Consider the following 109,474-nt stretch of genomic DNA (forward strand, 5'->3'; position numbering starts at 1 on the left):
CGCTTCACCACCTCACCCACGCCTCACACCCTACCAACCGTCCATGTAAGACGATCACTGAGGGGAGGGGCGGCGTTTCCTCCCGGCCGTAAACGACCGGGTTTCCACGCCCCAATACCGATGATATGCACGGGGCCCATTCGCGATCGCACGATCGCGGTCGGCCCTGGTCGGCTTTCACTGCATATCGGCGCTTCGCCACATAGGACGCGGATCCGACCTGGCGCACGTACGCACGCCGCGTCGAGGCGACAACCAGGGTGACGGCGTTGGGGACTGTCTTCGGCAAGACCGCGCGTTCGAGTGCCGCCGCTCCGTCCGTCACACTCGGTAACACCCGGTCGGCCGCAGACGAGGACACCGGCGCCGTCGTGCTGCGATGCCGAGGACGTCGGTCCATTACGGGGCGGGCTGACCGGCATGGCTACCATCCCCTTGTGATCGAGGACTTGATCAGGAGGACGGCCGCCGAAGAGGACGATGCGATCGAGGAGTTGTGCGCGATCGCGGACACCGATCCGCGGCGGTTGACTCCGCACCACGGCCTCCTGCTGGATCTCGACGTGTTGTGGCCGGGGAAGTTGTACCGGGCGGCAGGTGCCGACGTGGTCCGCCGGGTCATCGACCAGATCGACGGTGGGCGGACGCCGGACCGGCTCAACCACCTGCTCCTTGTCCTGGCACACAGTGCTCACCCGCTCGCCGAGAGCGCCATGCGTCGCTGGTCGACCCAGCCGCCGCCCGGCGTGGACAAGCTGCACGTCGGCCCGCTGCGCTACGCGCAGGAGGGCGGTTGGGTGGTCGGCCCGGACGGCAACCGACGTGACCTGTGCGGTGAGACCGCGTACCGGTGGGTCATGCGTGAGACATCGCGACGCGTAGAGCGTTCCCACTGTCCGTGGTGCGCATCGCCGCTCTGGACTGCCGCGGACCTCGACACCGCAGACCCCGCCACCGGTGCCGCCATGGCCCACACGGGCTGGTCCGGCCGGTTGGTGATCGAGACCTGCCACTTCTGCGCCTGCTATACGACGCTGTACAGCCGGGTCACACCTGCCGGTGCCGCTGCCTGGTGGGCCGGTAACACCCGCCCCAGCTACCTACCGGATGCGGCCGAACCGGAGGACCCGCCGGCGCTGCTGCCGGTCCCAGGACCGGCTCTGCCCAGCCCCTACCAGGCCAGCGCCTGGAATCGGGGAGGCTCGACCCTGGGCGGCAGGCCCGACTGGATCCAGGACGCCGAGCACGCCGACTGCCCCGGCTGCGGACAACCGATGGACTACGTGGGCTTGATCGGCGGCGCAGACTTGGACGAGTTCGGCGAGGGTGCCTACTACCTGCACCTGCACCAGCCGTGCGGGTTCGCCGCAGTGAACTACCAGCAGAGCTGACCGCCGCAACGGCTGTCGCCGGAAGCTGCCGGGTACCACGCCGCAAGTTGCAGCATTGCCACCGAACCATGGCGGCTCTGCTTCATCAGGCATGAAGACGAGTTCGTCCGAGTTCCTCGTCGGACAAACACGGTTTTCGGCAACGGCCGGGCGCTGCGGCACCTGGGACATCACGCTCCGTTCGGCTCGGGCGGCATGAGCGAGCACCCGATCAAGAGGTCTCGCCGCCAGTGGGGCCGGCGGCGGTCCTGGCGAGGCGGCGGGCGAGGTGGCCGAAGGCGTCGACAAGCTCGGCGGGGCCGACAACCTCGATCTCGGTGCCGAACCGGGCGATGGCGGTGGCGATGCCGATGCGCCGCAAGCCGGTCACGGACCGCCGGTGCTCACGACAAGGCCCAGATCGGCGGTGATTACGGAGCAGGCATGACTGACTTCGGACGACCAACAAGACTCCTCGATGACCACCTCAACTGTCATCCCCGTCCTGCTACCCCTAGCCCGGGGCGTGCTACACCAACCGCATCAAGCCGGGCATCGGGCGACTTGCCGGGGCCCTGAGTAGACGGCCCGAACGGTCGGCAAGGTGACGGTGGGGAACGCACGAATCTGCCGCGAGGTGCCCGCAGCCAGGCGGCGAGAGGATCAGTTGGCCGGCGGGGGCCCGCCCCACCACCCGAGGCGGACAGTCGCTCGCCCCACAGCGAGGATCCACAACGGTGCATCCCGGTGAACGCTGGGGATACCGCACCAGTGAGGCTCCGCCTCGGAGCGCCGAGTAGGTCAGTTGAGCTGCACAAACAGACGTCTGGTACCAAGCGGTCGATCATGGGCGCAGCCAGAGTGCCGGCTCGCGTGTGAAGCGGCCGGTGGCAGTGTCGCGCAGGAGCGCGATGCCGTCGACAGTCACCGGTTCGTCGGACTCGCCGCCCTCGCCGCCCTCGCCCTTCATTTCATCCGGAGCGCTGCCGTGGAGCGCAGTGGTCGAATCATGCGCGTCGCCGTTCGTTTGGTTCAGGGGCGCGGGGGCGGGCCGCAGCAGGTGGCGAGTGGGGAATCCGCGAAGTTCGTTCTGGTGTACGGCGCAGCTCACCTCGATGGTGTCGCCAGCGGTGAGTCGGAGTAGTCGGCTGGCACGTGGACCCAGCACCACCGGCTCGACGGTGGCACCGTCCTTGCCCGTTATGGTCACCCGTCCGCTGGCGAGCGGCTCGACCCGCACCCCCTCGGCCTGGAGCCACTCGGCAAAAGCCAGTACGCAGTAGCGCTCGAGCGCCTGGTCGGTCGGCTCGCCGTTCGGATGCAGATCGCCCGGCTGCACTACGACCTGGGTCCATACCCGCGGAGGCGCCTCCGGCGGCGCGGTACCTTTGCCGGCCGCCGCTGCTTCCGAGCGGACCAGCAGCCGTTCGACGTTTTCCGCCGTGCAGTACGCCGAGAGTTCCAACCCATTCAGAAGATCGAGAAGTCGCCGAGCGTACTGAGCGGGGGCGGCTTTTCCGGCGGATTCGGCGGCGTCCTGGGTCTCGCTGATCTGGCGCTTCTGCCATGTGTGCAGGTGCCCGTCGAACTCCAATGCCTGGTCGCGCTGAAAGCCGAGCCACTGCATCGCCCGTACGAACTCGCTGTCCGGCACGAGGCTCTTCGGGCGGTTCTGTCGGCCCACCTTCTCGATGAACGAGTCCGGCCACGGGATGCAGAACCGGTAGAGGCAGATGAGCCGGGGCAGCACGTACTCATGTAGTTGGCGGGGACGCTCGGTGAGTAACAGGCCGTGGATTCCCCAGTGCTCGATTCGCCGGGCCAGTGCCTTTATGTCGGAACGGACCCGGTCCTGCCGCCGCACCTTCATCGGAGCCGCCCGATCCCACAGGTCGGCGAAGCGCCCGGCCAGGGCGTTGTCGAGCTCGGCCCAGCGCTGCCGGTTCTTCGGGGCGTCCTCGGGTTTGGCTGGCTGGCGCCGCACGCTGCCGAGGAAATCCTCGAGACTGTCGGTCGAGGCGTCCCTCAGGAAGTGCCACACCCCGTGGCCGTCGCGCATGACAAGCCGGCGGCGTGACCCGTCATAGAGTTGGCGAAACTGTCGAGAGCTCAGCCGACCCGAGGACCTGAACCTGACCCAGACGTACAGCGCTACGCCTAGGACGGCGAATCCGCAGGCAAGGCTGAATAGGGCTGCCTCGTTGGCGTGCCGGGCCAGCAGCCCCAGTGCCTGGTCATGCAGCCAGCGCAGCCAGTTGGCATCCGCCGGCGCGCTGGGGGTCGGCGTGGCGCCCTGCGGGGTTTTCATGTCCGTCGTGGCGTCCAGTACCGTCACCAGGCTGACCAGTCCCACCGCGAGGCTGATCACCACGCCGCCTTTCTGGATCACGTCCGCCTCGCGGACTCGCCGCTCGTCGAAGGCGGAGGTGATCGCGGCCACGAGGTCGTCGTACCGAGACTTGACCCAGGAGGATTGCTCGACGATTTCCGCGCCGTGCTGGCGTACCCGGGCGAACAGTCCGGTCTCGGTGATCGCTCCGCGCAGTCCGCGCACACTCCGCCCGTGCAACTCGGTGAGTTTCGCGTCGAAGTCGTCCTGCAACCGCTCGGCCGCCGCGTCGATGTCGGCACTGGAGGCCCGCGTCAGTGCGCGCAGATGGCCGAGGTCGGCTACGCCTTGGAGCAGGATCTGGTGCAGCAATTGCACCGCGCGGTGTGCTTCGTTGAGTGTTCGGCCGCGCCGCATCGGCAGGTGGGTCGAGAGCGCGTCCCACAGAAACGCGCCGCGTTCAGCCATCGCGGTGTAGACCTGAAGATGGTTTTTCCAGATTTCCAGGTCGCGCCCCACCGTGTACAGCTCGCTGCCGCTTTTTGCCTCGAGTTCACTGAGGGCGATGACGATCCCCGCCGCGTTCTCCTCCTGACGTCGGATGGCGGCCGCCTGCCGGTCCGAGTCCCGCTGGCCTTCGGCGTCACGGGCCGGGTAGCCGTTGCGGGACGGCAGGATCAGGTAGTGCGGAGTGTAGGTCTCGTCCTCCCGCCGGAACCGGCGCAGCACCATGAAGTCGCCGTTGATCACGGCGCGGCTCACCACGGAGTCCCGAGCGGTGCCCGTCAGAAGCAGCTCGCGCGCGAGCCGATCACCGACCCGGTCACTCTGCTCCAGATAGCGGTAGGCGTCGCTGCGCAGAGACGCCGGGACGGCCACCCAGAATGTCGGTAAGTCGTACTGCCAATCGAAGATCCGGAACTGGACCGGCAGGAGTTGCGCGGCGAGCAGCCGCTGCAGGCTCTCGCCGACCCGCAGCAGATAGCCGCGGTAGGCGGGTAGCTGCTCGGCGGGGATCTGCACGTCCTGCGCGGCGTTCACCGCCAGCAGCTCCTCAGGGGCGTGCCGACGGCTACGGGGCAGCGACGTCCATACCGAGATGCTGGCTCGGCACAGCGGCCGCTCGACAAGGTAGGAAAAGGAGATGTCGACGACCGCATACAGGGGTCGGTCCGGGTCCGCCGGATCGCGCAGCGACTGCAGCCGTCGCGGCTCCAGAAATACTTGATGCCGCAGCTCGGCTAGCTGGTCACGGGCCGTTCGGTTTTTGTCCAATGCGGCCAGACACCCCTGCCGCACCTCGTCTACCAGCTCGGTCATCAGTGACCGGCCCGCTTCACTGTCGGCACGTTGGTAGTCGACGGCATCGTCTCCATCGTGGACCCGTCCCAACCAGGCCGCGCCGTCCGGCACCCCGTCCGTGCGGAGGAGGGCGTCGAGTAGGCGACGGTGCGCGGCGAAGTCCACGCCGCCTGGTTCGGTGGTGAGACTGTCCGGGGAGCAGTTGGGGTCCCGCCGCAGCAGCTCCACTTCTGGGATGCGCCAGGCCGAGGTACGAACCATGATCAGACGGTTGAGCGCACCGTGTCGCTCGCGGCCCGTCCGCGGCTCCGAGCGTTCCTGCCGTCGCGAGCCGCCGTCCCCACCCCCAGAGGCCTCCACCGTCACGGGCGCGTCCGCTGGTGTGACCGCTGGTGCCGGCTCAGGTGCCGGCCGTGGCGACGGGACTTCGCCCAGCACCACCGAATCAGTGGGGACAGCTTGGGCCGGCTCGACGATCTCTCCATGCTGGTAAGGCTTTCCCACATTACCCTCCGGCATCGTCACCTACCCCCACGGTAAGCGGCTCCATCGACACCGGACGAGATCCGCTCGGACGATTGCTGGGGGACCGTCCGGCGGCGTGCGCACGACCTTCTCGCGAACGGCTGGGCAAATTCGTCGGACCGAGGTCCAACCGGGCTGGCACCCTCATCTGCCACAGCGCGAAGCTGAGGCGTACCTGTCGGTGGTGGACCTGATCCGCGACGCCGAGGACGTGGCACGCTCACCTACGACATCGGTGCCGGCCTCGCCGCCCAGTCGGTGCGGTACGCACCGGCCAGGGCGGGTACCGGCAGCGCGACGTCGAGGAGGGCAATCGCAGCGGGAATCTGGCGGCGTCGGCGGCGAGCAGGGTGCGGCGGCGGGGGAGTTTGTCGGCGTACTCACCAATGGGAATGGCGAAAATGAGGAAGGGGAGCGTCTGCGCGGCTTTGATCACACCCAGCTCGCCGGGCGAGGCGTGTAGCACGGAACACGCCAGGATCGGCACCGCCACCACCGAGTGCGCTGCCCGGCGCGCTGAGCGTGTCCCCGGTCCAGAACGGCGCGAAGCGGCGATGTCCCCAGACCCCGTCCGCACCCGCCATGCCAAACAGAACCGGTGGCGTCCCGCCACCCGCAAAATCCGGCGACATCGACGGCCATCCCCGCCAGGATGGCCGGTATGGAAGCGGTTGAGGTCGTCGTCGCCCACAGCCAGCGTGCGACGCTGCGCGTCGGCGACGTGTTCCTGAAGGTCGACGGCGACCCGGCGCACGCCGACGTCGAGGTGCGGGCGATGGCCATGGCGCCGATTCCGACCCCGGCGATCCTCTGGCGCGAGCCGCCGGTGCTCGCGATCGCCGCCGTGCCCGGCAGGGCGCTCGGCCTCCTCGGCGAACCGTCGGCCGCGTCGGCGGCGGCATGGGCTGCGGCGGGTGCCGCCATACGGAGGCTGCACGATGCGCCGTTGCCGCCGTGGCCGGGGCCCAGGCTCGACGACGTGGCGGCGGAGCTCGACAGCGAGTGCGCGTGGCTGCTCGCCAACGCCGGTCTGCCCGCCGAGGTGATCCGGCGCAACCGCGAGATCGCCGAGGCCGCGCTCCGGCCGTGGAAACCGGTGTTCATCCACGGCGACCTGCAGATCACCCACGTGTTCGTCGACGGCGACGAGGTCACCGGCGTCATCGACTGGTCCGAGGCCGCCCCCGGCGACGCCATGTTCGACCTGGCCACCCTGACGCTCGGGCACGAGGAACGCTTGGAGGACCTGCTTGCTGGCTACGGTGACGGCGCGGACCGGGACGTGATCCGCGCCTGGTGGTCACTGCGCAGTCTGGTGGCGTCGCGCTGGCTGATCGAGCACGGCTTCGATCCGGACGCGCCGGGGTGCGAATTCGACGTGCTCAGATCCCGGATGCAGGAACCCTAGGGTCTGTATCAAGCTGAGCCACGCCGCAGCGGCCTCAGCTTTGATACCGACCCTAGCCGGGTAGGCGTGCAAGCGACGCGACTGCAATGACCGTGTTTCTCGATGCTCTGGTCGCACACGACGAGGCCGCCCGCGTCGGGTTGTCGGCAAACTTGGCCTGTGGCCCCGGTTTTCCGCCAACCTGACACGGGTGTCGAGAGTGGGGTGAGCTGTGAGTCGTGTATCCGGTGCGGCGGTCCGGACAGCCGGTGTCCGGATCGCGGCAGTCGTCTTCGCGCTGACGTGGCTGGTCTTTCCCGGGTTCGGCCTGCCCGACCTGGTGGTGACGTGGGACCCGGCCTGGGCGGTGGCGCTGGAGGCCGGCTGGGGACTGCTGTTCACCGTGTTCGTCGCGGCGGCCTTCGTCCGGATCGCCGCGCGGCCTCGGCGGTCAGCACCCGCCGTGGTGCAGTTGCTGTGCGTCGCGGCGGCCCTCGCGGTCTCCGCCGCCGCCTCCCTTGAATGGGCCTTGGTGCTCGTTGCCGTGGCCGTGGCCGGGGAGGCGCTCGTCGTGGCGTTCGCGCCCGGGCGGGAGTCGCTCACGACGGGCGGTGTCCGGGTGGACCGGCCGCTGGTGGCCCTGGCCGGGCTCGCCGCGCTGCCCTGGCTGGCGTACGCCCACAGGATGTACGCGGCGAACCGGGCGGGGCTGCCCGAAGACGTCACTATCGGGATCGACCACTACGCCGTGCAGGGCGCGGTGGGCCTCGTCCTCGTGGTGCTGAGCGGGACGGCGGCGTGCTGGGTGCGGGGCCGGCGGTTCGTCGGGGCCGGGGTCGGGCTTGTGGCCGCGTATCTCGGTCTCGTCTGCCTCGTCTGGCCCGGCACGCCCGGCGGGTTCGGGCCGGTCTGGTCGGCGCTGAGCATGGCCTGGGGCATCGCCTTCGGCACACTCGCCGCCGTCCGCAGCGCGGGTCCTGGCACGACCCGAGGCGCCGGCCGGGAGGGTTTCCGCGGTTGTCGGCCCAGTTTGGGCAGGTCGGAGTCGGCGCAGCGGGCGTAGGAGCGGTGCAGCAGCCGGTGGACGTGTTCGCGGTCGGGCTGGGTGCGGGCGGTGGCGGGCAGGTCGAGAAGGTCCTCTTCGCGTTCCAGGCAGTCAGGATCGGGGCGCCGATGGCCGTGGGGCAGGGCGTCGAGGGTGTCGACCAGGCGGTCGACGTGCTTGCCGTGCGGGCGGCGGAGCGGGTGCGGCCGGCGTCGGCGACCGCCGCCCCGGCCGCCTCACGCAACCGCGTGGTGAGCCGGGAACGGGCGGGTACCTGGGCGACCTGCTCGGTGAACGACGTGCGTGGGCGAGCGGCCGTCGGGCAGTACCAGCGGCGTTTCCGCCAACGCAGCCGTACCGGCCGGCCACCCACCGGCAGATCCCGCGGCCGGGTCGTGGCCCACTGCTTCACCCGAGCCGCCCGCTGCCCACACCCCGGGCAGCATCGTGCCTGCTCATCGCCGGTCGACAGGTCCACCACCGGGACGCCCTCGGCGTCCAGCTCGACCCGCTCCACCACCAGGCCGTCCAGGCCCAACAGCCGGGTCGTATCGTTGACCATGCTCGTCCCCATGGCTCAGATCGGGGCAGGTCAGGGCTTCACCACTTCACATGGAGTTTGCCCTGGTCGTTGACCACTTCGACCTCCGCGTCCGCCACGTGGTTGCCCACCATGCATGTGCAGGTGAACCTGGTTCCCGCCTTGACCACCACGGAACCAGGGCACGACAGCACCTTTACCGGCTCATCCCGAATGCCCTGGATGTTGGTGGCCACTGCCTGCTGCACCGCCGCCTGGTCCAGCACCCGCTCTGGTCTGATGGTGACGACCTCGTCGGCGCTCAGCACCTTGACCGTCACCACCACCGCACAGGCGGCGACCACAACCGAGGAGATCGCCACCACGGCACGTGCCAGGTTCCCTTGATCAGCCACGCGAACAGATCTATCCAGACGGACAGAGGTTGACAAGGTTCCTTGGTCAGCGGCCCTCACCCCCGAGGAACAGGACGCGCCGGCGCCATCTCCAGTGATCACATAGGTGAGGTACAACGAGAACAGCCACCTCGGGCCGACATCCATGACGCGCCGCACGGCGCCGGGGCAGCCATTTGTCGGCGTACGACTTTGGGTGCCCAGGTAGGTACGGCTGAACGCGTACCTATCTGAGCATCCGAACTCGTACGCCAACGCCATTCCTGGTGGCTGCTGGGCAACCGCCGCCGCTGCTACGCCCGCTGCGCCGCCTCCGACCTGGCCGAACTCCACCGGCTCGCCACTACGATCGAAACCTGGTGGCCACAGATCCACGCATTCCTGCATACCGGCATCACCAACGCCGGCTCAGAAGGCACCAACCGCGTCATCAAGTTAGGGCCGTGCGTTCTCGGCGATTCCGAGGATGCGGAGCACCGTGTCGGCGTGTCTGCGAGCCTGGGCGCGGGTGGGCGGTGGGGTCAGCCCGAGCAGGCGACGGCGGTGGTGCTCGCCGAGCAGTAGGCCGAAGATCGCTTCTGCCTGCTCTTCTGGTGAGCTGTCCGGTGGTCGGGGAACGTCGGCGACGCGGGTGGCGAGGAGTTGGATGTAGCCGCGGGGTCCGCTGGTGTAGAAGCGTTCGGCCAAGTCGGGAAACTGAACGGCCTCCGCGATCATCAAGCGGTGTAGTCCGATCGCCTCATCGGAGTGCAGGGTGAAGACGAGCCGTGCGCCGAGCTCTGCGAGCGACTCGTCCCGGCCGGTGAGATCGGTGAGGGCGGCAGTGCGGAAGCGCTCGATGGCTGCGGTGAACACTTCCGCCTTGTCGCCGAAGTAGGTGTAGATCGTTCTCTTGGTCACGCGGGCGGACGCCGCTAGCTCATCGATCGAGGCCTGGCCGTAGCCCTTGGACACGAACAAGGTGACCGCGGCGTCGAGTATCTGGTCGCGGCGTCGTTCGCGCTCCTGGGCGGTGGGGCGGCCGCGTTTGCGTGGTGTCGTCTCACCTTGTGCCATGTTGCGTCCCTCACTCGTGTGGTCGCGGTGGGCGACCGTGGCCTCCACCCACCCTATAATGACACGTGATCGTTTCATTCTGTCCGTGGGGCCTCTTCCCCCCGGCGGTCACCTCGGCTTCAGAAGAGCCCCAAGCGAGGAGATGCCACATGCCCACCCGGAAGTCCGCCTCACCCAAGCAGCAGAGGCGGTCGCGTCCGACGCGGGAGGGTTCGTTTCCCGCCGTTGAACGGTTGCAGGAGTTCTATCGACAGATGGTGCTCATCCGCCGTTTCGAGGAGCGCGCCGCGCGGTCGTACACGCAAGCCGAGATCGGCGGATACTGCCACCTCAACCTCGGTGAAGAGGCGACGGTCGTCGGTCTGATGTCGGCGCTCGAGCCGACGGACTACCTGTTCACGAACTATCGCGAGCACGGCTACGCGCTCGCTCGCGGTATCGCACCGGGACGGGTGATGGCGGAGCTGTACGGTCGCAGCGGCGGCGTCTCGAAGGGGTGGGGCGGGTCGATGCACCTGTTCGACGCGCAGGCGCGCCTGCTCGGCGGTTACGGCATCGTCGGCGGCCAGATCCCCCTCGCCACGGGCGCGGCTCTCGCGATCGACTACCGCGGCGGGGCGGACGCGGTGGTCTGCCTCATGGGAGACGGGACCACCAACATCGGCGCCTTCCACGAGTCCCTCAACATCGCCGCCCTCTGGGGCCTGCCGATCGTGTACGTCGTCGTCAACAACGGGCTCGGCATGGGCACCACGGTGGAGAAGGCTTCGGGCGAGCCCGAGCTGTACAAGAGAGCCACGTCCTACCGGATGGCCTCCGCCCGTGTCGACGGCACGGACCCTCTCACCGTGCGCGAGGCCATGCTCACGGCGTTGACCAGCGCCCGGGAGGGCAAACCGTTCCTGCTCGAAACGATGAGCCCGCGCCTGAAGGGTCACTCGGTGGTCGACCCGGCGAAGTACCGCACCAAGGAGGAAGCGGAGGCGCTGCAGGCAGCCGACCCGGTCGCCGCGTTCGCTGTCCGCCTGCACGAGCAGGGTCTGCTCGATGACGAGGCGATCGCGACGATCGACGAGGAGGCGATGCGCACCGTCGTCGAAGCCGTGACATTCGCGGAGCAAAGCCCGCACCCCTCGGTCGACACCCTCTTCGACTACACCTACGCCACACCGGTACCGAACGACTCCCGCCGGCTGCCAGGTGAACCGCTCTTCGAACCGGCGCCCTTGCCCCAGATCGGAGCACCCGCATGAGCATCATGACCTACCGCCAGGCCGTGCACGACACTCTCCGCGACGAGATGCGCCGCGACGAGAACGTGCTGCTGATCGGCGAGGAGATCGGCGTGTTTGAGGGCTCCTACAAGATCACGGCAGGGATGCTCGCCGAGTTCGGCGAGAAGCGCGTGCGCGACACCCCGATCGCCGAGGAAGGGTTCACCGGCGCAGCGATCGGCGCCGCCATGCTCGGCCTGCGCCCCGTCGTGGAGATCATGACGATCAACTTCTCCCTGCTCGCCCTCGACCAGATCGTCAACCACGCCGCGAAGATCTACGGCATGTTCGGCGGCCAGGCCCGCGTGCCGCTCGTGATCCGCACCCCCGGCGGCGGCGGGCAGCAGCTCGGCGCGACCCACTCCCAGAACATCGAGCTGTACTACGCGTTCGTGCCCGGCATGAAAGTCGTCGCCCCCTCCACCCCCGCCGACGCGAAGGCACTGCTCCTGGCCGCGATCCGCGACGACGACCCGGTCCTGTTCCTGGAGAACCTCGCCCTGTACAACACCAAAGGCGACGTACCCGACGACGACACCCCCGCCGAGATCGGCCGCGCCGCCGTCACCCGCCCCGGCTCTGACATCACGGTCGTCGCCTATTCACGCATGGCCGCCGTCGCCCTGGAAGTCGCCGAGAAGCTCGCCGAAACCGACGGGATCGACGTCGAGGTGGTCGACCTGCGCAGCCTCCGCCCGCTCGACCGCGACACCGTGATCGCCTCGGTACGCAAGACCCACTGCGCCGTCGTCCTCGAAGACGACTGGCTCACCTACGGCATCGGCGCCGAGATCGCCGCCACCATCTCCGACGGCGCCTTCGACTGGCTCGACGCCCCTGTGCGCCGCGTCGCCATGGCCGAAGTGCCCCTGCCCTACTCCAAGCCGCTCGAAACCGCGGCCCTGCCCTCCGCGGACGACGTCACCACCGCCATCCGCCAGACCCTCGTCGCCGTGGCACGACGCGCCGAGTAAGGAGCCGTTCCGTGATCGACATCCTCATGCCCCGCCTCTCCGACACCATGGAAGAAGGCGCCATCGCCACCTGGCACAAGAAGCCGGGCGAGAAGGTCGAGGTCGGCGACATCCTCGTCGAGATCGAGACCGACAAAGCCATCATGGAGTACGAGGCATACGAGGCGGGCACCCTGCACGACATCCTCGTCCCCGCAGGAGAACGCGCCGCCATCGGCACCGTGATCGGTCGCCTCGACGACGGCCTCGGGCACCCGTCGAGCCCACCGGAAGAACCCGCCACCGAGACCACACCGGCACCCACCGCACCACCGAACCTGCCGGCCGACACAACCCGTCAGCCCGCAGCACCAGGGGCGCAGGCGCTCCCACCGCAGTCCGAGACGCAGCCACGCGTTCCCCACAAACGGCTGTTCGCGACCCCGCTCGTGCGCCGACTCGCGCGTGAGAATGCGATAGACCTCGATGAGATCACCGGATCCGGACCCGGCGGGCGGATCGTCCGCGCTGACATCCAGGAAGCCCTCACCGCACGAGAACAACGCCCCGCCGACTCACCACAAGCGACAGCAGCAGAACCCGCAGAACCCGGCGACAGCAGACACAGCACGGCGATCCCCTTCGACTCCACACGACAGGTCATCAGCCGACGGCTGACCGAAAGCAGCAACTCCGCACCACACTTCTACGTCACCGCCGTCGCAGACGTCGAAGAACTCCTCCAACTACGGGCCACCATCAACAGCCACCTCGACGACCTCGGACGCGGCACAGTCAGCGTCAACGACCTCATCGTCCGTGCCGGCGCCCTCGCACTGAGGCAACACCCCGGACTCAACGCCTCATACTCACCCGAAGGCCGCGGCCAGACCCTGATCCACGAACGCGTCAACATCGGCATCGCCGTCTCGTCACCGACAGGACTCGTCGTACCGGTGATCCACGACGCCGACCAGAAGACTCTCTCCCAGATCGCCGCCGACTCACAACGACTCTCCCACGCCGCGCGAGACCGCAAGCTCACCGGGCCGGACATGGCACACGGCACCTTCACCATCAGCAACCTCGGCATGTACGGAGTCGAGCAATTCACCGCGATCATCAACCCACCCGAAGGAGCCATCCTCGCCGTCGGCGCCGCCCTCCCCGAACCCGTCGCGGCAGGCGACACCGTAGCCATCCACCGACGCATCCGATACACACTCTCCGCCGACCACCGAATCATCGACGGCGCCCTCGCCGCCCAATTCCTCACCACCCTCACCAACCTGCTCGAACGACCTATGGCCCTGCTCGCCTGAACCCGCACCAGAGCCCCCCTGCCCGGCCACCAAGCGGCCATGTCTCCGCCGAGGCCGGGCAGGGACACCAGAGGCAACAGTGGCCTCTTCGAGAGTGCGAGATACGTGCGGCCGGCCGGCCGGGGCCGAGCCGGAGAAGTCAGCCCAGCGTGGCCGCCTTGCGCAGCAGCACCGAGCGTTCGCGCTGGTTGGCGCACAGCCGGGCCGCCAGCTCCAGCTCGGCGCGCGCTTCCCATCGCCGACCGAGCCGGGCCAGCAGCTCACCGCGCACGGTCGGAACCAGATGCGAACCGGGGAGCCGGTCCGAGGCGATCAGCTCGTCCACGATGGCCAGGGCTTGCGCCGGGCCCGAGGCCATGGCAACGGCGACGGCCCGGTTGAGCTCGACCACCGGCGAGGGCGCGACCCGGCCGAGTGCCTCGTAGAGCACGACGATCCGGTCCCAGTCGGTTGCCTCGACCGAGGGCGCCGACGCGTGGGTGGCGGCGATCGCGGCCTGCAGGCCGTAGGGGCCGAGGCCGCGAGCCGAAGCCCTGGCCAGCGCGGCCAGCCCACGGCGGATCGCCGAGACGTCCCACCGCCGCCGGTCCTGGTCCTCGAGCAGGATCGGCGAGCCGTCCAGGCCCGCCCGGGCCGGGAAACGCGCGGCCGTCAGCTCGCACAACGCGAGCAGACCGTGCACCTCCGGCTCCGTCGGTTGCAGCGCGGCCAGCGTGCGGGCCAGCCGGATCGCCTCGTACGCGACGTCGGGGCGCAGCAGCCGGTCGCCCGACGTGGCCGTCGACCCCTCGGTGAAGATCACGTAGATGACGGTGAGCACACCGCCCAGCCGCTCCCGGCGCTCGTCGGCCGGCGGCAGTTCGAACGGCACCCCGGCCGCCGCGATCGTCTTCTTGCCCCGGGTGATCCGGGCCTGCACGGTCGGCACGGATACGAGGAACGCACGGGCGATCTCCTCGCTGGACAAGCCGCCGACCACGCGCAGTGTCAGCGCCACCCGGGCCTCGGGGGAGAGCACCGGGTGGCAGCTGATGAACATCAACGCAAGCACGTCGTCATCGATCCTGTCGGGATCGATTTCCTCGTCAACCGACGAATTGACCGCCAAGTCAGCCGCCAGCAGGGCGTATCGGTCCTGCAGGGCGGCCCGGCGGCGGATGGCGTCGATCGCCCGCCGCCGGGCCGTGGCCATCAGCCAGCCGGCCGGATTCGCCGGAGAGGCGAGCGGCCACGACACCAACGCCTCGGCCACCGCCTCCTGGGCCGCGTCCTCAGCCAGCCCGAAATCGCCGGTGAACCGGGTCAGCGCGGCGACGATCCGCGCCGACTCGATCCGCCAGACGGCCTCGACATCGGCCGTACCCATCAGATCTGGCCGTTGCTCTCGCGCCCGGCCCCGTCCTTGATGATCACTCGCGGACCTGCGGGACCTCGTCGCTCCCGGGCACCCGCCGGATCTCGATCTTGGACCCGTGGGCCGCCGGGACCCGCTTGGCCCACTCGACCGCCTCCTGTTTCGAGGCGACGTCGAGCAGGAAGAAGCCCCCGAACAGTTCCTTGGTCTCGCCGTACGGCCCGTCCGTGACCACCGGGACCTCGCCGCTGAAGTCCACCACGACGCCCTGGCCCGGATCGTCCAGCCCTTCCGCCGCGAGGAGAACGCCGGCCTTGATCATCTCCTCGATGAACTGGCGGGTCGTGGCCATCATCTCGTCGATGTTGCTCATCATGGCCGCGTTCGACTCGTCGGTGCCCCGCATGATCAGCAGGTACTTCGGCATCGCGTTCTCCTCGTCCGGCGGGGCCGCCTCTCGGCCCTCGCACCCTAACGTCGAACGAGTGGCCCGCGGATCGACACGGCCCCGGAGAAATCTCTCGCCGCGACGCAGCCGACCCCGCCGACCTCGCCGATCCCCGGTTTCGCCCGTCAGAGCGGTCCCTCAGCGATGGCTGATGCGGACGCTTTGTTGATCAGACTGATCGTCGCATCTTTGCAAGGCGGCGACGCTCAGGCGATCGGGGCGTGGTCGACGCCCAGCTCGCCGAGCCCACCCTCGGTATTCGGCGCCAGGACAAAATGGGTGGCCTTGCCAGCCTGTCCCGCCCTACCTTGTAACTGGATCTTCTTCTCCGATCCACTCACGAGAGGACTTCACCCCGCGTGACGCCGCCTGCTCTTTAGACCCGACACCTTCCCCGTGCATCGGTCGCCGACGTTGCCGTCGGTTCTTTTCCCATGCCTACCGTCAGGTCTTCAGAGAGATCATGTCTACGCGTCCTCACCTCATGCTGTCCTGGGCCCCTCGGCCCACACGCCTTCCCCTGCTCGCGTTCCGCTGCGTCCACCGCCATTCCGGCCTCGCCGCCACCGGCGACAGGAATCTCCGCGTCAATGCCAACGGCAAGCTCCTCGACATCTGGCGCCCGGTCGCCTGCGTTTACTGCGACCGCACCAGCAAGATCACCGTTCACGATCGCGTCCCGGTCAGGTACCTGGATCCGATCCTTCTGGAGGGCTACTCCGGCAACTCCTCCACCCTCATCGCCCGCGTCCTTCCCGACCCGCTGACCGCCCGGCGCAACCGATTCGCCCTGGACTCATGCTGGGAACTGCTCGCCCCGTCCCCTCCCGAAAGCCCCTGGCCCCTCCAGGTTTCGGTCATCTTCGACGACCCCGTGCCCCTTCGCCCCGAACGGCTCATCGCCGAAGCGGCTGGGCATCAGCCGCGGGGAGATCGCTCCCTGCGTCAAGATCGGCATTCCGCTGAACCGCAGGACCCACAGCGACTTCTCGTACGTCCTGCAATGAGCCGCCGCCGTGGGCCTGAGCTGGGGCGAGAGGGAAGGTGGCCTTGCCCCGGACTACATCACGCGGCCGTCCGCGCGCGGGCGCTCATGACCGGGCCCGAACGAAGATCAGGGCCGGCCCGATACCGGCGACGAAGGTGAACACCCCGACTCCATCGTCGAGACCCTGACGGGGTCGGGCCACGTAACGGCCACGCTGCTGGCCGGCGCGGGCATCGGCCTCCTGGCCGCCACGGCCCGCGGCCGGTCCAGCGTCCACCCAGCCCCCGTAGCGTGAAAGACGACCAAGCCGCGAACCCGGAGGGTGCCCGCTCCTACAAGACACGAGCCGGCAGCACATACCAGAATGCCCGCCCAGCCGCCGAGCCGCCGATGGGCGGTTCGGCGGGTCCGGCACAACCGACAGAAGGACCAGCACCGACTCATCCCTACGTCGCCTCCGCACTCCGGCGCAGTCGCCTGGTGCGCCGGGTAGCCGCGATCCGAGCGTTACGGATCGTGATCGCTTGCGTCCGGAGGAACGTCTGGACATGCCGAATTGAGTGCGGTCAGTGTGTTTGGGTCTCCCAGATCGGCTGCTGGGGCTCGTCGTTGTGCACGATGATGTTGGCGTGATGGGTCGGGCGGACCGTGGCGAAGTAGAGCTGTTGGGAGGGGATGTAACGCTCGCGCCAGCGTCGTTCGACTTCGGCCCGAGATGACACCGGGCGTTCTCGGATCACGGCACGATCCACGGTCTTTTCGAGCGCGGTCGAGACGAAGATGCGCAGGTCCCACCGGTCAATCAGTTCCGGGCGCATGAGGAAGACGCCGTCGAAGACCAGCACGGCGTCGGCGGGGGCAGTCGTGAACGGCGGGGACAGCGCGGTATCCGCTGTGCGGTCGTAGACCGCGGGTTGGAAGCGTCGATCTCCGCCCGGGCCGAGCGGATCGAGCAGAACCCGGTTCAGGGCGTCGTAGTCGTGGGTGTCGAGGTAGCAGCCTTCGGCCGAGTACTCGCCGCGCGGATAGCGCTGTGCCCGGGGGAAGAGGAAATCATCGATTGTCGCGCGGATGACGTCGCGGCCCTGTGTTCGTAAGACGACGGCCAGCTCGTCGGCGAGGGTGGTTTTGCCTGCGGCGGGCGGTCCGTCGATGGCAACTCGCGTCGGGTGGGTGACTGTGACGGACCCGACTGCCTCAGCCAGGCGGCCGAGCATCTCGTCGCGGGTTCCTTGGTCCATGTCCTGCCCCGTCCTACCCGCTCGGGCCGACACCCGCGGGAAACCCGATGACCGTTTCCTGGACCCGCGTTCCTTCTGGAAGTTTGCGCCGAACCGCGCTCAGTTGATCCTCAGCCATGACCGAACAATTGTCAGCCGTCTCGCGTCGACCGGCATACGCGGATCAAAGGGCAGCAGGACGCGGCCCGGACGACATCCTCATCTGGCCGCTGAGCGTGCGCGGATCTGCCCATGACAGCGCGTCCGGGCGTTGCGCTGGCAGATGGCCGCTCAGCGCCGCTTGTAGACCAGGCGAACCTTGCCGTCCTGAACCGCGTAGTCCGTGAGCCTCAGTTCGAGTGTCGGACGTTCACCGGGGAAGAGCTGCCGTCCGCTGCCCAGCAAGACCGGAACGATCCCGACGGTCAGCATGTCGACTGCGTCGGCTGCAAGGAATGACTCAACCAACAACCCGCCTCCGAAGAGGAAGCAGTGATGTCCCTGGTCTCGCGCTGCCCTGACCACCTCCACCACTCCATTACCAACGAAGTCGACTCCCTCCTCCTTCTTCTCGAGAACCGATCGCGTCGAGGTCGCAACGATGACCTTCTTGCCGAGAGCCACGTAATCCTGGTGCTGTCCCTGGTCATAGCAGCGGCGACCCATTACGACGATGTCGACACCGTCAAGGAACTCATCAAACGGCAGTTGATGGTCGGTATCGAGCGTTGGGCTCGCCACCGGAACTATCCAGTCGTAGCCGCCCTGGTCATCGGCGATGTAGCCGTCAAGACTCATGGCCAACCGTAAGCTGATTTGCCCCGATGATGCGCTCATGCCCGCGAGTGTAGTGACGAGCAGCGATGGACCTCCGGACCGCTCGGCGATGCGACTGTCCGTGCTTCGTCGCGACGAGGCAGCCGGCCAAGCTCAGGCAGAGAACGAACCAATGCCGCCAAGTCGTCATGCACGAGGGGAAGGCCGCCCAGCTCGCTGATCTCGACCCATGCGATGTCGTCATGCTCGTCAGGTGCACGGTTGGTGGGAGAGCCAACCCAGTCTCCAATTTGCCAGACGCCCACGTGAAGAGCGTCCTCACCACTGCCGGCATGCAAGACGCCCAACCGTGAAGCGGACTCCGCCACAATGCGAACACCGAGCTCCTCGTGCATCTCACGCGCGAGGGCTTGTAGTTCCGACTCACCCGCTTCGACATGCCCCCCGGGCAGATCCCAGAGATCTGGGTATGCCCGGCGGGTCGGGCTGCGGTGCACTAGCAGGACCGCGCCGTTGTCAACGAGTGCGCCTGTGACGACGACATGCATGGCGGGATTAGAGCACAGGGATAGGACAAGCTCGCTCCAGCCAAAGAGGACCGCAGACGTCCGGATCTGGCCGCCGACCGGGCGTCACGCAGCGTGGCGGTGACGGTGGCTGCTCGCCGTGCGGAACTGCCGATGAGCGGATGCCGTGTCCGCGCCTGAGGGGGTGATGGGCACCCGATGCCTTGGGGCGTAGCAGCCAGTAGCGGGAACCCCGGCATCTCGCTCTTACGGAGGTGGAATGTGTGGTCGCGCTAAACAGCAATCACAAAGATCTGACGGGATGACCAGCAAGTTCAGTGACGGCTCCGTCCTGTCAGCGCGGCATGGTTGGATGCAGACCGGCGATCAGGAGTGAGAATCATGACATGCGTGACCCCACCGCGTCCGTTGGATGTGGTCTCGTTGTTTCCGGGGCTGGCAGAGATGGCCAGGACTGCCACCCGCCTTCATCCCCGCCCGGGAAACCCGACCGTGCATGACAGCTCGGTGGGCGGGCCTTTGCTGTGGCCGGTAGGCGAGGCCTGGCCGACATGCGTCGACGAGCACGAGCCGTGCGAGTTGACGACGCTGGAGGATGTCCGCACGCGTCGAGGCATCCTCGCCGCGGCGTGGCAACGGCCCAGGCCGCCCGGAACGAATCTGCTCACTCCCGATGAGAAGGCGGTCGTAGACCGCATAGATGCCGGTTACGACTCGGCGCTGCTGCCGAGGGAGCCGCTGCCGCTCATCCCGCTGGCGCAGCTCTACGCCCGGGACGTCCCTGATCTGCCCTGTCCCGATGGCGCAGACATGCTTCAGGTGCTGTGGTGCCCGTTCGACGAAATCATGGATGCGCGGTCGGCGGTACACCTACGGTGGCGGCAGTCCACAAGCGTGGAAAACCTGCTGAAGCACCCGCCCGAGCCGGCCTTCATCGGCCAGGACTATTACGTGCCGGAACCTTGCGTTCTGTATCCAGAGCAGGTCATCGAGTATCCGGCTTATCACGAGCTGGATGACGAACTGGCGGAACGCATCATTTCCCGAGATAGGGAACTCCTCCAGTCACCGGACGAGAAGCAACCGGGTTACAGGAGTGATCTGTCCATCGCTCCCGGCTGGAAGGTCGGTGGCTGGTCCGCCTTCTTTACCTTTCGGAGCCCTGCGGGCCCTGATGAGCGCCGGTGCTGCGGCGCTCCGCTGGAACCCCTACTCACCATCCCCAGCGACGAATGGGACGGCGACAGCCGCAGCTGGCGTCCCATCACTGACGAGGACGAGTTGGTCGACCACACCCCGACCCAGGTGGAAATCGGTCGTGGCTACACACTCCAGGTCTACCGGTGCACCGCCTCGCAGGAGCACCCACCGGTCACCATCATGCAGTAACTGAGGATGCACGCCGCGAGTCGGGCGGGTCCGACGGCACGACCGGACCTGCCGATGAGCGGATGCTGTGACGTCATCGTTCCAATGCGGCGGTCAATGCCTCGGGCTGGCTGAGGGCCACCAGATGGCCGCCGGGCAGGGTCTTGGGCGTGACGCCAAGGCGATGCTGGGCTGTCCGGATCTGGAACTCAACCGGGAACAGTCGGTCCTCGCGGCTGCTTAGGACCTCGGTTGGTACGTCCGGCCACACGTCCAGCGGCCAGGGCTGCGCGAACGGCGTTCCTGACTGCGGTGGCTCACCGGCCATGGCCTCCTTGGTGATGTCCTCTGGTACGTCGTGGAAGAAGTACACCAGCGGATCGAAGGACCCGTCCGGGGAACGGCCCTCGCGCAGGTCGCACTCACGGCGGGCCTGGTCCTGGCCGGTGTTGGTCCACCAATCCTGGCCGGTCTCACCGGGCGCCGGGATCATCGCGTTGACCAGGACCAGGCGTGAGACCGGCAGCCGACTACAGACCAGCGGCGCGGTCAGGCCGCCCATCGACTGGGCCACTACCACCAGGTCTTTCCGTTGACCTGCCGCGTTAACCACCGTATCTGCGTACTCCTGCAGTCCCGCGCTGTCGTCTCCGGCTGGCAGGTCGACGGCGATCGCTTCGTGACCCCGCTGACGCAGTCCGGGGACCACGCGGTGCCAGTACCAGGCGGCGCCGCCGGCGCCAGGGATCAGAATGAATGTCGCCACGGTGCGAATCTAGCACCGCGCAGTGTGATAGCGATACGCTGAGCGAGTGGCGCGAGCATATGACGATCCCTGCGGTCTGGCCCGTGCGCTCAACCTGGTCGGCGACCGGTGGGCGTTGTTGGTCGTCCGCGAGTTGCTGCTCGGGCCAAAGCGCTTCACCGACTTGCGGCGCGGCCTGCCCGGCGTTAGCCAGAGCATGCTCACCTCCCGACTTGTCGAGCTAGAGGAGGCGCAGGTGATACGCCGGCGGCGTCTCGGCCCGCCGACGAGCGCTTGGGCCTACCAGCTGACCGAATGGGGACGGGAACTCGAGCCCGCTCTGCTGCAGCTGGCCAGGTGGGGCAGTCGGAGCCCGCTGGCTTCGTCAGCAGAGCTGAGCGTTGACGCGCTGGCCCTCGCGATGAAGACCACCTTCGACCCGACCGCGGCGCGCGACTTTAGCGTGCGATGTCAGCTCCGTCTCGACGGCGACATCCTGCTCGTCACCGTCGACAACGGACGGCTCGACGTGGCGCGCGCTGACGGTGCCGATCCCGACCTGGTGATCGAAACCAGCGTCACCGCGTTCCGCTCGCTCACCTTCGGCGCCGCGCCACTGCATGCCGCCGACGTCACCATCCGAGGTGACGGCGAAGTCGCCGCCCGCCTGCTTCGGCTGTTCAAACGCCCGGCGCCGTTCGCCGGATCTGACGGCTGACGAGCTCCAGCACACACGCTCATGCCGCGCTCCGAGCGTCACGTAACGTGAGCGTGGACGGCACGCCGGCAGGCGCCCGGAACTGCCAATGAGCGCGTGCCTGATCTTCAGCCGGTGGCCTTGCCCTGGTGCTGGCGGCGCTCGGCAAGTTGCTTCAGGTTCAGCAACTGCCGTCGAGCCATCGCCAGGTCACCGACGGACAGCCCAAGGGCAGCCCAGCGGGTCGTCTGCATGACGACCTTGAGCAGCAAGCGTGTCGTGTTCTGCTCCTCGGGCACAAGGACGTAGGACATGAAGGCACCCATGATGGTGCCCGTCAGCTGTTTGCCGGGGTCGACCGAGACGATCCTGCCGCATTTCCGTCCGCCAGCAGTGGTGAATGCTTCTCCGACTCGAGGCTCGGGTAGGCCCACCAGCTGTCGAGGTGAGCGGTGGCCGAGGTTGTCAATCCAGTCATAGGAGTACGGCGCAATCCTCACTTGGGCAACCCACGGCCACACCGCTGCGGCGGGCGCCTCAACCCGCACCCCCCGCCACGCCTGTAGCACGGGTGAGGAGACGAAGTCGTCGCACGGATAGGAGCGCAATATCTCACTGTTAGTCACGCCCCACCGGTCGCCGATCATGCACCCATCTTCCACCATGTCGGCGCCCCGACGTCCGGAGCCGGGATCCGCGCGGCACGCACGGTGACGGCGACGCTTGCTGCTCGCCGTCCAGAACAGCGATTAGCGTGCGTTTTGAGGCGCCATGCAGTCAGGTGTGTCGTGTCAGCGTGGCATGGCGGGGGCCAGCGCGTCGGCAAGTTCCCGCAGGCGGACTGGGTCGCCCAGTGCGCCGATTCCGCCGGGGCCCACCGAGATATCCCGTGGGTCCAGCGTGGCAGGTGTGTGCAGGGAAGGCACAGCGTGGCCAGCACGGTCGACGAGAACGAGCGCGGTGGCGAGGAAGCCCTCCAGCAGAGACCTCAGAATCGCGTGGCTGGAGGACAGGTGTTGCTCGACCAGGGCGTCAACGAAGCCGACAAAGACGTCTAGATCAACTTCGTAGTCGTCGGCGTCCATCGCACCGATTCCGGTTGGCGTGGCCGCCAGCGGGGCGACTGCCTCACTGGTGCGGACGAAGAGCTCCGCCACGCGGTTGGACGGGTTCCACAGGACCAGGTCGTCCACCTGGAAGTACTGACTCACCGAAGCATGATCACTGACCGGTGCCAGTCAGCCAAGACCGCGTCCGCGACTCTCATGCCGCCGGCCGCGCCGTTGGCGTCGCCCTGCCGTGCGGACAGGCGGATATCCGTAAGGCGTCTGGCACCATGGTCCCGTGCAGCGAGATCCGCCTGGGCCATCGACCTCGGTGCTGGCGGGGGCCGACGTGGTGCTCGTAGGGCTGTTCTCCGCGAAGGATAAGGAGTTCGGCGCGAAGCTCGATCTGCTGGCGGCTTCGGTGAAGGCACATGGCGGGCGGGTAGTGAGCCGGCACGTCCAGCGGCGGGGTGTCTCGCACGGCGGTGCGGCCAAGATGAGCGCACCGTTCTCTCGACGGACGCTGATCAGTCCCGGCAAAGCGCGTGAAATCGCGCAAGCGTGCCGGGCCGCGGAGGTCGGGGTTGCGGTCTTCGCCAACCCGCTGACGAAACACCAACGAGCTGTCCTCGGCGACATGTTCGGGTGCCTCGTGATCAGCGGCGAGGACCTTGTTGCCCCCGGCCGATGAGCGTCCGGACATGCCGCGGAGGTGGCGCGCCAGGCTTGGAGTCACCGTCACGTGGAGCTGTTCCTATGCCCGGGTCGGCTGGGAGGTAGGTCCCGGTTTCTGCATGCCGGATGATCGTGGCGTGGAGTACCTTGATCTGTCGCCGTACGACTACCTCGGCTTTCCGCTGCCGACGCGGGCCGTCGGGGTGGCTGGGGCGCCGTTACGGGGTGCAGGGCGCCGACATGGCGCCGATGACCGGTGCCGAGATGGAGCGGCTCGAGGGAAAGTTCACTCCGGCTGCCTCGCTGGTCAATGGCACCTCCGCATGCAGGCCATGCGTGGTGGAGGTCCGAGGCAACCTCAGCTCGCTTTTGGACGGCTACCAGTAGCGCTGTGACAGCAACGGTGCTGGACGTCCACAGACCGGCGAGGACAGCGGCAGGCGTAGAACCAGGGATCCGAGTCGGATGCGGACGGCCCTGGACGGAATCGCCGAGGCTGGGGATCAGATGGCCGTACGAACATGGCGACGGTCATCGCGGGCAGACGGGTGGTCGCTGCTCACGTCGAGTGCGACGCGTGACCGCGCGCAACGTCGTGATCTTCGGAACCTCAGCTCAAGGCCATGGCATGGGTGTTGGCATACTTCACGCCGTATCGCGCCTGATCAAGGCCGGCGTCGGTCGCTGAGCCGTGTCGCCCCCGGCTGGCGATCAGGGCGGGACAGGGGGCCGGCACCGCGCTGTGCCGGCCTCCGAACGTCAGTTCTGCGGATTGCCGGGGGGAGCGGTGTTCCATTCCGGGTTGCCGAGCGATTCGACCAGTTGGCGGACCTTCACCGCGTCCCCGGGGGCGGCCGCCAGGCTCAGCATCAACAGCAGCCGGGCCTTCTGCGGCAGCAGGTCGTCGCCGTCGAAGATCGGGGCGGTGCTGCTGCCGCCACTGATCGAGCCGGAGCCGACCCGGCTGGTGCTGACGAAGAAGACGCCCTTGGCGATCGCCCCGGACCGGGCGGCGGACTGGGCAGAGGAGATGCCACCGGCTCCCGTACCCGCGGTCACGATGCCCTTGACCCCTGCGTCGGCGAACGCGGTGATCGCCTCACCGCCGGCCTGCTGGTAGTTGTAGACCACCTCGACCCGGGGCAGCGACTCCACCTTGACGTCGCTCAGCCTGAAAGGGGTCAGCCAGCGGTTCTTCTGATCGCAGTCGGCGACCCGGGACGGCGCCCGGCCGACCTTGATCTCCGAGCCGTCGATCCAGCCGAGTACGCCCAGCTCACGGGTCTGGAAGGTGTCCATCCGGGTGGTGTTGGACTTGGTCACGTCCCGCGCCGTGTGGAACTCGTCGTTGAGCATCAGCACGGTGCCGTAGCAGTACGTGGACTGGCTGGCGGCCAGGACGATCGAGTTGTAGAGGTTCGCGGGGCCGTCCGCGCCGATCACCTGCGGCCCGTCAACCGTGCCGGCCGCCCACGGGCGCATCGCCCCCGTCATCACCACCGGCTTACGGCTCTGCACGGTCAGGTCCAGCCAGTACGCGAACTCCTCCATGGTGTCCGTCCCGCTGGTGACCACCACCGCGTCTGAGGTTTGCAGCGCCTGCTCCACGGCGAGGGTGAGGGCGTGGAACTCGGCGATGGTGTAGCCGCCGGAACCCTTGTTGCCGAACTGCACGGTGGACACCTCGGCGACCTCGCCGATCTCGGGTTGGAGTTGGGCGACCATCCGGTCGATCGGAATCTGGCCGGCTCGGTAGTTGGTGAAGCTGCTCCGGGAGGTGGCGACGCCAGCGATCGTGCCGCCGGTGCCGATCACGGTCACCTTGGGCTTCTTCGTCTTGGCCTGGGCGACCGCTGTCTGGTAAGCGACGCTCTGGATTTCTGTGGCGGCGATGACACCGCCGGTGGCGGCGCCGGACGGCGGGCCGCCCGGCTCGTCGACGCCGGTCGATGTGATCGCGAGTACGGCCGCTGCCGCCAGCGCGGCGGTGACGACCGGGGCGGTCAGGGTGGCAATCCGTCGGGCTGGCAGAAGCCGGCGTTGGTCGAGGGACAAGGCAACCTCCGTAAAGGTCGGGGGCGGGGGGAAGTGCCTCGGATCTTGCGGGCCGCTGCTTTCGTCGGCGTTACACCGGCATTTCTCGATACTGTCGGACGCAGTGGTGAATGCCACTCTGAACTGCGTACGCGGCGTCGGAGATTGGCCCGAGTCGCCAAGAATTCGGACAGCAGTGACATTCGGCGGCGAGGGGGCCGTGTCCGCCGGGACGCGACCCCCTCGGCGTCCGGAGCCTAGGTTCGACCCCACGGCTAGCCGCGGAGCGCTCCCGGCAGTGCCGCCGCGTCCACTGTGGTGGACGGGCCGTGGTAGATCGCGTTGAACAGCAGCTTGCTCGGGTCACGAGACCACGTACGGAACGTCGGCTCGCTACCGAACGTCACGATCAGACCCTCGCCCACCTGGTGCTTGACGATGCTGGCCTTGCCGTTGAGGTGCTCCCCGCCGATGAGCCAGCCGCTCTGCAACTGCTCACCGGACTTGGGGAACGAGGAGACCACCTCGCCGCCGGTGACGTTGTACGCCTGATCGCCCTCGCCGAACCACACCGGCGTGTCCGGGCGCATACCCCAGGCCACCGGGTCTGAGGTGTCGAACCGCTGGCTGAGGATGCTGCCGGGCGAGAAGAACTGGGTAGCGGTCCCGGTTCAGGCCCGAGACGATGTCAGTCCGGCTGATCCCCGCCGGCAGCACGATCGTGGCGAACTTCGCGTTGAGGTCGCTGGCGAAGTCGGCGGCGACGCGCCATCGTTCGGCGTTGTGGTCGGCTGTAGCAAGCTGCAGAAGACCCAACCGGAGCTGCCGGAACAGCTGTCCGGGCAGCGGGTAACGGTGTTCGTCGGGGTCGGCCGCTGAACAGGGCCGACCCCGACGGGCTGCTCAGCGGATGACGTCGTAGACCAGCTTCTGGATTCCGTTGGCGTATGACTCGCTCTCGATGAGCTTGAGGTTCTGCTTGTCCTTGTCGGTGTCGCTGAACAGCCGCTTGCCCGCGCCGAGCAGGACTGGGAAGACCAGCAGGTGGTAGCGGTCGATCAGGCGGGCATCGGCCAGGTTGCGGTTCAGGGTGGCGCTGCCGTGGATGATGATCGGTCCGCCCTCGGTCTTCTTGAGTGCGGCGACGTCGTCCAGTGATCGGAGGATGTTGGTCGCACCCCAGTTGGACACCAGGTCCTTCTCCTGCAGCGTGGTCGACACGACGTACTTCGGCATCGCGTTGTAGCCGGGGAACTCCGCGGTCATGTCCGGCCACACCGGGGAGAACGACTGGTAGCTGACCCGGCCCAGCAGCATGGCAGTGGCCTCGTCCTGCTCACGGCCCTTAATCTCGTATGCGGCCTCGTCGAACTCGATGTCTTTGAAGGTCCAGCCCGAGTTGCGGTAGCCCGGTTCTCCGCCGGGCGCCTCGATGACGCCGTCGAGCGAGACGAACGCGGTGGCGATCAGGGTGCGCATTGGTAGCTCCTTGGTTGGTCTGAGATGCATTGTTCGCTACGGGCCCGGCGCTGTCCCATCGCTGCCGCTCCCGGCCTGTCCGGTCAGCCCCGGTCACGCCCTTAACGATTCGCGAACCGGCCATGCCGACCAAGCCATGATCGGACTATGACCGTTGACCCGGATTCAACGATGGAGCGGCGGATGCTGGAGCGACACGAACACGGTCACCGATCCGGCGTCGACCTCGACGGCGGGTGGCTTCCTCGGGGCCGGTGGCGAGGCCGGCAGCAGTCCTGTCGGTAGGCGCAGCGGCAGGGCCCCGCTGGGAGCCGGTCCCGTCCTGCGCTGCTTAGAGGAAGCGGTCGGCAGGGAAGGCGTCGTCCCTGCCCTGGTGGGACCGGTCGTAGTTGTATGCGGCGACGAACACGTCCACCGCGGCCTGGGCCTGGTCGACGCTGTCGAAGATCCGCCCGTCCAGGCATTCACCTTGCAAGCTCTGGCGGAACCGTTCCACCTTGCCGGTGGTGGTCGGGGTGCGGGGTTTGGTGTTGCGGGCCACGATGCCCTTCTCCCGGCAGATCCGCTCGAACAACACCTCACCTGGGCGCGGCTTGGTGAACCGGCCGGTGAACTGCTTGCCGTTGAGTTCCTAAGCGATGTCAGTCCCGTTAGGCGGCTGCGGGTGGGTTTGTCGTAGCGTGGACGCTGCCGCTCTGCGGACGGTCACGCCGGATGCCCGGCGGCTGGCGCGGAACAGCGGGGAGCCCGGGGCCGCCGCAGATGGGATAGCGGGGAGAGTGGTGGAGGTTCCTCGCCGGCACCAGGCCGCGCCGCGCCTGAGCAGCGCGGCGCAGGGAAGGGCACGCCGGGTCCGCGCGGCAAGCCCCAAGCATGGGGGCGGTGGCCGCGCGACGGCATGCTGGTCGTCCAGGAGCCGGCTCCACAGCCGCTTAGGGTCAGGTCAACCGCTCACCTGGGAGGGGAGGGGTGGCCGCCGGTGGCCAGCTCCGACTCCGGGAGCCGGATCCGTGCCGGGCGAGGTTGGGTCAACTGCACCACGGTGGCGGTGTCCGCCGGGGGCGCGGTCCGTGACACGAGAGCCGACTCAGTCTGTTCCGGCAGCGTCCGTACGTGCGCCAAGGCCGTCTTGACGTGGCGGACCGGGCGGCCCGCTCCCCAGGAGGGCGGGTCGGCCGGCATACGGGGTGGCGCAGATGTTGACTCAGGGTGCGATTGTGTGGCGAGCGCCGGAGGTCGGAGTGGAGAGCCAGTTGGATGGTCCCGATATGTCCATGATCGTGGAGTCCTACAGATATCGACTGTGCGTCAGGGGGATGCGGCTTGCTTTGCTCTTCCCTGTGACGGCCTTGTTGATGCTGCTGGTCCGCCTCGGAGTCGCAGAGAGCGTTCTTGTGCCGCTCGTGATGCTGCTCGTTGTCGCCATGGCGCTGGGGATCCTGGTGGGCTGGATTGGTGCGGTTCTCCTGCTGCGGGATACCTCTCGCTATTCCAGCGCAGCGGGAGGCAACGTCGACACCCGGAAGGTCGGAGCTCTCGTTCGGCAGGCAGCTCGGGATATCTGCAATCTCCGCAGGTGGTGACGAGTCCTCGCCCGGGGTGACCAGATGAGTGACGACGGGCGCGGACTGTGGCGGACGAGAGGGGACGTACCTGCACTGTTCCCGCAGGCCGTGCTTGCTGTCAGGGCAGGCCAGTGAGCCGTGCTGGTTCTTTCCCACCGAACGAGTCGCGAGCCCTCAGTCAAGGCCAACTCGCTCGACCACAACGCCCATCTCGCGGCGGTCAGGTCAAGCTCATGGATCGACCTGGGTCAGCTACCAGCAGGGGTCGGGCGGGGCGTAGCCGGCAGGCGAGGCCGGGCGCGGCAGTCCTTGGCAGCTATCCGGGGATGGGGACAGGCCGTCCAGGAACGGACCGGCCAGCGGCTACCCAGCACGACGATCCGATCTTGTCCCAAGCTGACCGTCGACCTAGCGGCGATGACCGTTCCCAGGGCCGTCGCTGGGCCGGCCAGGTTGGCGGGTTGTGATGCTGACGTTCGGCGAGGTCGGCCACGGACATCTTCTGCTTGGCGAGCATGACGTCGATGTCGACGGTGATCGGCATCAGATCACCTCGTTCAGCTTGGCCCTGCATCTGCGCCGTCTCGGCGTCGCGAGCATCGTTGAGCGGCGTTCCTTCCGCTCTGTGACCCGTGCCACATGCCCTTCCTGTCAGCAATCGGGGCGCCGTTCCGCTCAACTCACCGAGAGCAAGCGAACAGACAGGAGCAACACATGAAGCACCGCATCGTCGTCCTCGGCGCCGGCTATGCCGGGGCCCACGTTGCCGGGAACCTGGCCCGCCGGCTGTCCCCGGCGGACACCGAGATCACCGTGGTCAACGCCGAGCCGGACTTCGTCCAGCGGCTGCGGCTGCACGAGCTTGCGGCCGGCCACGAGATCAAGGCTCCGAAACTCGCCGACGTGTTTGCGGGCACGGGGATACGGCTGCGCCTGGCCCGTGTCACCGCCGTCGACCCCGAGCGCCAGGTCGTCGCTGTGGCCGACGCCGACGGCGGCGGCGAGCTCGGCTACGACACGCTTCTCTACGCGCTCGGCAGCCACGGCGACGACCGCGGCGTTCCCGGCGTGGCCGAGCACGCCTTCGACATCGCCGCCCGGCCCTCGGCGCTGCGCCTGCGCGAGCGCCTTGACGGCCTGGGAAGGCGGGGCGAAGGCGGGAGGGTGCTGGTCGTCGGCGACGGGTTGACCGGCATCGAGACCGCCACCGAGATCGCCGAAGCCCGGCCCGGCCTGTCGGTGGCGCTGGTCGCCTGCGGCGAGTTGGGCGCCCGGCTCTCCGCCGGAGCCCGCAGCCACCTGCGCCAGGCCTGCGCCCGGCTGGGCATCACCGTCCTAGAGCACACGAAGGTCGAAGCCGTCGAAGCGACACGGGTGCTGTGCGCCGACGGCACCGCCCTGGCGTCCGACGCCACCGTGTGGACGGCCGGGTTCGCGGTCAACCCCATCGCCGCCGTCAGCGGGCTGGAGGTCACCGAGAACGGGCGGATCGTCGTCGATCGCACCATGCGGTCGGTCTCGCACCCGAACGTCTACGCCGCCGGCGACAGCGCCTACGCCATCGGTGACAACGGCCGGCCGTTGCCGATGTCCTGCGCTTCGGCCGGCTTCACCGGCCAGCAGGCCATCGAGGCGATCGTGGGACGCCTGACCGGACGCAAGATCGCGAACACCAAGCTGGTCTACCCGGGCAACCACATCAGTCTCGGCCGGCGGGACGGGATCCTGCAGCTGGTCGACGACGAAGCGCAAGCAAAGCCGAGGTACGTGGGCGGCCGGAAGGCCGCGCGGATCAAGTCGGGCATCCTCAAGATCTCGCTGTGGGCCACCTCGCACCCGACCTTCGGCCTGCCCAAGCGCAAGCACCGCCTGGCCGCCGCGCCGAATGCGTCCGCCACGAAGGCGGTCGGCGTAGCCGCCTAGGGTGACCCGCGTGGACAGCACCGCCACTGATCGCTTCGACACCAGTCGGTTCGAGGCCAGCCGGAACCGGCTGGCCTCGCTGGCGTACCGGCTGCTGGGCTCCGCCGCCGACGCCGAAGACGCCGTGCAGGATGCGTTCCTGCACTGGCAGGCCGTCGACCGGCAGCGGATCAAGGTGCCGGAAGCTTGGCTGACGAAGGTCGTCACCAACCTGTGCCTCGACCGGCTCCGCTCGGCACAAGCCCGCCGCGAACGTACCGTCGGCGCCTGGCTGCCCGAACCGCTCCTCGACGGCGACCCGATGCTCGGCCCGGCCGACACTTTCGAGCAGCGCGAATCGGTCTCCCTGGCGGTGCTGACTCTCATGGAGCGCCTGTCACCTCTCGAGCGGGCCGTCTACGTCCTGCGCGAAGCGTTCACCTACAGCCACGCCGAGATCGCCGAGATCCTCGACATCACCGAGTCCGCAAGCCAGCAGCACCTCCACCGGGCCCGGCACCGCACCGCCGCCGCCCGCCGCCGCGGCGGCGGCGAAGTCGACCCGGCATCCGCCCGCAGGATCGTCGAGGAATTCCTCGCCGCTGCCTCCTCGGGCCGCACCGAACGCCTGGTCGCGCTGCTCACCGACGACGCGACCGCGATCACCGACGGCGCCGGCCTGGCGAAAACGCTGCTGCAGTACCACACTCCCCAGCGCATCGCCGCCATCGCACGGGCCGGCTTCAAACCCACACCCGCGAAACGGCGACTCGTCGGCGGCACACCCGCCATCCACTACGCACTCGTCAACGGCGCCCCCGCCATCCTCTTCACGCTCGGCGACCAGGTCATCGGCGCCGTAACGTTCGACATCACAGGCGGCAAGATCGCAACCGTACGCGGCATCGCCGCACCCACCCGCCTCACCCGCCTCACCAAAGCCTGGCGGCAGCACGAACCGGACACGCCCCTCATCCCCGAGTGGTGACCCGACGCCGACCGCGGCCAGGCGCAGCACCCGCCCTGCGATGAACCGCTCCCGGGCTTCGGACGCCACCAGCCGCATGCGGACAGCGTTGCGCTGAGCGCACGAGGTACATCGCGCCCACCATGCAATCTGGCGGGCGCGCCCGGCGTGGCTTCGAACGGGTCCGCTACTCGCATGTGCGTGACCAGCAGCAGCCTTGCCATCAGCTCAGAGTGGGTCAGGGAATGAACCGCACCTCGGGGAAGGCCGGGTTCGGGCCTTCGAGCAGGCGCTGCCGCTGGTGGCGCAGGTGCAGGTCGAAGAACGCGAGCGGGTACGCCTGCTGGATCCGCACCGCCCGGGCCGGGTCGAGGGCGCCGACCCAACTGGCGAGGTCCTCGTCGCTCATCCCGATGATCGTTGCCAGTTGCGGGATCAGCCACTGGTGGTCGCAGTACGCCGCGTGGAGCGCGCCGTCGGCGTGCACGTTGAGCCGCCATCCGCGCAGGTGTGACCAGAACTGGGCGACGCTCGGCTCGGCGGCCCGGGTGAACTCCGCGGTCATCAGCATGAACGGCCGGTCGAGGTCCGTGATCGGTGGCACCGATTGCATGGGGCCGTCGAAGCCGAGCCCGGCCCGCACCCGCCGGTCCTCGTTCATGACGAGGGCGGTCGCGGTCGCGCCCTTCGACCAGCCGAACATGCCGATGCGACGCAGGTCGAGCGCGGCGCCCAGGTCGGCCGGCAGCGGACGGTGCTCGACGTCGGGGTTGCGGCCGGCGGCGAGGTCCTCGATGCGGTCGAGGACGAACCGGATGTCGTGGGCGTGGTCCCATGGCGTGAACGACAGGCCGTCGACGGGGACGGTGAGCCGGCCGTCGGCGAATTCGCTGAACGCGTCGTACGTGTGGTCCACGGTGACCACGACGTAGCCGTGGCTGGCGAGTTCCTGGACCACGATGGTGGCCTCGGAACGGTGACCGTCGTTGCCGTGGGAGAACACGATTACGGGCAGCCGGCCGGGTATCCGGAGTGCCGGAGCTCCCTCGTGGCCGGCCGTGAGGGGCGCCGCCGCGGCATCGGCGTCGAACCCGGCGGACACGAGCAGCGCGCGCATCGTCGCGGCGGGCATCCATGGGGCCACCGGATGACGCCGAACGTCGCGGGTGGCGGGGTACCAGACGTTGGCCATCAGTTCGCGGTGGTGCCCTGGGCCGGCGACGGGATCCGGTCGGGATGTGTCGACGAGGTGCAGCGACACGGTGCCGACACGGTGCGGCCCCGTGGGTGGGGGCAGGGTAAGCCGTGCCGGGCCAGGCGCGGCCTGCGCCGGGGCCGTCCACCCGCGGCCGGTGCCGAGCGGCACGGCGACCCCGGTGGCGAGCGCGGTGGTGAGCAGGTGTCGACGGGTCAGTGCGGTGGTCATCGGTCCTCCGGGGTGTCGGTGGTCTCGAGCCGCGTGATGAGCAGTTTCAGTCGTTCGATCTCCTCGGCGAGCGCGGTGCTGCCGGCGGCGGTGAGCGTGATCCAGGTGCGGCCGCGCCGGCCGGCGTAGCCCTTCTCGATTTCGACGAGGCCGGCCGTCTCCAGCACGCTCAGATGCTTGGAGAGGTTCCCGGCGGTCAGGTCCAGCTGGGTGCGTAGGTAGCCGAACTCGACCCGGCGCGCCTCGTGCGCGATGGCGAGGATCCCCAGCCGGACCCGCTGGTGCACCACCTCGTCCAGCCCGGCGACCGGGTGGCCGGGCGGCTCGTGCGGGTCCGGGGTCCCGTTCTCGGCGGTCACCGGCGCCACCGGCGGGCCACCGCGAAGCCGACTGCGCCCAGCAGCAGCACGGTGCCGTTGATGATCTGCTGAGGCAGGAACCCCCCTAGGATCCCCCGGTATCCCCAGGAGGGATGCCAGCCGAAGTTGATCGGCACCAGGACCACCGCCAGGTATCCGACGGTGAACAGGAGCAGCGCGACGTTGCGCTCCAGCCGGGCCAGCACCAGCAGCGCGACCCCCATTGCGCCCCATGGTGCGACCACACGGTCCAGCAGCATCACCCAGTACGGGAACGGGTGCGTCGGCACCGGATGGCTGGCGAAGTACATGCGCACCAGTAGCCACGCGCCGATGAACAGGACGACGGTCAGGGCGGCGCCGGTGATCGCGTACGGCAGCACCCGGACGCCTACCCCCCTCGCCCGGGCGACCCGCACGGCGTACACGGCGATCGCCGTGTACGCCAGCAGCAGCGCCAGCGGCCAGTAGAACATCGCGCCCCGACCCGTGATGTGACACATGGAGCCGCCGTTCGCGTCCTCGATCCACGCGCTCGCGGACGCGCAGTCGACGTTGAGGGAGTACCAGTCGAACGGGATCGCCGCGAACGTCACCACGGCCAGCACCAGCAGCGCGACCCAGGTCACCCGCTGGTCAAGACGCACCCGGCGGGCGAGGGCGCGCATGTCGGACAGCAGCCGGCGGGGATCGCCGGCGGGCGGTACCGCATCAGTGGTCATGCCAATTAGGTTGGCACAGGAAACCTATTGGTGCTAGTGCCAACTGGGAAGCGAGGGAGCCTCGTAGGCCCTGTTTCATCGGATTTGCGGCGTGGAAACCCGGCCGTTTACGGCCGGGAGGAAACGTCGCCCCTCCCTTGCGATGAGTGTCTTACATGGACGGTAAAATGTGAGGCGTGGGTGAGGTGGTGAAGCGGGCGTACAAGTACCGCTTCTACCCGTCTCCTGAACAGGCTGGGCAGTTGAACCGCACCTTCGGGTGCGTGCGTGTGGTGTACAACCGGGCGTTGGAAGCACGCACTCGGGCGTGGGCGGTCGACCGCCAGCGCACCACCTATGTGCAGTCGTCGGGGTGGCTGACCGAGTGGAAACGCACGCAGGAGTTGGCGTTCCTGAACGAGGTGTCGTCGGTGCCGTTGCAGCAGACGCTGCGGCACTTGCAGGCCGGGTTTATGGCGTTCTGGGACAAGCGGGCCCGGTACCCGCGGTTCAAGTCCAAGCGCAAGTCCCGGGCGTCGGCCGAATACACCCGCTCCGCGTTCCGCTGGCGTGACGGTCAGCTCACCCTGGCCAAGATGAACACCCCGCTGCACATCGTGTGGTCGCGGCCCCTGCCCGAAGGGGCGCAGCCGTCGACCGTCACGGTGTCCCGCGACGCCGCCGGCCGCTGGTTCGTATCCATCCTGATCGAGGACCCGACCGTGAAGACGCTGCCGCCGGTCGCGGCCGTGGTCGGTGTGGACGCGGGCATCACCAGTCTGCTCACCCTGTCCCACCCGATCCCCGGAATCAGCGACGAGCAGGGCAAGGTGGCCAACCCGCGGTACGGGCAGACCGACCGGCGCAAGCTGGCCAAGGCGCAGCGGAACCTGGCCCGCAAACAGAAGGGCTCCAACAACCGGGCCAAAGCCCGGCTCGCGGTGGCCCGGATCCATGCCCGTATCGCCGACCGGCGTCGGGACCACCTGCACAAGCTGACCACTCGACTCGTCCGTGAGACTCAAACGGTCGCGATCGAAGACCTCAGCGTGCGCAACATGCTCCGCAACCGCCGTCTTGCCCGTGTCATCTCCGACGCAGGCTGGGGCCAGTTCCGCAGCATGCTGGAGTACAAAGCCCAGTGGTACGGGCGCCAGGTGATCCCCGTCGACCGGTGGCTGCCCACGTCCAAAACCTGCTCCGGGTGCGGGCGGATCAACACCACCCTCGCCCTCAACGACCGCTCCTGGACGTGCCCCGGCTGCAAGGCCGAGCACGACCGGGACATCAACGCTGCCAAGAACATCCTCGCCGCCGGGCTGGCGGAGAGGTAAAACGCCTGCGGAGCTGACAGAAGACCTCAAGGGAAAATCCTCCCGGACAGGCAGTCGGCAATGAAACAGGAAACCTCACGGGCAACCGTGGGAATCCCGGCCCCTTCAGGGCCGGGAGGATGTCAAGCAGTCGAGACGAGCCGAGGTCCAGGCGTCGGCTGGCAAGCCAGACGAGCGCCCCCGCACAGAGCACGCGCGCCAGCTTCTCGCCGCACCGTCACGCTGCCTGCAGCGGATTCCGCCTGTTCGACGCATGCCCATGCCGACGAGCGGGTGTTCTGCTGCCGGCAGATCAGCCTGGTGGCGATCGACCAGTGCCGTGAAACTCGCAGCATGGGATCCCCAGAGCCAGCGGATCAACAGGAGCAGCTCTGGTCGCTCTACGCGGCTTTCAACCGACGGGACGTTGCTGCGGTGCTGGCAGCGCTCGCGCCTGACGTGTCGTGGCCGACCGGATGGGAGGGTGGCAGCGTACGAGGCCACGATCAGGTCCGCGCCTATTGGCGGCGCCAGTGGGCAGCGATCGACCCCGTCGTGGTGCCCACGGCATTCCATACCGAGGACGACGGTCGGGTCACCGTCACCGCGCATCAGGTGGTGCGTACCCGGCAAGGCGCTGTGATCGCCGATCAAGTGGTGACGCACGTCTACCGCTTCGCTGGCGGCCTCATCGTGGACATGGCGATCCAGGACTGACGGCCACACGATGACGAGCTGATCTGCCGCGTAGTGGGCGGCGCTGGGGGAGATAGCGCCAGCAGACCGGGAGGTGGTGCTCCTGATCGCCTGGGCGGACCTGACCCTGCGAGGAGGTCGCCCGTGCGCTGGAGATTCCCGCTGGCACCGTCCGGTCTCGGCTCCATCGGGCGCGCAAGAGGTTACGGGCGGCGTTGGGCGGCGCCGATCCCACGGCAACCGGAGAGGATTTCCAGTGAGTGTGCGGGCGGTAGGCGTAGGCGGCCGATCCGGATCGCGCTCCAGCATGAGCACCGGGGCGCGTCGCCATTCTCAATCCTGATTCTTCTCCAGCGACTCCGCTCTTTCCTTCAACGCTGCGGCGATTTCATTCCAGTCGGGACCGAAATTTCGCAGATCCGTCGCCGCTTCTCTCAGCAGAGCCACGTCGTCCGGCCTCTGTAGACAGGCCATCCGGTACGCGAGATTGCGCGCCCACACCGGTAGGCCTATCCAATTCTCGTCGATCACGGTATGGAGCACGGCGACGATTTCATCCGCCGGTGCGAATGTGACCACCTCGACGAACTCCTGCTCGATGTTTCTGACCTCGGCCAGGCCCTGCTCGCCGAACTGATCCGATGCCAGCGTCCGGGCCAGGTCAAGCAATGTTCCCATTTGGCCTCCACATCCCAGTCAGTTGAGCCAGTACGTGCTGACACAGGGGGCCATCCGCAAGAGTTCGGCGGATGGCGGGGGAGTGGTGTGAGATGGCGGGAGTTGTTTCCGCTGCTAGCGACCCATGCGACCAGGTCGGCGGGTTAGGCATTTTGATCTCGTAATCCCACGGTCGCCGTGCCCGTTGCGTGCCCGTTGGGATGGGCTACGACGGTCAACGGCGGTCAGCTCCTGGACGTGACAGCCAGCGTGGCGACGCAGGTCGAGCCAGGTCACTGCCGAGCAACTTGCGTCTGTGTCCACACTACCTAAGCCGCCCGCGCCCACATCGGCGCTTGACAACCCCATTGAGACTCGTCTGCTAGGGCGCTCCACCTTGTCCCCTTCCTGGGCGGCTGGACGGTCTACGACTGCCCGACGAGGAGATCCGCCGCACTCGCCCCTAGCAGTAGCAGTACCGCCAAGTCACCAGTCCCGGCACGAAAAGTGCGTCGACCGGTCGCAGTCCCAGTCCAGGAACAGCACCACACGGAAGCGTCCGCTGTCTGCCAGCCTCTGGAACAACCTCCTGCCGACCTCGTACTCGGCGCCCTTCTCTGTCGCCACGTCTACCCAAATGGGGTGACTGAGGTGCGGCTCCTCGTCTTCGGGGTGGAAGCTGAGCCAAACCTTGAAATCCTCCCCGTCGCCAATGACATACCGATGGTCGCCGGTTCTCAAGTCTTTGAGGTCGAGCACCCGTGCGGCCTCTGGCGCGATCCGCTCCAGTGAGGGTGAACCGTCCGACTCGGCGGTACCAAGAAGCAAAACCACGTCTCCGCTCACGGCCAGCGACTGTACAGCCATCCATACAGCCAAGACGTTCCGCAGGCACCGACGCTGCCCGACAACCACGGACGGGCTGACCAGGGGAGCCGCTGCCCGACCGGCCATCCGCGATCTTCTTCTAATCCCCAGGCCGGTCAGGTCACCTGACGCACGCGGTGGACGCAAGCCCTGACGCTCAAGGCTTGGGCGCTACCTGGATGATGCTGGCCCCGCTCACTGTGTTGCCGCCGTCGGCCACGGAGGTGACCAGGTTGTAGTAGCCCGGCTTGGCGTCGGGACCGATCACGATGGTGCTGACGGGTCGTTCGTCGGGCATACCGGATGGTCGGACCGGTGCGGCCGCGAAGGTGACTAGCCCCGGAACGGTTGGGGTGCTGGTGCCTTCTGTCGCGGCTTTGAGGTCACCTACGGTGGCGAACGGACCCGTCAGGAGTGCGGCCAACTCGACCTGCGGTGGGGTTCCGCCCGGTTCCTCCGGGGACTCGACAGTCCAATCCACGGTCAAGGTCTGGCCAGGCTGGTACGGCTTGTCGACGTCCAGGGCCTCACAGCAGGTGTAAGTCATCGGCATGGCCTCGGAGGGCTCGGGGCCGCAGGCCGTCAGGAGCGGGATGACCATGCAGGTAAGCAGGCGGACTCGCGACGCGTTCATGCGCAGGATCGTAGGCCCAGGTCGCCTGTCCCGTAGCCGCGCAATCGGCCACAGACGTTCAGGAGGGGCGGTCCGCATCCAGTCCGCAAGAGGATGGCGAAAGGGCAGGGGAGCGGTGTGAGATGTCGAGAACGTGCCGAACTCCCAGCGGAGCACCTTGCCTGTCTCGGAGTCGCCTGACCTGGCGACGACATGCCACCAGACCTCGCGGGCGAGCCATACGTCGCGCCGGGTCAGCCGGCCCAGCTTTTTGTTCCACCAGCGCGCGCCACATGGTGGATCTTGTTGGAGAGACCCAATTCGGCCGCGGGCCGGCCCGGTGGATCACGTCTGCAGCGTGGTGCGGGAGGTGACATTCGTCAGTAACCAGGGTGATCAGCGCGCGCTGTACACGGAAAGCGCGTGATCGGCAGGGCAGCCGGTGGGGCACTGGGCGGTAGTCCCGGTGACGGTCGCCGTGCTGCCCGGGCGGAGGGTTTCGGCCCGCCTCCCGAGCAGCGCCCAGGTGGCGTTGTCGGTGCGGAGCAGAATCCACTCGCCCGTGCGTCCGACAGTGCCGGTGATGGTCCGGCGCCCGGGGAAGAGATCGCCGGTCCGGTCATCGACAGGCGGGTTCGTCGGCTCGGCCTTCCTCGTGCTGTCTGATCGGGGCGCCTCGCTGAAGCCGGGAGTCGATGGCCGGCTCGCCTGCTGAGTCGGTGCGCCCGCGGGCGTCGCGGCGGGTGACGCGGTGGCGGTGCTCGAGGTTGCGACCGCAGTCGAGGCAGACCCGCTGCTCGGGGCGCGGCCGTCGGCGCAGCCGGCGACCGTGAGCGTGGTGGTCACGACGGCCGCGGTGAGCAGGGTCCGCGCGCGGGTCATAGTGTTCTGACGGTACGCCCGCAGGAGCGGTTCCGGGCGGCGACAGGCCCGCCCGACCGGGTCGGGCGGGCCTGTCCGATGCCGTCGTTACAGCGACTTCAGCGGCGTCTTCCAGATGCCGCGCCCGTGGGTGGCGGCGTAGAGGTTGCCGTCGCCGCTGACGTGCAGGTCGAACACGGCGGTCAGCGGCAGGGCGTACTTGGAGGCGCCGGAGTTCGCGCCGACGCGCCGCCAGGTGATGCGATCGGGGGTGGCGCGTCGGTCGGCGACGAGGACGCCGAGGTCGGTGCCGACGACGAGCTTGTCGCCGACCACGACCACGTCCGTGGCGGGCACGTCCGGGAACCCGACGGACAGGTCCGTCCAGGCGACCGAGACGCCGGTGGCGGTCTTGGTGAGCTGGCCCCGGTAGACGTGCTTGACGCCGGCGCCCGGTCCCTCGATGAAGCGCCGGTTGAAGCCGTTGAACACGAGGTAGATGGTGGAGTTGGTGGGGTCGTTCGGGTCGAAGGTCACCGCGTTGGGGTAGCGGTTGGGCAGGCCGGTCATGTCGAGCTCGGTCCAGCTGCCGCCCCAGTTGGTGGCCACGCCCCGGGTGAAGCCGGCGCTGTTGCAGTTGGCCTGGCCACACCAGGCCGCCAGGTAGGTGTCCTTGGCGGGGTCCGCCGGTGCGGCCGGGTCGGCGACGGCGTCCATGCCGACGATGAGCCGGGCGCCGGTGCTGTCCAGCGTGTAGAGCGGCTGCCAGCCGTTGGCGTCGTCGGCGGCGGCCTCCGCCGGGGTGTAGGCGAACGCCAGGTCGTGCCGCCAGAAGGAGTTGCCGCCGGCCACCCACCGCTCGCTCGCCCCGTCGCGGACGTTCTTCGAGCCGCGGATCGCGCGGAACGGCGCGGTGAAGCGGGCGTTGATGTCCGGCACGGTGACGTCGAAGATCGCCCTGGTGGAGCCGTCGCTCTGCCCGCAGTTGGTGGTCAGCCACAACGCCAGGAAGACGTACTCGTCGAGGATCTGGCAGCCGTTGCGCGGGTTGACGATGATGTCGCCCCCGTCGCCGCCGAACGGGCTGACCATCTTCCGCGCCCCGCCGCGCAGCAGCGACCCGCCGTTGTCCTGCAGGCCGCCCGCCACGGCCCAGCCGCGACCGTTCGGGTCACGCCCGGTGCCGACCGAGTAGTACTGCAGCGTGCGCAGGGTGGCGTTGTGGTTGGTCCAGTCGGTGGCGTGCCCGGCCGAGTCCTCCTTGCTGGCCGCCGGGGCGAGCGGCCGGGAGTAGACACCGCCGTCGTTACCGACCAGGACGGTGCCGCCGGAGATGGCGATGGAGTGCTGGTCGGCGTGCGTGGTGGACGGGCAGCCGCCCGACGGGATCGACGGGTCGTAGCAGGGGAACCCGAAGTTCCAGTACGGGCCGATCGTCTTCCACGTCGCGCCGGCGTCTTCGGTCTCGTAGACCTCCTCGAGCCCGACGTAGACGTGCCGGGGGTTGGTCGGGTCGACCTCGACGAAGTTGTTGTACCAGGCCTGCACACCCGGCGGGTAATCCATGAAGGCGCCGATCGCCGATCCGGAGTTCTCCAACTTGACGGAGTCCGCGATGCGGGTCCACGGGCCGAGCACGCCGTTGGTGGAGTGGTAGACACCGGCCAGGGCGCTCGCGCCGGCGGCGAGCCCGGCCGGGCTCGACTGCACCAGGTAGAGGTGTTCGCCGTCGGCCGAGGTGGCGAACTCGGCGTTGCCGACGTCGGCGTTGTTGATGTCGCCGGTCAGGGTGACCCGGGTGAAGCTGCCCGGCTGGCCGCCACTGGTGGACAGGTAGTAGCCGTTGTAGGCCGCGCCCGAACGCCACGCGGCGTTGATCAGCACGGTCTTGCCGTGCGTGCCGGGCTGGATGAGCACGTCGTTGATGATGTTGTCGTACGGCCTGGTGATGTCCGTGTCGGAGGCGGGGTTGGGCAGGAACAGCAGCTGCCACCGTTCATTGTGCCGCGTCGGGTCGGTCGAGTGCCGCCACAGGCCACGGCTGGTCGCCGCGTACACCCACCCGGCGCCGTCGAACTTCAGCTGGTTGATGCTGCGCGACTCCAGCTCATCCCCGCCGACCCGGTCCGCCTGGGAAAAGCCGCGCGCGGTGCTGGCCTTCCGCAGCCGGTACACCCCGGCACCGGCGTAGCTGGTGGCGCCGGTGTTCGCCTCACCCGTCGCGTACCAGAGCGTGTCGGCCTTGGCGTCGTAGACGAGGTCACCGGTAGACAGGGCGAGGATGCCGTCGGAGATCGGCTGCCACGTCCCGCCGTTGCCGAGCTTCTTGCGGAACACGCCCCCGTTCGCGCCACCGGCGAACGTCCAGCCGTTCCCGGCCGCCAGGCCGGTGACCCGGCCCGCCACCACCCCGGCGCCGCCGCCGGAGTTGGAGAACTCCGGGTCGCGGTAGTTCGGGTCGTCGGCGTCGTACGCCTTGTCGGTCACCTCGTACCAGCGCGAGTCCGTGCCGCGTAGACCCTTCAGGTCGGCCAGGGCGTCGCTGTACTCGCCCGCCGCCACCGCCCCGTACGGCGCCATCCGCGCCGCCGCCTCCTGAGAGGCGAATGTCTTGATCCCCGCCTGCCCGGCGTGCACCCCGGCCACCGGCTTCGGGCGCTTGACCGGCCGATCGTCCGCGTATGCCGGAACACCCGCCGCCACCGTGACCAGCGCCGCGAACCCGGCGACCGCGGCACGCCTCACACCACCCCGCCGACGTTGCCCAACGACCATGTCTGATCCTTTCCGGATGGGTCCACCGGCGCCGTCATTAGCGCCAGTCCATGTCGGACGCTAGTCATCGAATTGGATCGAGAGAAGCCCGCTGATGGCATGCCTTCGCCGGGGTCCGGCTGCGAACCGGACCCGAACGGTCACCCGAAGGGTCCGTTCGGCTCGCATCCTTGGTCGTATTGCTGATTGGCTCGGCAGGAGTTACCGATCTCCGCGTCATCAGCCCACCTCTGCCGGGGCTGGCCACGCGCGTCGCGGTCCTGGCCCGTAGGGCGGCCGTCCCGATCCTCACCGCCGTCCCCGCGCATCGGTACGACCGTGCATGGTCGGCGCGCTCCTATGGAGCTCCTTCAGTCAGCCGAATTGCGGCGGCGGGAGCCGATCCACTCCTACATGTGCATCGATAGATCAACCGGACATTCCGTCACTTGATCAATGTGGTCGATGTCTTGCCCGGCCTAGCCTTTTTGCTGGGCTTACTAGGCACGCGGAAAGGAAGTGGTCATGACCGAATCCGCAGATCAGAGAGCAGGAAGTCCACCCGAACCATTACGCGCCCGTGGGGGACTGCGGCCCCGGCGAGCCATCGCGGCGTTCCTCGCACTGTTGCTGGGTGTCACGGGGCTCGGAGCCACCGCGGCCGGCCCGGCTGCCGCGTCGGGTAAGAAGCTCGTCGACCCTGCCCTCTATGAGTCGCTGCAGTGGCGCAACATCGGTCCGACAACGGGTGGCCGATCGATCGCCGTGGCGGGCAGCACCGCCCGTCCGAACGAGTACTACTTCGGCGCCACGGGTGGCGGTTTGTGGAAAGCCACCGACGGCGGCACGAACTGGTCCCCGGTCACTGACGGCCAGATCACGAGTTCCTCGGTCGGTGCGATCGAGGTCTGCCCGACCAATCCCGACATCGTCTACATCGGCATGGGCGAGGTCGAGTTCCGGGGCAACGTCCTGCCTGGTGACGGTGTCTACAAGAGCACCGACGCAGGCGCCACGTGGAAGCACATGGGCCTCTCCGACGCCCACATGATCGGCCGCGTCCGGGTGGATCCGGACAACTGTGACCGGGTCTTCGTCGCCGCGCTCGGCCACGGGTTCGGCCCCAACACCGAGCGCGGCGTTTTCCGCTCCACCGATGGTGGCGCAACCTGGCAGCGGACCCTCTACCGCGACGACCTCACCGGCGCGGTGGACCTGTCGATCGACCTGTCAAACCCGCAGGTGATGTACGCCGCACTGTGGCACGCCTACCGCAAGCCGTGGCTGCTCAACAGCGGCGGGGACTCGAGTGGCCTGTTCAAGTCCACCGACGGCGGAAGCACCTGGACCGAGCTGACCAACAAACCGGGCCTGCCGGACGGTCCGCTGGGCAAGATCGGCGTGACCGTCTCCGGTGCCGACGCCAACCGGGTCTACGCCATCATCGAGGCCGCCAATGGCGGCGTGTACCGGTCCGACGACGCCGGCGCCACCTGGCAACTTGTCGACGACAACGCGAACCGACGCCAGCGGGCGTTCTACTACAACCGCATCTACGCCGACCCCGTGAACCGCGACCGGGTCTACGCCCTCAACACCTCCCTCTACCGCTCCGACGACGCCGGCGCCACCTGGCAGACGATCTCCACGCCGCACGGCGACAACCACGACCTGTGGATCGACCCGAACAACAACCGCAGGATGATCGAGGCCAACGATGGCGGCGCGAACGTCTCCACCAACGGCGGAGCCAACTGGACCGATCAGGACTACCAGACGGCCCAGATGTACCACGTCACCACCACGAACAACGACCCCTACCTCGTGTGCGGCGCCCAGCAGGACCGGTCCACCGTCTGCGTGTCCAGCACCGGAGGCACCGGCAACTTCACCGTCGGCGGCGGCGAGAGCAGCTACGTCGCCGTGGACCCCCGGGACTCCAACATCTTCTACGCCGGCAACTACGGCGGAAACCTCACCCGACTCGACCGCAGCGGCCTCAGCGGGATCGGCTCGCGCCGCATCGACGTCTGGCCGGACAACCCCATGGGCTCTCCAGCCAAGGACATCAAGGAGCGGTTCCAATGGACGTACCCGATCATGACGAACCCCGCGGAGCCGGACGCGGTGTTCGTGGGTTCCCAGTACGTCTACAAGAGCGCCAACGGCGGGCAGAACTGGCAGCGGATCAGCCCGGACCTCACCTACGCCGACCCGGAAACCCTCGGTGACTCCGGCGGCCCGATCACCAAGGACCAGACCAGCGTCGAGTACTACGCCACGGTCTTCTCCATCGCGCCGTCCACGCGTGACCCCAACGTCATCTGGGCCGGCTCCGACGACGGCCTGGTCCACGTCACCCGACAGGGCGGTGGCCCCAAGCCGCGGCCGGAGGCGTGGCGCAACGTCACGCCACGAGGGCTCGAGAAGTACAGCACCGTCAGCATGATCGACGCCGGGCACCACAACACCGACACGGCGTACGTGTCCGCCCACCGCTACCGGCTCGACGACTTCCGACCGTACATCTACCGCACGCATTCCTATGGAGCCACCTGGGAAAAGATCACGAACGGCATCGCCGACAACGACTGGATCTACGCCGTGCGGGAGGACCCCGAGCGCAAGGGACTGCTGTACGCCGCGGCCGAGCACGGCGTGTACGTGTCGTTCAACGACGGGGACAACTGGCAACCCTTGTCGCTCAACCTGCCGGACGTCCCGGTGACCGACCTCACGGTGAAGGACGGCGACCTGGTGATCGCCACCCACGGCCGCAGCTTCTGGGTGCTCGACGACGGCGCCACGCTGCTGCGCCGGCTGACCACGAAGACGACGCCGGGCGACATCGCCGACTTCGCGCAGACGGTGCCGCCGGTGACGCCGCTGCCGTCGGTGAGCCCGCCCCCCGCGGTGATCCCGCCGACGAACACCGCGCCGGACCGGGAGAACGACCTGGCGATCCTCAAGGACCCGAACAACCCGGTCCGCGGGGTGAGCAGCAACGCCACGGTCAGCTACACGATCAAACAACCCGTCGAGTCGGCCACGATGTCGTTCCTCGACGCCCAGGGAGCAGTGATCCAGACCGTCAACCTGCCGACCACCGGGGGCACCCGGACCCAGAACTGGAACCTGCGGTATCCGGGTTCGACGAGCTTCCCCGGTCTCATCTACTGGTCGGCGAACTCGACCGGTGCGCTCGCGCCAGTCGGGACGCACGGTGTCCGGCTCACCGTGAACGGGCAGTCGCTGGACCAGAGCTTCGAGATCCTGCGGGACTCGCGGCTCACCCAGGTCAGCGACGCCGATCTGGTCGCACAGTTCAAACTGGCGAAGGAAGCCGTCGATCGCACCAGCGACGCGAACAACGGCGTCATCGCGATTCGTGACTGCTCCGGACAGATCGCCGACCGGATCCAGCGAGCGGGCGACGACGCCGTCACGGCGGCCGGGCGCCGGCTCCAGGACGCCCTGTCCGCTGTGGAGAACGAGCTGTACCAGACCCGCCTGCGCAGCGGACAGGACCCGCTCAACTTCCCGATCAAGCTGAACAACAAGCTCGCAGCGCTGCGCGGCGTCATCGAAAGCACCCAGAGCCCGCCGACGGACCAGAGCCACGAGGTCCTGGCGGAGCTGTCCGGCCAACTTCAGAAGCAACTCGACCGGCTCGACGAGATCGTCGCGGCCGACGTGCCCACCTTCAACCAGATGCTCCAGTCGAAGGGCCTCCCGCCGATCACCTGCGCGGCCTGAAACCGCTGTCGATGAGATGTCAGAGGAGCCTCGGCGCAGCCGAGGCTCCTCTGACACTTACGGCGACCGTTCCTAGTTCGCCTGGCGTGGTAACAAGGGAGCCGCCGGCCTGGCTGCGGCGGCACCGTTCTCCCACGGTCACCACTCGGTGCGTGGCAATGGACGCAGACGCTGAGGGCGAGTGGTCCGGCGTGACCTCCCAGAGAAGACCGAAATGGTCAGGTTTCGTTGCTCCCCGCCCGGATGGTGTCGGCTGTCGTCCTGGGGCCCGCTGGCACCATTCACGAGGACCATGCTGCATCGACGTACGGGCGTACCTTCGCCGGCGGTCACACCGTCCATGCCCGGCACCCACACGGGCATGAGGCGCAAAGCTTAGCCTCGATTTATCGAACTGCGAAATGTCACACGAAAACTATAGACGTTCGCTGATTTAGGCTGACCAATTTGATTAAGAATCCTCATTGGTCATAGGATGATCGTGTGGAACTTCTTCGGCTTGCGAAGGCCGCGAAGCGTCTTGGTGTTCACCCGGTGACGCTTCGTCTGTGGGCTGATTCGGGGAAGATTCCGGTGACGTGGGTGGGCCGTGAGCGTCGGTTTTCCTCGATCGATGTCGAGGCGCGAGGAGACCGGCGAGGTCCTGCCCCAGGGGGTGCTTGTGCAACGGGTCGGCTGGTGTGCCGACCTGGTGGCGGGCATGGTGGGTGCGCTGATCAGCGGGCACTGGAACACCGCGGATGTGGAGGTGCTCGCCTGCGGCGTGGACGCTGGTGGCCGGAAGCTTCCATCGAACGCGTGGATGGCGCTGCGGCGCCTGGGCTGGACCGCCTCCACGCCTGCGGGCGTGAAGGTCAATGACCGGATCGCGCGGATGGCGCAGGAACAGGCGGGGCGTGCTCTTCGCTCGGTGATATGGCGGGCCGACGTGACCGCCGGTGTCCTGGCGACCTGGCCGGCCGAACCACGTCATCGCACCCACGCCGAGTGGGAACACGTTCGGGCGTCGATCCCTGGCGGCGGGCATCTGCCATCCAGCCTCATCAAAGGCCGAACCCGACAGGTCGTCAGGTTCCGTGCCGCGCATGGGCGGCTGCCGGTGGACGTGTTCGAGCTCGAAAGGGTTCCGAAGGTTCCGCGGATGCTGCTGCTGGCCGCGTGTGACAAGCAGCAGGCAACCATCGAACGCAGCGAGACCAACCCGGGCAGGGTTTTGCTCCGCTTGCAGTTGCCCACCCGCCCAGATCCCCGAGCGTATCGAGACTGGACGTGGGTCGAGTGCCCGATCATCCTGCCGCCCACGGTTCCCCCGGGCGCGGCGTTGCACTTGCCGACCCTGCGTGTCGCAGGCGACACGGTGTACGCCGATTTGGCATACAGCCACCCAGTGCCGGAGGCCCGCCGCGCCGGTCACACGGTGGCGCTCGGTGTGGACTGGGGTGTGAACACAACCGGCGCGGCTGCCGCAAACGCATCGCAACCGGTCATCGCCATCGACGATGACGAGTACGACATCCCAGCCTGCGACGCCGACGATCCCGATTTCGACCACAACTGCGACGATGAGGACGAGGAAGAGGACGAGTCCGAGCTTCGCGACACCTACCTGGACGCGCGCCAGGTTCCCGGAGACGTAATCACCAGCGGGGACCTGGAGTTGGCCGCCCAACAGGCGGCAGCCATTCCCAGCGAACTGCACGGCCTGGTCGACCCCGACTGGGCGTTCGTCGGCCCGTCCAACGTAGGCGGCCGGGTGACCGACATCGCCCCGGACAAGACGACTCCCGGCACCGTGTACGTCGCGGTCGCGACGGCCGGCCTGTGGAAGAGCGTTGACGGTGGCGCGTCGATGATCAAGACGTGGCCGGACGACTATCCGCAGGCCATCGGGGCGGTGACGGTCGCGCCCAACGGAGACATCTGGGTCGGCACGGGTGAGGTCAACCCCGGCGGCGGCAGCCTCAGCTACGGCGGCGACGGCCTCTACCGGTCGACCGACCACGGCGCGACCTGGAAGCGGGTTGGGCTGGCCGGTTCCAGCACCATCGGCGCCATTCGGTTCAACCCGCAAGACCCGAACGTCGTCTACGTGGCCGCCGGCGGTTCGCTGTTCGCGTCCGGAGGGATCCGCGGCCTCTACAAGTCGACCGACTACGGCGCGACCTGGACCCGGGTGCTCGCTGGCGTGAACGACTACACCGGCGCCACCGACATCGCCATGGACCCCAGCAACCCGGACAAGCTGTTCGTGCCGATGTGGGACCACCACCGTGAGTCGCTGTGCCGCTGCTACGCCGGGCCGGGCACCGGCCTGTACCTCACCACCGATGGCGGGTCGAACTGGACGCGGCTGGAGAACAACCGGATCACCGCGTTCACGCCGGGTGACAGCGTCGGCTTCGCCTCGAGCACCAGCACGACGACCACCGCCCAGGCCAGGATGGCGGTCGCTATCGCGCCGAACAACCCCAACCGGGTGTACGTCACGACCGGAAACTGGTCGCAAGCCGCGTCGGGCGGCGGCCAGACTCAGCGCGGATTCCGCGGCTTTTACCGCTCGAACGACGGCGGGGCGACGTTCCAGACCATGAGCAACGCCAACGCCGGCGGCGACACCGTCTGGACGTCGAAGATCTGGGTCGATCCGGGAAACGCCGACCGGTTGTTCATCGCCGGTGTCGATCTGCGGGTGTCCGCCAACGCCGGCTCGACCTGGTCCAACGTCACCAGCCTGCACGCCGACCACGCCATGGCCTGGGACCCGAACACCGCCAACCTGGCGTACCAGGGTAACGACGGCGGGTTCTACCGGTCGGCCAGCAACGGCGCAAACGGCACCTGGACCAAGGCCCAGAATCAACCGTGGACTCAGTTCTACTCGGTTGACGTCAGCGAACAGTCGATCGACCGCATTGTCGGCGGAGCTCAGGATAATGGCTGCCTGCGATCGTGGAACTCATCCGGCGTGGTGACCGGCGCGTGGGGATCGTACGGCGGTTGCGGTGACGGCCTGTACACCGTCATCGACCCGAGCAACCACAACTTCGTCTACGCCTGCTCGCAGTTCGGCGTCTGCTCTCGCTCGGTGAACGGCGGCAACAACAGCAGCAGCTTCACGAACGCCACCACCGCCAACCGCCGCAACTGGCAGACTCCGGTGGTGCTCGACTCGAGCACGCCATCCACCGTCTACTACGGCGGCAACATCCTGAACCGGTCACTCAACCGCGCGGTGAACTTCACCGCGATCAGCCCAAGCCTGAGCAACCCAGCTCCGGCACCGACCCGGCGTACCCGTACGGCGCACTCACCACGGTGGCAACCGCCAAGACCGACCCGAATGTCATCTACGCCGGGACTGACGACGGCTGGCTGTGGGGAACCAAGGACGGCGGCGCGACCTGGACCCGGTTCACCGACCCGGCACTGCCGAACCGATGGGTCACCCGCGTGGCCGTCGACCCGAAGAATGCCGCCGTCGCCTACGTGACGTACTCCGGCCTGCGTAACGCGGACAACACCGCACAGGTGCTGCGCACGATCGACGGCGGCGCTCACTGGACGGACATCAGCGGCAACCTGCCGATGGCACCGGCTCAGGATGTGGTCGTCGACCCGCTCAACCCCAACCGCATCATCGTCGCCATTGACCTCGGCGTATACACCGCGAACGTGGCCAAGGCCAAGAGCAAGAACCCCGACATCAAGTGGTACCGCGTCGGACGTGGCCTGCCACGCGCTGCCGTCAACGCCATCCACCTGCACCAAAGCACCAACACCCTCTTCGCGGCCACCTACGGCCGCGGCATATACAAGATCAAGCTCGACCGCGACGACCAGTAAATAACCTGCCTAGTACCGGCCGGGGCTCAGCATCGCTTGGCCCCGGCCGGCACTCAGGCCACAGGGCACCGTGCAACCATGACAGCCTTGAGGGCATCGCCCAGCGCCTCACGACGGGGCGGGCCTGCCGGGCCCGGCATCGACGACAACGCCCAACGCGACTCCGTCACGTACGCCGTGATCGACTCGATGCTGCGCAACAACGTCCTTCCGTCCAAGGTGAAGGCGGCGCTGTTTCGGGTACTGGCCCTGATCCCGGGTGTCACCCAGTCCACCGAGCCGGTCGACTTCGACGGACGCCCGGCGATCGCCGTCGGCATGCAAGACGGCTGGCAGCACCTGGACATCCTACTCGACCCGGCCACCCACGAGTTCCTCGGAAGTCGGATCGTCGTGGTCAAGGACCACACGATGCCCGAGGGGGTCAAGCTGAAGGGGATGGCCAAGTGGGCGTGTGGGGCGAGGCGCCGTTGGGGCTCGACGCAGCCGGCGTACTGGACGCACCAGCCGACGCGCCGCCGTAGGTTCTGCCAGAACCGATCGAGCAGCCGAGCCGTCACCGGTCGCGGCCGGAGCGTTTCTGAGGTACTGGTAGCCGGGCCCCGTGCTCTCACCCCGCACGGCCCCGAGGTTACCTCTCATGCCGTGATCCGCTCGGCTTGCAGCCCAGTCAACGTTGGTTGGGTTCATGGCTCGGCGGCGGTGGGGTGGCCGGATCGTGCAGGGTCTGCTTGGCCCGTTCGGCGGTCTGCCGGGTGTCGTCGTCGAAGAGGACCAGACGCACGAGCTCAATGGCCTGCGGCGACGCCTGCAGCGCGGTCAACGCCTGGATGACGGCGTCCTGCTTCGGCCAGCGGTACACGCCGGATGAGATCAGCGGGAATGCGACCGACTTCGCGCCGAGTTCGGCCGCAACAATGAGCGAGTTGTGATAGCAGCGGCGCAACGATGGCGAGCGGTCTTCGGTGGCGCTCCACACCGGCCCTACGGTGTGGATGACCCAGCGAGCCGGGAGGCGGCCGGCGGTTGTCGCCACGGCCTGCCCGACCGGCAGGCCTCGGCCGTATCGGCTGGCCCGCAAGGCACGGCATTCGTCCAGAATCGCGGAGCCGCCCTTGCGGTGGATCGCGCCGTCTACCCCTCCACCCCCCAGCAGCGAGGAGTTCGCCGCATTGACGATCGCATCCACCCGCTCGGCGGTGATATCACCCGTGACAAGCTCGATCTGCACGATCGACATCATGACCCACGTCCGCACAGTTCTTGGCGGTCCCACGCGTGCCGGTTGATCACCCTGAAGATGCGGGTGCGCATGGGACTACGACTGGGTGACGTCGAGGCAGGCCTGCACGTCGCGCATCTTCTTTCCGAGGTTGACAAGGCTGCGGGCAGCGGCCTTGAGGTCCTTGGAGGCGGCGTGCATCGCGGCCAGGTTCGCGGCGTCGGTGTCCGCGTTCGCCTTGACCCAGCGGTCGATGGTGCGGGCGATGTGTTCGGCGAGTTCGGCTTCTTTGGTGACGATGCTGCGGAAGTGGCCGGCGGACTCGGTCCAGTTCCACGGGTGGGGTTCGTGACCGATCCCGGCGGTGTCGAGCTGGTAGTTGGTGTACTTCAGCGAGGTGCTGATGCCGTCGAGCATGTCCCGGACCGTCACGACCCGGCCGCTGGTGTCCCTGGCTATCCCCATCGCCACTCCTCGGATGTTTCCCCCGGGGTGGCCGCGCGGCGCGGGGGAGGCTGCGCGCGGCCACCGGTTCTGTCAGGTCAGCGGGGGACAAGGTCCGCTCGATCCAGGGCGTGCGCATGCCGGCCAGCTCGCGGCGCATCGTTTCTACCTCGGTGCCGAAGGACACGACGCAGCTGCCAGACATGTTGGGAGCGCCCTGGCAGGCGTGGACCAGCCTGCCGCCGAGAGCCGCGCGCACGAGGATGCTCTCGCGCCGACGCGACTCGTTGAACCAGGTGCCGTGATACAGCTCGTCGAGCACTTCAGCGGTCGCCTTGTCCAGATCATAGACCCCGCCGGTCTCCGAGAAAGCCGCGCAATTGGAAGCGGACCAGCCTGCACCCTCACCGTCTCCGGCGGTGCCCGCCGCACGGGTGGCGAGGAGTGCGAGGGCTGCGTGCGGGGACCGCCGGATCGGCGGGGGTCAGCCAGCCTGTCGTACGCGGTAGGCGAGGTGGGTGACGCCGTTGCCCTCGATGACACTCGTGGGCCCGTCCAGTTGGACGGGGGTGATCTTCAGGCCGGCGAAGAAGGGGATGCCGTCGCCGAGCAGGACCGGGACGAGGTCGACATGGACCTCGTCGAGCAGGCCGGCCTCGAGGACCTGCGCGGCGATGGTGCCGCCGTTCACGCCGACCTCCTTGTCGCCGGCGATGGCCTTGGCGGTGTCGATCGCGTGCTCGATGCCGTCGGTGACGAACACGAACGAGTCGCTCTCGCGCTCCCAGCCGTCGGGGACGGTGTGCGTGACGACGACCACGGGTACGTCCATCGGGTGCCGGCCGCCCCAGCCGTGGGTCATGTCGAACAGCCGTCGGCCGACCACCAGCGCCCCGGTCCGTTCGGTCAGGTCGCGCAGGTGTTTCGCGCTCGCCGCCGAGGTGCGCAGCGTCATACCGGGTGTGGCCGTCGACGTCTCGACGTCGCCGTTGTTGTACCACTGGAAGAGGTACTCGAACCCACCGTGCGACGCGTCGGCGATGTAGCCGTCCAACGACATGGTCGCCCCGGTCGTAACCTTCGTCATCGATCCACTCCCTGGTCTCCGTCGGCCCGCCGATGACCCGGCCGGCGCGTCTCTGCCCAGGGGTCGAACCTGGCGGCGCCCCGTTCGACATCGGGCCGCGGGATTTTTCGGCAGACCTTCTCCAGCGGCACGGCCGGGCTCCTGGGCTGAGGGCAGGCGCACAACGATCCCGGGCGACGACAGCCCGTGCAGAAAGGGGCGGCACCCTGCCTGATCCGCGAGTGCCGCCCCTGGCCTGCGCCCAGCCTCAGCGGAGGGAGAGACGCAAGACGATGAGACTAACGACCGTTTGGAGGTCTGGTAGTTCCCGCGAGGAGAATTCCAGCGATTCGACTCGCTGCAAACCGACGATCGGCGAGCTGGCCGCGCTCATCGCGGCCCTCGCTACGGCCGCCACCGCGATCACCGGGCTGATCAGCTCGTGCGGTAGCTAGCCCCAGCACATGGCCAGCCGCCCGCCAAGAGCCAAACGGCGGGCGACCGGCCACGGCGAGACAACGTACGAGGAGGGCCGACTCGGATGCTCGTAGCCAGGTAGTGTGCGGCCGCTTGCCGGAAGCCGAGGACCTGGAGGAGCGACGTGGGCGCGAAGACAGCCCTGCTGGCATCCGCCGATAGAGATATCCGCCCCGCGTTGCGTGGCACCACCCGAGCACAGCGAGCCGAGACCGAGATGCTGGTGCGCCGGCTCCACCCGGGCTACGACGTCGAGCCCGCCGCGACGGCACACTGTTCGAGGACATCTATCCGCCAGATGACCTCACGTACGCCACGAAGCTGGCCGAGGCCGAGCTGTACTGCGACCGGCGGCTCGTCCTTGACCGCCCGTCTGAGCTACCGGAACACCTGCGTCAAGCGGGAGCGGGCAGGCGGATCATCATGCACGGGATGCACTCGGTCGTGGACTGGCTCGGTTTCGCGGTCTGGGAAGACGGCGAGCTGATCAGATCGCTGAGCCTGTCGCCCGACGGCGGCATCCAGGAGAACATCGGCGAGCCGTACGACTTCGAGCTGCCCTACCTCTTGCCGAACCGGTCGGTGAACTGCTTGCCGTTATCGGTCAGGACTTCCTCGGGCACCCCGAACCGTTGCAGGGCGGCGGCGAAGGCCAGGCAGACGGCTCGGCCGGTGGCCCGCCTGACGACCTGGGCGATGACACAGAACCGAGGATGATCGTCCACCCCGGTGACGACCTTGGCCTCGGTGCCGTCGGCGAGCATGATCCCGCCGACGATGTCCATCTGCCACAACTCCATCGGCCGAGCCCGCGCGCCTGGCTGTGCGCGAAGTTGTCCACCTGCTGTAGCTTCCCGCCATGAGGTGGGCTCGTCGGATTGCGCTGGCCGAGATCGTCTGGTGCGCGGGCCTGCTGGCAGCATCGGCGCTGCTGGGAGGAATCCCGCTGCCCACACCCATCGTGATGTCGGCATTCCTGCTGGCGCTGCCGGTCCTTGGCGTCCCAGTCATCGCAGCCGAACGTCTACAGATCAGGGAGACCGGCAGGGTTTCAGCGGGCGGCTACTGGTTGTGGCGTCTGTTGCGCGAAACGATGTCAGGCCGGTTGCTCATCGCGAGCTGGCTGCTGTTCGTCGGCTTCTGGGTGGTCGGAGCTCTCTCCATGGGCAGCCCGAGTGTGCAGGAGTGGGGTGCCGGAACGTACGCCGCGCAAATCCATGGTCAGTGGACGGTCATCAGTAAGGCCCAATACCTGCCCTTGAAGGCGCAGGGGCAGCGAGTCATTCTTTCGGTACCGGGGGGCTTATGCGTGGCCGCTGCCGTCCTCTCCACCGCCCTGCTTCGCCGGGAGGAGCGGCGCGAGGCGGTGCGTCCGAAATCGTAGGCCCGCCGGGAGCAGGCGTTCTAAGCATCCCGGCCGGCGGGCCGTTCGCGGACGAATGCACCCGTCGCGGCGCCCTCCGCCTCGCACGGCGAGTGCGGTCGGGTATGAAGGCGCGATGAGCGATATGGACCAGGTCGTTGGCGCGCTGTTGTCAGCTATCGCAGCCCTCGAGGCCTTCCTCGAGCTTGACTCGCAGGCGTACATGGCTACCAACGCGCTGGAAGAGATCGCCTACCGGCTCAGCGAGATGAGCGACGAGGAGCGGCGCAACTTCGGCGCAGCCATTTCGCGCATCGCGGCCGCATATGACCTGGAGGAGCCGGGCACCGGCGAGTGGGTTCGCAATGTGCCACGGAACCTGGGCCTGGCGTAGCCGCCGTCGTGCCGAGTTGCGGGCGGCGTGTCATGGAATAACCGTGGGTCGGTCCAGCTGATCGAGCCGACCGGTTTCCAGGTGGGCGATGTCGCCATCGGAGTCGAGTGCGGCGTCGAGCAGCTGCGCGAGCGAGGTGCCATACACCGGGACGTCGGCGGGCTCGTCGACCAGGCGGAAGCGGCCGTCGAACTCGTCGGACCGTGCGGCCGCCACCTCCTCGACGCGGCAGAGGACCCAGAGGGTCGACTGCGTTTCGTTGTCGAGGGCCGCGCAGACGCTCCGGCCATCGGCAAGGTCAATGATCGTCAAGAGCGACCGGTCCTCGTAGCCTCGATAAACGCGGCGGTGCTCGGCCACCGGCAGCAGCCGCCACGTGTGGAACAGCGTCGCGGAGCCGATGCGCCGGTAGAGCGCCACGACCTCGGCGGGCGCGTCGAATATGAACGTGGGCTGCGGCGGCGTGGTCTCGTGGTCGCGGACGATTCGGTCGATCACGTCGTCGATCTCCACCGCCGCCGGCGCGAGGTACCAGCCGGCCACCGGCCGCAGTCCGCCGTCGTCGTCCGGCGCGACGCCGACCAAGCCGGCGTGCAGGGCCACCGCCCGGTTGTCGCCCACCACCAGATCGTTGACGTTGACGGTCACCCGCGACAACGTCGCGGGCACCTGATCGGTGCGGATGCCGACACCCCGGTAGAAGCCGCGGCCGTCAACGGCCGCGTCGCGCGGCTCGTCGATGGGCAACTCCAGCAGCGGATTCGGCTGGTCCACCACCCCCTCACCACGAAGGTACGGGTACAGGCGCGCGGCCCAGCCGGTGACCACCTCACCGCCGTACGCGTCGACGGGGTTGTAGATCCGCCGCCAGAACGCCACGTCCACCTCGCCGGACGCTGCTCGGACGAACTGGTCGGCGATCGGTGCGAGCGACCGGCACCACGTCTCCAGCCCGAACCCGGCGATCACGTCCACCCGGGCGCGGATCTTCTGCCAGTCCTCCACAGTGCCGGTCAACGTGATCGACGGGATGCCGCACACGCACACCAGCCACAGCGAGAAGTACGGCGAGTAGGCGTCGAGCAAGACAACTCGTCCCGCGAGCCGGTCAACCTCCGTGCTGGTGGAGAAGTCACACTCGAACACGTCAGCGTCGCTGATCTCGGCGGCCAGCAGCTTGTGGAATGACTCCACCACGTCCTGCCAGGAAGCCGCGTCCTGCGGCATCGACCCGTCGACGGTCACGGTGAGCCGCTTGCGGCCGGCGTGGCCCACCAAACGGGGGCGCAGCTGCTCGGCGTGCAGCCGGATGTGCTGGGCGACACCCTGCGCGATGGTCAACCACACCGCGTCGGGGGACAACACCAACGGGCGGTGGTCGGCGAACGCCCGCCCGACAGCGTCGAGCAGCGGATGCACCCCATCTGGCACGAGCACCGGCAACGCCGGATCACCGCCGAACACCAGCGCGTCCCCGAACAGTTCGCCCAGCGGCCGGGTAGGCAGGCCCTCGGCTGCGGGGGCCACCTCGTCGACCCGGAAGGTCACCATGGCGCGACTCTAACGCCTGCTCGCCCGCGCGCGATCCCGCGACGAAGTACCCATCTGCCCCTGTCGTCGCGTTGGTCGTGCCCGGCGTAGTGGGTTGCCGTACCCGATGGGCATGTATCGGCCGAGGGCGTGCGTCTGCTTGTTTGGGGTGAGGCCGGCTGCTACACGAGACGTGGCTTGATATCGATCAACTCACGGACCTGGGCGGCGAGGTGCGTGTCCTGGACTCCGTCCAGGTGCCACTGGGCTGCGCTGACCAGATTCTTCGCCTGCCGAGAGTGGCGCATCTGCGTGCGGTCAAGTCCGCCCAGGTCTCGCCGGTCGGCGAGCGTCGCCACCTCGTGCAGCCCGACTGGGATCGCGTCCAGGCAGGCCCGGACGATGTCGTCAGCCGACGGCAGCGCCGCCAGCTCGACCCCCGAGCGGCGCAGGTCCGCCGCGAAGTACGCCAGCTTCTCAGCGCTGTCGGCTTCGTTGAACACGGCCCGGGCTTGTCCCTGCCGTAGCAGCCAGAGCTTCAACTCCGCCCAGTCCGTCCGCCGGCCCGACAGGTCCCGCAGCTGCTGGTCGATGACCAGCAGCAGGTACAGCCACCAGTTGGCTCGCTCGCGCGGCGCCGGCTGGCGGCGGTCCAGCCACTGCCGGCGCAGATGCTCATCGAGTTGGAGTAGGTGGGCCAGCCCGTCCTTGACGGCCTGGCGTTGTCCGCCGAGCCTCCTGGCAGCCACCCGCTCGGGCGGATGGGGCGCGCTGATCGACCAGACGTCACCGGCATCGAACAGCCCCAGGTACCCGGTGATGGCCACGAGGAGGGATATCCGCGACTCGGCAAGCCAGTACCGCCGGTAGTCCGCATCGGCCTGGTCAGTGATTTCCCGCAGGTGGTAGCCAAGGCGGTCCAACTCGGCGGTCAACCGCATGAACGGCAGCTGCCGGCCGAACGGTCCGTACCGATCCACGAACGCCTCGATGACGGTGATACTTGCCAGGCGATGCGCCTGCACGATGAAGCCGGTCGCCTGCCAGGAGTCGGATCCGGGGTGCCGCGCCCAGGAGAACTCCACCAAGCCGTAGTCACGGCGCATCACGGCGCGGCCCCGGTCCTCCGCGAAGTCCCCACCCAGCGTGCGGGCTACCTCGCCTGGTGAGTCCGTCAGACCCACGCCCAGCACTGCACCGCTGACCACAACGTCGACGAAGAAGTCAAGATCGGCCATCCGGCAAGCGTTGCGAAGTACCGGGTGCAGCGCAATCCGCAGCGGATGTCATCCGGCATGCGCAGACCCTACTCGCACGTCTCGCGGACACCCGATTACCCGAGGTCGAGTGCGACGGATCTGCTGCCGACCCGTGCGTGCAGTCCGCCGAGCGGGCCGGCTTCATGGGCGGTTCTGGGGCGCCCCGTGGACGTCGAGTGCGGGCGCCGTCGCGGTCCGGCTCGGTCGCGCGAAGCGGCTGCCCGCCCTGCTGCGGGCCGGCGGTTGCGTGTCGCCGCGGCACGCATCCTGTCGGACTGCCTGCCTAGAGTCAGCCGCATGTACTTCGTGTGCCGCTGGCGGGAGGAATCGCCGTTCAGCAAGCGGGTGGTCACCCTGCCTGACGCGACTGTGCTCGACTGGTTCCGCCGCGGCTGGGAGCACGACGACCCGGACGCATGGATTGACAGCGAGTTGGGCGGCAACGTCTATGGCTTGGAGTCGATCTTCGAGGAGGTCAGGAAGCGGAACCTGCCGCGGCCGGAGTCCGTTGACGAACTGCGCGCGCTGCTGAACGAGTACCTGTGGGTGGAGGGTGACGACGAGGGCACCTTCATCCGGCTCGGCGAGCACGCCCTGAGAGTGCGTACCGATGACGACGAGGTGGACCTGGCCTACTACTTCATCGACCATGAGGCCGCCGCCGCGTCGCCCGACCGGCTTGCGTTCCTGCTGCACGACACCTGGCCCCTGCCCGCCAATACGACGGCCGCGCCAGGCGCGGTCTTCAGCCATGGCGTACCGGTCCGTACCGTCCGGCTGGCCCCGCCCGAGCCGGAGTCCGTCTTCTCCGTCCGCCTCTGCTGGGCATCGCCCGATACCCATCGGAACCTGGACCTGCTCGGCGCCACACTCTTTCCCGGCCTGACCCTGCCGGACCTCGCCGCCCACCTGAGCAGCGTTGATGACCCCGGCGTCCACCGCTGGCCGCACGACGCACGGCTGCTGCGGGCCCTCGTCGCCCCCGGGGAGAACGACGTCGGACCGGCGCTCGAGCGCTACGCCCGGCTGCCCGGATACGCCCCATCGCCCGTCAGCCTCGACCGAGTGCCCGCGCACGACGCAGCCCACCGGGAAATGCTGGAACTGCTGCTCGCGGAGCGACCCACCGAGTCGCTGATCCGGCTCGACCCCCACATCGCGCAGGTCGCCCGGTACATCGACGGTTTCTTCGGGTTTGACCAGTGGTTCCTCTTCGACACCCAGTGGGCGGCGGCCCACCCGGACCTGGCCCGCTCGCTGCTGCGCTACGCCGCTCACTGGGACCCATACGAGACATAGATCGAATTGGCGACAGACGCTGGTGTGCACCGGGTCGGCCGCCCGGCCTGGTCGGACAGCTCCGGCGAGGACTTCCCGTCGATCCCGTGGGTCACGAGTCCGATGACGACGTCCGTAGGATCTGGGGGCGGACGATGTGCATGGCGCAGATCATCGACCTCCGGCATCCGGTCGCCTGACCGGCCTTGCAGCCACCAGCCCTCGCCCTACGTCCGGTCCTCACGGCCGACACAGGCCGGCCCGGATACGAACGAGCAGGTTGCAGCATGAGCACGAGTGGCGGCCGGCCGCGGTGGCCCGCCGACATGTTGAACGCCCTGCGCCTTGGCCGGCGCCTGGTGACCGAGGTACCCGCCACCGGACCGGGCCGGCGAGCGTTCGTCGACATCCGACCCGTCACGACCGCAGCCGACGCCGATGCGAGGCGGCAAGGCTGGATCCGATCCGAACCTGACCGCATCTTCAAACTAGAGCACTGGGACTACGACGCCGAACAGATTTCCGGCTTCGACCACGACATCGGCGCGACCCTCGTAAAGGCCACCACCGTCACCGGCGAGGCCCAACTCGCCGCGGCCCTCGAAGCATGGAACCTGCGGCCCGAGCAGTTCCTCCACCCCTGGCAGACCGACGATCCGAAGTAGCAGCCAATCTCACTGCGGGAAACGCCGCGCGCCACAGGCTCGACGATTCCTCCACCAGCCCGTGGCACCATCACAGCCCTCGACAGACCCGCAGACGCTCGCGACCTGCGCACCGGGCCGTGATGGCCGCCTCGCCTGGGACAGACGCCGAGAGAGCCGGTGGTGGCTTGCTGAGAGAATCGGGGGATGCCGGATGAGCGTCTCTGATCAGCTTAGCGATCCTGAGTCGGATGGGGTTTCCGGGATCGTTTCCCACCGTGGTGGAGATGCATGGACGTGGAGATGGAATCCTGCGCCCAGTGCGGCTCCGCGTGGCCGGTGGCCGGCGGTGGTGGGTGTGCTGATCGTGTTCACGCCCTGGTGTCGGTGGGCTGCGCGGGGCAGCCTCGGCCGGTCCGTTGGTGCGTGTCCCTCCGGACGCTTGCCCGCCTGACCGTGGGGCCGGGTGGGGGAGGGTGCCCTGCGTCGCTTGGGCGCGGGGCGTGGTGGCTTGTGTCGGGTAGGGCCGGCCTTCGACCGATCCCTCCGACTGGTCTTGGAGGTGCTTGGGGTGACGACGGCTGCGGCTTCGAGGGTGTCAACGACCGTGCGGATCACCATCTGCCCGCTGGTCTTGTCGATGACGGTCTTGCCCTGATGGGTGAGGCCGCGGGCGGCGATGCGCCGCCAGGCGCCGTGGTCGCGGTCGCCCTGCCAACGGCAGGACTGGTTGGGGCAGATGGCCCATTTCCATCCCGGTGTGGTGGGCCGGTCGGGGGCTTTACGGTGCCGTAGCGGGGTCAAACATTGCGGGCAGTGCTTGGACGTGTTGCGGGCGGGGACGGTGACCACGGCGATCCCGTGCTCGGCGGCGAGGTGCCGCATCCGGTCGCTGATCTTTCCGCGGACCTGCTGGGACAGGCGCGTGTTCAGGCTGTGCCCCATGCCCCGCGCTTCCATCGACCGCAGGTCTTCCAGATAGATGACGGAAGCCGCAGCGGCGATCGCCTGGTCGACCGTCCAGCGGGCGGCAGCCCACGCGAGCGCATCGTTCAAGTTTTGGCGGCGGTCGGAGACGTGGCGGATCTCGCCGGCCAGCACCTCGTGTTTCGCCCTCAGCTGCTCGTCGGGGCGGCCGCCGAGCAGCCGCTGGTAGTGGTCGGCCTTCGCGTGCAGCCGCTCGCTGTGGCGGCGCAGGCGGTGCTGCTTGGCCAGGACCCCGGCGGCGCGGAACTGTCCACCCGCCCCCAACGCCGTGATCCGCCCGTCCGCCTGTAGTCGCAGGGCTCCGGCGCTGAGGAGGGTGTTGAGGCCCCAGTCCACACCGACCGCCACCGAGTGGCCGGTGGCCCGGGCTTTCGGCACGGCGTGCGTGTATGCCATGTCGGCGCGGACTGTGCCGTCGGTGAGGCGGAGGGTGGGCAGGTGCAGCACCGCCGAGGCGGGAACCGTAGGCGGCAACGTGATCCGGCACTCGACCCACGTCCAGTCCCGATACCCTCGCGGATCCGGGCGAGTGGGCAGTTGCAGCCGCAGCAGCGCCCTGCCCGGGTCGGTGTCGCAGCGCTCGATCGTGGCCTGCTGCCGATCACACGCGGCCAACAGCAACATCCGCCCGACTCTCGGGACGCCTTCGAGTTCGAACACGTCCACCGGCAGCCGGCCGTTGGCCTTGACGAACGCGGCAATCTGGCGGGTGCGGCCCTTGATGATATTGGATGGCAGATGCTGCCCGCCGGGGATCGAGGCCCGCACCTGATCCCACTCCGCAGGGGTGCGCTTGCGCGGATCGACCGGCCACGCCGCCAGGACCCCGCCGGTCACCTCGGCACGCCACTTCACCGACCGCAGCGCACGCCCCGCCTGCTCCTGCGCCATCCGCACGACCCGATCATTGACCCTTACACCCCGAGGCGCGGTCACCGCCCAGCCCAGGCGCCGCAGCGCCATCCACGCGTTCGACGGCAACCGCCGCCCACCCGCATCCACCCCGGCCGCCAACACCTGCACATCCACGCTGTTCCAATGCGCGCCGACCAGCGCGGCCACCATGCCCGCCACCAGATCGGCACACCAACCGACCCGCTGCGCCAGCACCGCCTGAGACAGGACCTCGCCGGTCTCCTCGTCCACACCGGTGCGCAGCAAGGCGCGGGCGCACGCGGTCCGGGCGGCCTCACCCTCGGCCAGCCGCAGCTTCCCGCTCACCGACTCAACGCCTCAACACCGATCCACAAAAACCGGCCCTACCGCCGACCCACACCACCGGAACCCTCCCCGAGCCCACCCAAACGTGCACGGGGTGAACACCGACACGCTTCCCGGCCTTGGGAAAGCCGAAAACGTTCCACAAGGCCAATCTATGATCACTGATCATCGATAATCAAATCGGTGAGCCTCTGTCACCGTGGCCACGGTTCACTGTTGCATACCTGTCAGGCGGTGATCTACCGCCTGATTTGGCTCGACGGTTTCCGCAGCTCATAGTCCCCAGCGCCGGCATCACAGGGATCGCCGCCGAAGACAAGCTCCTTCTCGTGACAGCAGTCGATGGAACCGAGCTGGTCCAGCTCGGCCACCACGTCTACGGCCCGGTGTGCCTCGATCCGTCGAACGGCCAGGTGGTCGACCTGGTTACCAACCGAGGTGAAGTCGTCCGTGGCCCGCTTCTGGTCAACTCCAGCCTCGACCAGTTCATCCAGACCACGAGAGCCGCAACCGAGCTGTTCCCGTACCACGATGCCGACCCGGATGCGGATACCGAGGCTGCCGCCGACGCTCTCCGCGCCCAGCTCGAACCGATCGACCCTGCAGCGTGGCAGGTTGACGGCTACTGGGACGCGTTCTACTGGGACGTCGCCATAGGCGATTACTCACCGGATCAGTTCGAGCCGCCACCCCCACCGCTGTGACCGTGCCACCAACACACCCGACGTCCGCCGGAGGCGTCCGAGAAGGGGGCCGGGGCGAGCGACTCGGCAGCGAGGCGGAGGACTGTCCGTAGGCTTCCGCCCGTCCCCAGAGCCGGCCTGGCACGATGTCGAGCCGAGCTGCGTCCAGTGGTGAGTTGGCGGCGGCCAGTGCGCCAGTGGCCAGCGCGATGAGGGGGAGTGCGACCAGGATGGAGCTGACCCACACGCCCGGCACGAAGCAGATCGCGGCGGCGGTGTAGCCGAACGCGGGGACCAGGATCCGGATGCTGGTGTGGCCCCGGGCGAGGGCGCGGTCGGTGAGCCGTCCGGCGAGGACCATGCCCACCAGGGCCGCTACGCCGATGATCGGCACCAGACCGCCGAGTCGTCCATACGGTATATATGCTTGTTGACCGAGACCTGCCCCTCCAACTCATGCCATCCCACCCATTCGCCGGGTGACGCTGGCCAGATCGGAGCGACATGGGCTGCTCACACGCTCAGGACTGCCCCCTCTTCCCGCTGCTCAACGCGAGCTTGAGCGCCTGGCGTAACAACTACTGCGACAGTGCGGAGGGTTGGCTGATATGTGCTCGGTACCAGCTGTACAGGAGAGGCCAGCTCGTGCCGATCACGCTCCTGCCGAATGGAGTCGACGCGTTCAACCGCCGGCGGCCCGTACCTGCGGCAGTACCCAGGTCCACTCAACCGGTGAACGCACGCCGCCCGTGGACGTCAGCAACATCGCGGGAGGTATCGGATGTATTACCGGCTGTGGAAAGCGCAGGTGCTACGGCGCCGACTCCACCGGTAAACCACTCGGATCGGTCAGGCGCGCGAGACAAGGTCAGCGATGCGTGGGTGCTTGCCGTCGCCGATGATGCGAAAAGGTGCGGTGGTGAACGGCTGCACGTGTGGGTGACGAGCCAGGAGAAGCCGTGGGCTGCTCCTTTTCCCATCCCGCAGCCAGGGCAGCCTTCTCACGCCGACGGACCGGTGGTGGTCGCCGTCGCCTGGTTCGAGCCAGCCAGCGCCGCGTGGACGGAAACCCTCACTGGCTCGCGGTGCGAAGCGCACGTGGAGGCGGCGATCCTGTTGGGCCTGTCGCGCTGGACATCGGCGACACATCCGGCGAAGGAGACCACCTGGGGTGTGGGTCTGCACGCTACGGGTCTCGCGTTGCATGACTCGACCGGTCACGTATTCGCCTACGGCGGCGGCGAGATACCGTCCACTTGGACGACCGCCGCGAGGGCGCTGGGCGCCGTCGCCGCCGTCTACGGAGTTGGTCCCTTGCAGCAGGCAGGGCACCCCGAGCCGCTTCCGGCTCAACGGCTCACCGATGCGCGACGCGACGGAACCGTCGTCGCCGCATGGGTGCCACTGCTCGAGTGACAGCCCGTGGCCGCCCCCTTTGCCCGGCCCGGGTGCCGCAACTCGCGCTCGCCGTCCAACGAGCTGGTCGATGACGGAGGCGAGCATGCCGTGGCACAGCATCTGCTCCCGGTACTGCTCCGGGGGTACCTCCTGCGAAGCGCAGCGGTCGCCCGATCGCCTCGGCGATGATCTACACGCGCTCGATCTGGGTCAGCGACTGCGGCCCGGTGAGCACGGGGCCTCCCCGGCGCGCCGTTCGAGCAGGGCGCGGACGGCGACCGCGGCGATGTCGCGCGGATCGACCGGCGCCATCGCGGCGTTCCCATACATCCCGCGGGCGACTGCGCCGTTGCCGGTCTGCGGTGCCCAGGCCAGGTCGTTGGTCATGAGCGCGCCGGGCGCACGAAGGCCCACGGCAGCCCGGAGTCTAGGACCGCCTGTTCGAGATGTTGGTGCTGTTCGCCGATGAAATCCGGGGGTCTCGGACAGGACGCTCGCCGACGACAACAGCACGACATGCCGTAGGCCGGCCTGCCGGGCCGCGTCGAGGAACCCGTCGATGCCCGCGAAGGCCGGGGACATCAGGAACGCCCGCTCGACACCGGACAGCGCCGTCGGCAGAGATTCCGGCCGGGCCAGGTCGCCTTGCACAGACTCGACGCTGTCGAGGAAGGAGCGGTCGCCGGGTTCGCGACTCAGGACGCGGTACTTTCTCGTCGACGTCGAGCAGTTCACGGACGACGTTGGCGCCGACGTTTCGGGTGCCGCCGGTAACCAGGATCATGATGAGAGTTCTCCCGTTTCCGGCTCAGGGCTCAAGGTCGACGACTCCGTTGCCGCTCTGGATGTCCAGCGGCACGGAGACGTGGTCGTGGGTGATGAGCCAGGCGCCGTCGGTCTTCCGGAAGCCGTAGGTAACCCGGACCCACATGCCGTTCGTCGCCGTCCCGTTCTTCAACGTGCCGCTGAGGCGGGCGAAGGCGTATCCGAGCGCGAGGTCGTCGCCGAGCACGAGGCTCAGGTCGCGGACTTCGTACGTCGCGCGCTCGAAGACCAAGAACACGTGCGCCCAGTTCTTGAGCTTCGCCTCGATCCCCAGGTGCTGGAGCGGCGGCTCGATGTCGTAGGACACGACGTCCGCGGCGTAGACCTGTTCCAGGCTCTCGAGATCCTTAGCGCCGATCGCTTCGGCGATGGCATTGATCTGGCGGCGGATCGCATCTTCTTCGTGGTTTCCCATGTCGTCGACACTATGACTTCTGGGCTATTCCGTCTAAGATCAATATTGCTATGACGTTATGCCGGGGGAGGCATGATGGAGCTGAACTCGCTCCGGCAGTTCCTGGTGGTGGCGCGGCTGGAGCACCTGAGCCGGGCAGCCGACGAGCTGCGCGTGGCCCAGCCGTCGCTGAGCCGCACCATCGCCCGTTTGGAGAGCGAACTGGGGATGCCGCTGTTCGACCGGAGCGGACGGCTCCGGCTGAATGCCACCGGCAAGCTCTTCCGCGATCACGTCGAACGCGCCCTGGGCGAGCTCGATGCCGGACGACGTGCAGTCTCCGAAGCCACCAGTGAAGGCTTGGGTATCGTGCGACTGGCGTCGGAGACCTTCCTCACCCTAACCGGGCCGCTGGCAGCGTTCAAGCGCGCGCATCCCGCCGTCGAGATCGAACTCCACTGGTCGTCGTCGGAGGACATGGGCCGCCACCTGCGCGCCCAGGACGTCGATCTGTGCATCGCCTCGCAGTCGATCCATGCCGAGGGACTGGAGTCGACGCACCTTTTCGACGAAGCGGTGTCGGTGGTCGTACCGCTCGACCACCCGCTGGCGGACCGCACGACGGTGACCGTCGACGAACTCGCCGACCAGCCCTTCATCACCGCCCGCAAGGGACATTGGCTACGCCGGCTCCTCGACCGCCTCTTCGCCACCCACGGCCTCACCCCGAAGATCGTCTGCGAAAGCGACGAGCACAGCGCCATCGCCAGCCTGATCAGCGCCGGACTCGGCATCGGCCTGGTCCCCGCCTTCGCCCGCCGCACCGCCCCGCACGCCCCGCATGCCCCGGTCGCCTGGATCACCGTCGACAGCGCCGACTGCCGACGCACGGTCACCCTCTACTGGGGCACCGACAGCCACCTGTCAGCCGCCGCCCGCTTGATGCGCACCACGATCACCCGCTGGGACTGGACGACCGGCGCGCCGCAAGGCGAACGACCCTTTCACGTGCCGGCGTGACGAACAGCCCCTACAAGGCCTTTCCGTAGGGGCTGTTTCTTGCTCTCAGAAACCGATGGCCTCGCGGATCAGCAGGACGCTGCCGCGCCCGGGTTCGGTTTCGGCGTTGAGGATGAGCACGCGGTTGAGGGAGCTGGACTTCCCGTAGGCATTCAAGGCGCGCTCGTTCTCCAGCGGGAGGCAGTGCTCCTCGACGCGGCGCAGTGCGGCGGGCAGGTCGGGCACGATCTTCTGCGCCCCGACGACCCAAATCGCGCGGGCGGCGGCGCCGGCGTAGCCGGGCAGCTGGCTTCCGCTGGCGGAGCCGGCCACCAGGGAGCCGGTCTCGGTGACCGCGGTGACGCTGCCCACGATGAAGTCGGGGACCGACAGCGCCCGCCAGATCTCATTCCTCTGGGTGGCCCGATCCATGCGCACCCCCCGTGACTTGACCGAGTCGTCCTGGCCGGCCGATCCGCGCAATCGCACCCCCGCCGAGTGGGAGTTCCGTGATTGCCAGCGCTGGCACACCCGGTACCGAGGACATGCCCCGTAGCACCGCTTCGGCCGTTCTTCTTGCCTCCTGCTCCGTGATCACCCGCACATCATGCCCTTCCACGCCGGCGTTGGGCTTAGAAGAAGATCAGGGGTGGCTGGTCAGGTGTCTGCGTGCCTGGTCAGCCCGTCCGTCGTTGTCGGCCAGAGTCGGCCTCAGCGGGACGACTTGGCTGTACGGATGGCTGTACCGTCGCTGCGTCGAGCGCGATGAGTTGATCTCTCTGCTTGCCGGCGAGAGCCCAGTCAACAAGGCGTGTCGTGAGGCCCTTGAGCGGGGAGCGTCCTTCCGCATCTGGGACGACGTCGACGTATTGGTCCCCGCCAACAACCTTGCATCCACGTACCAGGCGCGGGAGGCGATTACCTCGGATCGAGGCATCCCGACGCTCGGGTTCGCGGCGGCTGTCGAGACGCTCCATGCGCTCGGTGAACAGCCCGTGCGACTTGGCGGGGTGACGCAGCTCGACCCTTCCTACTATTTCCAGCTCTTCCTGACAGCCGACGCGGCGTCAGTCCTCGCGTGCATCGGTGCGGATCAGAAACATCAAGAGCAGGTTTAGTCTTCGTGACCGGCAGCGGGGCGCCGGTGTCCTGCACGGCCGTTCGATGACCACCTCCATCGACCGTCGGTATTGGACGTTCCAGCGCCCCGTGGTCTATACGAAAGTTGCCGCAGACAGGACGCCCCGGCGCCTCGATGAGAGGATACGGTCGTGAAATCGGCCTTGCGGGAAATCCAGTCGATGCTGGACTCGGCCTTCCGTACCTTCGATGCTTGGCGCGACCGCGCTGAGGTCCAGCTCGACGCCGCGGCCGACGAGTCACTGCGTACCTGGTTGCGCCTGTTCGCCTTGGTGTTGGTGGCCACCGTCGGCGTCGTCGCGTTGCTGCGGCTGGTGCTGACGGCGGCGGTCGGCGGCGGCCCGGTGGCGCGCTGGGTCGCGGCATCCGTCGCGGCGCTGCTGGCATCGGTACTGCTGATAGTCGTCGTCCGTAACGTCATCATCTCGCTGGTCGAGCCGGCTCATCGGCGCTCGTTGCTGCTGGCGTTCCTCACCGCCGCGGCGGCCGTCATGGTGAGCGTCGAGGCGTTTGCCGCCATCACGGCAGCGATGGCCGGCGGGGATGCGGACCTGTGGGCCATCGAGCGGCTGTACATGTGGCACCTCGTCGATTCCGTTCCGCTGCTTGACATTGCGGGCCGGCTGGAGTGGACCGAGCCACCCGTACTCCCAGGCATCGACGGGCGGCTGCTCATCCTCGGCTTCAAGCTGGTCGTGATTCCGCCCTTGGTGCGCGTCGCGGTCGCTGTGTACGCGCTCGTCGAAAGCCGAAGCAACGAACGGCGGTATTCGGCCGCGGTGGCGAGCAAGATCGGTGGCCGCCGCATCTTCCGCTTCGTCGAGATCCCGGTCTGGCTGCTTCTGCTGGCTACGGGCGCGGGCACAGTGTGGAGCGTGATAGAGCCGGGAGCGGATGTGGCGATGCCGTGGTTCTCGTGGACCAGCCTCACGCTCGTCGGGACCGTTATTGCCATGATGGTCGCTGCCGCCTTTGGCATCTGGGCCTTTCAGCGGGTCCGCGCACTGCCGGCGGTACTCACGCTAGCGGCGGCCGTCGCCCTGGTGTGGTTCGACAGCCCAGTGCTTCCCGGGATCGGCGGGCGGGGACCGTGGAGCAGGATCGGCATCACGCTGCTCGTGTGGCTCGTGGTGACGGTGCTGTTGCTGGTGTTCCTTTGGGACGAGGAGGAGCTGCCGAACGACTTGGTGGCCGTGGCGTTCCTGCTCGGGTTCGTAGGAAGCGATGCACCGGCCACGCGATGGCTCACCGAACACGTGACGTGGACGCCTTGGGATTTCCCCGTCGGTCGGGCGATCATCACCGCGTGCTGGGGATTGTCTGCGACCTTTTTTCTTTATCTGATGTGGAGGGTACTGCGGCGCCCCGCGGTTTTGGGCACCAGCGACTGGGCGTCACCATCGAGCGGGCTGCGGGAGGACCTACGCGGCTATGCGCTGATCGGTGTGCACATCGTCATCGCTGCGGCGGCGGTGCTGACCCTGCTGCGTGCCGTTGGCGCCGTTGATGTCCGGGCCGGCGCGACCGATGCCGGCTGGACGAGCGCGTCCGAGTCGCTCGCCGCGGTCACCTGGCACTTGGTCGGCTCGTTTCCCGGTCCCAACATCCCGCAGATCCTGGACTGGCAACTGGCGACCGACTTCGGCGGGCCGTGGGCGGGGCTCGTCATCGTCATCGCGCTGACATCCATCATCGTCTTTGTGGCCTTCCCAATGATCCGTACCATCGTGCTGTGGGCGCGGCTGACCGCGACCCGTCCGAGCACCGCCCAGCCACTGGTCGAGGTACCAGCGGCGATCCTTGGCAACCTCCGGGCGGTCCTGGCCTTCCTGGAGGCGTGGGAAAGGGACCGGGACGGGATGCCCGGCCCGTCGCACCTGCTCCTTTTCAGATGGTCCCCGCCGCCAGCCATCCCCGGCCAGAGGAGGCCGACCGAGGGTGTGCACGACGCGGAGCGCCGACTGGTTGCGTCCGAACTAGACCGTCCTCGGCTGCTGGACCTCCTCGGCGAGCGGTCACCCATCTACATCGCCGCCGACCACGCCATCCTCCGCACCGCGGACGCCTACCGGGCGGCGCTGCACACTCGGACCACCACGGGGCAAGCCCGTGAAGCCGTCGACGAGTTCGCCAGCCTGGTAGAGCGCTGGCAAGAAACCTTCAAGGCGTGACACCCGCGCCTGCCCCCCAAAAATACGGGCAGTGGACGTTGATCTCGACGGCGTCCAGGTGGAGGATGCCGCCGAGGCGTTGACGTCTTCGTATGTTGAGGCGGGCCAGCTTGTCCGAATCGGCGCTGAGACACCTGCCACGACCAAATCCATGCAGGCCAACCCACCACACTCACGGCATAGATCACCGGAGAGCCGGATGTGGGGAAACTCGCACGTCCGGTTCGGCGGGAGGCCGCGCGGAGAAGGACCCCCACGGGCACCTCGCCGCGCGGCCCACCCAACCCAGACGGCGAAGGCCATGCCGGCCTGGACCACTGTCAGTTCCGTGGCTGGACCGGCTGGCACGGTTCGTCGCCCTCGCGATGCTCCGACGGCTACGAGCTGGCCAGGGCGGCCACGGGCCGCCCTGACCGGCGATTCCATCACCGTATGGGTGAACACGGCCATCGGTAACCGGTCGAGTCAGCCAGGTGGGCAGCGCGACCAGCACTCTTCGCAGCCGTGCGGAGGGCGACTGGATCAGCTGATCGGTGAGCGGCGCCACACGCCGCAACCGGTTCGTCCTCGCCGGCGCCGTCGTTGTCCTGCTCGTTGCCGGATTGGCGACAGGCGTCGGAACGGTCAGCGGTCAGACGACCGACAGCCGTCTGACGTACACAGCCACATCTGCCTGATCGCCGAGAAGGCCGCCAGGGCTGACGCGACACGGTCGCGGTACTTCGGCGCCGACGAGGAGAACCAGCGACGTGTTCGTCCAAAAGGCGAAACAGGACCAGGTGGTCGAGCGTCTGCTCGCCGGCACACCCAACGGCGTGGACGCGCCGTCGCAGCAGACCCGCGATCTCGTGCGCGGGTTCGCCGCTGGCGAGCGTCGGCCTTCAGCCGTCTTCCTCCATGCAGCGAGAATACTGTATCGTTCGATACAGAAATGTCGAGCGAGCGAGAGAGGAGGGTCAGGTGACGCATCTGGCCGGCAAGATCGCCTTGGTGACGGGAGGAAGCCGGGGCATCGGAGCAGCGATCGCCGCCCGCTTGGCGCAGGACGGAGCCGACGTGGCGCTGACCTACCTGAGCGCCGGAGAGAAGGCCAAAGCCGTCGTCGCCGCGATCGAGGAGGACGGCCGCAGGGCACTCGCCGTCCAAGCCGACAGTGGAGACGGCGCGGCGGTCGTGGCGGCGGTCGAGCGCGTGGTCGCCGAGTTCGGCCGGCTCGACATCCTGGTCAACAACGCCGGCGTCTTCCCGTATGCGTCGATCGAGGAAGTGTCGACCGAGGAGGTCGACCGGACCCTGGCGGTGCACGTGCGCGGTGTCTACCTGGCCACCCAGGCGGCGGTGCGGCATATGGGCGACGGCGGCCGGGTCATCAGCATCGGGAGCTGCTTCGCCGAGCGTGCCCCGTACGCCGGGGTCAGTCTGTACGCCATGAGCAAGAGTGCGCTGATCGGCATGACCCGGGGCCTGGCTCGCGACCTCGGCCCGCGCGGCATCACCGTCAACGTGGTGCACCCGGGCTCGACCGACACGGACATGAACCCGGCCAGCGGCGAGGGTGCCGACCACGAACGCAGCTTCATCGCGCTGGGGCACTACGCCGAGCCTGCGGACGTCGCGGCCACGGTAAGCCACCTCGCCGGCCCGGGCGGCCGGTACATCACGGGCACCTCGATCGCCGTAGACGGCGGATTTGCCGCCTGAGTCCATCGTTCACGACCGCCAACCACAGCTGCCGACCCGGCACCAGTGGTTGGCGGCCGCCCACTCCGAAGGGAACACCCGTGGCCTGGATCATTCTCATCGCCGCCGGCCTGCTCGAGGTGGTGTGGGCGACCGCGCTCAAACACACCGAGGGATTCACCCGCTTCTGGCCTTCGGCACTGGCCGTCTCCACCGCCGCGCTGAGCTTCGTACTGCTGTCATGGGCCATGAAGAACCTGCCCATCGGGACCGCGTACGCGGTGTGGGTGGGCATCGGTGCCGTCGGCGTAGCCGTCGCCGGAATCGTCGCCCTGGGCGAAAGCGCCTCACCGCAGCGGTTCGCTTTCCTCGCCCTGATCCTCCTCGGGATCATCGGCCTCAAGGCCGTGGAGGGCTGAACCGTTCAGCGGGACCCCGAACCCGACTGCCTGCCGGGCCTCGATTGGCAAAGTCCTCTGCCGCGGCCGGGCAAGACCGACCCGCGCTTCGCCGGATCGGGCAATCCTGCCAGAGTGAAGCAATTACCCGGGTTCACCGGCGCATGGTCAAGCGGTTCAGAGCCAGGAAAGGAGCGCAGACAGTGGGCACGCGAGGACGGCCACGTGCTTTCGACCGGACCGTTGCTCTGGACCGGGCCATGCAGGTTTTCTGGGAACGCGGCTACGAAGGTACCTCCCTCACGGACCTGACCACGGCCATGGGCATCGCGTCGCCCAGTCTCTACGCCGCATTCGGAAACAAGGAGGCGCTGTTCCGGGAGGCGGTCGCCCACTACAACGCCACCCACGGCGCCGTGCCGCAACGCACGCTCGAGCAGGCACCGACCGCCCGGGCGGCAATCGAAGCGCTGCTCCAGCACAACGCGTACGCCTACGTGGAGCCCGGGCATCCGACCGGCTGCCTCGTCCTGTTGACGGCGACGACCGGGGCGGTGGAGAACGACCACATCCGGCAGTTCATGGCCGCATGCCGGACGGAGGACCTGGCTATCCTGCAGCGGCGCATCGAGCGCGGCGTGGCCGAGGGCGACGTGCCGCCCGACACGGATTCCGCCGCCCTGGCCCGTTTCATCACGGCGGTGCTCCAGGGCATGTCCGCACAGGCCCGCGACGGGGCCGACCAGACCACGCTGAGCGACGTCGTCGCATACGCGATGGCCGCGTGGGACGCCGTGACAGGTAGGCCGATCGGCGCCGCCAACGGTTGAGCTACGCCGGCAACACGCTGCGTGTCTTCGGCGACGCCAGGTGCCGCGGCGGTGGGGAATGCGTTCGTGTCCACCCTGATCTCGGCGATGATCTCCTGGGCGGAGCGGACGCCGATACCGGTTATCTCGTCCAGCTTCTCCACGGCCGGGGCGAAAGGGGCGATCATCTGCGCGATCCGGCGTCCAGGTCGGCGACGTCGGCGGCGAGCGTGTCGATGCGGCGTAACATGATCGCGCAGACGAAGGCGTGGTGGTCGTCGAAGTGGCCGGCCAACGCCTAGTGGCCGCCCGATGCGAAAGTATCTTTTTACATCAACGATCCCGGTCCCGGTCCGGATCGGCCGCTCTGCGGCCAGGTCACGGACGCTACCCGCCCGTACCTCCCGCGGCGCTGCCGGCTGTCGGGGTGGTACTGCGGTACTACGCCGGAACCGGGAGATCATTCCGTGGTACCGCCGCCGGAGGGCCTTCGGTCTCTAGCGTCCTTGACGGGACGCCGGAAACGCGGCGGGGTCGAGGCGAGGGATGGTCGATGATCGAGGCACGGCAGCTGACGAAGCGGTACGGCGAGAAGACGGCGGTCGACCGCCTCGACTTCGAGGTGAAGCCCGGCATGGTGACCGGGTTCCTCGGGCCGAACGGTGCGGGGAAGTCCACCACCATGCGCTTGATCATCGGGCTGGACGCTCCGACCAGCGGGTCGGTGACCGTCAACGGCCGGCGGTACGCGCGCCATACGGCGCCGCTGCAGGAGGTCGGAGCGCTGCTGGAGGCGCGGTCGATCCACCCGGGCCGCACCGCGTTCGACCACCTGATGGTCCTCTCCCACACGCACGGTATCCCGCGGCGGCGGGTCGACGAGATGATCGAGCTGACCGGGTTGCAGTCCGTGGCGCGCAAGCGTGCCGGGTCGTTTTCGCTGGGCATGGGGCAGCGGCTCGGCATCGCCGCCGCGCTGCTCGGCGACCCGGCCACGGTGATGCTCGACGAGCCTGTCAACGGCCTCGACCCCGAGGGCGTGCTGTGGATACGCAACCTGCTCGCCGGGCTCGCCGCCGAGGGCCGCACGGTGTTCGTGTCGTCGCATCTGATGGCCGAGGTGGCGCTCGTCGCCGAGCACCTCATCGTCGTCGGGCGCGGGCGGCTGCTCGCCGACACCACCGTGCAGGACCTGGTGCGCCAGGCCGGAGGCGACACCGTCACCGTGGCCACCGCGGACCCGGCCCGACTGCGGGCCGCACTGGCCGGCCCGGGCGTCGAGATCATCGGGCGGGCCGGCTCCGAGCAGCTGCAGGTGAGCGGCCTGCCGGCACGGCAGATCGGGCTCGTGGCCGCCGAGCACGGCATCGCCCTGTTCGAGCTCACCCCGAAGCACGTATCGCTGGAGGAGGCGTTCATGGATCTGACGAGGGACGCCGTGGAGTACCACGGCACCGTGACCAGCGGGGTGGCGGCATGAGCACTGTTACGGAAGTTCGCACCGCGGGAGCCGGCGCCGGGCCGGTGTCGCGGCCCACGTACAAGGTTACTGGGCGGCGGGTGCTCCGCTCGGAGTGGGCGAAGCTGTGGACGCTGCGCTCCACCTGGATCACGCTCGCCCTCGGGCTGGCCGGCCTGCTGGTGTTCGGCAGCATCGCGGCAGTGCGGTACAAGTCGCTGGCCACCTCTGGCGGCACCCGGGCGGGCTCGGGGGAGTTCGTCAACGCGAGCGCGGTGACCCTGACGCTGTTCGGCGTACGGTTCGGTCAGCTGGCGCTCGGCGTGCTCGGCGTGCTGTTCGCCGCGGGCGAGTACTCCACGGGCATGATCCGCTCGACGCTGGCCGCGGTGCCACGCCGGCTGCCGGTGCTGTGGTCCAAGGCCGCCGTGTACGGCGTGGTCGCCTTCGTCGTGGGCGTCGCCGGCGCGTTCGGCGGGTTCCTGATCGTCAACGCCGTCGTGAACGGCACCCCGGCCCACATGTCTCTGTCGGGCAGCGGCGTCGCCCGGTCGCTGCTCGGCGCCGGCCTCTATCTGAGCCTGGTCGGGGTGATCGGGACCGCGCTCGGGATGCTGATGCGCTCGGTGCCCGGGGCCATCTCGGTGCTCGTCGCCACGCTGCTGCTGGTGCCCGGGCTGCTGTCGCTGCTGCCGACCTCCTGGCAGGACAACATCGGGCCGTACCTGCCGAGCAACGCCGGCGAGGCGCTGTACGCGCTGCACCACGCGCCGGGCACGCTGTCCGCGGGGACCGGTGCGCTGGTCCTGCTGGGCTGGACCGTCCTGGCGCTGGCCGGCGGCGCCTACCGCCTGGTACGCAAGGACGCATGACCATCGCAGGGGTTGGTGACGATGAGCCCTGAAGACACCGACCATCTCGCCGCCCATCCGCTGGTCGACCGGCTCGCCGGCCTCGGCCAGCGGCTGCGGCGGCTCGACGCCCGGTGGCCATGGCTGTTCGACGCGTCGGTGGTCGCCGTGGTACTGCTGGTGTTCTGCGTTCCCGACCTCGTCCACACCGACGAGCGGCGGGAGCTGCGGGTCCTGCTGAACCATCCGCCCCTGGGCGTCATGGTCGCCCTGCAGCTCGGCCTCGTCCTGCCGCTGTTCTGGCGCCGCCGGGCACCAACCGCCGCGTTCTACGCCATCGCCGCGGTGTTCGTCCTGCAATGGTCCTTCGGCGTGCTGCTCCGCGCCGACGTCGCGCTGCTCATCGCCATCTATAGCCTCGTGCTGCGGGTCCATCCGGCCCGGCTGCTCTGGGCTGGGCTGACCGTCGCCGCGGCGATGGCCCTGGTCGCGTGGCGGGCCTCCGCCGTCGTGACGCCGTGGGACGCGCTGTTCTTCCTCTACAGCGCCGCTACCGCGGCCGCCGCCCTGGGCTTCGCCATCCGCATCCGTCGGGCACAGCTGGCCGCGCTGCGCGACCGGGCGCAGCGCCTGGAGATCGAGCGCGACCAGCGCAGCCGGCTTGCCGCGGCCACCGAACGCACCCGGGTGGCCCGGGAGATGCACGACATCATCGGCCACAGCCTGTCGGTGGTCATCTCACTGGCCGACGGCGGCGCATACGCGGTCGGCGGCAACCCGCAACGCGGCCGCGAGGCGCTCGAACTCATCGGCGACACCAGCCGGCAGGCCCTCGCCGAACTGCGCCGGGTGCTCGGGGTCCTGCGCGACGAGACCGAGGCCGCCGAACTCCACCCGCAGCCCGGCGTCGCCGAGATCAACTCCCTCTGCGAGCGCATCCGGATGGCCGGACCAGACGTCGTCTACCGCACCGCCGGCAACGTCGACGCCCTCGACCCCGGGGTACAGCTCACCGCGTACCGCATCGCGCAGGAGGCGCTCACCAACGCGCTGCGGTACGCGGGGCCGCACACCGCCCTCGACGTCGGCCTCACCGCCACCGACGGGCGGCTGCAGATCACGGTGCACGACACCGGCCCCCAGCCGCCCAACCGCCCGCCACCGCCGCCCGCGAAACCCGGGCACGGACTCGCCGGCATGCGCGAGCGAGCCGCCCTGTACGCCGGAACCGTCGCCGCCGGCCCGCGCCCCGGCGGAGGCTGGACGGTGCGGGCGATCCTCGACCTGACCCCGCCCGCCACACTCGAAGGCCGGACATGATCACCGTGCTCATCGTCGATGACCACCCCCTGCAACGGCTGGGTTTCCGCATGCTGCTGGAGAACAACGAGGAAACGGACGTCGTCGGAGAAGCCGGCAACGGCACCGAGGCGGTGCGCCGCGCCGAGCAGCTGCACCCCGACGTGATTCTCATGGACGTACGCATGCCCGGCATGGACGGCATCGAGGCCACCCGACGCATCGTCGCAGCCGGCGACCGGTCCCGGGTGCTCGTGCTGACCACGTTCGACCTGGACGAGTACGCGCACGCCGCCCTGCGCGCCGGGGCCAGCGGCTTCCTCCTCAAGGACGCGCGCCCCGAGGAGCTGCTGGCTGGCATCCGGGCGGTCGCGGAAGGCGACGCCGTCATCGCGCCCGCGCTGACCCGCCGACTGCTGGACCGCTTCGCCGGCCAGCTCGCCGCCAGCTCCTCGCCGTCGGGCCGCACCGACCCGCGGCTGGCCAGCCTCACCGACCGGGAACACGAGATCCTGGTGGCGATCGGCAGCGGCTGGACCAACCGGGAAATTGCCGAGCGGCTCGTGCTGTCGGAGTCCACCGTGAAGACCCACGTCGGCAAGGTCCTCGCCAAGATAGGTGCCCGCGACCGCGTACAGGCCGTCATATTCGCCTACGACCAGGGACTCACCCGACCGAACACCGGCGGATGACAGTCCATGCGATCCGGCGACCGATCGGGCATGCACACCGCACGGCAGGCGTAGTCGGGCAGGCCGGACGCGGGTGGGTCGCGCGCCAAGCGACGAGATCCGCCTCGTGGTTGGGGCCGGCCCGACATTGTGCGAATTGTGCGTTGAGGTCGACGACCGTAGCACTGGGAGTGCACGTGGGCGCGTCGCCGGCCGGCAGGGTTCAGCCGCATCGGTACGTGTCGGCTTGGCGTGGCTGATCCTTCTCCGGCCGGCTGGCCGCGTGCCGGTTGACCTTGGCTGTTCGCCGAGCTGTAACCCCCGTCGACGCACCTCGTCGTGTGCTCCCAGTTCGGCTCCGGCAGCGCCTCGACGTCGTACCGCCGCTGGACTGCCTCACGCTCGCTGTCTCCGCCCGTGAGGTAGTGGTCGGGTACGGCGCCGCGGCCCTGCTCCAACGGTTCGTGCTGGCGCGCGAGGTGCACGGCCTCTCCGCCGTCGACCGCCACGAGAAAGCAGCACGGCCTCCCCGGCGGTGATGACGTTCGGTCCGTGCAGGCCGTCAGGCATGCCAGCAGTACCGGACAGCCGGTTCGCCGGCCCGAAACCCAAGCCATCCGATGAATCGCATTGGCCGCCGCTGGTCGGATGCCTGGCGGTCGGTGGCTGCCTGAAGTCGGAGGCGGCCCTGGCTTACCCCCACGTTCATGGACGGTGCGCGCAGGCTGCCATTTCTGGATGGCCCGCTGCCAGCGCAGCAAAGGCACCCCGGAGGGGTTGACCGCAGCCATGGACCGTTGTAATCATCGGATGTCTTCGTCCGAAACGTCGATGTAACAGCCGCAAGGCAGCTTACGAAGAGGCGATGCCCCCATGAGACTTCGACCGCCCAACGGAATCCGACCACGAACAAAGCCGTTGTGGGCCAGGTGGCGCCTGGCCCTGGCCGCGCTTGTCCTGGCACTGGCCGCCAGCCTCGTTGGCGCCCCAGCCGTTCACGCAGAGGTCCAGCACTCGCGACAGCAGTGGATGCGCGAGTCCACCGCCGGCCTGTTCCTGCACTGGGGAATGTTCACCGCGCCACGTCACCTCCACTGCGCGGATTGGGAACGTGACGTCACCGAGGGTGGTTGGACCCCCGACTACTGGGTCGACGAAGCACGCAAGCTTGGTGCGTCGTACATCGTGCTGGCTACCTTCCACAGCAGGCTGGGCTACGCCAGACCGTGGCCCTCCAAGATTCCGGGTAGCTGTGCCACCGAGCGCGACATCCTTGGCGAACTGGTCAACGCCGGCAAGGCGAAGGGCGTCCGGACCATCCTCTACATGACCGATGATCCGCAGTGGCACAACGAGAATGGCGTAGAAACCCTCGACTCGGCGGCCTACTCGGCGTACAAGGGCCAGCAGGTGGACCTGACCACCCGAGATGGCTTCGGCATGTTCAGCTACGACCTGTTCTTCGAGGTGATGCAGAACTATCCCGAGCTGGCGGGGTTCTGGATCGACAACGACAACGCCTACTGGGAGCGGAACCACCTCTACGAGCAGATCCGGGAGATACGCCCGTCCTGGTTGTTGAGCAACAACAACGAGGACACGCCGATCATGGACACGGTCAGTAACGAGCAGAAGACCGGCATGACGCCCTCCTACGACTATCCCCAGGCGGTCTGGACGTCGATGCCGCGGATCACCGAGGCCGACTACAAGCTGCCGACCACCGGCTCCTGGTGGTACGACGGCGGAAACCACCCGGTCGACTTCCGGCTCAGCACGGGTCGCTACATCGCTAACGCGGGTTCGTCGATCAAATCACTGATGGCCGAGACCCCAATGGTGAACGGCAAGTTCCCCCCGCCACAGGAGGCGTTCAACAACTTCATGGCCGAGTGGGTGCCACCGATCCGCTCCTCGCTGCATGGCACTGAGGGCGGCGGCTATATGTACGGCGGCATGCAGCCCGGCTTCTGGAACGACGGTGCTCATGGCGTCATCACCGTTCAACCCGGCGCTCGGACCCAGTACGTCCACGTACTGACCAGGCCAAGGACCGACCTGGTCCGGCTGCGCGACAATGGCTACCGGGTGACCGGGGTTACCGACCTCCGTACCGGCGAGTCGATGGCCTTCAGCCAGTCCGGCGGCTACCTGACGATCCTCGGCATCAAAAATTGGGATACGTACGACACCGTGTTCGAGGTCCACACGGCCGACCAGCAGTACTTCTATGACCAGTCCACCCTCAAGGCAACCGCGTCGTCCTCTCGCGACGGCCACCCGGCGGGCAACCTCGTAGACGGGAGCTTCGAGGATTACTGGGACAGCAACGCGCAGTTGCCGGTGTCGGTGACGCTGGATCTCGGGGAGCGCCGGCCCGCGCGGTACCTTGCGGTTAACCAGCGTGAAGGGTCGCCGACGTACGCGCGGGAGTCGTTCGGTCGGCCGGAGGACTCGGCGCGGATCAAGGACTACCGGGTCTTTGTGAGCAACGACGGCGTGCGGTGGGGGGAGCCGGTACGTACCGGCGCGATGCCCAGTGCACGTGGTGTGCAGTTCGTCGACATCGGTGAGCAGCACGCGCGTTACATCAAGCTGGAGGTCCTGAACACCTGGGGCGGCCCGCAGGCACCGACGTTCTACCGCGAGCTGCAGATCGACGAGATCAAGGTGGGGTTCGGCTACCCGAGTTCCGGCCGCACTCCGAGCCCACTGGAGGCGGAATCGCAGGCCCTGGACGGCAACGCGCGCCGAGCGAATTGCTTCGCCTGTTCCGGCTCGTTCCAGGTGGGCGGGCTCGGCGGCGGGCCACAAAACTCGGTCACCTATCGGGATGTGACGGTTGCCGAATCCGGTGACTACCGGCTCCAGTTCGACCACACCGCTGCGGGTGCCGGCACCTCGCTCTCGGCGAGCGTCAACGGCGGCACGGCGATCGCGGTGCCGGTCGCCGCGGACAACGCGGGTGTACCAGCCGCTTCGGCGATCGCCGTACCGCTGCAGGCCGGCACCAACACGATCAAGGTATTCAGCAACGCAGACCAGGGGCCGGGAATGGATCGCCTCGCGGTCGCGCCGTTGCCTCCGACGTCGTACGTCCCGAAGACGACGATGACAGTCGAGCCCTCCGGCCTGCAATGGGTTGGACCCGGGCAGCAATCGATCAACGTGACCGCCAGCTTGCGGCTCGACGTCGACGACGCGCTCGAGCAGGTCACGCTGGCCCCGACGGTACCCGCCGGCTGGTCGGTCTCCGGCGGCCCTGCGACAGCACCGGTCATCCGGCTCGGTCAGACGCTGAAAGCGTCCTGGACCCTCACCTCACCGCCCGGCCAGAACCTCAGCTCGGCCAAGATTCCCATCAGGGCGTCGTTCCAGACGCTCGGTCGCCAGAAGCAGGTCAGCCAAGACCTGCGGGTGCAGCTGCGCCCAGCCGACCGGGTGTTCATGCGGGAGGCCGAGGACTCGCGGAACAAACTCGGTACTTCCGGCATCACAAACTGCTCGTCCTGTTCCGGGGGCCAGAAGGTACGCAACATCGGCGGCGGCCCCGACGCCTACGTGCTGTTCGAGGACGTCACTGTGGACGCTGCTGGCGAATACACGTTGTTCATCGACTTCACCGTCAACGGCGACCGCTCGTTCTTCGTGACTGTCAACGACGGCACGCCGATCGAGGTGCCGGTGAGCGGTGTCGGCAACAGCACCTCCTACACGACCTCCGTTCCGGTGACGCTTCGGGCGGGCGCCAACAAGATCAAGATCCACAATGATGAGAACTCCGCTCCTGACCTCGACCGGTTGTCCCTGAAGTAACCGTCATCTCGGCTCCACCCGAATGTCGATGCCCTGGTTAGCACCCGGAACGGATGCGACCAGGGCATCGGCATCTACAAACCTCTCGGTCGTCGAGCTCGGGCGCCGGTCAGTCGGCACGCCGCAGCCTCCACGGCAGCGCCCGCAGCACGGCGTGGCGGATATCCTGCCGGCCTGCAGGAACTGTTGCTTCCAACTACCGATCGACGTCTCTGACGTCGTGTTCCTACGCGCCGCTTCCGCGATTGTCGTCTCCGCAGACAGGACAGACAGCACGACCGGACCTGGTCCTCCACCGGGAACGTCGGCGGACGGCTCACCGATGCTCCATGAGCCTGCTGGCCCATACATCGGATCTAAACGAATTCGAATACTTGATTCGACCCGTTGCGCCCGTTAGCCTGGGACAACACCTCCGATGTATCCAGAAATCTGCAGAGGAACCAGCTTCCCGCCGAGACGACCACCTGCCGGCGACCACAGCGCCGATGCTCGGCAACAGCGACGGCCTGCCCGAACCGGGGCCGGCCCGCGCCGTGCAAAGGTCGCCGGCCAGCGGCGGGGGTGAGCACCGACCGCCGCTGGCACTTTCCGCTGATAGTTGCGGCCCGGACCGCTGACAACGGCTGCTCCGCCGAGGGCAGCGGGACCGATCGCACCGATTTCGGGTCTGGCAGGAAGCCAGAACCGGAGACGCCTGGAGGATCTCCATGTTCGGTAGGAACCACAGGCACCGTCGGCTGCTGACGAGCGCCAGCACCCTGCTGGTCGTCGGCCTCGCCGCGGTGACCAGCGCTCCGGTGGCCGCCCAGGCAACCGAGGCCGCCGAACTGTCGTCGGTGACGGTGCAGGTCGGAAACGCAAGCCTGCCGCTGGACGGCAGCACGCCCCTACAAATCAGCGGCACCATGAGCGACGGGGCCACCGCCGATCTCGATGAGGCGTACATCTCCGTCAGCAGCAGCAAACCCACCGTCGCCGCGGCCAGCATTGAGGGAGCCTCGGGCAACGTGCAGGCCGGAACAGTGACACCTGGCGAGACCACCCTGACCGCCACGGTCACCCTCCGCGGAACCACCGCCACCGGCCACCTCGACGTGACCGTGCTGCCGGAGCCGGCCCGGCCGTTCCGGCACGACTACCACCAGACCCTGACCATGAAGATGTTCATGGCCGACAACAAGGGTCGGGTGTCCCTGACCTTCGAACAGGCGCTCGAGGTCATCAGGAAGGTCGACAACCTGACCCGCGGCATCCCAAAGATCTATTACCTCGTCGGCTGGCAGTACGACGGGCACGACACCGGCTACCCCGCCTGGGACGTGGTCAACCCGAAGCTCAAGCGCCCCCAGGACGAGACGGCGCTGGAAAGCCTGCGCTGGTTGATCCAGGAGGCACGACAGTACAACACCACGGTCAGCTTCCACATCAACATGCTCGACGCCAGCGCCGCCAGTCCGCTCTGGGACACCTACCGAAAGGCTGACGTGATCGCCCGCAACAAGGACGGGTCGCTGCGCGAGTACGTCTGGGGCCACCCGATCAGCTACACGCTGGAATGGGAAGCCGGGCTGACGCAGAAACGGATCGACAAGCTGTTCGAGATGGTCGACATGACCGAAATCGGCACCGTCCACGTCGACGCCTTCCACCAGTACATCCCCGGCTACGGCACGGAGCCGATCAGCCCGTACCACGGCATCACGACCGACCAGGAGGTCGCGACCCAGAAGAAGATCATGCGCTACTGGCGGGACCGCGGGGTCGACGTGACGTCGGAGTTCGCCTACAGCTACCGCAAGGATCCGCTGCTCGGCCTGCAACCCATGTCGTGGCACTTCCGGGGCGTCGACCAGATGAAGATCCCCCCAACCCTGCACATCGGCGGCGCGGGCGGGGACGCCAGATTCGGCACCAGCATGCAAGGTGAGTCGATCATCAAGCGTGACCCGGCGAAACTAGGCGGGTTCCTGGACGAGTTCGCCAGGACCACGCTCGTCTGGTACTACCTGAATCGGCTGGACCGGCTGTCCGACACCGGCGGCGTGGTCACCTTCTCCGACGACGTGACCAGCCGCTACGTCGACGGCCGTCTCCGGATCACCCGTGGCGACCTGGTGCTGCGCGACGGCGACGACGTCTTCACGCCGGCCCTGTGGAACAACCGGCACCGGGAAATTGTCGCCTACTCGGCCGACGGGTACCACGCCCGGACGTGGCGGCTGCCCGCGGACTGGCACGGCGTGGGCGCGGTGGACGTCTACCGGATCGGGCTCGACGGCCTCACCCGGATCCAACGCCAAGCGAAGGTCACCGACGGTCGGATCACCCTCAGCCTGCCCGCGGGTACCGCCGTCAGCATCGTGCCCGCCCACACCGACGTCGGCGAGGCCGACACCAGCGGCCCGCACGCCTTCGCCGCCCGGGCGCCGAAGGACAACGACGTATCGGTACCGCCGGCGCACGTGCGTTTCCAGTGGACGCCGTCGTACCAGGCGGACCGTTACCGGCTGATCGTGGCCGAGGACGAGCGGTTCCAGTCGGTGGTGGTTTACCAGACGACAACGGACACCGCGCTGGTGGTGCCCCGGCTGGAGCCGGGGACCGTCTACCACTGGAAGGTCGACGCCACCACCACGGCCACCGGTGGCAGCATCACGGTTGACGGGGCGCCGTTGACCTTCCGTACCGCCGTCACCGAACCGCCCGCCCAGCCGGCCGGTGTCACCGCCTACCGGATGTCGGACGATTCCGTCTTCGTCGCCTGGCACGCCGTGCCGGGCGCCGCGACCTACGCCGTGCAGCGCCGCGCCGCCGGCTCCGCCTTCACCACGATCGCCGACGGCGTCACCGGCAGCAGCTACCTGGACCCCACCGCGTCACGCAGCAACGGGCCGTTCGAATACCGGGTGGTGGGGGTCAACGCCCTCGGCGCCGGCGAGCCGAGCGCGGCGGCCGTCGAAGCGGCGGTCGACCTGTCGTCAGCGGTGTACCTCAGCGACCTGAACTGGGAGTCGGCCAGCGTCGGCTGGGGCACGATCGGCCGAGACAAGGCCATCTCCGGCGGGAACATCCGGCTCGGCGGCACCCGGTACGACAAGGGTCTGGGCGTTCACGCCACGTCGGCGGTCGTCTACCGGCTGGGTGCGAGCGACCGGCTCTTCAGGGCGGTGATCGGCGTTGACGACGCCAAGCGCGGCTCGCCGGCCACCGTGGTGTTCCGCGTCTACGGCGACGGGGAGTTGCTGTACGACAGCGACGTCATGCGCGGCGAGCCGTACTCGACGCCGCAGCAGGTCCTTGTCGACGTGTCGGGGCACGACACGCTCCGGCTGGAGGTTTCCGACGCCGGTGACGGCATCAACAGCGACCACGCGGACTGGGCCAACGCCCAGCTCCTGTCGTTCACGTCCTAGCTCGAACCCAGGGAGGCCACCATGAGGAAAGTGACCCGTGGCGCGGCGCGCCCCGCCGTCACTGCCGTACTGCTGGGTGGACTGGTGACCGCGCTGCTGGCGACGCCGGTGCCCGCTGGCGCCGTCCGCGCCGCCGGCGCCGCCCACTGGCAGGCCCGTGCCGAGGCCGCGTTCCAGAAGCTCCCGCTGCTCCCGACCCCGCCCATGGGGTGGAACAGCTGGAACAAGTTCCATTGCAACATCACCGAGGGCCTGATCCGGCAGACCGCGGACGCCATGGTCGGCTCCGGCATGAGGGCGGCGGGGTACGAGTACGTCAACATCGACGACTGTTGGATGGCGCCGGAGCGTGACGAGAACGGCTACCTGCAGTCGGACCCACAGCGGTTCCCCGGCGGCATCAAGGCGCTGGCCGACTACGTGCACGAGCGCGGGCTGAAGCTGGGTATCTACTCGTCGGCGGGGACGAAGACCTGCCAGGGGCGGCCGGCGAGCCTCGGTTACGAGGACAAGGACGCGCAGCGGTTCGCGGAGTGGGGGGTGGACCTGCTCAAGTACGACAACTGCAACAACCAGGGCGTGCCGGCCATCGAGCGCTACACCGTGATGGCCGAGGCGCTCGCCGCGACCGGCCGCCCGATCGTGTACTCGATCTGCGAGTGGGGCGCCAACCGGCCGGGGGAGTGGGCCGCCGAGCTGGGCCACTACTGGCGGACGACGGGCGACATCAGCGACAACTGGGGCAGTGTCGTGTCCATCCTCGACCAGCAGGTGGGGCTGGAGAAGTACTCCGGCCCGAGCGCCTGGAACGACCCCGACATGCTCGAGGTCGGCAATGGCGGCATGTCGACGACGGAGTATCGCTCACACATGAGCCTGTGGAGCCTGCTCAACGCGCCGTTGATCGCCGGCAACGATCTGCGCAACATGAACGCGACGACACTGGCGTTGCTGGCCGACCCTGACGTCATCGCGGTCAACCAGGACTGGGCGGGCGTCCAGGGGTACAAGACCGCCGACGAGGGTGACCTCGAGGTGTGGGCCAAGCCGCTCTCCGACGGCGGCGCGGCCGTCGTCCTGTTCAACCGCGGCCCTTCGGGCGGACAGGTGTCCACCACCGCCGCGGAGCTCGGGCTGCCCCCGGCACCGGCGTACGCCATGCGCGACGTCTGGTCCGATGCCACGACCGAGACCACCGGCGACGTCCGGGCCTCCATCCCCTCGCACGGCTCCCGGATGTTCGTGATCCGCCAGTCTCGGCCGGCGCAGTACGAACCAGCGACCTTCCTCGACGTCCGCACCGACACCACCGGGTACGTCGACGCAGGCGCGACGTTCACCGCCAGCGTCGACTTCACCAACGACGGCGTCACACCGGCCCAACGCGTCGAGGTCGGGCTGGACGTGCCGGACGGCTGGTCCGCGCGGGCGCAGGACCCGACCCGGTTCGACAGCGTGCCGCGGGGGCGGACCGTCACCGCCAGCTTCACCGTCACCGCCCCGACCGACGCCAGCAACGGCGCCTACCCCTTCACCGCGTCCGCGAGCTTCCGCACAGTCGCCGGCGAGCAGCGCCAGACGCCGGGGTACGGCGGGGTCACCCTCGCCGAGACTCCCCGCGGCGAGCGGTGGATCAGTGACCTTCACCCGCTGACCGCCCACGTCGGCTGGGGTCGCCTCGGGATCGACAAGAGCGTCGACGGCAAACCGATCAAGATCGCCGGCGTGACCTACGCAAAGGGGATCGCCACCCACGCGCCCGCCGAGGTGACCTACTACCTGGGCGCCAACTGCAGCCGCTTCACCGCCGAGGTCGGCATCAACGACGAGACCCGCGGACGGGGATCGGTCACCTTCGGCGTCCTCGGCGACGGTCAGAAGCAACTCGCGGCCACCGAGGTGATCCTCGGCAACCAGCCGGCACAGCACCTCGACGTGGACGTTTCCGGCGTGCACGTGCTGACCCTGACCACCGGCACCGGCCCGGACAACAACAACCACGACCACGCCGACTGGGGTGGCGCCAAGGTCTACTGCGCCGACTGATGGCGGCGTCCCGCCGAACCGAATGGAGGGCACCATGAGCCACGCACCACCCTTGGCCACGTCGCCGCCCGCGCGCCGTCCCGCATCCCGGGTGGCGGCCCTCGCGGCCACGCTGGCGGCCGCGCTGCTCGCTTGTACAGGGCTAGCCCATGCCTCGACCGCTTCAGCCGAAGAGAGCACGAGCTTCCTCACGGGAACCGAATCTAAAGCTCTGAAGCTGTGGTATGACGAACCCGCGGCCGACAGTAACGACGGCTGGGTGGACAGTTCCATCCCCATGGGAAACGGTTACATGGGGGCCAATCTCTTCGGTGGCACCAAAACGGACCGGATCCAGATCACCGAGAACAGCACACAGGACTCGAACAATACCATCGGAGGCCTCAACAGCTTTGGCGAAGTCTATATCGACTTTGATCATAACGAGACTAACAAGTACCGGCGGGAGCTGGCACTAAACGAGGGTGTGTCTCGTGTTCAGTACGAACATGATGGAGTCGAGTACAGCAGGGAGTACTTCACCAGCTATCCCGACAAGGTCATGGTGGTCCGCCTCAGGGCATCCGACGCGGAAAAGCTGTCGTTCACCCTTCGCCCCACCATCCCGTACTTGACTGAATATCGTCAGCAGCCCGGCGACAACCGTGGCAAGAGTGGCACGGTTGTGGCGAAGGATGACACCATTACGCTCTCCGGCGTCATGCAGTACTACAACCTTCAATTTGAAGGGCAGTTCAAAGTCGTTCCTGACGGCGGAACTATGCAGGCGCACAACGATGGAGCCAATGACAACGGCACAATTTCCGTGTCCGGTGCCAATGGCGCCGTCATCCTAATCGCCGTAGGCACAAACTATAGGCTAGACAGCCAAGTGATATCCGCCGAGAACAGGCTGGACAAACTCAAGGGATTTCCGCATCCCCACGCCAAGGTAACCAAGTACCTGGCCGACGCCTCAGCGAAGTCCTATGACGAGCTGCTAGCCGCACACCAGGCGGACTACACCGAACTTTACGACAGGGTCAACTTCGATCTCGGTTCGCAGGTGCCGGCCGCCCCCACTGATGAACTTATCGATGCCTATCGCAATGGTGACTCGAACCCATACCTTGAAGAACTCGCATTCCAGTTCGGGCGCTACCTGTTGATCTGTTCCTCGAGGGCAGGCACGCTGCCGCCCAATCTCCAAGGAATTTGGAACGCATATCAGGATCCGCCGTGGAGGTCAGGCTACTGGCACAACGTCAACCTCCAGATGAACTACTGGCCGGCCTTCTCCACCAACATGCCCGAGCTGTTTGAATCCTACATCGGCTACTACAACACGTACCTGCCGCGGCAGAAGAAGTACGCCACCCAATATATCGAGCGGTACAACCCTTCTCAGCTCGACCCCGGCGGAGACAACGGATGGTCCATGGGTAACTCGACGTGGCCATACAACGGCTCCGGAAAGTCGTCTCATTCTGGCTTTGGCACTGGGGCATGGACCGCGATGCTGTTCTGGGACTACTACGACTACACTCGCGATAAGAAACTTCTCGAGGACGTCGTTTACCCTGCCATGTACGGCCAGGCGAACTTCCTGTCCCGGTTCGTGCGAGCCCACGATGGCTATCTACTGGCAGATCCATCGGCCTCTCCCGAGAACGCGGACAGCCTGCAGTCGATTGGCACCACCTTCGATCAGCAGATGATTTACGAGAACCATCGCAATACTCTGATGGCTGCAGAGGTACTCGGTCGTTCTGATAATGTCCTTGACAAGTTGAGGGGCCAGCTACCTCTCCTCGACCCCATAAAGATTGGTAAGTCCGGACAGATCAAGGAGTACCGCGAGGAGGAATACTACGGTGACATCGGTGATCCCGCTCACCGCCACATCTCCCATCTTCTTGGTCTCTATCCTGGGCAGTTGATCAATGCCTCGACTCCTGCATGGCGAGACGCCGCCAAGGTATCACTGACCAAGCGCGGCAGGGTCGGCGGCACAGGCTGGGCCCAAGCGGAAAGAATTGGCACGTGGGCACGAGCTGGAAACGGAGATGAGGCGTACTACTTCTACAACTATCTCATCAAGAAACACCTGATGCACAACTTGTTCAACAACCATCGAGACTCCTACACAAACAAGCTGTTTCAGGTTGATGGAAACTTCGGTGCCACCGCAGGTGTAAGCGAAATGCTCCTGCAGAGCAACGACTATGTCGTGGCGCCGTTGCCCGCTTTGCCGAAAGCGTGGGCAGACGGCAGTTACCGCGGAATGCTCGCACGTGGCAACTTTGAGGTCTCAGCACGCTGGTCCGGCGGTCAGGCCGATCAGTTCGACATCCTCTCCAAGGCGGGCGGCCCCTTGACTTTGCGGTACGCCAACATCAAGGACGCGGTTGTCAAGACGTCCGACGGCCAGGACGTGAGTTTCGTCGCGAAAGGTCGAGATCAAATCAGGCTCGAGACCGCCAAGGGGCAAACTTACGTCATCACCTCCATTCCGGCCGAGAAGCCTATCTCGGCACCTTCTGATCTGAAGGTGGACCTCGATCTAAAGGACATGGTCAAGCTTTCGTGGAAGGGCAGCGACGATGCGGCGACGTACAACGTCTTTCGCGCCGTCGGAAGCGCGCCGGAGTACGAGCTGGTTGCGTCTGATGTTAAGAAGACCAGTTTCGTCTACGAATCGGCCGACCTTGAGAAGATTGACCAAGCTACTTTCCGGGTCACCGCAGTAGCAGCAGACGGGCGCGAAAGCGACGGAGCGACCACGGTAAGGCTACTGCCGGACCAACCCAACATGCGTGCGCTGCGCATCGATGGCGACGTGATTCCGGTGGATTCCGGAGATGGCGAGAAAGACGGTCTTTCTGCCGCCGAGGGTTCGTACACCGTGGGGATCACCTGGCGATCGGGCTTGCTCACAGAGATTCGTCTTGCCCCGAGCACGGACGGGGTGGCCACGCTGCGGAACGAGATGTTCAGCGCGCCCGTGAGGGTCTACCGCGCAGACGGGCGGCCGGCGGATCACCGTATCGACGGGGACACGCTGACGCTGCCCACCCGGGCCGGCCAGGAGTATCGGATCGTGGCCCAGGCGGTGGTGACGGTCGATGAGCCCGCGGCAACGCAACTCCCGAACTCATCCGTTCCGATGTCGGTCACACTTCGCGCCGAGGACCAGCTGACCATGCCAGCGACGCGGGTGCGACTGGAGGTCCCGGCCGACTGGAGGACTGACCCGGAGTCGGTCGGCCTCAAGCCGATCCGCCCCGGTGGTTCGGCGGCTGCCAAATTCACCGTCAATATCCCGGCGGGGACCCCCGACGGCCGGTACGAGTTGACCGCTGTGGTCGCTTCAGACGAGTGGTCGATTCAGGTGCCGGTCCAGGTCGAGGTGTTCTGGCCCAACCTCGCGCGGGGCAAGCCCGCACGTGCGGCAGGCGATGACCGCCAACCCCGACGCCCTGGTCCGCACCCACCGCAACTGGTGGAACCGGTACTACACCCGCAGCCTGGTATCAGTGCCCGACAAGCATGTGCAGCGCTTCTACTGGAGCCAGCTCTACAAGATGGCCTCGGCCACCCGCGCCGACGCGCCCGTGCTGGCCATCTGGGGGCCGTGGTTCCCGGAGAAGGGAAACAGCTGGACCGCGGTGTGGTGGAACACGAACGTCCAGGCCGCCTATCAGCTGATCAACGGCTCGAATCACCTTGAGCTCGATTCGGTGACCACAACCTTCCGGCGTTTCGAGCACAACCTGGAACTGTCGGTCGAGCCGGAATACCGCGACGGGGAGACCTACGCGCTGTCCCACCCCGGCGATCGGATGCTGCGACCGGGCGGCACGAGGACCGTCGGCATCCCCGGGCAGCAGGTCACCGACCAGACCGGCAACCTGATCTGGGCATTGCACAACGTCTGGCTCAGCTATCGGCACCACCTGGACCAGCAGGTGTTGCGAGACGTGCTCTTCCCGATCCTGCGCAAGGCGGTGAACTTCTACGCCCACTTCCTCGCGGACGGATCCGACGGCCGCCTGCATCTGCCGATGACCCGCTCTCCGGAGTACGCCGACGCGGCCGACTGCACGTACGACCTGTCCCTGATCTGGTGGGGCTGCACCACCCTGATCGACTCCGCGCAGCAGCTACGGATCGCCGATCCGAAACTCGGCCAGTGGCGCGACATTCTCGACAGGCTGGTGCCGTATCACCAAAATGCCGACGGCGTCATGATCGGCGACGGGGTCCCGCTGGCCGAGTCGCACCGGCACTACTCCCACCTACTCTGGCTCTACCCACTGCAGGAGAAGCGGTGGGACCGCCCCGATGACCGGGAGATCATGCGGCGTACGTTCGACCGCTGGCGGAGCATGCAGAACCGCTGGCACGGCTACAGCTATGCGGCCGCCTCGTCGATGGCCTCGGTGATGGATTCACCGGAGGAGGCTCTTGACTTCCTGACCTTCTTCCTCGATGGCAACATCGTCGACAGCACCCAGCTCACCCCGAACACCATGTACCGCGAAGGCAGCAACTTCGCCATCGAGAGCCCTCTGGCCGCCGCCCAGTCGGTGCTTGACATGCTCGTGCAGAGCTCCGGCGGCGTGGTCAAGGTCTTCCCGGCCGTGTCCGGCAGATGGCCGGACGCGTCGATCGCCGGACTCCGCACCCAGGGGGCGTTCCTCCTCGACGCTTCGCGCAGCGACGGCCGTACCGACTGGGTCCGCATCCACAGCGAAGCGGGCCAGCCGCTGCTGCTGCAGCACGGCATCGACGGTGACATCGACGTACGGGACGAACGTGATCGGCCGGTGCCGTGGCGGGCGCAGGGCCGCGCCACGATCTCGCTGCAGCTGCCGGTAGGGGCGAGCGCGGTCATCACTCGACGCGGCAGCAGCCCGGATCTGGCGCCGCGCGACGTCGCCCCGCTCGGCGACGCCCCGGTCTTTGGCCTGCCACAGCCACCAGTGAGTCGCTGACCAAAAGGAGGTGCCTTCCCGTGCGTAAGACCCCCATCTCGATCGCCTTCACTACGCTGGTCACGTTGTCGCTGGCCACGCCGGTGGCGGCGGCGAATCCGTCCGCACCGATCCTGACCACGTCGCAGACCCAGGCCAGCGCCGAGCCGGACTACGAGCCGACGCCGGAATCACTCAACCGGCATCAGGCTCCTCGCTGGTTCGATGACGCGAAGCTCGGCTTCTTCATCCACTGGGGCCCGTACTCGGTGCCGGCCTTCGCGCCGAAGAGCGGTGGTCGGGCGTACGCGGAGTGGTACTGGAGCGAGATGAACAAACAGACCACCCCGACGCACCGCCACCACGCCGACACGTACGGCGAGGATTTCCCGTACGACCGATTCATCGAGCAGTGGAAGCCGGACAAGTTCAAACCGCAGGACTGGTTGGACCTGTTCGTCGAGGGCGGAGCGAAGTACTTCGTACTCGTCTCGAAACACCACGACGGAGTCGCATTGTGGGACACCGCCACCACCGACAGATCCACCGTCGCGCTCGGACCGCACCGTGACCTGGTCCGGGAGTTGTTCGACGCCGCCGAGGACTATCCGCTGAAGAAGGGGCTCTACTACTCGCTGCCCGAGTGGTACCACCCTGCCGGGGGCCGCGAACGGAACGGCCCGATCAACCCGTACACCCGCGAGTCGATCCCGTACACCGGGTACAAGCCGGTCCACAGCTACGTGATGGACCACCAGTATCCGCAGATGCGCGAACTGGTGGACCGCTTCGACCCGGACATCTTCTGGTGCGACCTCAACGGGCCGAACAACAGCAACGAACTGATGGCCTACTACTTCAACCGGGCCAAGAACCGACCGAATCCGAAGGACGTGACCGTCAACAACCGGTGCGGCAACGGGATCTCCGACTTCACCACGCCGGAGTACCGGGTGGAAGCCGACATCAACCCACAGAAGTGGGAGGCGACCCGCGGCCTCGGCAAGTCCTTCGGCTACAACGCCGAGGAAGGCCCGGACGACTACCTCAGCGCCGATGAACTCATCGACAGCTTCGTCGACATCGTCAGCAAGAACGGAAACCTGCTGCTGAACCTCGGACCGAAGGCCGACGGCACGATCCCCGAGGTGCAGGCCGAGCGCGTACGGGCGCTCGGTTCCTGGCTGAAGACCAACGGAGAGGCGATCCACGGCAGCACCTACTGGAACCACGCCGAGGATGCCCGCAGCAACGTCCCGGTGCGCTACACCGTCAAGGACGAAGCCCTCTACGTGACCGCACTGCAGTGGCCGGGCACTGAGTTGACTCTCTCTGACGACCTGCCACTGGCAAACAACAGCACGATCACTCTACTGGGCTCGAACGGGCGGGCGCTGCCCTGGCGAAAGAGCGACGGCGCGGTAACGATCTCCATGCCCGGTGACGGCGCGTCCGCCACGACCAGCACCCACGCGTACACCTTTAAGATCACCACCCCCGAGGTGCGGCAGGTGCTGCGTACGAAGCTGGACGCGCCGAAGAACACCGAACCGGGGCTGCCGTTCACGACGAAGCTGACGGTAACCAACCCGTCGAAGGTGACGGCCCCCGACGGCCGCCTGGCCCTGCAGGTACCGCCGGGCTGGTCGGTGACTCCCGAGCGGACAGTGGTGAAGGAGCTTCCCGCCGGCGCGTCACGCACCGTCGAGTTCCAGGTGCGACCAACGGCGAACACTGAGCCGGACCGCTATACGCTCACCGCAAGCGCCTCCTTCGGCCGGACCACGTACCAGGTCCACAGGTCGCTCCTGGTGGGCTTCGACTACAACCTCGCGCTCGGCAAACCCGCCAGCCAGAAGAGCCTCTACCAGGGCAGCAACGGGAACCCCGAACGCGCAGTGGACGGCAACACCAACGGCGTGTGGAGCGGGGGGTCGGTCACCCACACCGCTCAACCCGAGTCCGAGGCATGGTGGCAGGTCGATCTTCAGCAGAGCTACCAGATCGGCGAGATCGCGTTGTGGAACCGCACCGACTGCTGCTCCACACGGCTGAGCAACTACTACGTCTTCGTCTCCGATACGCCGTTCACCAGCGACTCGGTGGCCGGGACGCTGGCCCAGCCGGGCGTGCGGGCCTTCCATCACCCCGAGACCGCCGCGAGCCCCACTCGCATCCCCGTCGGCATGACCGGCCGCTACGTACGGGTGCAGTTGACCTCGGCCAGCGATCCGTTGTCGCTCGCCGAAGTGGAGGTGTTCGGTCGGCGCCCGAGCTGAGCTGCCGGCCTGGATCGCCCGCGCCGTTCGACCGAACTCGGCCGAACGGCGCGGGCAATCTGCTCGTGGCGCTGCCGCCCCCCAAAGATCAGATCATTCGTCGCTTGTTCCTGTATCCGAACCCTTGCCGATGTCCATCGATGCCGGATAGTGTCCCGAGACACATCGGATGTCTGTGGCTATGGGGGTTGCGATGCGCAAGCGAGCACTAGCCGGCCTGCTGATCACCGTGATGTGCGCGAGCCTTGGCGTCTCGTCTGCGCAAGCCAGTCCGGCGCAGGCACTGTCGCTCGGTGCCGGGGCGAGCGTCGCCGCCGAGGGCAATTCGGAGCTGCGCCTCTGGTATGACCAGCCCACCCCGGACACTGACAACGGCTGGGAGACCCGGTCCCTGCCCATCGGCAACGGCAACATGGGCGCGGCGGTGTTCGGGGGAGTGCGCTCCGAGCGGCTGCAGTTCAATGAGAAGTCGCTGTGGACCGGTGGCCCAGGGGTGAGCGACTACAACTTCGGCAACTGGGCATCGCCGCGCCCGGGGGCACTCGACGGGATCCGGCAGCGAATCTGGGACGAGGGTGCGATCTCCGAGAACGATGTGCTGAAGGCACTCGGCTTGCCGTCGGACTCACCTCGCCACCGCCGATTCGGCGCGTACCAGAGCTTCGGCGACGTGCGGCTGGACTTTCCCCGCGCGTCAACGTCGGTCACCGACTACCGCCGGGATCTCGACATCTCCCGAGCCGTCGCAGGTGTCTCCTACGTCGACAACGGCATCCGGTACACGCGTGAGTACTTCGCGACCTCCCCTGACGGGGTCATCGTGTCGCGGATCAGCGCCGACCGGCCCGGACAGATCGACCTGACCGCGCGGGTGACCGCGCCGACCAATCGCTCGCGCGCGGTGACCGCGAGTGCCGGCCGGATCACCATGACTGGTGCGCTGGACAGCAACGGGCTGCGGTACGAGTCGCAACTGCAGGTGGTCAACCAGGGCGGCAGCCGGACCGACGGATCGGACGGCACGGTGAGCGTCGCCGGCGCGGACAGCGTGCTGTTGATCCTCGCGGCCGGGACCGACTACGCCAACAGCTACCCCACCTACCGCGGCACCGCTCCCCATGAGCGGCTGACCGCCGCCGTCGACAGTGCCGCGGCCAAGGGATACGCCGCACTGCTCGCCGACCACCAGGCGGACTACGCCGCGCTGTTCGACCGGGTCAGCCTTGACCTCGCCGGGAAGCTGCCGGACATTCCGACCGACCAACTGCTCGGCCAGTACGGCCGGGGATCCGTGTCAGCCGACCGGGCGTTGGAGGAGTTGTTCTTCCAGTACGGCCGCTACCTGTTGATCGCCTCGTCGCGGCCCGGGTCGCTGCCGGCAAACCTGCAAGGCGTCTGGAACAACCTCGAAGCCCCGCCGTGGCAGTCCGACTACCACCTCAACATCAACCTGCAGATGAACTACTGGCCGGCCGAGATGACCAACCTGTCGGAGACCGCCGAACCGCTCTTCGACTACATCGACAGCCTGCGGAAGCCCGGTCGCGTCACGGCTCGACAACTCTACGGAGTGGAACAGGGCTGGGTGGCACACCACGCCTCCAACATCTACGGCTGGACCGGGGCCTGGGACCACCCGGCCTACTTCTTCCCCGAGTCTGGCGCGTGGTTCTCGGATCAGCTCTACGACCACTACCGTTTCACCCTCGACGAGCGCTATCTGCGTCAGGTCGCGTACCCGGTGATGAAGGAGACCGCACAGTTCTGGCTGGAGTCGCTGCAGACCGACCCTCGAGACGGGACCCTGGTATCGACGCCGAGCCGCTCGCCCGAACTCGGTCCCGCGACCGCCGGCGCGTCGATGTCCCAGCAGATCCTCTGGCATCTGTTCACCGACCTCCACGAGGCCGCCACGATCACGGGGGACACCGCGTTCGTGGCCAAGGCGGACCAGGTGCTGAAGGACCTCGATCCGGGGCTGCGGATCGGCTCGTGGGGGCAACTGCAGGAGTGGAAGATCGATCGCGACGACCCGAAGGAGACGCATCGGCACGTCTCCCACATGTTCGCGCTGCACCCGGGCCGGCAGATCTCGCCCCGCACCACCCCGGAGCTCGCCGAGGCGGCCAAGGTGTCGCTCAATGCGCGCACCGACGTGGGTACCGGTTGGAGTAAAGCTTGGAAGATCAATTTCTGGGCCCGGCTGCTGGACGGGGATCGGGCTCACAAACTCCTCGCCGACCAGCTCAAGTCGAGCACGCTGCCCAATTTGTGGGACACCCACCCGCCGTTCCAGATCGACGGTAACTTCGGCGCGACCTCGGGGATCACCGAGATGCTGCTGCAGAGCCACCTGGGCACGATCGACGTGCTGCCCGCGCTTCCGAGCACGTGGCGCGATGGCCGGGTGGACGGGCTGCGTGCCCGCGGCGCCTTCACCCTCGGCACCACCTGGCGGTCGGGCATGCCGACCGAGATCCGGCTGACCTCGGACAAGGGCGGCCGTGCCACGCTGCGCAGCGACATGTTCCGGGGCAAGGTGTGGGTTTACAAAGCTGACGGCAAGCCCGCCGACTACCGGGTCGACGGCGACCTGCTGACGCTGCCGACCAGCGCGGGGGAGAGCTACCGCATCGCCGCGCAGGCGACGGTGGCGGTGGCGGCGTCCACGGATGCCCAGCGCCCGGGTGCCGAGTTGCCTGTCGCGGTGACGGTCGCGGCGTCCGACAGGCAGACGGTGCCCGCCACCCAGGCCCGCCTCGAACTGCCCGACGGCTGGTCGGCCACACCCACCTCGGTGCGAAACCGGCCCATTCAGCCGGGCAACTCGGCGACTGCGGTGTTCACGGTGCGGATACCGAAGGCGGCAGCGGACGGCTCGTACCCCATCACCGCGATCGTTACCACCGACGAATGGAAGCTGACCGTGCCGGTACGGGTGACGGTGTCGCGGCCCAACCTGGCTCTGGGCAAGACCGCCACCCAGTCGAGCGTCAGCTCGGGCGGGATCCCGAGCCGGGCGGTGGATGGCAACACCAACGGGGTGTGGAGTGCCGGATCGGTCACCCACACCGCTGCCCAGCGCCAACCGTGGTGGCAGGTCGACCTCGGAGCGGTGCAGCAGATCGACGAGGTGGCGATCTGGAACCGGACGGACTGCTGCGCTGCCCGGCTGACCGACTACTACCTGCTGATTTCCGAGGAGCCGTTCCAGGCGGGATCGCTCGACGAGGCGCTCGCGCAACCCGGGGTGTGGGCCAACCACCATTCCGCGCAGGCAGGCTCACCCACAGTGACCGACGTTGGCCAAAAGGGGCGCTACGTGCGCATCCAACTCGCCGGCGAGAATCCCCTCTCCCTGGCCGAGGTCCAGGTCTTCTAGCCACCGCGCTGAGCTCGGCGCCGCCCCTGCCGAGCTCAGCGCGGACCACAAGTCGCGCACGTCACGCCTGACCAGCAAGGAGGACCGTGTGATTCACCGTGCTGACAACCGGCGGGCTGGCCTGGCCGGCCTGCTCGGCGCCGTCCTCTGCGCCGCGATCGGCCTAGCGGCCGTCCCGGCCAAGGCCGGCACCGCCGCGCTCGCCCCGGCAGCGCCCCAAGCGGCGCCGTCCCACTCCAACGGCATGACCCTCTGGTACGACAAGCCCGCGACCAACTGGGAGTCGCAGTCGCTGCCGATCGGCAACGGCGCCCTCGGCGCGGCCGTCTTCGGTGGTGTAGCCACCGAACAGCTGCAGTTCAACGAAAAGACACTGTGGACCGGAGGACCCGGATCCCAACAGGGCTACAACTACGGCAACTGGACCAGCCCCCGACCCGACGCCCTCGAGGAGGTGCAGCGGCGCATCGAGGCGGAGCAGCGGGTCAGCCCGTCGTGGGTGGCGAGCAAGCTCGGGCAGCCGAAGAGCGGCTTCGGCGCGTACCAGACCTTCGGTGACGTACGCCTGTCGATGATCGACGCACCAACCAGCATCACCGGTTACCGCCGCTACCTCGACATCTCCGACGCCACCGCCGGGGTTACCTACACCGCCGGCGGCGTGCGCTACTCCCGGGAGTACTTCGCGTCCGCGGCGGACAGCGTGCTCGTCGCCCGGATCAGCGCCGACCAGCCCGGCGCGGTTGCCTTCACGACATCCGTGACTGCGCCAACCAACCGCTCGAAGAGCCTGTCCGCCAAGGACGGCCGGATCACCCTCTCGGGCCGGCTCAACGACAACGCGATGCGCTTCGAGTCGCAGCTCCAGGTCGTCAACATCGGCGGCCAGCGGGTGGACAACCCCGACGGCAGCATCACGGTGACCGGTGCCGACTCGGTGACCCTGATGCTGGCGGCGGGCACCGACTATGCCAACGCGTATCCGACATACCGTGGCCCGGATCCGCATGACGCCGTGACCGCGCGGGTGGACACCGCCGCGGCCAAGTCCTTCAGCGCCCTGCGCACGGCCCACGTGACCGACTACCGGGCGTTGTTCGACCGGGTCACGCTCGACGTCGGCCAGCAGATGCCGGCGATCCCGACCGACCAGCTGCTCAACAGCTACCGCGACGGCTCGGCAACCCCGGCCGCTCGCAAGGCCCTGGAGGTGTTGTTCTTCCAGTACGGCCGCTACCTGCTGGTCGCCTCGTCGCGCGGTGGCTCGCTGCCGGCAAACCTGCAGGGCGTCTGGAACAACTCCACCAGCCCACCCTGGTCGGCCGACTACCACGTCAACATCAACCTGCAGATGAACTACTGGCCGGCGGAGACGACGAACCTGGCGGAGACCACCGACCCGCTGTTCGACTACGTCGACGGCATGGTCGCACCGGGCCAGGTCACCGCCCGGGAGATGTTCGGCAACCGTGGCTGGGTGGTGCACAACGAGACCAACCCGTTCGGCTTCACCGGCGTACACGACTGGGCGACCGCGTTCTGGTTCCCGGAGGCAGCGGCCTGGCTGGCCCAGCACTACTACGAGCACTACCTGTTCACTCGGGACGAGGCATTCCTGCGTGACCGCGCGTACCCGGTCATGAAGCAGCTCGCGCAGTTCTGGATGGACGAGCTGGTCGTCGACCCACGCGACGGTAGGCTGGTGGTCAGCCCGAGCTATTCGCCGGAGCAGGGCGACTTCTCCGCCGGCGCCTCGATGTCCCAGCAGATCATCTGGGACCTGCTGACCAACGTATCCGAGGCCGCCGCTGCGCTCGGTGACGAGACGGACTTCCGCGCCGAGGTCGCGCAGACGCTCGATCGGCTCGACCCGGGCACCCGGATCGGCTCGTGGGGGCAGCTCCAGGAGTGGAAGGCGGACTGGGACGACCCGAAGAATGACCACCGACACGTGTCGCACCTGTTCGGGCTGCACCCGGGCCGGCAGATCTCGCCGCTGTCGACTCCGGAATACGCCAAGGCGGCGGCAGTCTCGCTGACCGCGCGTGGTGACGGCGGGACGGGCTGGAGCAAAGCGTGGAAGATCAACTTCTGGGCCCGGCTGCTCGACGGCAACCACTCGCACAAGATGCTCTCCGAGTTGCTGAAGAACAGCGTGCTGACGAACCTGTGGGATACCCACCCGCCGTTCCAGATCGACGGCAACTTCGGTGCCACCGCCGGTGTGGCGGAGATGCTGCTGCAGAGCCAGCACGGCGTGGTCGACGTGCTGCCGGCCGTACCCGACTTCTGGCCGGACGGCTCGGTCACCGGCCTGCGGGCCCGCGGTGACGTGACCGTCGACGCCGACTGGACCGGGGGAGCCGCGACCCGGATCGCGGTCCACGCGGGACAGGCCGGGCCGCTGCGGGTACGCAGCAGCCTCTTCAGCGGGCGCTTCCAGGTCGTTGACGCCACCACGGGTAAAAAGATCGACATCAACCGCGACGGCCAGGAAATCAGCTTCGACGCCGTAGCGGGCCACCGCTATGTCGCCGTATCCCTGGCCATCATGGATGTGCGGGCGCCGGCGAAGGTCGAGGACGGTCAGGCGTTCCCGGCCGACGTGACCGTGTCCGCGCCGGACAAGACCGTACCCGCCGGCGAACTGACGCTGCGGCTACCCGAGGGTTGGACCTACCAGCCGGCCCGGGTGAAGGTCCTGCCGATCCAGGCGGGCGAGTCGCGGACCTACACCTTCCAGGTCACCCCGATCGCTGGCAGCAGGACGAACGAGCCGGTGCGGGCCGTGCTGACCGGCGACGGATGGCAGGCGGCTGCCGTCACCCAGGTCGAGATCGACCTGCCGCCGCCCTGTGCGGTGCCCCCGGCGAACCAGCCGCTCGTCGCCTGGAACCCGACGTCCGGCTCTACCGTCGGCGACACGTCGACCTACCACCGCGACGCGACGGTCCAGGGCACGGCGACCTACGACAGCGCCGGCCCGACCGGCAGCGCGATGGTGTTCGACGGCAACACCTACTGGCGTACGTCGCCCACCTCGCTCGGATTCCTCAAGGAGGCGACGTTCGCCGCCGAGGTGAAGGTGACCACCTCCGGCTCCTACCGGCGGTTGTTCGACTTCCAGCCGTCCGGCAACCCGGGCACGGACGGGGTGCTGATCGACCTGACGCCGAGCAACCAGGTGCGGTTCATCGGGTCCGGCCGCAACGTGACGACGACCGCCACCGTGCCGACCGGGCGTTACCTGAACCTGGTGATCGTGATGGCCCGTACCGGCGCGATCACCGTGTACATCGACGGCGCGGTGGCCGGGTCCGCCCAGGTTCCCCAGGACGGCATCAACGGTTGCGCCACCCGGCAACTGCGCTTCGGCGCCGACCAGAACGGTGGCCAGCGACTGACCGGCGCGGTCGACCGAGCAGCGATCTTCCCCAGAGTCCTGACGGCGGACGAGGTCACCCGCTGGCAGGCGGGGGCCTTCGACTGATGCCCCCGCGGTCAAGGGAAACGGCCTGCGGCCACTGGCCGAGGTGCAAGTCTGCGCGAGGTGAGGAAAATCAATGACGACCCATCCAGAACATAGCTGTGACTCTCCGCTCCAGCCCGCGGCGTCGCGCCGAGCCTTCCTCGCCGGGGTCGGCTCCCTCGGGGCGGTGGGACTGACCACCGGATGGGCTGGGGAGGCGTTGGCCGGCGAGGCGCCCGCCCGCCCGTTCCAGGACCGGATGCGCACCGAGGACGCCTGGTCGGCGTACCTGCGGGAGCAGGATCTGACCTGGGGCGACATCCCCAAGAACTTCTACCAATCGCCGTTCATGGGTAATGGCGGGCTGGGCGCGTCGATGTACCGCATCGAGCGGAACGGGCCGTTGGTCTTCGTGCTCGGCGACAACCGGGTGCGCGACCACCAGGACGACAAGGGCAGCACCTTCGGCATGGCGAGACTGCCCATCGGGCATCTCTCCCTCGACACGGTGGGCGATCTCGCCGGCGCTGACCTGCGGCTGTCGCTGTTCGACGCCACCCTGACCGGGACACTGACCACCACGGCGGGCGCGATCCGGATCGAGTCCTTCGTGCACGCCGTCCGCGACGTGCTGGTCATCAACCTGCTGCCCGAGGCGGCGGAGGCGGCGACGTGGTCGTTCACGCCGGCCAAGGCCGAAAGCCCCCGGGTGAAAGCCAAGCCGCCGGCGCCCGACGGACTTCGAGTCAACCCCGATCCGATGGTGGAGACGGGCAACGACCGCGGGCGATGCGTCCAGGCGCTCGCCGTGGGCGGTCAGACCGTGACACAGTGGCGGACGCGGCCCGAGGAGGACGGCAGTCGTACCCTGCTGGTCACGGTTGCTCACTCCTACCCGGACTCGGGTGCGGAAGCCACCGCTGCAGCCACCCTCGACTGGGCGGCGCGAACGCCGCTGGCCCGGCTGCGTAACGGACACCGGCAGTGGTGGCACGAGTTCTACCCGAAGAGCTTCGTCTCCATTCCCGACGCGCGGCTGCAGTCCTTCTATTGGATCCAGCTCTACAAGATGGCCAGCGCCACCCGGCGGGAGTTCCCCGTCCTCTCCACGACCGCACAGTGGCTGGAGCCCACCCCCTGGCCGGCCACCTGGTGGAACCTCAACGTCCAGTTGGAGTATTGGCTGATCAACGCGACCGGGCACTGGGAACTCGACTCGCTGACCCGTTCCATTGATGAATATCGCGGTAATCTGATCCTCAACGCCCCGGTCGCCCTCCGCGAAGACAGCGCGGTGATCGCCCGCAGCGCCCAGGAGAACCTGCGTACCGGCACCCCCGCGCTGCCCGGTTCGACATCGGGCACCCCGGAGATCGGCAACCTGCCCTGGGCGATGCACAACCTGTGGCTCACCTACCGGCACACGATGGACGACAACCTGCTGCGCGAGGTCATCTTCCCGATACTGCGCCGCGCGGTGAACTTCTACCTGCACTTCGTCGAGGAGGGCGCGGACGGCCAGCTGCACCTGCCCCGAACCTACTCCCCGGAGTACGACTCGACCCGCGACTGCAACTACGACCTGGCCCTGCTGACCTGGGGCTGCGCCACCCTGCTGCGGGCCTGTGACCGGCTGGGCATCACCGACGAGTTGCAGCCCCGCTGGCGGGAGGTGCTCACGCGGCTGGTCGAGCCACCGCAGGGCAGCGACGGTCTCTGGATCGGGGCCGACCGCCGGCTCACCAGCTCGCACCGGCACTACTCACACCTGCTGTGGTTCTATCCGCTCTACCTCTTCGACCCGACCGATCCTGCCCGGCAGGAGCTGCTGCAACGGTCGCTCGATCATTGGGTGGGATTCGAGGGCGCCCTGCAGGGTTACACCTTCACCGGCGCCTCCTCGATGAGCTCATCGATGGGCCAGGGCAACAAGGCCCTGAGCTTCCTGAACACCCTGCTGGACCGGTATGTGCAGCCCAACACGATGTACCGCGAGTCCGGCCCGGTGATCGAGACGCCGCTGTCCGCCGCGCAGTCGGTGCACGACATGCTGCTGCAGAGCTGGGGCGACACGATCCGGGTCTTTCCGGCGATGCCGGACGCCTGGTCGGACGCCGTGATCCACCAGCTCCGGGCCGAGGGAGCCTTCGTGATCTCCGCCCGGCGCACTGCCGGGCGGACGGCCTGGGTACGGGTGCAAAGCCTGGCGGGGGAGCCCTGCCGCCTCCACCTCCCCGGTCTGGTTGACGGACCGATCACCATCAGGTCGACCGAGGGGCAGCCAAAGTCCGTCGTATGGCATCGGGACGGCGAGATCCTGGTGCTCCAACTGGCAGCCGGTGACGATGTCGTCATCACGACCCCGGCGAGCCCTCGGCAGCTCGAGGTCTCGCCGGTCCCGGTCACCGGTCAGGCCCCCTGGGGGCTGGCGCCCTTGCCACCGATCGGGGTGACCGTGCCGGCAGACCTCTCCGCGCTCTTTGACAACGACGGGGTGTCCCCGCGCGACGCGATGACGGATGGCGACTTCGACGGGTCGGGCTACACCTACCCGGCAGAGGAGGTGCCCGCGTCGGGACGGCGAACGATAGACCGGGTGACCTGGTTGCTCGGCAGCTACGCGCCTGGCGCGGCCAACAACGTGGTGTGCCGGGGACAGCAGGTCGAGCTGCCAGCCGGCAACGCTGCCAACCTGCACATTCTCGGTGCTGGCACCGGCGGTGGTGGCGCGGCGAAGGCGCTGTTGACCTATCTCGACGGGAGCACCGCCGAGGTGGACTTCAAGCTCACGGACTGGGCCCGTACGCCGTCGTATGGCGAGACCATCGCGGTCGAGGCAGCGTACCGGCACTCGCGGACCGGTGTCTCGGACACCAAGATGGTGCGGTGGTTCCACCAGGTGGTCGCCGCCGACCCAAGCAAGACTTTGGTCGCGGTGACCCTGCCGGTCCACACCAAGCTGCATGTTTTCGGGCTCAGCGTGGAGGCCCCCTGACGAGACGAGGCGGGTAGGGTGCCGCGCCGACGGCACCCACCCACCTCGCCCAACCGCCCTGTCGGCGGCCTACCCGTGACGTGGGGCGCATTCGCAGGCCGTGCAGGCCATCGTCGACGGCGAGGACCGTGCCGGTGGTAGCTGCGGCCAGCGGGCTGGCCAGGTAGGCGATCGCGGCGGCGACCTCCCGACCCGTTGCCGTCCTTCACCGTAGCCCCGCGAAAATACATCCGATGTCTATCGGGGCGCTCGCGCGAGGCAGAAGGCGGGCCGAGTGCGTCGGCTGAGCGCATGCTGAGAAGGGTCAGGTCTTGAGGCCGTTGAGGGTCCCAGCTCGTTGACGGCGCGCCGGTCGGCCGCGGGTGAGGCGGAGCATGCCGTTGATCGCGGCCCAGCGGATCATCGTTTCGGAGGTGGCGGGGCCGAACCGTTTACGGCCGTCTTACCCGTGTCATGGCCGCGGGTGCCCTGGTCGGCCGTCCCGGAGGCTATGCCGCCTTGGGAGTCGATGATGCCCGCCGTGGGTTCTGCGGCCCGGCCCTGGGCGGCGCGGGCCTTCGGCGTAGCACAACGAGGATCCGTTCGATGACCTGGTCTTCCTCCCAGCAGATGCAGCAGGCCACTGTGGACGAGCATCGGATCACCGGCGCGCGGCACGCCACCCATCACGAAGACTTCCAAACACCCGCTGATGCGCCCGTCCGCTCACGGGCTCGGCTGGGGTCTTGCGGAGGCATCCATCGGGCTGATAGACATCCGATGTGTTGCCGTAGTGGACTTTCGCGTCGCCGGTCGGACCCAAAAGGAGGGCCGTATGGAGCGCATCGCGCTACACACCCGGCTCAAGCCACGGATCTGCCGTGGCTTGACGCAGAAGGGGGCGGTGGCCAAGACCCGCGAGCAGCATGCCGTGACTCTGATTGCCAGCACGGCGCGGCAGCCGGAGGTTGTCCGATCATGGGCGACGGTCCATATCGCCAGCGTCGAGGGCTGGCTGCGGCGTGCCCTCTGACCCGATGCCCTCTTCCGGGCCGTCCATTGACCTGCCACAGCCACCTAACGTGTCCGAAATCGACTTCCGAGGAGATCTCATGGTGCTGTCGGGGACACCTCCGACTGCGTCAACGCGCGCACCGGCGTCGGACGAGCCGTTGCTGCGGCTCGAGGGCGTGAGTAAGAGCTTCCCGGGCGTCAAGGCGCTTTCCGGTGTCCAGCTGGACCTGCGCCACAACGAGGTGCTGGCGCTGGTTGGCGAAAATGGTGCGGGCAAGTCGACTCTGATGAAACTGCTCTCCGGCATCTATGCCGCCGATGAGGGCGAGTTCTATCTCAATGGCGAGCGGTTCGAGGTCGCCGGACCGAAACAAGCCCAGGAGCAGGGCATCAGCATCATCCACCAGGAATTCAACCTGATGCCCGACCTCACGGTGGCGCAGAACATCTTCATCGGCCGCGAACCGCGCCTGGCCAACTTCTTCCTCGACGAGCGCAAGCTGAACGCCCGGGCCGCAGAGCTGATCGACCGGCTGCAGTTGCCGCTGGACCCGAAGCGGGTCGTCGGCCGACTGACCGTGGCCAAGCAGCAGATGGTCGAGATCGCCAAGGCGCTCTCCAATGACGCCAAGGTGCTCATCATGGACGAGCCGACCGCCGCCCTCAACGAAGCCGAGGTAGCGACGCTGCACGAGCTGATCGGCCGCTTCACCCGCCCGGACACCGGCGTGATCTACATCTCCCACCGGATGGCCGAAATCAAGGCCATCTCCGACCGAATCACCGTGCTGCGAGACGGCCAGTACGTCGACACCGTCCCAACGGCGACGACCACCATGAAAGAGGTCATCGCACTGATGGTCGGTCGCGCCATTACCGTAAGCGCCAGACCCGAAGGGGTGCGCGAGGACCGCGAGGTGCTGCTGAAAGTCGAAGGGCTGAGCACTAAAGCGCTGCTGAACAACGTCAGCTTCGAGCTGCGCAAGGGCGAAATACTAGGATTTGCCGGGCTCATGGGCGCGGGGCGCACCGAGGTAGCAAGAGCCCTCGTCGGCGCGGACAGGACCACCTCCGGCACCATCACCCTGGCCGGCAAACACGTCGCGATACAGAACCCGGCCGATGCGGCCAGGCACCGCATCGGCTACCTGTCCGAGGACCGCAAACACCTCGGCCTGCTACTTGAGCAGGACGTCACCGCCAACATCGCCCTCAGTTCGCTGCGGGAGCTGTTCACTTCGTTCGGCTTCATGCGCGACAAGGCCATGCGGGCCCGATCCGCACAATACGTCGGCGCGCTGCGCATCAAGACGCCATCGGTGCGACAGACGACCAAGAACCTCTCCGGCGGCAACCAACAGAAGGTCGTCATCGCCAAGTGGCTGCTCAAAGACTGCGACATTCTGATCTTCGACGAGCCGACCCGGGGCATCGACGTCGGCGCCAAGGAAGAGATCTACCGACTGCTCAACGAGCTGGCACAGCAAGGCAAATCGATCATTATGATCTCCTCCGAGTTGCCCGAGGTCCTGCGTATGTCACACCGCATCGTCGTGATGAGCGAGGGTCGCATCACCGGGCTGCTCAGCGCCGCCGAAGCCACCCAGGAACGCGTCATGCACTACGCCACGCTGCGCCCCGACGAAAACCCGGCCGACGCGGCCCAACTTCTGCAGGCCGAGGACGCACCCACGCAGACCGCCCAGAAAGCAGGAGACCAATGACTACGCGCCCGGTATCAGCGGCCGCAACGGCCTCGCCGCCTGCGGCGATGTCATCACCGCAGCCAGCTACCGGTGGACTGAGCGCAACACTGCGCAGCCGGCTCCAACAGTTCCTCGCGTTCGCCAGCCTCATCGTCATCTTCACGGTCTTCGCGTTCGCCAGCCCCAGCTTCTTCACCTATCCCAACGTCACGAACATCCTGTTCTCTACGGTCGTGATCGGAACGCTCGCACTGGGCACAACCTTCGTGATCATCACAGGCGGCATCGACCTGTCGCTGGGTACCGGCATGGCGCTGAGCGCGGTGATGTCCGGCGTGTTCATCGTCAACCTGCACCTGCCGCTCGCGGTGGGCGTGCTCGGTGCCGTTCTGTTCGGTGGGCTCATCGGCCTCATCAATGGATTCAACGTCGCCATCCTGAGGATCCCGCCGTTCATCGCGACATTGGCGATGATGCTGGTCGCCCAGGGGCTTGCGCTCGTGGTCTCCCACAGCGCACCGATCTACTTCAACGACACCCCCGGCTACTTCGCCATTTCCACCGGCAGTCTCATCCCCGGCGTCGACTTCCCCAACGCGGTGCTCGTGCTGGTCGCGGCGGCGATCACGGCAGGGATCCTGCTGAACAAAACCGTCCTCGGGCGTTACACGTATTCGATCGGCAGCAACGAAGAGGCAACAGCGCTGTCCGGCGTCAGCGTACGCAAATGGAAAATCATCGTCTACACGCTCGCCGGTCTGTTCATCGGCCTTGCCGGCGTCATGATCTCCGCACGCCTCGGCTCGGCTCAACCGGCCACCGGCGCGGGCTACGAACTGCAGGCCATCGCGGCAGTGGTCATCGGCGGCACCTCGCTCGCCGGCGGCAAGGGGTCCATCGTGGGCACCGCGATCGGCGCACTCATCATCTCTGTTCTGAACAATGGCCTGCAGATCCTGTCGATCCCGCAGGAATGGCAGAACGTGATCCTGGGCTGCGTCATTCTCGTGGCGGTGTACGCCGACATGATTCGCAAACGCGCAGCCTGAGATGTGGCTCGTGTGAACCGCACCAACATCACACATAGGTAGGAGAATGTGGTCGACATGAGAAGAAGGCGCCTTCTGGCCGGAGTTGCGGCCGCAACGCTCATGGTAGCCGTGCCCGGGTGCACCTCTACATCGGACGGGGCCGGTGGCGATGGTGAGCAGCCGTACATCGCCATTGTCTCCAAGGGGTTCCAGCACCAGTTCTGGCAGGCGGTGAAGCAGGGGGCCGAGCAAGAGGCTGCCAAGCAGGGAGCCAGGATCACCTTTGAGGGACCGGCGACCGAGGCCGACATCGAGGCGCAGGTCACAATGCTGACCAATGCGATCGCCAAGAAGCCGGCGGCGATCGGCTTCGCCGCCTTGGACAGCAAGGCCGCGGCGCCACTCATGCAGCAGGCGAAGGCGGCCAACATCCCGGTCATCGCGTTTGACTCTGGCGTCGACAGCGACATCCCGGTGACCACGGCCGCCACGGACAACAAGGCCGCCGCCGCCGAGGCCGCCAAGCACATGTCCGAGCTGCTCGGCGGCAAGGGCAAGGTGGCCCTCGTCGTACACGACCAGACCAGCCGCTCGGGCATCGACCGCAGAGACGGGTTCGTCGAGTGGATGAGGGCAAACGCGCCGGGCATCACCCTGCTGGAGCCGCAGTACGGCGGTGGCGACCAGGCGAAGTCCGCGGATATCACCAAGTCGATCATTGCGGCGAATCCCGATATCGCCGGGATCTATGGCTCCAACGAGGGCTCGGCCATCGGCGCCATCAAGGGCGTCGAGGAGAGCGGCAAGAAGGGCATCAAGATCGTCGGATTCGACTCCGGGAAGGCCCAGATTGATGCCATCAAGAGCGGTGTCATGGCGGGGGCCATCACCCAGAATCCGATCGGGATGGGTGAGCAGCTGGTGAGCGCGGCCATGAAGTCGATCAAGGGCGAGAGCATGCCCAAGGTGATCGACACCGGCTACTACTGGTACGACATGACGAACGTCGACAAGCCGGAGATCGCGGCCGTGCTGTATCAATAAGCCGGACCACTGATCCGAGCAGCCGTCACACGAACGCTGGGGAGCTTGGCCGGATCATCAACGTGGCCAAGCCCCCCGGCCACCATCAGCTCGTTCGGTCAAGCGTGACCTGGGTAGGCGCGCTGAACTGGGCGTAGCACCACACGACCGAATTGGCCGACGTCAGCGCCGATGGAGCCATTACGGAGGCACCGCGCGGGAGAAAGGGTGCCCCGAACCTTCCAGACAGTAGTGGCTGCAATCAGAAGGACGGTCCTGGGAGATGGTGACGCCGCGGGAGGAAAGACATGAGCAACTATACAGCTCGAGGGACATTCGGGAGACGTTCCCTCTTTAAGGCGGCCGCCGCGGGGGCTGCTGGCACGGCAGCGTTTACCACCGGCACGTCGTCGTTGGCCGAAGCTGCCGCCGCGTCAACCCGGAGCAAGGCGGGCCTCGGCGGCCTTCCGACCGACCTCCAAGCGATCTTAGACGCGTGGTCGGAGGCGCCGTCGAGCTACCACAACCTCGGGGACTGGCGACGGGTGGGATACCGGCGCGGAGCCATCCAGCCATCGCCGGTGGTCGACAGCGTCACGCCTGCCCAGAGCTTGGGCATCCGCCCCGACACAGGTGTCGACGTCAGTAGCGCTCTTCAGACAGCGCTGGACCGACTCGGTGCGGCCGGTGGGGGCGTTCTCAAGCTGGAGCCCGGGCGATACGTTCTCGACCGGCCCCTGTTCGTCAGCGACTCCAACGTGGTCTTGAGAGGGGCAGGCAAGGGAAAGACCATCCTGTACTTCTCGCGTCCCCTGCGTGAGTCTCTCGACGCGGGTGGCAACAACTGGTCATGGACGGGCGGCCAAATTTTCTTCATCGCCCGCGAGCGGCTGGCCACGTCGTTCGCCAACGACTTCGCGGCCGAACTCAGCGAGTGCTTCCTGTGGGGTTCTACCCTGGCCGCAGTCGCGCCGGCGACCCGCGGCGCCGACGTCCTTTTCGTCGACTCCACCGCCGATCTCACGGCTGGCGAAATGGTGGCTCTCGAGGTAGATAACCCAACGAACTACCGGCTGCTCAAGGAGATGGCTGGCAACATCGCCGGAGCGAACACGTACGATTGGGCCAGGTACGGTGCTCGCATCGCGACACCGACTGCCTTCGAAGATCTCCAGGCCTGGCGGTGGCCGGTCAAGGTCATCGAGATTCTTTCTCCCCGGTCAGTGCGGATCGAGCAGCCCCTGAGGATTTCCATCCACCGAGAGACGCCCGCTCGGCTGCGCGAACTCGGGCCGACCATCCATGACAGCGGGGTGGAAGGGCTGACGATCGAGAACAAGCTCATCCCGCAGACGGCCCACAATCTGCACCCCGGCTCGAACGGGGTATGTTTCCAAGCGGTCTACGACTGTTGGGCCAAGGACGTCCACGTCCTCAATGCCGATGTGGCCTTCGGACTGACGGGTGCCAAGTCCTGCACCATGTCCGGGATCTCCGCCGGTGGCCGCTCACTCCACCACTTCGTCGCGTGCCGGATCCTCGCTCATCGGATTTGCGGCGTGGAAACCCGGCCGTTTACGGCCGGGAGGAAACGCCGCCCCTCCCTTGCGATGAGTGTCTTACATGGACGGTAAAATGTGAGGCGTGGGGGATGTGGTGAAGCGGGCGTACAAGTACCGCTTCTACCCGTCCCCTGAACAGGCTGGGCAGTTGAACCGCACCTTCGGGTGCGTGCGTCTGGTGTACAACCGGGCGCTGGAAGCACGTGCCCGGGCGTGGGCGGTGGACCGCCGGCGCACCACGTACGCGCATTCCTCGGGGTGGCTGACCGAGTGGAAACGCACGCAGGAGTTGGCGTTCCTGAACGAGGTGTCCTCGGTGCCGTTGCAGCAGACGCTGCGGCATTTGCAGGCCGGGTTTATGGCGTTCTGGGACAAGCGGGCCCGGTATCCGAGGTTCAAGTCCAAGCGCAAGTCGCGGGCGTCGGCCGAATACACCCGCTCCGCGTTCCGCTGGCGGGACGGTCAGCTCACCCTGGCCAAGATGAACACCCCGCTGGACATCGTGTGGTCCCGACCGTTGCCGGAGGGGGCGGAACCGTCGACGGTCACCGTGTCCCGGGACGCTGCCGGCCGCTGGTTCGTCTCCATCCTGATCGAGGACCCGACGGTGAAGCCGCTGCCGCCGGTCGCGGCCGTGGTCGGTGTGGACGCAGGCATCACCAGCCTGCTCACCCTGTCCCACCCGATCCCCGGAATCAGCGACGAGCACGGCAAGGTGGCCAACCCGCGGTACGGGCAGGCCGACCGGCGCAAGGTGGCCAAGGCTCAGCGGAACCTGGCCCGCAAACAGAAGGGCTCCGCGAACCGGGCCAAGGCCCGGCTCGCGGTGGCCCGGATCCATGCCCGTATCGCCGACCGGCGTCGGGACCACCTGCACAAGCTGACCACTCGACTCGTCCGTGAGACTCAAACGGTCGCGATCGAAGACCTCAGCGTGCGCAACATGCTCCGCAACCGCCGCCTGGCCCGCGTCATCTCCGACGCAGGCTGGGGCCAGTTCCG

At 67.7% G+C, this 109,474-nt stretch carries 84 protein-coding genes and 7 pseudogenes; 55 read left to right on the forward strand and 36 right to left on the reverse strand.

Annotated elements, in window-relative coordinates:
• Positions 1 to 437 precede the first annotated feature (437 nt).
• Complete coding sequence (locus ABZ783_RS29175) at positions 438 to 1,391, forward strand: hypothetical protein (protein ID WP_357443690.1); 954 nt, start codon at positions 438 to 440, stop codon at positions 1,389 to 1,391.
• A 211-nt stretch (positions 1,392 to 1,602) separates the two neighbouring features.
• On the opposite strand, the gene ABZ783_RS29180 is transcribed toward ABZ783_RS29175, so the two are convergent.
• Positions 1,603 to 1,761, reverse strand: coding sequence for a hypothetical protein (locus tag ABZ783_RS29180; RefSeq protein ID WP_357443692.1), 159 nt, complete (start codon positions 1,759 to 1,761; stop codon positions 1,603 to 1,605).
• Between the two features lie 453 nt (positions 1,762 to 2,214).
• Positions 2,215 to 5,526 (reverse strand): hypothetical protein, encoded by a 3,312-nt coding sequence (locus tag ABZ783_RS29185; protein WP_357443694.1) that lies wholly within the window; start codon positions 5,524 to 5,526, stop codon positions 2,215 to 2,217.
• Positions 5,527 to 6,124: 598 nt separating this feature from the next.
• On the opposite strand from ABZ783_RS29185, the gene ABZ783_RS29190 reads away from it, so the two are divergent.
• Together ABZ783_RS29190 and ABZ783_RS29195 are read left to right on the forward strand one after the other, a co-directional pair.
• Complete coding sequence (locus ABZ783_RS29190; RefSeq protein WP_357443696.1) at positions 6,125 to 6,934, forward strand: aminoglycoside phosphotransferase family protein; 810 nt, start codon at positions 6,125 to 6,127, stop codon at positions 6,932 to 6,934.
• Between the two features lie 211 nt (positions 6,935 to 7,145).
• Positions 7,146 to 7,976: a hypothetical protein gene (locus ABZ783_RS29195; RefSeq protein WP_357443697.1), complete on the forward strand. Its 831-nt coding sequence runs from the start codon at positions 7,146 to 7,148 to the stop codon at positions 7,974 to 7,976.
• A 361-nt stretch (positions 7,977 to 8,337) separates the two neighbouring features.
• On the opposite strand, the pseudogene ABZ783_RS29200 reads toward ABZ783_RS29195, so the two are convergent.
• Both ABZ783_RS29200 and ABZ783_RS29205 read right to left on the reverse strand, forming a co-directional pair.
• Positions 8,338 to 8,532, reverse strand: a pseudogene (locus tag ABZ783_RS29200) (ISL3 family transposase); the annotation flags it as partial.
• A 26-nt stretch (positions 8,533 to 8,558) separates the two neighbouring features.
• On the reverse strand, positions 8,559 to 9,269 hold the full coding sequence (locus ABZ783_RS29205; RefSeq protein WP_357443699.1) for a DUF4333 domain-containing protein: 711 nt from the start codon (positions 9,267 to 9,269) through the stop codon (positions 8,559 to 8,561).
• On the opposite strand from ABZ783_RS29205, the gene ABZ783_RS29210 reads away from it, so the two are divergent.
• Positions 9,213 to 9,458 (forward strand): transposase, encoded by a 246-nt coding sequence (locus ABZ783_RS29210; RefSeq protein WP_357443844.1) that lies wholly within the window; start codon positions 9,213 to 9,215, stop codon positions 9,456 to 9,458. The two genes, ABZ783_RS29205 and ABZ783_RS29210, sit on opposite strands and share 57 nt — an antisense overlap.
• Here ABZ783_RS29210 and ABZ783_RS29215 read toward each other — a convergent pair.
• A pseudogene (locus ABZ783_RS29215) lies at positions 9,375 to 10,028 on the reverse strand (TetR/AcrR family transcriptional regulator); the annotation flags it as partial. The gene ABZ783_RS29210 and the pseudogene ABZ783_RS29215 overlap by 84 nt on opposite strands.
• Positions 10,029 to 10,099: 71 nt before the next feature.
• Here ABZ783_RS29215 and pdhA point away from each other — a divergent pair.
• The 3 genes from pdhA to ABZ783_RS29230 are packed head-to-tail and all read left to right on the forward strand — an operon-like array spanning position 10,100 to position 13,499.
• A complete protein-coding gene (gene pdhA, locus ABZ783_RS29220) occupies positions 10,100 to 11,203 on the forward strand; it encodes a pyruvate dehydrogenase (acetyl-transferring) E1 component subunit alpha (RefSeq protein WP_357443700.1) in 1,104 nt (367 codons plus the stop codon).
• Positions 11,200 to 12,198 carry an alpha-ketoacid dehydrogenase subunit beta gene (locus ABZ783_RS29225; protein WP_357443702.1) on the forward strand — a complete coding sequence of 333 codons (999 nt, stop codon included), beginning with the start codon at positions 11,200 to 11,202 and terminating at the stop codon, positions 12,196 to 12,198. The genes pdhA and ABZ783_RS29225 overlap by 4 nt, the downstream gene beginning before the upstream one ends.
• Before the next feature lie 11 nt (positions 12,199 to 12,209).
• Positions 12,210 to 13,499, forward strand: a complete 1,290-nt coding sequence (locus tag ABZ783_RS29230; RefSeq protein WP_357443704.1) for a dihydrolipoamide acetyltransferase family protein — start codon at positions 12,210 to 12,212, stop codon at positions 13,497 to 13,499.
• Between the two features lie 139 nt (positions 13,500 to 13,638).
• Here ABZ783_RS29230 and ABZ783_RS29235 read toward each other — a convergent pair whose 3' ends face one another.
• Both ABZ783_RS29235 and ABZ783_RS29240 read right to left on the reverse strand, forming a co-directional pair.
• Positions 13,639 to 14,865 (reverse strand): sigma-70 family RNA polymerase sigma factor, encoded by a 1,227-nt coding sequence (locus ABZ783_RS29235; RefSeq protein WP_357443705.1) that lies wholly within the window; start codon positions 14,863 to 14,865, stop codon positions 13,639 to 13,641.
• A 43-nt stretch (positions 14,866 to 14,908) separates the two neighbouring features.
• Entirely contained in the window at positions 14,909 to 15,280 is a 372-nt protein-coding gene (locus tag ABZ783_RS29240; RefSeq protein ID WP_357443707.1) for a YciI family protein, read from the reverse strand.
• A 505-nt stretch (positions 15,281 to 15,785) separates the two neighbouring features.
• On the opposite strand from ABZ783_RS29240, the gene ABZ783_RS29245 reads away from it, so the two are divergent.
• Positions 15,786 to 16,448 (forward strand): DUF1062 domain-containing protein, encoded by a 663-nt coding sequence (locus ABZ783_RS29245; RefSeq protein WP_357443708.1) that lies wholly within the window; start codon positions 15,786 to 15,788, stop codon positions 16,446 to 16,448.
• Positions 16,449 to 16,855: 407 nt separating this feature from the next.
• Here ABZ783_RS29245 and ABZ783_RS29250 read toward each other — a convergent pair whose 3' ends face one another.
• The 3 genes from ABZ783_RS29250 to ABZ783_RS29260 form a co-directional block, all read right to left on the reverse strand.
• Positions 16,856 to 17,530 carry a uridylate kinase gene (locus ABZ783_RS29250; protein WP_357443710.1) on the reverse strand — a complete coding sequence of 225 codons (675 nt, stop codon included), beginning with the start codon at positions 17,528 to 17,530 and terminating at the stop codon, positions 16,856 to 16,858.
• Between the two features lie 270 nt (positions 17,531 to 17,800).
• Complete coding sequence (locus ABZ783_RS29255; RefSeq protein ID WP_357443711.1) at positions 17,801 to 18,346, reverse strand: dihydrofolate reductase family protein; 546 nt, start codon at positions 18,344 to 18,346, stop codon at positions 17,801 to 17,803.
• A complete protein-coding gene (locus tag ABZ783_RS29260) occupies positions 18,343 to 18,834 on the reverse strand; it encodes an NUDIX domain-containing protein (protein WP_357443712.1) in 492 nt (163 codons plus the stop codon). The genes ABZ783_RS29255 and ABZ783_RS29260 overlap by 4 nt, the downstream gene beginning before the upstream one ends.
• Positions 18,835 to 19,203: 369 nt before the next feature.
• Between ABZ783_RS29260 and ABZ783_RS29265 the strand changes: the two genes are divergently transcribed.
• Positions 19,204 to 20,202 carry a hypothetical protein gene (locus ABZ783_RS29265; protein WP_357443714.1) on the forward strand — a complete coding sequence of 333 codons (999 nt, stop codon included), beginning with the start codon at positions 19,204 to 19,206 and terminating at the stop codon, positions 20,200 to 20,202.
• Positions 20,203 to 20,275: 73 nt separating this feature from the next.
• Here the strand turns inward: ABZ783_RS29265 and ABZ783_RS29270 are convergent, their stop codons facing one another.
• Entirely contained in the window at positions 20,276 to 20,947 is a 672-nt protein-coding gene (locus tag ABZ783_RS29270) for an alpha/beta fold hydrolase (protein ID WP_357443716.1), read from the reverse strand.
• Between the two features lie 46 nt (positions 20,948 to 20,993).
• Between ABZ783_RS29270 and ABZ783_RS29275 the strand changes: the two genes are divergently transcribed.
• Entirely contained in the window at positions 20,994 to 21,644 is a 651-nt protein-coding gene (locus ABZ783_RS29275; protein ID WP_357443718.1) for a winged helix-turn-helix transcriptional regulator, read from the forward strand.
• A 107-nt stretch (positions 21,645 to 21,751) separates the two neighbouring features.
• On the opposite strand, the gene ABZ783_RS29280 is transcribed toward ABZ783_RS29275, so the two are convergent.
• Positions 21,752 to 22,270 carry a polyketide cyclase gene (locus ABZ783_RS29280; protein ID WP_357443720.1) on the reverse strand — a complete coding sequence of 173 codons (519 nt, stop codon included), beginning with the start codon at positions 22,268 to 22,270 and terminating at the stop codon, positions 21,752 to 21,754.
• A gap of 144 nt (positions 22,271 to 22,414) precedes the next feature.
• Positions 22,415 to 22,834, reverse strand: a complete 420-nt coding sequence (locus tag ABZ783_RS29285) for a DUF6086 family protein (RefSeq protein WP_357443722.1) — start codon at positions 22,832 to 22,834, stop codon at positions 22,415 to 22,417.
• Positions 22,835 to 22,967: 133 nt separating this feature from the next.
• Here ABZ783_RS29285 and ABZ783_RS29290 point away from each other — a divergent pair, with 133 nt between their 5' ends.
• Positions 22,968 to 23,360 (forward strand): hypothetical protein, encoded by a 393-nt coding sequence (locus ABZ783_RS29290; RefSeq protein WP_357443724.1) that lies wholly within the window; start codon positions 22,968 to 22,970, stop codon positions 23,358 to 23,360.
• 743 nt (positions 23,361 to 24,103) lie between these two features.
• Here the strand turns inward: ABZ783_RS29290 and ABZ783_RS29295 are convergent.
• Together ABZ783_RS29295 and ABZ783_RS29300 are read right to left on the reverse strand one after the other, a co-directional pair.
• Positions 24,104 to 25,399: an asparaginase gene (locus ABZ783_RS29295; protein ID WP_357443726.1), complete on the reverse strand. Its 1,296-nt coding sequence runs from the start codon at positions 25,397 to 25,399 to the stop codon at positions 24,104 to 24,106.
• 254 nt (positions 25,400 to 25,653) lie between these two features.
• Positions 25,654 to 25,980, reverse strand: a complete 327-nt coding sequence (locus ABZ783_RS29300; protein WP_357443728.1) for a hypothetical protein — start codon at positions 25,978 to 25,980, stop codon at positions 25,654 to 25,656.
• A 10-nt stretch (positions 25,981 to 25,990) separates the two neighbouring features.
• Between ABZ783_RS29300 and ABZ783_RS29305 the strand changes: the two genes are divergently transcribed.
• The gene (locus ABZ783_RS29305; RefSeq protein ID WP_357443730.1) at positions 25,991 to 26,257 is read left to right on the forward strand and encodes a hypothetical protein; all 267 of its coding nucleotides are present in this window, start codon (positions 25,991 to 25,993) and stop codon (positions 26,255 to 26,257) included.
• 24 nt (positions 26,258 to 26,281) lie between these two features.
• On the opposite strand, the gene ABZ783_RS29310 is transcribed toward ABZ783_RS29305, so the two are convergent.
• Together ABZ783_RS29310 and ABZ783_RS29315 are read right to left on the reverse strand one after the other, a co-directional pair.
• Positions 26,282 to 26,857, reverse strand: coding sequence for a dihydrofolate reductase family protein (locus ABZ783_RS29310; protein WP_357443732.1), 576 nt, complete (start codon positions 26,855 to 26,857; stop codon positions 26,282 to 26,284).
• 370 nt (positions 26,858 to 27,227) lie between these two features.
• Positions 27,228 to 27,482 (reverse strand): annotated as a pseudogene (locus ABZ783_RS29315) (integrase core domain-containing protein); the annotation flags it as partial.
• Positions 27,483 to 28,098: 616 nt separating this feature from the next.
• Here ABZ783_RS29315 and ABZ783_RS29320 point away from each other — a divergent pair.
• The 4 genes from ABZ783_RS29320 (at position 28,099) to ABZ783_RS29335 (ending at position 31,312) form a co-directional block, all read left to right on the forward strand.
• Entirely contained in the window at positions 28,099 to 28,440 is a 342-nt protein-coding gene (locus ABZ783_RS29320; RefSeq protein ID WP_357443734.1) for a hypothetical protein, read from the forward strand.
• 445 nt (positions 28,441 to 28,885) lie between these two features.
• Positions 28,886 to 29,140, forward strand: a complete 255-nt coding sequence (locus ABZ783_RS29325) for a hypothetical protein (RefSeq protein WP_357443736.1) — start codon at positions 28,886 to 28,888, stop codon at positions 29,138 to 29,140.
• Positions 29,137 to 30,345, forward strand: coding sequence for an FAD-dependent oxidoreductase (locus ABZ783_RS29330; protein ID WP_357443737.1), 1,209 nt, complete (start codon positions 29,137 to 29,139; stop codon positions 30,343 to 30,345). The genes ABZ783_RS29325 and ABZ783_RS29330 overlap by 4 nt, the downstream gene beginning before the upstream one ends.
• Positions 30,346 to 30,355: 10 nt before the next feature.
• Positions 30,356 to 31,312: a sigma-70 family RNA polymerase sigma factor gene (locus ABZ783_RS29335; RefSeq protein ID WP_357443739.1), complete on the forward strand. Its 957-nt coding sequence runs from the start codon at positions 30,356 to 30,358 to the stop codon at positions 31,310 to 31,312.
• Between the two features lie 217 nt (positions 31,313 to 31,529).
• Here ABZ783_RS29335 and ABZ783_RS29340 read toward each other — a convergent pair whose 3' ends face one another.
• The 3 genes from ABZ783_RS29340 to ABZ783_RS29350 are packed head-to-tail and all read right to left on the reverse strand — an operon-like array spanning position 31,530 to position 33,798.
• Positions 31,530 to 32,717 (reverse strand): acetylhydrolase, encoded by a 1,188-nt coding sequence (locus ABZ783_RS29340; RefSeq protein ID WP_357443741.1) that lies wholly within the window; start codon positions 32,715 to 32,717, stop codon positions 31,530 to 31,532.
• A complete protein-coding gene (locus tag ABZ783_RS29345) occupies positions 32,714 to 33,076 on the reverse strand; it encodes a transcriptional regulator (RefSeq protein ID WP_357443743.1) in 363 nt (120 codons plus the stop codon). Before ABZ783_RS29345 ends, ABZ783_RS29340 begins: the two co-directional genes overlap by 4 nt.
• Positions 33,073 to 33,798: a hypothetical protein gene (locus ABZ783_RS29350; RefSeq protein ID WP_357443745.1), complete on the reverse strand. Its 726-nt coding sequence runs from the start codon at positions 33,796 to 33,798 to the stop codon at positions 33,073 to 33,075. Before ABZ783_RS29350 ends, ABZ783_RS29345 begins: the two co-directional genes overlap by 4 nt.
• Before the next feature lie 176 nt (positions 33,799 to 33,974).
• Here ABZ783_RS29350 and ABZ783_RS29355 point away from each other — a divergent pair, with 176 nt between their 5' ends.
• From ABZ783_RS29355 to ABZ783_RS29365, 3 genes and pseudogenes are all read left to right on the forward strand, one after another.
• Complete coding sequence (locus ABZ783_RS29355) at positions 33,975 to 35,111, forward strand: RNA-guided endonuclease TnpB family protein (protein WP_357443747.1); 1,137 nt, start codon at positions 33,975 to 33,977, stop codon at positions 35,109 to 35,111.
• Between the two features lie 300 nt (positions 35,112 to 35,411).
• Positions 35,412 to 35,807, forward strand: a complete 396-nt coding sequence (locus tag ABZ783_RS29360) for a nuclear transport factor 2 family protein (RefSeq protein WP_357443749.1) — start codon at positions 35,412 to 35,414, stop codon at positions 35,805 to 35,807.
• A gap of 40 nt (positions 35,808 to 35,847) precedes the next feature.
• Positions 35,848 to 36,046: pseudogene (locus tag ABZ783_RS29365) on the forward strand (sigma factor-like helix-turn-helix DNA-binding protein); the annotation flags it as partial.
• A 73-nt stretch (positions 36,047 to 36,119) separates the two neighbouring features.
• Here the strand turns inward: ABZ783_RS29365 and ABZ783_RS29370 are convergent.
• The 4 genes from ABZ783_RS29370 to ABZ783_RS29385 form a co-directional block, all read right to left on the reverse strand.
• Positions 36,120 to 36,464 carry a hypothetical protein gene (locus tag ABZ783_RS29370; RefSeq protein WP_357443751.1) on the reverse strand — a complete coding sequence of 115 codons (345 nt, stop codon included), beginning with the start codon at positions 36,462 to 36,464 and terminating at the stop codon, positions 36,120 to 36,122.
• 465 nt (positions 36,465 to 36,929) lie between these two features.
• Entirely contained in the window at positions 36,930 to 37,289 is a 360-nt protein-coding gene (locus ABZ783_RS29375; RefSeq protein ID WP_357443753.1) for a hypothetical protein, read from the reverse strand.
• Positions 37,290 to 37,467: 178 nt separating this feature from the next.
• Positions 37,468 to 37,944 (reverse strand): hypothetical protein, encoded by a 477-nt coding sequence (locus tag ABZ783_RS29380; RefSeq protein ID WP_357443755.1) that lies wholly within the window; start codon positions 37,942 to 37,944, stop codon positions 37,468 to 37,470.
• Positions 37,945 to 38,892: 948 nt separating this feature from the next.
• The gene (locus tag ABZ783_RS29385) at positions 38,893 to 41,559 is read right to left on the reverse strand and encodes a glycosyl hydrolase (RefSeq protein WP_357443757.1); all 2,667 of its coding nucleotides are present in this window, start codon (positions 41,557 to 41,559) and stop codon (positions 38,893 to 38,895) included.
• A 606-nt stretch (positions 41,560 to 42,165) separates the two neighbouring features.
• Between ABZ783_RS29385 and ABZ783_RS29390 the strand changes: the two genes are divergently transcribed.
• From ABZ783_RS29390 to ABZ783_RS29405, 4 genes are all read left to right on the forward strand, one after another.
• Complete coding sequence (locus ABZ783_RS29390) at positions 42,166 to 45,294, forward strand: YCF48-related protein (protein WP_357443759.1); 3,129 nt, start codon at positions 42,166 to 42,168, stop codon at positions 45,292 to 45,294.
• Between the two features lie 483 nt (positions 45,295 to 45,777).
• On the forward strand, positions 45,778 to 46,155 hold the full coding sequence (locus ABZ783_RS29395) for a helix-turn-helix domain-containing protein (RefSeq protein ID WP_357443761.1): 378 nt from the start codon (positions 45,778 to 45,780) through the stop codon (positions 46,153 to 46,155).
• Positions 46,037 to 48,784 carry a hypothetical protein gene (locus tag ABZ783_RS29400; protein WP_357443763.1) on the forward strand — a complete coding sequence of 916 codons (2,748 nt, stop codon included), beginning with the start codon at positions 46,037 to 46,039 and terminating at the stop codon, positions 48,782 to 48,784. Before ABZ783_RS29395 ends, ABZ783_RS29400 begins: the two co-directional genes overlap by 119 nt.
• A complete protein-coding gene (locus ABZ783_RS29405; RefSeq protein ID WP_357443765.1) occupies positions 48,745 to 49,137 on the forward strand; it encodes a hypothetical protein in 393 nt (130 codons plus the stop codon). The genes ABZ783_RS29400 and ABZ783_RS29405 overlap by 40 nt, the downstream gene beginning before the upstream one ends.
• Positions 49,138 to 49,574: 437 nt before the next feature.
• Here ABZ783_RS29405 and ABZ783_RS29410 read toward each other — a convergent pair.
• The 5 genes and pseudogenes from ABZ783_RS29410 to ABZ783_RS29430 form a co-directional block, all read right to left on the reverse strand.
• Positions 49,575 to 49,688 (reverse strand): annotated as a pseudogene (locus ABZ783_RS29410) (replication initiator); the annotation flags it as partial.
• A 119-nt stretch (positions 49,689 to 49,807) separates the two neighbouring features.
• Positions 49,808 to 50,368 (reverse strand): O-acetyl-ADP-ribose deacetylase, encoded by a 561-nt coding sequence (locus ABZ783_RS29415; RefSeq protein ID WP_357443846.1) that lies wholly within the window; start codon positions 50,366 to 50,368, stop codon positions 49,808 to 49,810.
• Positions 50,369 to 50,455: 87 nt separating this feature from the next.
• Complete coding sequence (locus ABZ783_RS29420) at positions 50,456 to 50,824, reverse strand: hypothetical protein (RefSeq protein WP_357443767.1); 369 nt, start codon at positions 50,822 to 50,824, stop codon at positions 50,456 to 50,458.
• A 463-nt stretch (positions 50,825 to 51,287) separates the two neighbouring features.
• Positions 51,288 to 51,890, reverse strand: a complete 603-nt coding sequence (locus tag ABZ783_RS29425) for a dihydrofolate reductase family protein (RefSeq protein ID WP_357443769.1) — start codon at positions 51,888 to 51,890, stop codon at positions 51,288 to 51,290.
• Between the two features lie 1,028 nt (positions 51,891 to 52,918).
• Positions 52,919 to 53,149 (reverse strand): annotated as a pseudogene (locus tag ABZ783_RS29430) (DDE-type integrase/transposase/recombinase); the annotation flags it as partial.
• 56 nt (positions 53,150 to 53,205) lie between these two features.
• Here ABZ783_RS29430 and ABZ783_RS29435 point away from each other — a divergent pair.
• Positions 53,206 to 53,730: a hypothetical protein gene (locus tag ABZ783_RS29435; protein WP_357443850.1), complete on the forward strand. Its 525-nt coding sequence runs from the start codon at positions 53,206 to 53,208 to the stop codon at positions 53,728 to 53,730.
• A 115-nt stretch (positions 53,731 to 53,845) separates the two neighbouring features.
• Complete coding sequence (locus ABZ783_RS29440; RefSeq protein ID WP_357443771.1) at positions 53,846 to 54,103, forward strand: hypothetical protein; 258 nt, start codon at positions 53,846 to 53,848, stop codon at positions 54,101 to 54,103.
• A gap of 30 nt (positions 54,104 to 54,133) precedes the next feature.
• Here the strand turns inward: ABZ783_RS29440 and ABZ783_RS29445 are convergent, their stop codons facing one another.
• Positions 54,134 to 55,654, reverse strand: a complete 1,521-nt coding sequence (locus ABZ783_RS29445) for a DUF4419 domain-containing protein (RefSeq protein WP_357443773.1) — start codon at positions 55,652 to 55,654, stop codon at positions 54,134 to 54,136.
• A 161-nt stretch (positions 55,655 to 55,815) separates the two neighbouring features.
• Positions 55,816 to 56,871, reverse strand: a complete 1,056-nt coding sequence (locus ABZ783_RS29450; RefSeq protein WP_357443775.1) for a hypothetical protein — start codon at positions 56,869 to 56,871, stop codon at positions 55,816 to 55,818.
• 318 nt (positions 56,872 to 57,189) lie between these two features.
• Between ABZ783_RS29450 and ABZ783_RS29455 the strand changes: the two genes are divergently transcribed.
• Both ABZ783_RS29455 and ABZ783_RS29460 read left to right on the forward strand, forming a co-directional pair.
• Entirely contained in the window at positions 57,190 to 58,191 is a 1,002-nt protein-coding gene (locus ABZ783_RS29455; RefSeq protein WP_357443777.1) for a hypothetical protein, read from the forward strand.
• A 305-nt stretch (positions 58,192 to 58,496) separates the two neighbouring features.
• The gene (locus tag ABZ783_RS29460; RefSeq protein ID WP_357443779.1) at positions 58,497 to 58,835 is read left to right on the forward strand and encodes a hypothetical protein; all 339 of its coding nucleotides are present in this window, start codon (positions 58,497 to 58,499) and stop codon (positions 58,833 to 58,835) included.
• Between the two features lie 207 nt (positions 58,836 to 59,042).
• Here the strand turns inward: ABZ783_RS29460 and ABZ783_RS29465 are convergent, their stop codons facing one another.
• Positions 59,043 to 61,022, reverse strand: a complete 1,980-nt coding sequence (locus ABZ783_RS29465) for a zinc ribbon domain-containing protein (RefSeq protein ID WP_357443781.1) — start codon at positions 61,020 to 61,022, stop codon at positions 59,043 to 59,045.
• A 251-nt stretch (positions 61,023 to 61,273) separates the two neighbouring features.
• Between ABZ783_RS29465 and ABZ783_RS29470 the strand changes: the two genes are divergently transcribed.
• Together ABZ783_RS29470 and ABZ783_RS29475 are read left to right on the forward strand one after the other, a co-directional pair.
• On the forward strand, positions 61,274 to 61,726 hold the full coding sequence (locus tag ABZ783_RS29470; RefSeq protein WP_357443783.1) for an SUKH-4 family immunity protein: 453 nt from the start codon (positions 61,274 to 61,276) through the stop codon (positions 61,724 to 61,726).
• 861 nt (positions 61,727 to 62,587) lie between these two features.
• A complete protein-coding gene (locus ABZ783_RS29475) occupies positions 62,588 to 63,121 on the forward strand; it encodes a hypothetical protein (protein ID WP_357443785.1) in 534 nt (177 codons plus the stop codon).
• Between the two features lie 192 nt (positions 63,122 to 63,313).
• On the opposite strand, the gene ABZ783_RS29480 is transcribed toward ABZ783_RS29475, so the two are convergent.
• Entirely contained in the window at positions 63,314 to 63,517 is a 204-nt protein-coding gene (locus tag ABZ783_RS29480; protein WP_357443787.1) for a hypothetical protein, read from the reverse strand.
• A 394-nt stretch (positions 63,518 to 63,911) separates the two neighbouring features.
• The gene (locus tag ABZ783_RS29485; RefSeq protein WP_357443789.1) at positions 63,912 to 64,343 is read right to left on the reverse strand and encodes a nuclear transport factor 2 family protein; all 432 of its coding nucleotides are present in this window, start codon (positions 64,341 to 64,343) and stop codon (positions 63,912 to 63,914) included.
• 75 nt (positions 64,344 to 64,418) lie between these two features.
• On the opposite strand from ABZ783_RS29485, the gene ABZ783_RS29490 reads away from it, so the two are divergent.
• A complete protein-coding gene (locus ABZ783_RS29490) occupies positions 64,419 to 65,342 on the forward strand; it encodes a LysR substrate-binding domain-containing protein (protein ID WP_357443791.1) in 924 nt (307 codons plus the stop codon).
• Between the two features lie 45 nt (positions 65,343 to 65,387).
• On the opposite strand, the gene ABZ783_RS29495 is transcribed toward ABZ783_RS29490, so the two are convergent.
• On the reverse strand, positions 65,388 to 65,753 hold the full coding sequence (locus tag ABZ783_RS29495) for an LUD domain-containing protein (RefSeq protein ID WP_357443793.1): 366 nt from the start codon (positions 65,751 to 65,753) through the stop codon (positions 65,388 to 65,390).
• 158 nt (positions 65,754 to 65,911) lie between these two features.
• On the opposite strand from ABZ783_RS29495, the gene ABZ783_RS29500 reads away from it, so the two are divergent.
• The 19 genes from ABZ783_RS29500 (at position 65,912) to ABZ783_RS29590 (ending at position 102,157) form a co-directional block, all read left to right on the forward strand.
• Entirely contained in the window at positions 65,912 to 66,439 is a 528-nt protein-coding gene (locus ABZ783_RS29500; RefSeq protein ID WP_357443795.1) for a hypothetical protein, read from the forward strand.
• A gap of 153 nt (positions 66,440 to 66,592) precedes the next feature.
• A complete protein-coding gene (locus ABZ783_RS29505) occupies positions 66,593 to 68,632 on the forward strand; it encodes a hypothetical protein (RefSeq protein WP_357443797.1) in 2,040 nt (679 codons plus the stop codon).
• Positions 68,633 to 69,592: 960 nt separating this feature from the next.
• Positions 69,593 to 70,333 carry an SDR family oxidoreductase gene (locus ABZ783_RS29510; RefSeq protein ID WP_357443799.1) on the forward strand — a complete coding sequence of 247 codons (741 nt, stop codon included), beginning with the start codon at positions 69,593 to 69,595 and terminating at the stop codon, positions 70,331 to 70,333.
• An 80-nt stretch (positions 70,334 to 70,413) separates the two neighbouring features.
• Complete coding sequence (gene sugE, locus ABZ783_RS29515) at positions 70,414 to 70,731, forward strand: quaternary ammonium compound efflux SMR transporter SugE (RefSeq protein WP_357443801.1); 318 nt, start codon at positions 70,414 to 70,416, stop codon at positions 70,729 to 70,731.
• A gap of 182 nt (positions 70,732 to 70,913) precedes the next feature.
• Positions 70,914 to 71,540, forward strand: a complete 627-nt coding sequence (locus ABZ783_RS29520) for a TetR/AcrR family transcriptional regulator (protein ID WP_357443803.1) — start codon at positions 70,914 to 70,916, stop codon at positions 71,538 to 71,540.
• Between the two features lie 532 nt (positions 71,541 to 72,072).
• A complete protein-coding gene (locus ABZ783_RS29525; RefSeq protein WP_357443805.1) occupies positions 72,073 to 72,999 on the forward strand; it encodes an ATP-binding cassette domain-containing protein in 927 nt (308 codons plus the stop codon).
• Positions 72,996 to 73,850 carry an ABC transporter permease subunit gene (locus ABZ783_RS29530; protein ID WP_357443808.1) on the forward strand — a complete coding sequence of 285 codons (855 nt, stop codon included), beginning with the start codon at positions 72,996 to 72,998 and terminating at the stop codon, positions 73,848 to 73,850. Before ABZ783_RS29525 ends, ABZ783_RS29530 begins: the two co-directional genes overlap by 4 nt.
• 21 nt (positions 73,851 to 73,871) lie before the next feature.
• On the forward strand, positions 73,872 to 75,149 hold the full coding sequence (locus tag ABZ783_RS29535; RefSeq protein WP_357443810.1) for a histidine kinase: 1,278 nt from the start codon (positions 73,872 to 73,874) through the stop codon (positions 75,147 to 75,149).
• Complete coding sequence (locus ABZ783_RS29540) at positions 75,146 to 75,820, forward strand: response regulator transcription factor (RefSeq protein ID WP_357443812.1); 675 nt, start codon at positions 75,146 to 75,148, stop codon at positions 75,818 to 75,820. Before ABZ783_RS29535 ends, ABZ783_RS29540 begins: the two co-directional genes overlap by 4 nt.
• Before the next feature lie 320 nt (positions 75,821 to 76,140).
• Entirely contained in the window at positions 76,141 to 76,338 is a 198-nt protein-coding gene (locus tag ABZ783_RS29545; RefSeq protein ID WP_357443814.1) for a hypothetical protein, read from the forward strand.
• A gap of 490 nt (positions 76,339 to 76,828) precedes the next feature.
• The gene (locus ABZ783_RS29550) at positions 76,829 to 79,615 is read left to right on the forward strand and encodes an alpha-L-fucosidase (RefSeq protein WP_357443816.1); all 2,787 of its coding nucleotides are present in this window, start codon (positions 76,829 to 76,831) and stop codon (positions 79,613 to 79,615) included.
• 710 nt (positions 79,616 to 80,325) lie between these two features.
• Entirely contained in the window at positions 80,326 to 83,031 is a 2,706-nt protein-coding gene (locus tag ABZ783_RS29555) for an NPCBM/NEW2 domain-containing protein (protein ID WP_357443818.1), read from the forward strand.
• Between the two features lie 21 nt (positions 83,032 to 83,052).
• Entirely contained in the window at positions 83,053 to 85,077 is a 2,025-nt protein-coding gene (locus tag ABZ783_RS29560) for an NPCBM/NEW2 domain-containing protein (protein ID WP_357443820.1), read from the forward strand.
• Positions 85,078 to 85,111: 34 nt separating this feature from the next.
• Entirely contained in the window at positions 85,112 to 88,786 is a 3,675-nt protein-coding gene (locus tag ABZ783_RS29565) for a glycoside hydrolase N-terminal domain-containing protein (protein ID WP_357443822.1), read from the forward strand.
• A gap of 868 nt (positions 88,787 to 89,654) precedes the next feature.
• Positions 89,655 to 90,053 (forward strand): glycoside hydrolase family 95-like protein, encoded by a 399-nt coding sequence (locus ABZ783_RS29570; protein ID WP_357443848.1) that lies wholly within the window; start codon positions 89,655 to 89,657, stop codon positions 90,051 to 90,053.
• A 20-nt stretch (positions 90,054 to 90,073) separates the two neighbouring features.
• The gene (locus ABZ783_RS29575) at positions 90,074 to 92,311 is read left to right on the forward strand and encodes an alpha-L-fucosidase (protein ID WP_357443824.1); all 2,238 of its coding nucleotides are present in this window, start codon (positions 90,074 to 90,076) and stop codon (positions 92,309 to 92,311) included.
• A 193-nt stretch (positions 92,312 to 92,504) separates the two neighbouring features.
• A complete protein-coding gene (locus tag ABZ783_RS29580) occupies positions 92,505 to 95,693 on the forward strand; it encodes a glycoside hydrolase N-terminal domain-containing protein (protein ID WP_357443826.1) in 3,189 nt (1,062 codons plus the stop codon).
• An 88-nt stretch (positions 95,694 to 95,781) separates the two neighbouring features.
• Complete coding sequence (locus ABZ783_RS29585) at positions 95,782 to 99,183, forward strand: glycoside hydrolase N-terminal domain-containing protein (protein ID WP_357443828.1); 3,402 nt, start codon at positions 95,782 to 95,784, stop codon at positions 99,181 to 99,183.
• Between the two features lie 166 nt (positions 99,184 to 99,349).
• Positions 99,350 to 102,157: a glycoside hydrolase family 95-like protein gene (locus tag ABZ783_RS29590; protein WP_357443830.1), complete on the forward strand. Its 2,808-nt coding sequence runs from the start codon at positions 99,350 to 99,352 to the stop codon at positions 102,155 to 102,157.
• On the opposite strand, the pseudogene ABZ783_RS29595 reads toward ABZ783_RS29590, so the two are convergent.
• Positions 102,138 to 102,350, reverse strand: a pseudogene (locus tag ABZ783_RS29595) (hypothetical protein); the annotation flags it as partial. The gene ABZ783_RS29590 and the pseudogene ABZ783_RS29595 sit on opposite strands and share 20 nt — an antisense overlap.
• Positions 102,351 to 102,971: 621 nt before the next feature.
• On the opposite strand from ABZ783_RS29595, the gene ABZ783_RS29600 reads away from it, so the two are divergent.
• The 6 genes from ABZ783_RS29600 to ABZ783_RS29625 all read left to right on the forward strand — a co-directional run.
• Positions 102,972 to 103,169 carry a hypothetical protein gene (locus ABZ783_RS29600; RefSeq protein WP_357443832.1) on the forward strand — a complete coding sequence of 66 codons (198 nt, stop codon included), beginning with the start codon at positions 102,972 to 102,974 and terminating at the stop codon, positions 103,167 to 103,169.
• Between the two features lie 49 nt (positions 103,170 to 103,218).
• Complete coding sequence (locus ABZ783_RS29605) at positions 103,219 to 104,874, forward strand: sugar ABC transporter ATP-binding protein (protein ID WP_357443834.1); 1,656 nt, start codon at positions 103,219 to 103,221, stop codon at positions 104,872 to 104,874.
• Between the two features lie 47 nt (positions 104,875 to 104,921).
• The gene (locus ABZ783_RS29610; protein ID WP_357443836.1) at positions 104,922 to 105,905 is read left to right on the forward strand and encodes an ABC transporter permease; all 984 of its coding nucleotides are present in this window, start codon (positions 104,922 to 104,924) and stop codon (positions 105,903 to 105,905) included.
• A 57-nt stretch (positions 105,906 to 105,962) separates the two neighbouring features.
• The gene (locus tag ABZ783_RS29615) at positions 105,963 to 106,931 is read left to right on the forward strand and encodes an ABC transporter substrate-binding protein (RefSeq protein ID WP_357443838.1); all 969 of its coding nucleotides are present in this window, start codon (positions 105,963 to 105,965) and stop codon (positions 106,929 to 106,931) included.
• A 287-nt stretch (positions 106,932 to 107,218) separates the two neighbouring features.
• Positions 107,219 to 108,544, forward strand: a complete 1,326-nt coding sequence (locus tag ABZ783_RS29620; protein ID WP_357443840.1) for a hypothetical protein — start codon at positions 107,219 to 107,221, stop codon at positions 108,542 to 108,544.
• 10 nt (positions 108,545 to 108,554) lie between these two features.
• Positions 108,555 to 109,474, forward strand: a 920-nt coding sequence (locus tag ABZ783_RS29625; protein ID WP_357443842.1) for a transposase, incomplete at its 3' end; no start/stop codon positions are given.

The sequence above is a fragment of the Micromonospora sp. NPDC047738 genome, assembly GCF_040642675.1.
GTDB lineage: Bacteria > Actinomycetota > Actinomycetes > Mycobacteriales > Micromonosporaceae > Micromonospora.

What these genes read in the sequence shown, in the direction of transcription:
- ABZ783_RS29340 (WP_357443741.1), bottom strand. Translation starts at nt 32,717, where the DNA reads ATGACCACCGCACTGACCCGTCGACACCTGCTCACCACCGCGCTCGCC.
- ABZ783_RS29435 (WP_357443850.1), top strand. Translation starts at nt 53,206, where the DNA reads ATGAGGTGGGCTCGTCGGATTGCGCTGGCCGAGATCGTCTGGTGCGCG.
- ABZ783_RS29260 (WP_357443712.1), bottom strand. Translation starts at nt 18,834, where the DNA reads ATGCATGTCGTCGTCACAGGCGCACTCGTTGACAACGGCGCGGTCCTG.
- ABZ783_RS29615 (WP_357443838.1), top strand. Translation starts at nt 105,963, where the DNA reads ATGAGAAGAAGGCGCCTTCTGGCCGGAGTTGCGGCCGCAACGCTCATG.
- ABZ783_RS29455 (WP_357443777.1), top strand. Translation starts at nt 57,190, where the DNA reads ATGTACTTCGTGTGCCGCTGGCGGGAGGAATCGCCGTTCAGCAAGCGG.
- ABZ783_RS29620 (WP_357443840.1), top strand. Translation starts at nt 107,219, where the DNA reads ATGAGCAACTATACAGCTCGAGGGACATTCGGGAGACGTTCCCTCTTT.
- ABZ783_RS29310 (WP_357443732.1), bottom strand. Translation starts at nt 26,857, where the DNA reads ATGCGCACCCTGATCGCCACCGCGTTCGTCTCGCTCGACGGCGTCATC.
- ABZ783_RS29380 (WP_357443755.1), bottom strand. Translation starts at nt 37,944, where the DNA reads ATGAACGCGTCGCGAGTCCGCCTGCTTACCTGCATGGTCATCCCGCTC.
- ABZ783_RS29485 (WP_357443789.1), bottom strand. Translation starts at nt 64,343, where the DNA reads ATGGGAAACCACGAAGAAGATGCGATCCGCCGCCAGATCAATGCCATC.
- ABZ783_RS29225 (WP_357443702.1), top strand. Translation starts at nt 11,200, where the DNA reads ATGAGCATCATGACCTACCGCCAGGCCGTGCACGACACTCTCCGCGAC.
- ABZ783_RS29350 (WP_357443745.1), bottom strand. Translation starts at nt 33,798, where the DNA reads ATGACCACTGATGCGGTACCGCCCGCCGGCGATCCCCGCCGGCTGCTG.
- ABZ783_RS29245 (WP_357443708.1), top strand. Translation starts at nt 15,786, where the DNA reads ATGCTGTCCTGGGCCCCTCGGCCCACACGCCTTCCCCTGCTCGCGTTC.
- ABZ783_RS29535 (WP_357443810.1), top strand. Translation starts at nt 73,872, where the DNA reads ATGAGCCCTGAAGACACCGACCATCTCGCCGCCCATCCGCTGGTCGAC.
- ABZ783_RS29330 (WP_357443737.1), top strand. Translation starts at nt 29,137, where the DNA reads ATGAAGCACCGCATCGTCGTCCTCGGCGCCGGCTATGCCGGGGCCCAC.
- ABZ783_RS29580 (WP_357443826.1), top strand. Translation starts at nt 92,505, where the DNA reads ATGCGCAAGCGAGCACTAGCCGGCCTGCTGATCACCGTGATGTGCGCG.
- ABZ783_RS29490 (WP_357443791.1), top strand. Translation starts at nt 64,419, where the DNA reads ATGGAGCTGAACTCGCTCCGGCAGTTCCTGGTGGTGGCGCGGCTGGAG.
- ABZ783_RS29610 (WP_357443836.1), top strand. Translation starts at nt 104,922, where the DNA reads ATGTCATCACCGCAGCCAGCTACCGGTGGACTGAGCGCAACACTGCGC.
- ABZ783_RS29250 (WP_357443710.1), bottom strand. Translation starts at nt 17,530, where the DNA reads ATGGACCAAGGAACCCGCGACGAGATGCTCGGCCGCCTGGCTGAGGCA.
- ABZ783_RS29235 (WP_357443705.1), bottom strand. Translation starts at nt 14,865, where the DNA reads ATGGGTACGGCCGATGTCGAGGCCGTCTGGCGGATCGAGTCGGCGCGG.
- ABZ783_RS29420 (WP_357443767.1), bottom strand. Translation starts at nt 50,824, where the DNA reads ATGGGGATAGCCAGGGACACCAGCGGCCGGGTCGTGACGGTCCGGGAC.
- ABZ783_RS29530 (WP_357443808.1), top strand. Translation starts at nt 72,996, where the DNA reads ATGAGCACTGTTACGGAAGTTCGCACCGCGGGAGCCGGCGCCGGGCCG.
- ABZ783_RS29425 (WP_357443769.1), bottom strand. Translation starts at nt 51,890, where the DNA reads ATGACGAAGGTTACGACCGGGGCGACCATGTCGTTGGACGGCTACATC.
- ABZ783_RS29255 (WP_357443711.1), bottom strand. Translation starts at nt 18,346, where the DNA reads ATGAGCGCATCATCGGGGCAAATCAGCTTACGGTTGGCCATGAGTCTT.
- ABZ783_RS29460 (WP_357443779.1), top strand. Translation starts at nt 58,497, where the DNA reads ATGTTGAACGCCCTGCGCCTTGGCCGGCGCCTGGTGACCGAGGTACCC.
- ABZ783_RS29450 (WP_357443775.1), bottom strand. Translation starts at nt 56,871, where the DNA reads ATGGCCGATCTTGACTTCTTCGTCGACGTTGTGGTCAGCGGTGCAGTG.
- ABZ783_RS29525 (WP_357443805.1), top strand. Translation starts at nt 72,073, where the DNA reads ATGATCGAGGCACGGCAGCTGACGAAGCGGTACGGCGAGAAGACGGCG.
- pdhA (WP_357443700.1), top strand. Translation starts at nt 10,100, where the DNA reads ATGCCCACCCGGAAGTCCGCCTCACCCAAGCAGCAGAGGCGGTCGCGT.
- ABZ783_RS29440 (WP_357443771.1), top strand. Translation starts at nt 53,846, where the DNA reads ATGAGCGATATGGACCAGGTCGTTGGCGCGCTGTTGTCAGCTATCGCA.
- ABZ783_RS29240 (WP_357443707.1), bottom strand. Translation starts at nt 15,280, where the DNA reads ATGCCGAAGTACCTGCTGATCATGCGGGGCACCGACGAGTCGAACGCG.
- ABZ783_RS29570 (WP_357443848.1), top strand. Translation starts at nt 89,655, where the DNA reads ATGCTCGTGCAGAGCTCCGGCGGCGTGGTCAAGGTCTTCCCGGCCGTG.
- ABZ783_RS29600 (WP_357443832.1), top strand. Translation starts at nt 102,972, where the DNA reads ATGGAGCGCATCGCGCTACACACCCGGCTCAAGCCACGGATCTGCCGT.
- ABZ783_RS29280 (WP_357443720.1), bottom strand. Translation starts at nt 22,270, where the DNA reads ATGATCGGCGACCGGTGGGGCGTGACTAACAGTGAGATATTGCGCTCC.
- ABZ783_RS29555 (WP_357443818.1), top strand. Translation starts at nt 80,326, where the DNA reads ATGTTCGGTAGGAACCACAGGCACCGTCGGCTGCTGACGAGCGCCAGC.
- ABZ783_RS29540 (WP_357443812.1), top strand. Translation starts at nt 75,146, where the DNA reads ATGATCACCGTGCTCATCGTCGATGACCACCCCCTGCAACGGCTGGGT.
- ABZ783_RS29565 (WP_357443822.1), top strand. Translation starts at nt 85,112, where the DNA reads ATGAGCCACGCACCACCCTTGGCCACGTCGCCGCCCGCGCGCCGTCCC.
- ABZ783_RS29550 (WP_357443816.1), top strand. Translation starts at nt 76,829, where the DNA reads ATGCGCGAGTCCACCGCCGGCCTGTTCCTGCACTGGGGAATGTTCACC.
- ABZ783_RS29370 (WP_357443751.1), bottom strand. Translation starts at nt 36,464, where the DNA reads ATGGGAACATTGCTTGACCTGGCCCGGACGCTGGCATCGGATCAGTTC.
- ABZ783_RS29560 (WP_357443820.1), top strand. Translation starts at nt 83,053, where the DNA reads ATGAGGAAAGTGACCCGTGGCGCGGCGCGCCCCGCCGTCACTGCCGTA.
- ABZ783_RS29385 (WP_357443757.1), bottom strand. Translation starts at nt 41,559, where the DNA reads ATGGTCGTTGGGCAACGTCGGCGGGGTGGTGTGAGGCGTGCCGCGGTC.
- ABZ783_RS29495 (WP_357443793.1), bottom strand. Translation starts at nt 65,753, where the DNA reads ATGGATCGGGCCACCCAGAGGAATGAGATCTGGCGGGCGCTGTCGGTC.
- ABZ783_RS29445 (WP_357443773.1), bottom strand. Translation starts at nt 55,654, where the DNA reads ATGGTGACCTTCCGGGTCGACGAGGTGGCCCCCGCAGCCGAGGGCCTG.